General features: G+C 59.9%; 101 protein-coding genes, 1 tRNA gene, 1 rRNA gene and 2 pseudogenes (1 of these 105 running past the window's edge). 45 read left to right on the forward strand and 60 right to left on the reverse strand.

Going from position 1 to position 115343, the window contains the following annotated elements:
* The 10 genes from ACTQVX_RS02350 to recJ all read right to left on the reverse strand — a co-directional run.
* Nucleotides 1–199: ribosomal RNA gene (locus ACTQVX_RS02350) — 16S ribosomal RNA — on the reverse strand; the annotation flags it as partial.
* Between the two features lie 539 nt (nucleotides 200–738).
* On the reverse strand, nucleotides 739–1098 hold the full coding sequence (rplT, locus tag ACTQVX_RS02355; protein WP_006234421.1) for a 50S ribosomal protein L20: 360 nt from the start codon (nucleotides 1096–1098) through the stop codon (nucleotides 739–741).
* A gap of 46 nt (nucleotides 1099–1144) precedes the next feature.
* A complete protein-coding gene (gene rpmI / locus ACTQVX_RS02360) occupies nucleotides 1145–1336 on the reverse strand; it encodes a 50S ribosomal protein L35 (protein WP_006234422.1) in 192 nt (63 codons plus the stop codon).
* A 32-nt stretch (nucleotides 1337–1368) separates the two neighbouring features.
* Nucleotides 1369–1938, reverse strand: coding sequence for a translation initiation factor IF-3 (infC, locus tag ACTQVX_RS02365; RefSeq protein ID WP_006234423.1), 570 nt, complete (start codon nucleotides 1936–1938; stop codon nucleotides 1369–1371).
* Nucleotides 1939–2186: 248 nt separating this feature from the next.
* Nucleotides 2187–2273, reverse strand: a tRNA-Leu gene (locus ACTQVX_RS02370).
* Nucleotides 2274–2312: 39 nt separating this feature from the next.
* Nucleotides 2313–3746 (reverse strand): transglutaminase-like domain-containing protein, encoded by a 1434-nt coding sequence (locus tag ACTQVX_RS02375; protein WP_154517214.1) that lies wholly within the window; start codon nucleotides 3744–3746, stop codon nucleotides 2313–2315.
* Between the two features lie 253 nt (nucleotides 3747–3999).
* Nucleotides 4000–4866 (reverse strand): class II fructose-1,6-bisphosphate aldolase, encoded by an 867-nt coding sequence (gene fba, locus ACTQVX_RS02380; RefSeq protein ID WP_441560098.1) that lies wholly within the window; start codon nucleotides 4864–4866, stop codon nucleotides 4000–4002.
* 194 nt (nucleotides 4867–5060) lie between these two features.
* On the reverse strand, nucleotides 5061–5744 hold the full coding sequence (locus ACTQVX_RS02385) for an MBL fold metallo-hydrolase (RefSeq protein WP_441560100.1): 684 nt from the start codon (nucleotides 5742–5744) through the stop codon (nucleotides 5061–5063).
* Between the two features lie 86 nt (nucleotides 5745–5830).
* Nucleotides 5831–8191 (reverse strand): RelA/SpoT family protein, encoded by a 2361-nt coding sequence (locus ACTQVX_RS02390; protein WP_154517206.1) that lies wholly within the window; start codon nucleotides 8189–8191, stop codon nucleotides 5831–5833.
* 14 nt (nucleotides 8192–8205) lie between these two features.
* Entirely contained in the window at nucleotides 8206–11493 is a 3288-nt protein-coding gene (gene recJ / locus ACTQVX_RS02395) for a single-stranded-DNA-specific exonuclease RecJ (RefSeq protein ID WP_441560101.1), read from the reverse strand.
* Nucleotides 11494–11768: 275 nt separating this feature from the next.
* On the opposite strand from recJ, the gene ACTQVX_RS02400 reads away from it, so the two are divergent.
* Entirely contained in the window at nucleotides 11769–12767 is a 999-nt protein-coding gene (locus ACTQVX_RS02400) for a bile acid:sodium symporter family protein (RefSeq protein ID WP_427794445.1), read from the forward strand.
* A 30-nt stretch (nucleotides 12768–12797) separates the two neighbouring features.
* On the opposite strand, the gene ACTQVX_RS02405 is transcribed toward ACTQVX_RS02400, so the two are convergent.
* The 8 genes from ACTQVX_RS02405 to ACTQVX_RS02440 form a co-directional block, all read right to left on the reverse strand.
* Nucleotides 12798–13595 (reverse strand): DUF4931 domain-containing protein, encoded by a 798-nt coding sequence (locus ACTQVX_RS02405; RefSeq protein WP_427794446.1) that lies wholly within the window; start codon nucleotides 13593–13595, stop codon nucleotides 12798–12800.
* Between the two features lie 3 nt (nucleotides 13596–13598).
* Nucleotides 13599–14276, reverse strand: a complete 678-nt coding sequence (locus ACTQVX_RS02410) for a copper homeostasis protein CutC (protein ID WP_441560103.1) — start codon at nucleotides 14274–14276, stop codon at nucleotides 13599–13601.
* A 123-nt stretch (nucleotides 14277–14399) separates the two neighbouring features.
* Complete coding sequence (locus ACTQVX_RS02415; RefSeq protein WP_229770701.1) at nucleotides 14400–15113, reverse strand: ABC transporter ATP-binding protein; 714 nt, start codon at nucleotides 15111–15113, stop codon at nucleotides 14400–14402.
* Nucleotides 15114–15974: an ABC transporter ATP-binding protein gene (locus ACTQVX_RS02420; protein WP_427719717.1), complete on the reverse strand. Its 861-nt coding sequence runs from the start codon at nucleotides 15972–15974 to the stop codon at nucleotides 15114–15116.
* A complete protein-coding gene (locus ACTQVX_RS02425; RefSeq protein WP_441064165.1) occupies nucleotides 15964–17043 on the reverse strand; it encodes a branched-chain amino acid ABC transporter permease in 1080 nt (359 codons plus the stop codon). Before ACTQVX_RS02425 ends, ACTQVX_RS02420 begins: the two co-directional genes overlap by 11 nt.
* Before the next feature lie 9 nt (nucleotides 17044–17052).
* A complete protein-coding gene (locus ACTQVX_RS02430; RefSeq protein WP_154517188.1) occupies nucleotides 17053–17934 on the reverse strand; it encodes a branched-chain amino acid ABC transporter permease in 882 nt (293 codons plus the stop codon).
* A gap of 140 nt (nucleotides 17935–18074) precedes the next feature.
* Nucleotides 18075–19262, reverse strand: coding sequence for an ABC transporter substrate-binding protein (locus ACTQVX_RS02435; protein WP_427719715.1), 1188 nt, complete (start codon nucleotides 19260–19262; stop codon nucleotides 18075–18077).
* Between the two features lie 269 nt (nucleotides 19263–19531).
* The gene (locus ACTQVX_RS02440; protein WP_427719714.1) at nucleotides 19532–20698 is read right to left on the reverse strand and encodes an ABC transporter substrate-binding protein; all 1167 of its coding nucleotides are present in this window, start codon (nucleotides 20696–20698) and stop codon (nucleotides 19532–19534) included.
* Nucleotides 20699–20948: 250 nt separating this feature from the next.
* Between ACTQVX_RS02440 and ACTQVX_RS02445 the strand changes: the two genes are divergently transcribed.
* Both ACTQVX_RS02445 and ACTQVX_RS02450 read left to right on the forward strand, forming a co-directional pair.
* Nucleotides 20949–22292: a homoserine dehydrogenase gene (locus ACTQVX_RS02445; RefSeq protein WP_154517179.1), complete on the forward strand. Its 1344-nt coding sequence runs from the start codon at nucleotides 20949–20951 to the stop codon at nucleotides 22290–22292.
* 214 nt (nucleotides 22293–22506) lie between these two features.
* Nucleotides 22507–23256, forward strand: a complete 750-nt coding sequence (locus ACTQVX_RS02450; protein ID WP_441540951.1) for an SDR family NAD(P)-dependent oxidoreductase — start codon at nucleotides 22507–22509, stop codon at nucleotides 23254–23256.
* A 408-nt stretch (nucleotides 23257–23664) separates the two neighbouring features.
* Here ACTQVX_RS02450 and ACTQVX_RS02455 read toward each other — a convergent pair whose 3' ends face one another.
* The gene (locus tag ACTQVX_RS02455) at nucleotides 23665–25227 is read right to left on the reverse strand and encodes a cation:proton antiporter domain-containing protein (RefSeq protein WP_427719616.1); all 1563 of its coding nucleotides are present in this window, start codon (nucleotides 25225–25227) and stop codon (nucleotides 23665–23667) included.
* Nucleotides 25228–25411: 184 nt separating this feature from the next.
* Between ACTQVX_RS02455 and ACTQVX_RS02460 the strand changes: the two genes are divergently transcribed.
* From ACTQVX_RS02460 to ACTQVX_RS02480, 5 genes are all read left to right on the forward strand, one after another.
* Nucleotides 25412–29158, forward strand: coding sequence for a phosphoribosylformylglycinamidine synthase (locus tag ACTQVX_RS02460; RefSeq protein ID WP_441560105.1), 3747 nt, complete (start codon nucleotides 25412–25414; stop codon nucleotides 29156–29158).
* A gap of 100 nt (nucleotides 29159–29258) precedes the next feature.
* On the forward strand, nucleotides 29259–30194 hold the full coding sequence (locus ACTQVX_RS02465; RefSeq protein ID WP_441560106.1) for a DMT family transporter: 936 nt from the start codon (nucleotides 29259–29261) through the stop codon (nucleotides 30192–30194).
* Between the two features lie 135 nt (nucleotides 30195–30329).
* The gene (gene iorA, locus ACTQVX_RS02470; RefSeq protein ID WP_441560108.1) at nucleotides 30330–32240 is read left to right on the forward strand and encodes an indolepyruvate ferredoxin oxidoreductase subunit alpha; all 1911 of its coding nucleotides are present in this window, start codon (nucleotides 30330–30332) and stop codon (nucleotides 32238–32240) included.
* Nucleotides 32240–32848 carry a 2-oxoacid:acceptor oxidoreductase family protein gene (locus ACTQVX_RS02475; protein ID WP_441560110.1) on the forward strand — a complete coding sequence of 203 codons (609 nt, stop codon included), beginning with the start codon at nucleotides 32240–32242 and terminating at the stop codon, nucleotides 32846–32848. Before iorA ends, ACTQVX_RS02475 begins: the two co-directional genes overlap by 1 nt.
* A gap of 15 nt (nucleotides 32849–32863) precedes the next feature.
* Entirely contained in the window at nucleotides 32864–34099 is a 1236-nt protein-coding gene (locus ACTQVX_RS02480) for a phenylacetate--CoA ligase family protein (RefSeq protein WP_427719611.1), read from the forward strand.
* Between the two features lie 57 nt (nucleotides 34100–34156).
* On the opposite strand, the gene ACTQVX_RS02485 is transcribed toward ACTQVX_RS02480, so the two are convergent.
* The 3 genes from ACTQVX_RS02485 to ACTQVX_RS02495 all read right to left on the reverse strand — a co-directional run bounded on the left by ACTQVX_RS02485 (nucleotide 34157) and on the right by ACTQVX_RS02495 (nucleotide 36480).
* Nucleotides 34157–34810 (reverse strand): GGDEF domain-containing protein, encoded by a 654-nt coding sequence (locus ACTQVX_RS02485; protein ID WP_441560112.1) that lies wholly within the window; start codon nucleotides 34808–34810, stop codon nucleotides 34157–34159.
* Nucleotides 34811–34971: 161 nt separating this feature from the next.
* Nucleotides 34972–35298 (reverse strand): hypothetical protein, encoded by a 327-nt coding sequence (locus ACTQVX_RS02490; RefSeq protein WP_441560113.1) that lies wholly within the window; start codon nucleotides 35296–35298, stop codon nucleotides 34972–34974.
* Between the two features lie 159 nt (nucleotides 35299–35457).
* Nucleotides 35458–36480, reverse strand: coding sequence for a 2-keto-3-deoxygluconate permease (locus ACTQVX_RS02495; RefSeq protein WP_427719609.1), 1023 nt, complete (start codon nucleotides 36478–36480; stop codon nucleotides 35458–35460).
* Between the two features lie 514 nt (nucleotides 36481–36994).
* Between ACTQVX_RS02495 and ACTQVX_RS02500 the strand changes: the two genes are divergently transcribed.
* On the forward strand, nucleotides 36995–37807 hold the full coding sequence (locus tag ACTQVX_RS02500; RefSeq protein WP_441540942.1) for an HD domain-containing protein: 813 nt from the start codon (nucleotides 36995–36997) through the stop codon (nucleotides 37805–37807).
* On the opposite strand, the gene ACTQVX_RS02505 is transcribed toward ACTQVX_RS02500, so the two are convergent.
* From ACTQVX_RS02505 to ACTQVX_RS02515, 3 genes are read right to left on the reverse strand one after another with little or no spacing between them, the layout of a single operon-like run.
* On the reverse strand, nucleotides 37804–39009 hold the full coding sequence (locus tag ACTQVX_RS02505; protein ID WP_441560115.1) for an FAD-binding protein: 1206 nt from the start codon (nucleotides 39007–39009) through the stop codon (nucleotides 37804–37806). The genes ACTQVX_RS02500 and ACTQVX_RS02505 overlap by 4 nt on opposite strands.
* Nucleotides 39010–39825: an electron transfer flavoprotein subunit beta/FixA family protein gene (locus ACTQVX_RS02510; RefSeq protein ID WP_441032803.1), complete on the reverse strand. Its 816-nt coding sequence runs from the start codon at nucleotides 39823–39825 to the stop codon at nucleotides 39010–39012. It lies immediately after the preceding gene.
* Between the two features lie 2 nt (nucleotides 39826–39827).
* Nucleotides 39828–41429 carry an FAD-binding oxidoreductase gene (locus ACTQVX_RS02515; protein WP_441540938.1) on the reverse strand — a complete coding sequence of 534 codons (1602 nt, stop codon included), beginning with the start codon at nucleotides 41427–41429 and terminating at the stop codon, nucleotides 39828–39830.
* Between the two features lie 344 nt (nucleotides 41430–41773).
* On the opposite strand from ACTQVX_RS02515, the gene ACTQVX_RS02520 reads away from it, so the two are divergent.
* The 8 genes from ACTQVX_RS02520 (at nucleotide 41774) to ACTQVX_RS02555 (ending at nucleotide 51423) form a co-directional block, all read left to right on the forward strand.
* Nucleotides 41774–42070, forward strand: a complete 297-nt coding sequence (locus ACTQVX_RS02520; protein ID WP_154517147.1) for a hypothetical protein — start codon at nucleotides 41774–41776, stop codon at nucleotides 42068–42070.
* The gene (locus ACTQVX_RS02525) at nucleotides 42067–42576 is read left to right on the forward strand and encodes a hypothetical protein (RefSeq protein ID WP_427719604.1); all 510 of its coding nucleotides are present in this window, start codon (nucleotides 42067–42069) and stop codon (nucleotides 42574–42576) included. Before ACTQVX_RS02520 ends, ACTQVX_RS02525 begins: the two co-directional genes overlap by 4 nt.
* Nucleotides 42577–42663: 87 nt before the next feature.
* Nucleotides 42664–43266: a hypothetical protein gene (locus tag ACTQVX_RS02530; RefSeq protein ID WP_427796119.1), complete on the forward strand. Its 603-nt coding sequence runs from the start codon at nucleotides 42664–42666 to the stop codon at nucleotides 43264–43266.
* A 494-nt stretch (nucleotides 43267–43760) separates the two neighbouring features.
* Nucleotides 43761–44918 (forward strand): hypothetical protein, encoded by a 1158-nt coding sequence (locus tag ACTQVX_RS02535; protein WP_441560117.1) that lies wholly within the window; start codon nucleotides 43761–43763, stop codon nucleotides 44916–44918.
* Between the two features lie 87 nt (nucleotides 44919–45005).
* Nucleotides 45006–45722 (forward strand): DUF554 domain-containing protein, encoded by a 717-nt coding sequence (locus ACTQVX_RS02540; RefSeq protein WP_154517132.1) that lies wholly within the window; start codon nucleotides 45006–45008, stop codon nucleotides 45720–45722.
* Between the two features lie 88 nt (nucleotides 45723–45810).
* Nucleotides 45811–47571 carry a TerB N-terminal domain-containing protein gene (locus ACTQVX_RS02545; protein ID WP_441560119.1) on the forward strand — a complete coding sequence of 587 codons (1761 nt, stop codon included), beginning with the start codon at nucleotides 45811–45813 and terminating at the stop codon, nucleotides 47569–47571.
* On the forward strand, nucleotides 47564–48862 hold the full coding sequence (locus ACTQVX_RS02550) for an ATP-binding protein (RefSeq protein ID WP_441017292.1): 1299 nt from the start codon (nucleotides 47564–47566) through the stop codon (nucleotides 48860–48862). Before ACTQVX_RS02545 ends, ACTQVX_RS02550 begins: the two co-directional genes overlap by 8 nt.
* A 116-nt stretch (nucleotides 48863–48978) precedes the next feature.
* Nucleotides 48979–51423, forward strand: a complete 2445-nt coding sequence (locus ACTQVX_RS02555) for a DEAD/DEAH box helicase (protein WP_441560120.1) — start codon at nucleotides 48979–48981, stop codon at nucleotides 51421–51423.
* A 204-nt stretch (nucleotides 51424–51627) separates the two neighbouring features.
* On the opposite strand, the gene ACTQVX_RS02560 is transcribed toward ACTQVX_RS02555, so the two are convergent.
* The 4 genes from ACTQVX_RS02560 to ACTQVX_RS02575 form a co-directional block, all read right to left on the reverse strand.
* Nucleotides 51628–52503, reverse strand: a complete 876-nt coding sequence (locus ACTQVX_RS02560) for a spermidine synthase (RefSeq protein ID WP_441540930.1) — start codon at nucleotides 52501–52503, stop codon at nucleotides 51628–51630.
* Nucleotides 52504–54411, reverse strand: coding sequence for an elongator complex protein 3 (locus ACTQVX_RS02565; protein WP_441540928.1), 1908 nt, complete (start codon nucleotides 54409–54411; stop codon nucleotides 52504–52506).
* A 98-nt stretch (nucleotides 54412–54509) separates the two neighbouring features.
* Nucleotides 54510–55409 carry a DUF4097 family beta strand repeat-containing protein gene (locus ACTQVX_RS02570; protein WP_441540926.1) on the reverse strand — a complete coding sequence of 300 codons (900 nt, stop codon included), beginning with the start codon at nucleotides 55407–55409 and terminating at the stop codon, nucleotides 54510–54512.
* Nucleotides 55406–56122, reverse strand: a complete 717-nt coding sequence (locus ACTQVX_RS02575) for a helix-turn-helix domain-containing protein (RefSeq protein WP_441540924.1) — start codon at nucleotides 56120–56122, stop codon at nucleotides 55406–55408. The genes ACTQVX_RS02570 and ACTQVX_RS02575 overlap by 4 nt, the downstream gene beginning before the upstream one ends.
* A 267-nt stretch (nucleotides 56123–56389) precedes the next feature.
* Between ACTQVX_RS02575 and ACTQVX_RS02580 the strand changes: the two genes are divergently transcribed.
* The 3 genes from ACTQVX_RS02580 (at nucleotide 56390) to ACTQVX_RS02590 (ending at nucleotide 61212) form a co-directional block, all read left to right on the forward strand.
* Nucleotides 56390–57262 carry a class I SAM-dependent methyltransferase gene (locus ACTQVX_RS02580; RefSeq protein ID WP_441057144.1) on the forward strand — a complete coding sequence of 291 codons (873 nt, stop codon included), beginning with the start codon at nucleotides 56390–56392 and terminating at the stop codon, nucleotides 57260–57262.
* A 119-nt stretch (nucleotides 57263–57381) separates the two neighbouring features.
* A complete protein-coding gene (gene trmB / locus ACTQVX_RS02585; RefSeq protein WP_154517108.1) occupies nucleotides 57382–58263 on the forward strand; it encodes a tRNA (guanine(46)-N(7))-methyltransferase TrmB in 882 nt (293 codons plus the stop codon).
* Nucleotides 58264–58530: 267 nt separating this feature from the next.
* Complete coding sequence (locus tag ACTQVX_RS02590; RefSeq protein ID WP_441560121.1) at nucleotides 58531–61212, forward strand: DEAD/DEAH box helicase; 2682 nt, start codon at nucleotides 58531–58533, stop codon at nucleotides 61210–61212.
* 79 nt (nucleotides 61213–61291) lie between these two features.
* Here the strand turns inward: ACTQVX_RS02590 and ACTQVX_RS02595 are convergent, their stop codons facing one another.
* The 6 genes and pseudogenes from ACTQVX_RS02595 to ACTQVX_RS02620 form a co-directional block, all read right to left on the reverse strand.
* Nucleotides 61292–63049, reverse strand: coding sequence for a DUF2130 domain-containing protein (locus ACTQVX_RS02595; RefSeq protein WP_441560122.1), 1758 nt, complete (start codon nucleotides 63047–63049; stop codon nucleotides 61292–61294).
* A gap of 150 nt (nucleotides 63050–63199) precedes the next feature.
* Nucleotides 63200–63760 (reverse strand): metallophosphoesterase, encoded by a 561-nt coding sequence (locus ACTQVX_RS02600; RefSeq protein ID WP_441540919.1) that lies wholly within the window; start codon nucleotides 63758–63760, stop codon nucleotides 63200–63202.
* A gap of 51 nt (nucleotides 63761–63811) precedes the next feature.
* The gene (locus tag ACTQVX_RS02605; protein ID WP_154517096.1) at nucleotides 63812–63991 is read right to left on the reverse strand and encodes a hypothetical protein; all 180 of its coding nucleotides are present in this window, start codon (nucleotides 63989–63991) and stop codon (nucleotides 63812–63814) included.
* Between the two features lie 18 nt (nucleotides 63992–64009).
* Nucleotides 64010–64336, reverse strand: coding sequence for an HIRAN domain-containing protein (locus ACTQVX_RS02610; RefSeq protein WP_117655201.1), 327 nt, complete (start codon nucleotides 64334–64336; stop codon nucleotides 64010–64012).
* 123 nt (nucleotides 64337–64459) lie between these two features.
* Complete coding sequence (locus ACTQVX_RS02615; RefSeq protein WP_441540917.1) at nucleotides 64460–65839, reverse strand: aldehyde dehydrogenase; 1380 nt, start codon at nucleotides 65837–65839, stop codon at nucleotides 64460–64462.
* 8 nt (nucleotides 65840–65847) lie between these two features.
* Nucleotides 65848–66393 (reverse strand): annotated as a pseudogene (locus ACTQVX_RS02620) (iron-containing alcohol dehydrogenase); the annotation flags it as partial.
* A gap of 376 nt (nucleotides 66394–66769) precedes the next feature.
* On the opposite strand from ACTQVX_RS02620, the gene ACTQVX_RS02625 reads away from it, so the two are divergent.
* Complete coding sequence (locus tag ACTQVX_RS02625) at nucleotides 66770–67330, forward strand: ferritin family protein (RefSeq protein WP_154517090.1); 561 nt, start codon at nucleotides 66770–66772, stop codon at nucleotides 67328–67330.
* A 250-nt stretch (nucleotides 67331–67580) separates the two neighbouring features.
* Here ACTQVX_RS02625 and ACTQVX_RS02630 read toward each other — a convergent pair whose 3' ends face one another.
* Both ACTQVX_RS02630 and pdxR read right to left on the reverse strand, forming a co-directional pair.
* A complete protein-coding gene (locus tag ACTQVX_RS02630) occupies nucleotides 67581–68453 on the reverse strand; it encodes a hypothetical protein (RefSeq protein ID WP_441540915.1) in 873 nt (290 codons plus the stop codon).
* A 546-nt stretch (nucleotides 68454–68999) separates the two neighbouring features.
* Entirely contained in the window at nucleotides 69000–70430 is a 1431-nt protein-coding gene (pdxR, locus tag ACTQVX_RS02635; protein WP_441540913.1) for a MocR-like pyridoxine biosynthesis transcription factor PdxR, read from the reverse strand.
* A 145-nt stretch (nucleotides 70431–70575) separates the two neighbouring features.
* On the opposite strand from pdxR, the gene pdxS reads away from it, so the two are divergent.
* The gene (gene pdxS, locus ACTQVX_RS02640) at nucleotides 70576–71466 is read left to right on the forward strand and encodes a pyridoxal 5'-phosphate synthase lyase subunit PdxS (protein WP_154517081.1); all 891 of its coding nucleotides are present in this window, start codon (nucleotides 70576–70578) and stop codon (nucleotides 71464–71466) included.
* Between the two features lie 20 nt (nucleotides 71467–71486).
* Entirely contained in the window at nucleotides 71487–72074 is a 588-nt protein-coding gene (gene pdxT, locus ACTQVX_RS02645) for a pyridoxal 5'-phosphate synthase glutaminase subunit PdxT (protein WP_441540911.1), read from the forward strand.
* Between the two features lie 389 nt (nucleotides 72075–72463).
* Here pdxT and ACTQVX_RS02650 read toward each other — a convergent pair whose 3' ends face one another.
* Complete coding sequence (locus ACTQVX_RS02650; protein ID WP_441540909.1) at nucleotides 72464–73363, reverse strand: hypothetical protein; 900 nt, start codon at nucleotides 73361–73363, stop codon at nucleotides 72464–72466.
* Between the two features lie 214 nt (nucleotides 73364–73577).
* On the opposite strand from ACTQVX_RS02650, the gene ACTQVX_RS02655 reads away from it, so the two are divergent.
* Entirely contained in the window at nucleotides 73578–73988 is a 411-nt protein-coding gene (locus ACTQVX_RS02655) for a peptide deformylase (protein WP_441540907.1), read from the forward strand.
* A gap of 226 nt (nucleotides 73989–74214) precedes the next feature.
* Here the strand turns inward: ACTQVX_RS02655 and ACTQVX_RS02660 are convergent, their stop codons facing one another.
* Nucleotides 74215–75696 carry an aminotransferase class I/II-fold pyridoxal phosphate-dependent enzyme gene (locus ACTQVX_RS02660; protein WP_427747912.1) on the reverse strand — a complete coding sequence of 494 codons (1482 nt, stop codon included), beginning with the start codon at nucleotides 75694–75696 and terminating at the stop codon, nucleotides 74215–74217.
* A 202-nt stretch (nucleotides 75697–75898) separates the two neighbouring features.
* Nucleotides 75899–76756 carry a LysR family transcriptional regulator gene (locus ACTQVX_RS02665; protein ID WP_441537314.1) on the reverse strand — a complete coding sequence of 286 codons (858 nt, stop codon included), beginning with the start codon at nucleotides 76754–76756 and terminating at the stop codon, nucleotides 75899–75901.
* 118 nt (nucleotides 76757–76874) lie between these two features.
* On the opposite strand from ACTQVX_RS02665, the gene ACTQVX_RS02670 reads away from it, so the two are divergent.
* The 3 genes and pseudogenes from ACTQVX_RS02670 to ACTQVX_RS02680 all read left to right on the forward strand — a co-directional run bounded on the left by ACTQVX_RS02670 (nucleotide 76875) and on the right by ACTQVX_RS02680 (nucleotide 78397).
* The gene (locus tag ACTQVX_RS02670; RefSeq protein WP_441540905.1) at nucleotides 76875–77786 is read left to right on the forward strand and encodes a DMT family transporter; all 912 of its coding nucleotides are present in this window, start codon (nucleotides 76875–76877) and stop codon (nucleotides 77784–77786) included.
* Between the two features lie 267 nt (nucleotides 77787–78053).
* Nucleotides 78054–78197 (forward strand): annotated as a pseudogene (locus tag ACTQVX_RS02675) (KUP/HAK/KT family potassium transporter); the annotation flags it as partial.
* Between the two features lie 38 nt (nucleotides 78198–78235).
* On the forward strand, nucleotides 78236–78397 hold the full coding sequence (locus ACTQVX_RS02680; RefSeq protein ID WP_441540969.1) for a hypothetical protein: 162 nt from the start codon (nucleotides 78236–78238) through the stop codon (nucleotides 78395–78397).
* A gap of 79 nt (nucleotides 78398–78476) precedes the next feature.
* Here ACTQVX_RS02680 and bsh read toward each other — a convergent pair whose 3' ends face one another.
* Entirely contained in the window at nucleotides 78477–79442 is a 966-nt protein-coding gene (gene bsh, locus ACTQVX_RS02685; protein ID WP_427719772.1) for a choloylglycine hydrolase, read from the reverse strand.
* A 244-nt stretch (nucleotides 79443–79686) separates the two neighbouring features.
* Nucleotides 79687–80106, reverse strand: a complete 420-nt coding sequence (locus ACTQVX_RS02690; RefSeq protein WP_154517060.1) for a peptide deformylase — start codon at nucleotides 80104–80106, stop codon at nucleotides 79687–79689.
* A gap of 193 nt (nucleotides 80107–80299) precedes the next feature.
* Between ACTQVX_RS02690 and ACTQVX_RS02695 the strand changes: the two genes are divergently transcribed.
* Together ACTQVX_RS02695 and ACTQVX_RS02700 are read left to right on the forward strand one after the other, a co-directional pair.
* Complete coding sequence (locus tag ACTQVX_RS02695; protein WP_441041839.1) at nucleotides 80300–81613, forward strand: NCS2 family permease; 1314 nt, start codon at nucleotides 80300–80302, stop codon at nucleotides 81611–81613.
* Between the two features lie 136 nt (nucleotides 81614–81749).
* Complete coding sequence (locus ACTQVX_RS02700) at nucleotides 81750–82415, forward strand: alpha/beta hydrolase (RefSeq protein ID WP_441055726.1); 666 nt, start codon at nucleotides 81750–81752, stop codon at nucleotides 82413–82415.
* Nucleotides 82416–82473: 58 nt separating this feature from the next.
* Here ACTQVX_RS02700 and ACTQVX_RS02705 read toward each other — a convergent pair whose 3' ends face one another.
* The 4 genes from ACTQVX_RS02705 to ACTQVX_RS02720 form a co-directional block, all read right to left on the reverse strand.
* The gene (locus ACTQVX_RS02705; RefSeq protein ID WP_441560124.1) at nucleotides 82474–83808 is read right to left on the reverse strand and encodes a uracil-xanthine permease family protein; all 1335 of its coding nucleotides are present in this window, start codon (nucleotides 83806–83808) and stop codon (nucleotides 82474–82476) included.
* Nucleotides 83809–83930: 122 nt separating this feature from the next.
* On the reverse strand, nucleotides 83931–85064 hold the full coding sequence (locus ACTQVX_RS02710; protein ID WP_441033515.1) for a 5-methyltetrahydropteroyltriglutamate--homocysteine S-methyltransferase: 1134 nt from the start codon (nucleotides 85062–85064) through the stop codon (nucleotides 83931–83933).
* A 148-nt stretch (nucleotides 85065–85212) separates the two neighbouring features.
* A complete protein-coding gene (locus ACTQVX_RS02715) occupies nucleotides 85213–86109 on the reverse strand; it encodes a LysR family transcriptional regulator (protein ID WP_441033512.1) in 897 nt (298 codons plus the stop codon).
* A 10-nt stretch (nucleotides 86110–86119) separates the two neighbouring features.
* A complete protein-coding gene (locus ACTQVX_RS02720; protein ID WP_441033509.1) occupies nucleotides 86120–87028 on the reverse strand; it encodes an HAD-IIB family hydrolase in 909 nt (302 codons plus the stop codon).
* Between the two features lie 323 nt (nucleotides 87029–87351).
* Between ACTQVX_RS02720 and thiM the strand changes: the two genes are divergently transcribed.
* From thiM to ACTQVX_RS02735, 3 genes are read left to right on the forward strand one after another with little or no spacing between them, the layout of a single operon-like run.
* Nucleotides 87352–88191, forward strand: coding sequence for a hydroxyethylthiazole kinase (gene thiM / locus ACTQVX_RS02725; protein WP_441033713.1), 840 nt, complete (start codon nucleotides 87352–87354; stop codon nucleotides 88189–88191).
* Nucleotides 88192–88194: 3 nt separating this feature from the next.
* A complete protein-coding gene (locus ACTQVX_RS02730) occupies nucleotides 88195–88536 on the forward strand; it encodes a thiamine-binding protein (RefSeq protein WP_427719764.1) in 342 nt (113 codons plus the stop codon).
* Nucleotides 88533–89228 (forward strand): thiamine phosphate synthase, encoded by a 696-nt coding sequence (locus tag ACTQVX_RS02735; RefSeq protein ID WP_441033709.1) that lies wholly within the window; start codon nucleotides 88533–88535, stop codon nucleotides 89226–89228. The genes ACTQVX_RS02730 and ACTQVX_RS02735 overlap by 4 nt, the downstream gene beginning before the upstream one ends.
* A gap of 356 nt (nucleotides 89229–89584) precedes the next feature.
* Here ACTQVX_RS02735 and ACTQVX_RS02740 read toward each other — a convergent pair whose 3' ends face one another.
* Nucleotides 89585–90454, reverse strand: a complete 870-nt coding sequence (locus ACTQVX_RS02740) for a patatin-like phospholipase family protein (protein ID WP_441033706.1) — start codon at nucleotides 90452–90454, stop codon at nucleotides 89585–89587.
* A 258-nt stretch (nucleotides 90455–90712) separates the two neighbouring features.
* On the opposite strand from ACTQVX_RS02740, the gene ACTQVX_RS02745 reads away from it, so the two are divergent.
* From ACTQVX_RS02745 to ACTQVX_RS02755, 3 genes are all read left to right on the forward strand, one after another.
* Entirely contained in the window at nucleotides 90713–91336 is a 624-nt protein-coding gene (locus ACTQVX_RS02745; protein WP_441033704.1) for a flavodoxin family protein, read from the forward strand.
* A 184-nt stretch (nucleotides 91337–91520) separates the two neighbouring features.
* The gene (locus tag ACTQVX_RS02750) at nucleotides 91521–91862 is read left to right on the forward strand and encodes an arsenate reductase family protein (protein WP_441033702.1); all 342 of its coding nucleotides are present in this window, start codon (nucleotides 91521–91523) and stop codon (nucleotides 91860–91862) included.
* 86 nt (nucleotides 91863–91948) lie between these two features.
* Nucleotides 91949–93079: a GTP-binding protein gene (locus ACTQVX_RS02755; protein ID WP_441033699.1), complete on the forward strand. Its 1131-nt coding sequence runs from the start codon at nucleotides 91949–91951 to the stop codon at nucleotides 93077–93079.
* A 96-nt stretch (nucleotides 93080–93175) separates the two neighbouring features.
* Here the strand turns inward: ACTQVX_RS02755 and ACTQVX_RS02760 are convergent, their stop codons facing one another.
* Both ACTQVX_RS02760 and ACTQVX_RS02765 read right to left on the reverse strand, forming a co-directional pair.
* A complete protein-coding gene (locus ACTQVX_RS02760) occupies nucleotides 93176–94027 on the reverse strand; it encodes an IS3 family transposase (RefSeq protein WP_370450575.1) in 852 nt (283 codons plus the stop codon).
* 20 nt (nucleotides 94028–94047) lie between these two features.
* Nucleotides 94048–94545 (reverse strand): helix-turn-helix domain-containing protein, encoded by a 498-nt coding sequence (locus ACTQVX_RS02765; RefSeq protein ID WP_099431658.1) that lies wholly within the window; start codon nucleotides 94543–94545, stop codon nucleotides 94048–94050.
* Nucleotides 94546–94635: 90 nt separating this feature from the next.
* Here ACTQVX_RS02765 and ACTQVX_RS02770 point away from each other — a divergent pair, with 90 nt between their 5' ends.
* Complete coding sequence (locus tag ACTQVX_RS02770) at nucleotides 94636–95235, forward strand: tRNA (cytidine(34)-2'-O)-methyltransferase (RefSeq protein ID WP_441038873.1); 600 nt, start codon at nucleotides 94636–94638, stop codon at nucleotides 95233–95235.
* A 112-nt stretch (nucleotides 95236–95347) separates the two neighbouring features.
* On the opposite strand, the gene ACTQVX_RS02775 is transcribed toward ACTQVX_RS02770, so the two are convergent.
* The 3 genes from ACTQVX_RS02775 to ACTQVX_RS02785 are packed head-to-tail and all read right to left on the reverse strand — an operon-like array spanning nucleotide 95348 to nucleotide 101068.
* Nucleotides 95348–97861, reverse strand: a complete 2514-nt coding sequence (locus ACTQVX_RS02775; RefSeq protein WP_441032501.1) for an excinuclease ABC subunit UvrA — start codon at nucleotides 97859–97861, stop codon at nucleotides 95348–95350.
* The gene (locus tag ACTQVX_RS02780) at nucleotides 97854–98972 is read right to left on the reverse strand and encodes an AAA family ATPase (protein WP_441032503.1); all 1119 of its coding nucleotides are present in this window, start codon (nucleotides 98970–98972) and stop codon (nucleotides 97854–97856) included. The genes ACTQVX_RS02775 and ACTQVX_RS02780 overlap by 8 nt, the downstream gene beginning before the upstream one ends.
* A 35-nt stretch (nucleotides 98973–99007) precedes the next feature.
* Nucleotides 99008–101068, reverse strand: a complete 2061-nt coding sequence (locus tag ACTQVX_RS02785; RefSeq protein WP_441032505.1) for a GTP-binding protein — start codon at nucleotides 101066–101068, stop codon at nucleotides 99008–99010.
* A 245-nt stretch (nucleotides 101069–101313) separates the two neighbouring features.
* Here ACTQVX_RS02785 and mscL point away from each other — a divergent pair, with 245 nt between their 5' ends.
* Complete coding sequence (gene mscL / locus ACTQVX_RS02790) at nucleotides 101314–101739, forward strand: large conductance mechanosensitive channel protein MscL (protein ID WP_441032507.1); 426 nt, start codon at nucleotides 101314–101316, stop codon at nucleotides 101737–101739.
* Between the two features lie 118 nt (nucleotides 101740–101857).
* Here mscL and ACTQVX_RS02795 read toward each other — a convergent pair whose 3' ends face one another.
* On the reverse strand, nucleotides 101858–102346 hold the full coding sequence (locus ACTQVX_RS02795) for an N-acetyltransferase (RefSeq protein WP_427794259.1): 489 nt from the start codon (nucleotides 102344–102346) through the stop codon (nucleotides 101858–101860).
* Between the two features lie 77 nt (nucleotides 102347–102423).
* Between ACTQVX_RS02795 and ACTQVX_RS02800 the strand changes: the two genes are divergently transcribed.
* Nucleotides 102424–102720: a hypothetical protein gene (locus ACTQVX_RS02800; protein ID WP_441032510.1), complete on the forward strand. Its 297-nt coding sequence runs from the start codon at nucleotides 102424–102426 to the stop codon at nucleotides 102718–102720.
* 48 nt (nucleotides 102721–102768) lie between these two features.
* Here the strand turns inward: ACTQVX_RS02800 and ACTQVX_RS02805 are convergent, their stop codons facing one another.
* Nucleotides 102769–103473, reverse strand: coding sequence for a class I SAM-dependent methyltransferase (locus tag ACTQVX_RS02805; RefSeq protein WP_441032513.1), 705 nt, complete (start codon nucleotides 103471–103473; stop codon nucleotides 102769–102771).
* 440 nt (nucleotides 103474–103913) lie between these two features.
* Between ACTQVX_RS02805 and ACTQVX_RS02810 the strand changes: the two genes are divergently transcribed.
* A complete protein-coding gene (locus ACTQVX_RS02810) occupies nucleotides 103914–104315 on the forward strand; it encodes a hypothetical protein (RefSeq protein ID WP_441032515.1) in 402 nt (133 codons plus the stop codon).
* 128 nt (nucleotides 104316–104443) lie between these two features.
* On the opposite strand, the gene ACTQVX_RS02815 is transcribed toward ACTQVX_RS02810, so the two are convergent.
* Nucleotides 104444–105259, reverse strand: coding sequence for a putative RNA methyltransferase (locus tag ACTQVX_RS02815; RefSeq protein ID WP_441032518.1), 816 nt, complete (start codon nucleotides 105257–105259; stop codon nucleotides 104444–104446).
* Nucleotides 105260–105437: 178 nt separating this feature from the next.
* Here ACTQVX_RS02815 and ACTQVX_RS02820 point away from each other — a divergent pair, with 178 nt between their 5' ends.
* Nucleotides 105438–106820, forward strand: a complete 1383-nt coding sequence (locus tag ACTQVX_RS02820; protein WP_441032521.1) for an MATE family efflux transporter — start codon at nucleotides 105438–105440, stop codon at nucleotides 106818–106820.
* A 27-nt stretch (nucleotides 106821–106847) separates the two neighbouring features.
* Here the strand turns inward: ACTQVX_RS02820 and ACTQVX_RS02825 are convergent, their stop codons facing one another.
* On the reverse strand, nucleotides 106848–107153 hold the full coding sequence (locus ACTQVX_RS02825; RefSeq protein WP_441545381.1) for a LysR family transcriptional regulator substrate-binding protein: 306 nt from the start codon (nucleotides 107151–107153) through the stop codon (nucleotides 106848–106850).
* A gap of 61 nt (nucleotides 107154–107214) precedes the next feature.
* Here ACTQVX_RS02825 and ACTQVX_RS02830 point away from each other — a divergent pair, with 61 nt between their 5' ends.
* Nucleotides 107215–107940: a uracil-DNA glycosylase gene (locus ACTQVX_RS02830; RefSeq protein WP_441560125.1), complete on the forward strand. Its 726-nt coding sequence runs from the start codon at nucleotides 107215–107217 to the stop codon at nucleotides 107938–107940.
* A 50-nt stretch (nucleotides 107941–107990) separates the two neighbouring features.
* Here ACTQVX_RS02830 and ACTQVX_RS02835 read toward each other — a convergent pair whose 3' ends face one another.
* The 3 genes from ACTQVX_RS02835 to ACTQVX_RS02845 form a co-directional block, all read right to left on the reverse strand.
* Nucleotides 107991–108671, reverse strand: coding sequence for an SDR family NAD(P)-dependent oxidoreductase (locus ACTQVX_RS02835; protein ID WP_441560126.1), 681 nt, complete (start codon nucleotides 108669–108671; stop codon nucleotides 107991–107993).
* A gap of 9 nt (nucleotides 108672–108680) precedes the next feature.
* Entirely contained in the window at nucleotides 108681–109403 is a 723-nt protein-coding gene (locus ACTQVX_RS02840; protein ID WP_229770709.1) for a VUT family protein, read from the reverse strand.
* Nucleotides 109404–109559: 156 nt separating this feature from the next.
* Nucleotides 109560–111173, reverse strand: a complete 1614-nt coding sequence (locus ACTQVX_RS02845; protein WP_427719358.1) for a peptide chain release factor 3 — start codon at nucleotides 111171–111173, stop codon at nucleotides 109560–109562.
* A 471-nt stretch (nucleotides 111174–111644) separates the two neighbouring features.
* On the opposite strand from ACTQVX_RS02845, the gene ACTQVX_RS02850 reads away from it, so the two are divergent.
* The 4 genes from ACTQVX_RS02850 (at nucleotide 111645) to ACTQVX_RS02865 (ending at nucleotide 114950) form a co-directional block, all read left to right on the forward strand.
* Nucleotides 111645–112025, forward strand: coding sequence for a GntR family transcriptional regulator (locus ACTQVX_RS02850; RefSeq protein WP_370450620.1), 381 nt, complete (start codon nucleotides 111645–111647; stop codon nucleotides 112023–112025).
* A 23-nt stretch (nucleotides 112026–112048) separates the two neighbouring features.
* A complete protein-coding gene (locus ACTQVX_RS02855; protein WP_441032534.1) occupies nucleotides 112049–112930 on the forward strand; it encodes an ABC transporter ATP-binding protein in 882 nt (293 codons plus the stop codon).
* Nucleotides 112927–113625 carry an ABC-2 transporter permease gene (locus tag ACTQVX_RS02860; protein WP_441560127.1) on the forward strand — a complete coding sequence of 233 codons (699 nt, stop codon included), beginning with the start codon at nucleotides 112927–112929 and terminating at the stop codon, nucleotides 113623–113625. The genes ACTQVX_RS02855 and ACTQVX_RS02860 overlap by 4 nt, the downstream gene beginning before the upstream one ends.
* 449 nt (nucleotides 113626–114074) lie before the next feature.
* Nucleotides 114075–114950, forward strand: a complete 876-nt coding sequence (locus ACTQVX_RS02865; RefSeq protein ID WP_441560129.1) for an EamA family transporter — start codon at nucleotides 114075–114077, stop codon at nucleotides 114948–114950.
* Between the two features lie 314 nt (nucleotides 114951–115264).
* Here the strand turns inward: ACTQVX_RS02865 and ACTQVX_RS02870 are convergent, their stop codons facing one another.
* Nucleotides 115265–115343: the end of a chloride channel protein gene (locus tag ACTQVX_RS02870; RefSeq protein ID WP_441032546.1), read on the reverse strand. It continues 1226 nt past the right edge of the window; only the last 79 of its 1305 coding nucleotides appear in the window; its start codon lies off the right edge, out of view; the stop codon is at nucleotides 115265–115267.

A 115343-nucleotide genomic window follows, 5' to 3' on the forward strand; every position in this document is an offset into this window, starting at 1 on the left:
CCCGGGCGCCATGCGGCACCCGGGGGTATCCGGTATTACCCGTCCTTTCGGGCGGCTATCCCGGGGGAGGGGGCAGGTTCTCCACGTGTTACTCAGCCGTTCGCCACTCGCTTCTATCCGAAGATAGGTGCCGTTCGACTTGCATGTGTTAGGCGCGCCGCCAGCGTTCATCCTGAGCCAGGATCGAACTCTCCGTCCAAATATGTTTGGGCCTCGAGCCCGTCCGGTCCTCTCAGTCATCGCTGATCGGTTCCGTTCGATTCATATGGTTCTGTTTGATAGGAAAAGGAATTCCTCGGGGCCGCCTCTCGGCGGCCTTGCGAAAAACGAATCCAAGTCAGACCATTTCAAATGGTTCGATGTCTGCCCGGATGCGACACATCTGGTGTGTCCATCCTCGCAGTATCCGGTTCTCAAGGTGCACGCCTGCGCTGGTTCCCGGTCCGACCGGGCCGCGCGGCAAGGAGATATATTGCCAGACCGCGAAGCGATGTGGGACGTCAATTCCACTCTTCACAAGTCCTACACAATATATCGCTTCCTATATAAGTAATAGAAAGGCTGGTGCAGAAATACTGTACGTATCAGATGATGACCCTTCGGTTAAGAGATATATAAAGATCGGTCACCTGTAAGTGTCTATCTACCCGCGCTTTTGCTATATAAACCAGCGCCTTAGATAAAAAGAAGGAGCGCCGCGCACAGCGCGACACTCCCCTAGCGATTCAAGAGAATCAATTAGGCCTCGAGAGCCTTCTTGGCGATGGTAGCCAGCTCGTTGAAAGACTCGATGTCCTCGTAAGCCATCTGAGCCAGGACCTTGCGGTCGAGCTCGATACCGGCGACCTTCAGGCCGTGCATGAACTGAGAGTAAGAGATGTCGTTCAGGCGAGCAGCAGCGTTGATACGGGTGATCCAGAGAGAGCGAATCTCGCGCTTCTTATTGCGGCGGTCACGGTACTGATACTGCAGAGAGTGCTGGACCTGCTCTTTAGCATGCTTGTAAGTACGCGAAGCGGCACCGTAGTAACCCTTCGCACGGTGCATAACGGTACGGCGCTTCTTCTTGGCGGCAACAGCGCGCTTAATACGTGCCATGTTCTATCAACTCCTAGACGGTTAAACGAAAAACGGGAACGCTAACTTAGGCGAGACGCGACTTGATGACCTTGCGGTCGGCAGCGGCGATCTCGGTCTCCTGACGGAAGCCACGCTTACGCTTGGTGGACTTCTTGCTCAGGATGTGGCTCTTGAAAGCCTTGGCGCGCATAAGCTTGCCGGTACCAGTCTTGCGGAAACGCTTCTTGGTGCCGCTGTGGGACTTCATCTTAGGCATGAAATACTCCTTAATCGGTTACAGAACACTAGTTACTTAGTATCACTTGCCGCTTTATCCTCATCAAAGGCGCCCTTAATTGGGGCGAGCAGCATAAGCATGTTACGGCCTTCCATCTTAGGCTTGGACTCGACCGTAGCGTAAGGCTTAAGATCCTCGGCGAGACGCTCGAGAACGTTAAGACCCTGCTCCGGGTGAGCCATCTCACGGCCGCGGAACATGATGGTGATCTTAACGCGTGCGCCCTTCTTGAGGAAACGCAGAACGTGGCCCTTCTTGGTCTCGTAGTCGCCAACGTCGATCTTGGGTCGGAACTTCATTTCCTTAACCTCGACCTTGGACTGGTTCTTACGAGCAGCCTTGGCCTTCATGGCCTGCTGGTACTTGAACTTACCGTAGTCCATGACCTTGCAGACCGGCGGCTCCGCGTTGGGAGCGATCTCGACAAGGTCGAGACCCTGATCGTCGGCGACGCGCTGGGCATCGCGGATGGCGAACAGACCGAGCTGAGAGCCATCGACGCCAATCAAACGGCACGAAGATGCAGTGATCTCGTCGTTGATGCGGGTGTCATCAGACTTAGCTATTTTCCCTACCTCCATTCATAAAAAAATAACCCGGCGCTTTTTTGCAACCAGGTCGTACACATAGACATCCTCGATATGAGGAAGAGAATCTAAGTTGTATGACCAGTCAGCTGCTCATTGGCGCCAAAAGGTGGGAACCCTCGGGTTCCTCTTTAGGGCATTGCGGAAACAACGCCTTGGCGATAATAACACGTACCGCTCGTTATCACATTACGTACACGAAAAAGGGGGCCTTAACCCCCTTGAACGCTCTTTTGCATGTATGGTGCCCGAGGCGAGACTCGAACTCGCACGTTGTTGCCAACGGTGGATTTTGAGTCCACTGCGTCTGCCAATTCCGCCACTCGGGCACGTATTGCGTGAGTTAGTTTATCACAGCTTTCCGTAGATTAGTCCGAAAATGGAACTTCGAGCATTTCGATGAGTTCGACCGTGCGGAGCATCTCGCGCTGACGGCATCCGCGACCGTCGACCGAGGCCTCGCCCATCTGGTTATCGTAGGGGTCCTCACGCATACCGTCAAAGACGGGTTCAAACTCTGCCTGGAACCGACAGTTTGCCACCATGCGCCATGGATCGAGGTTGCCAAAGTAGTGGCGGCGGCGCCATTCCTCCCCCATCCTGCGTGCCGAGGATCCAAACGAGACATCGGCGTTAAGCCAACCCGTCTGCGGTGTATAGAACTCCGCCCAGTCATGCGAGCCCACCGAGTCGGGCGCAACGTACAGGCCGCTCTGCCAACGTGCGGGCACGCCGGCGATGCGGCACATGGTGATAAACGTGAGTGCCATAACACCGCAATCACCGCGAAGCGAATGCGCGCAGTCATCGGCGATAGAGCCCAGAAGCAGATACGGTGGCTGGTATCGATAGTCGATATGATGCGTCAAATAATCATAGATAGCCCGAGCGCGGTCGAGCTGATCCTCGAGACCATCGATAACATGTTCGGTCAGCTGCTGCAGATACGGCGTGAATGCAATATGCGGTCGGTCCTCGGAAATATCCTTGGGCAGCGGCGCGTCCATACACGGATGCGCCGGAAGCGCTCCCCCGTAGATATCGCAATAAGCGGCATCAATCAGATAACGATAGGTCACTGAGAACGATCGATCAGCCGAGGAAACCCACGAGGCGGTACGCGCCAAAGCGTTCGCGGGAGCAAGGACCCCCTCCGGCGTCATATCGAGAATCTCGATATGAGACTGCTGGCGGCAGGCTGCGGCAACGGGAAGCCACGCGCGAACGGCCTCCCCCTCCAGAGCACCGGGAACAGACACGGATGCTTTAAGCGTAATGGCACGAGACAGCCCGCCCTGTGATTCCATCTTCTTAAGCATCTGGTTGCGCAGCGCAGTTCCATCCGTAGAATCGGGACGCAGGCCCGGAACCTCCTTGGGATACACACGCAAAGAATCAAGGAAGTTGTCGAGAACGAACAGTTCACCATCGATAAAGCGCCAGTCGATGCGCTTGCGATCGATCAGGTCGTCAAACTGATCCTCGGTAAACTCCGGCCACTCCTCGCGGATCATCGCAATAGCCTGATCGCGCGACACCGAAAAATGAAACGACGTCTCGATCATGCGATACCGCTCGGCACGAACGCAAGCGGCCAACGAGGGATCAGGGCTCTGTTCCAAAAGACGGTCGCAAGCCGCAACAGCCTGCGCCAGGTACCCGGCGTCCTTGAGACGAAGGATCTCAGGTGGCAATCCAATGTCGAGATGCCGGAAATCATCGCAACAAACATCAACAGAGCAACCAACGGGGCCCTCGGCAACAACCTTTCCATCGGCAGGCAAAACATTAACGACAGCCATAACCACTCCCACGCAGAACGACAACCCGAGACCATTGTACCGACATAAAAAGAAAGCCCCAACAAGGGAGCCATCAACACCGCTGAACGGTAGTCAAATAAATAATTCAGCCCAGTAACCCCGTAGCGAGTTAACGAAGGAGGCCCCGTTTCCCCGGAGCTGATTCCATCGCGCGACTTCTGGCGAAGCCAGGTGAGCGCGAGGGAAACAGCGTAGGGGAAACGGGGCCTCCGGCGGGAAGTTAAACCGCTACTTACGCCTTGTTGACGGAGCCAAACTCCTCCATGAGCTCCTTGGTGCGGGCAACGATGGCCTCGCGACCGGGCTTCAGGAGCTTGCGGGGGTCATAGCCCTTGCCCTGCTGATCCTTGCCAGCCTCAACGTACTCACGCGTGGCGGCAGCGAAGACAAGCTGCAGGTCGGTGTTGACGTTGATCTTGGAGATGCCCAGGGAGATGGCCTTCTTGATCTGATCCTCGGGGATGCCGGTACCACCGTGCAGAACGAGGGGCAGGTCGCCGGTCTGAGCCTTGATCTCGCTCAGACGCTCGAAGGAAAGACCGGCCCAGTCGGCGGGATACACGCCGTGGATGTTGCCGATGCCGCAGGCGAGGAAGTCGACGCCCAGGTCAGCAATCTGCTTGCACTCAGCGGGGTCAGCGAGCTCGCCGTTGGAGGTCACGCCGTCCTCGGTGCCGCCGATGCCGCCGACCTCGGCCTCGATGGACATGCCCTTGGAATGGGCAAGCTCAACGAGCTCCTTGGTGCGATCGAGGTTAAGCTGGAAGGTTTCCTCGTGAGAGCCGTCATACATGATGGACGTGAAGCCGGCCTCGATGCACTTGAAGCAGTCCTCGTAAGAACCGTGATCGAGGTGAAGGGCGACGGGAACGGTAACACCCGTGGCCTCGACGGCAGCCTTGACCATGTCGGCGCAGACCTTGAAACCGCCCATCCACTTAGCGGCACCAGCGGTGCACTGAAGGATCAGCGGAGACTTGGCCTTCTCGGCGGCCTGGAGAATAGCCAGAGTCCACTCGAGGTTGTTGGTGTTGAAGGCACCGAGAGCATACTTGCCGGCCTCGGCCTTCTTGAGCATGTCTGCTGCGTTGACGAGCATAAAAGAAACCTCCTGTAAGGTTGCTCCGATAACGCATGAGATTTTACCACGGCGTACCCGAGCGTAAACGTTCGTTTGTTCACGAATATCGTCCAAACAGACTTTTTTTGACCGTTTGCCCTACGGAATCGGCCCGTTGGGGAAAATATCTTGACGTTTGGACACTTCTCGTGCTTAAGCAGCTGACTGCAAAGCTACATCTGCATGAAAGGGTTCTGCATGAGCTCGCGCGCCATAGTGGTCGAATCACCATGACCCGTTAAACAAACGGTATCGGCTGGAAGCAGCTGGGCGAGCTTGGAAAGCGAGCGCAGAATCGCCGCCTCGTCTCCACCGGCGAGATCGGTGCGGCCGTGACTGCCCGGGAACAGGGTGTCGCCAACAAAGGCGATGCTTCCCTGCTCGGTGGCGGCGAACAAGACAATGCCACCCGGTGTGTGACCGGGCGTCTCGATCACCTGCAGGCAGATATCACCCAATTCAATCGTATCGCCCTCAGCAAGCAATCGCGTCGGCTCGCCCGGATCGGGCGTATCGATGCCCCACATCGCTCGCTGCTCCTCGATATTCTCACGAGATACCAACACGTCCTTCGCACCTAACTCATATAGGAAACCCTTACCGACGGCGGCTCGCGCTCCGGCAACGCCACCTACGTGATCGGCATGGCCATGGGTGCAGACAGCGCCTAGCACGCGCGCGTCAGGATGCTTGGCATAGATATGTTCCACAAGACGCTCACCTTCCCAGGCCGGATCGATAATCAGGCATTCGCCGCTCGAGATTACGGCGTAACTGTTGGTCTGAATGGGGCCGTTTACAAGCGCCTCAATCGAAGCCGTACCCCGAGGGGTTAAGTCCAAAGCTGCAGTGACCATGAGCACGTCCTCCTTCTACAAGCGTCGAGGCATCAAACGATGCCTCGAACGTAGCCAATATCATTACCGTTGTGCGTTCGTCACGCCTATACGCGACGCTTAAGCTGAGCCCCACCCTCGCCAGGCATCAGACGGCGTGCGTCATAGACCGAGTCGACACTGCTGATGGATGCCAGCAGCGGATCCAGACCGCTCGCGTCCGAAATCTCGACCATAAAGCGCAGGGTCGCAATGCCCTCGCGGTTGGTCGAGGTAGCGGCGGAAAGGATATTTCCGCCTGCATCGCCAATGGCGATGGTGACATCCTTGAGCAAGCCCATACGATCCAAGCACTCGACCACGATCTCGACCTGGAAAAGCGTATCGGCAGCACCATCCCACTCCACGTCAATCATACGCTCGGGGTGTTCCATGAGACCCTTGACGTTGGGGCAGTTGGCACGATGCACCGAGACGCCTCGACCGCGCGTGATAAAGCCCACGATGTCGTCGCCCGTCACCGGATTGCAGCAATGCGCCAGACGAACCAGCAGGCCGCTGTTGCTCTCGCCCTTGACGATAATGCCGTTACTTGCACTCTTGCCACGCTTTTGCGGTTTGCGGTTGGAACCGCGGGCAGGCTGCTTGACGACCTCAGCGATGGCTTCGGCCTTGGTAAGCTGCTCCTCGGGCTTGGGATCCAAGATTTGCTCGACCTTATTGCCCACAGCGCGCGGGGCGACCTTGCCCGCGCCAACGGCTGCGAACAGGTCCTCGAGTTGCTTGAAGTTAAACTGCTCCGCCACGGCATTGAGCGCACGCGTGGATCGCGGCGTAGAGATGCCGTACCCGCGCTTGCGCAGGTCCTTGGCCAGCATATCGCGACCGGCAGCAGCGTCATCGTCTTTGGTCGCAGCGGCGAAGTAACGGCGAATCTTTGACTTGGCCGAAGGCGTCTTGACGATCTTGAGCCAATCGCGCGACGGCTTGGAGCTCTTGTTAGTCAGGATCTCGACACGGTCACCCGTCTTGATTTCGTGCGTGAGCGGAGCCACCGCACCGTTGATTTTGGCGCCGACGCAGTGGTTGCCGACCTCGGTATGAACAGCGTAGGCAAAGTCGAGCGGTGTAGAGCCCGCACGAAGCGCCATGACCTCACCCTTGGGCGTAAAGACAAAAATCTCCTGGTCAAACAGGTCGACCTTCAGTGAGTGCAGATATTCTTTGGCATCGGTGATCTCGTCAGAGGCTGCCCAATCGAGCGAGTGCTTGAGCCAGTTAATCTGATCGTCCAGACGCTGTGCGTCGTTGGTCTTGGAGGCAGACGATCCGCCCGATTTCTTATATAGCCAGTGAGCGGCGATGCCGTACTCGGCCTGCTCGTGCATCTCGTAGGTTCGAATCTGAATCTCGAGCGGACGGGCCGTGGGGCCGATAACCGTCGTATGGAGCGATTGGTAGTTATTGACCTTGGGCATAGCGATATAGTCTTTAAAACGACCGGGCATGGGATGCCACAAAGTATGCACGGCACCAAGCGTGGAATAGCAATCGCGCACCGAATGGGTGATGACGCGCAGCGCCACCAGATCATAAATCTCGGAGAACTCCTTGCCCTTGCGCTTCATCTTTTGATAGATGGACCAATAGTGCTTGGAACGACCGTTGATCTGAAAACCCTCAAGGCCAATGCGGTCGAGCTCATCGGTAAGCGTCTTGATAGTCTCGGCCAGAAAGCGTTCGCGAACCTCGCGTGACTCTGCCACCATGCGGGCGATGCGCTGGTAAGCGTCGGGTTCAAGGTAGAAGAAGGACAGATCCTCGAGTTCCCACTTGATAGAGCTCATGCCCAGGCGGTCGGCCAGGGGCGCGTACACATCCATGGTCTCGCGCGCCTTAAACAGGCGGCGGTCCTCGCGCAGGGCGGCAAGCGTGCGCATATTATGCAGGCGGTCGGCGAGTTTGACGATGATGACGCGAATGTCCTTGGACATGGCGAGGAACATCTTGCGCAGCGTAAGCGCCTGCTTTTCGTCCATGTTGTCGACTTCGATGTTGGTGAGCTTGGTCACGCCGTCGACGAGCTCTGCCACGGTTTCGCCAAACAGGCCCGAAACATCGGCAAGCGAGGTATCGGTATCCTCGACGGTATCGTGCAGCAATGCAGCGCACACCACATCGCAGTCCATCTTAAGGTCGGCCAAAATGATAGCCACCTCGACGGGATGGTTAATGTACATCTCACCCGAGCGCCGCTTTTGGTTGCAGTGCTTCTCGGCAGCAAAGCAGTAGGCCTGCTCCACCTTGGAGAAGTCATCCTCACTCATATATTTAAGGCACAGGCGCTCCAGCTTGTCGTAGCTGTCCGCCATAATCTCGGGCGGCAGATCATCGGCATGCGTATAGTGCTCCATCTCCGAAAAGGGCTGGAGGGCGGAATCATGGGCGGTACGGGCTGCGGCATCCATCGAGGTCCCCTTCCCTAGGTCCGCGGTACGATCGGGCGGTTAATTTTGGTAAGCATATCAGAAGCGCACGAATCGAGTGCCCAACTCCGGAAAGCCGAGAACTCCATGCGCGAGCGCAAGCCCTCCAAATAGCGGATCGACCTGCTCAACTGCACGCGCCCGGGGTTTTCGGTCATCGCGATGCGACGGGTATCGTCAAACCCCGAAACGTGACAGAAACCGAGCTCTTCGAAGATTCCCAAGCCGCTTGCCACCGAACGCTCATCGACCGGCGTGCGCGCGTCGATTGCAAGGCACATCTGCGCAATGTCGATATCGCTTGCGCAGAATGAATCGTCCCCCGTCTTGCCACGATTGGAGCGCCACATGGTCTGCAGCGCCCGATAGAGCGTGACAAGCTCATCGCGCTCGGGCGCGTAACAATCGAGCAGGCGCTCATTAATACGAGCGTCACGAGACGAATAGAGCAGGTGAATCACGGCAGGCTGCCCATCGCGGCCGGCACGGCCACTCATCTGGTTAAACTCAATCGCGCCAAACGGCATGTGGTAGAGCACGACATGGCGGATATCGGGCAGGTTGACGCCCTCACCGAAGGCCGAGGTTGAAACGATGCAGCTCAGGCTGCCATCTCGAAACGCCTCCTCGACGCGTCGGCGATCGGAACGCGCAAGCCCGGCGTTATAGAACGCGATATGGGTCGCGCAGTCGGGCACACGTTTGCGCAACGTCTTGGCAAGCGCCACGGACTGGTCGCGCGAGTTCACGTAGATGACGGTCTTCTCCCCCGTCGCAACGATCGAAACCAGGCGATTTTCACGGCTCGCAAGGTCACGATCGTCCTCGAGTTGTAAGTTCTCGCGAACGGTCTCGTCGACCACCGTGCTGGTAATCGGCAATACGCGAGCAAGCTCTGCCACAACTGGAGCCGTCGCGGTAGCCGTTGCCGCCATGACAACGGGGTCGCCCAGGGCTTTAAGAATATCGGGCATATCGAGGTATGCACTCCGGTCACCACCCTTAGCAAGACCGGCATGGTGCGCCTCATCGATAACAACGAAGCCAATACGTCCAGAACGCGCAAATCGATCGCGGTGGATAGACAAGAACTCGGGCGTCGTGAGAACGATACCGGTGCGACCCGAAGCAAGGCCGGCGAACACGTCATCGCGTACGGCCTCCACGGTCTCGCCAGTCAGCACGCCGACGCCAATGCCGAGCGCGGCCATCGTCGAGGAAAGGTGATAGGCCTGATCGGCAACGAGCGAACGCAGAGGATAGACAAAAATGCTCGCACGCCCGCGAAGAACCGCCTCGCGCGCGGCATGCACATGGAAAATCAGAGACTTGCCACGCCCCGTCCCCATAACGGCCAAAACGCTCTGATGGTCGGCAAGCGCGTCGAGTGCCTCGACCTGCGCGCGATGCGGCTGGTTCGAGCCGATAAAGCTATGGATAAGCGAGCGCGTGAGCTCGGTATAAGAAAGCTGGGCGAGCGTCTCGCGTTTACGCGACTCCAGGCGCAGACCAGAATCCGCCGGTTGCACGCCGCGGCGAAGCTCACATGCCGGATCGTCGATATTGGGCGCCGCGGTATCGCGCACCAAGACATCTTTGATCATGAGCTTGGGCTTCACACGTCCCTGCCAATGCTCGGCCACGGCCTCGAACACCAAGTCGACGGCGCTGTCGCAATTGATGAGCCTATCGATCTGCGGCACGCGGAACATGATGGCCGGCACACTCGCGGCACCATCGGTCGCCACAAAGCGCATGTGCTCGCCGGTTTTGCCCACCACGGCGCGATCGCACATCGTCACGCCCTCGGCGGCCAGAAGCGGCACCTTATTGCCCTGGCCAAACGGCTCAAGACGGGAAATTTGCTCGATGGTCTCGATATTTAGCTCGGAGAGATCAACGGTGGCGGCAACCTCGTCAGTGTCCTCAAAGTCCTCGGCGGGAAGCTCCGATAGCACGGCCGAAAGGCGACGGCGGAACTCATCGAGCTTGGATGCCTCGATGGTCACACCCACCGCACCGGCATGCCCGCCGCGACGAATCAGCAGGTCGGAGCAACGCTCGACGGCGTCGAACAGGTTGATCTTGCCCACCGAGCGGCCCGATCCGCGCGCAACGCCATCCTCGATCGAGAAGAGCAGCGCCGGCACGTGATAGCGATTGGTCAAGCGGCTCGCCACGATACCCTTGACGCCCTCGTGCCAGCCCTCGCCGCCCACGACGATTGCGCGCCCGCCGTCATAAGTCTCCTCGACCTTCGCCATGGCATCGCGCGTAAGCTCGGCCTCAATCTCGCGGCGTTGGCGATTGATTTCCTCGAGCTCGGCGGCAAGCGCGCTCGCTTCGATGGGGTCGCGGGCAAGCAGCAGGTCGAGCGCCAGCTTGGGATCAGCCATGCGGCCGGCAGCATTCAGACGGGGGATGAGCGAAAACGACAGGCCGTCGGCCGTAATGGTAGAAAGGTCGGCCTTGGCAAGTGCGGCAAGCGCGATATAGCCGGGACGGGCCGTCGCGCGCATCTGCTGGATGCCCTCGGCGACCAGCGCGCGATTCTCGGGCGTAAGCGGCATCATGTCGGACACGGTGCCCAGCGCCGCGACCTCTATCAGCGAACGCCAATACGACGGCTTGCCCAAACGCTCGCCCAGGACCTGCACCAGCTTGAGTGCCACGCCGGCACCGGCAAGCTCGCGCGAGGGACCCTTGTCCTCGAGCTTGGGGTCGGTCAGGGGCACGTCCTGCGGCACCTGGTCGGACGGCTCGTGATGGTCCGTGACCACCAAATCGATCCCCAGGCTCTCCAGATAGGAGGCCTCTTCCTTGGCGGCAATGCCGTTATCGACGGTCACGATCAGCTGGGGGCGAGCGAGCTCGTTAACGCGGTCGAGCGCCGCACGCGACAGGCCGTAGCCCTCGTCAAAACGATGCGGAATAAACGGCGTGACGTTGGCGCCAAACGAACGCAGCGCCTCGGTCAACAGACAAGTCGACGTAATGCCGTCGACGTCAAAATCGCCAAAGACGGCGATGCGCTCGTGGCTGCGAATAGCACGCTCAACGCGGTCGACGACGACCGCCATACCCGGAATAACGAGCGGGTCCGCCCAGTCGCGATCGAGCGAAGGCGTCAGAAAAAGCTGGCCTTCCTCGATGGATGTAATGCCGTGCGCAACCATAATGCGCGCCACCAGCCCGGGTATGCCCAGGCCAGCCGAAAGCTCCTTTTCGAGCTCGGGGTTTTGCTGAGCGACCGCCCAGCGATGCGTTGTCTTAAGCGATGACATAGGCGCCCACCCCCGATAGGGGCAGGTCGCCGCGATACCTCTCACGGTTCATAGCGATGAGTCCTCTGTGTATGCCCGCTTCGGCAGGCAGATCTGTTGAACGGATTTATTATACCGTGCGGCGCGGACGCACAACGTCCAGCACGCCGTGGTTTCGATAAACGAGGGCGGTAATAGCCTCGAAATAATCGGGCGTTTCAGCCACACGGACGCATGCGAGCGTCTAGCATATCCATTCAAAACGGATTCACGAGCAAAGGGAGTCATAAGCGCATATGAAGCAATGGGTTGGACTGGGTAAGTTCCTCGCGGGGCATATGCAGATCATCGTTCCGATTTGCGTGACGCTCGGCGTGCTCTTTCCCCAGCAAATCGGCGTACTCAAGCCCATCGTCCCCACCCTGTTTGCCTTTATGACGTTCCAAGGTGCCCTCAGCAACACCTTCCATCAGGTAGCCGAAGTATTCCGCCGTCCGCTGCACCTGATTTTGGCGCTGCTGGTCTCGGCGGTGCTTATTCCCATAACAGCCTATGCCATGGGGTCGCTGTTCTTTGGCTCCAACCCCAACCTAGTCTGCGGTATCGTGCTCGAGTACAGCGTACCTGTGGCAGTCACTGCCTTTATGTGGATTAGCATGTTCGGCGGCAACGGCCCGCTCGCGCTCACCATCATCCTGACGTCCTCGGTTATCTCACCCGTTACGATTCCGCTCACGCTTAAGCTCTTGCTGGGCGCCACCGTCTCGATCGACGTGCCGGGCATGATGCAGAACATGGCCTTCATGATCGCTATCCCCGCCCTGCTCGGCATCGTGATTAACGAACTCACGCGCGGATGGGGACACGAGAAGCTCTCCCCCGCGCTCTCGCCCGCCTGCAAGTTCATGATGATGGGTGTTATCGCGTCGAACTCCACCGCCATGAGCGAGTACGTGCTGCACATGAACGCGGTGCGCTTGGAAGTCGCCCTCTTTATTTTGATCTTCGCCATCAGCGGCTTTGTCGTCGGTATTCTGGTCGCCCGCGCACTGCATCTGCCGTATAGCGAAACGACTACCATGTGCTTTACCTGCGGCATGCGCAACATCTCTTCGGGCGCCGTCATCGCCACGCAATACTTTCCGGGCGAAGTCGTATTTCCCGTCATGTGCGGAACGCTGTTTCAGCAGGTACTTGCCTCGCTTATCGGGCATCTCTTTGAGCGTCTAACCGGCGAGGAGCGCGCTGCTCAGCGCAAGCGCGTCGAGGCCGGCCGCGACGCCATGGCACGCTAGGCTATCCGCATTACGCGGGTGTTAGTCTTGCTATACGAGCGTTTCCAGATGCGCGCGCAGGCGCTCAGCATCGATATCGAGCGTCGTCTCGGCATTGACCTGGGCCAAACGATAGCCGACAAAGTAGGGCGAAACCACCCAACGCGGCAGCGCCTTGGCAATGGTCCGACCGCCCAGGTGATAGAAGAACAAGTTGTACGACTCTGCACGGCCACCGTGGTGCTCGTTTAGGATATAACGCAGAGCTACCTGGATCGCATCGGCGAAGAGATCCGCCTCGGCTTGGTCCCGCGTGTCATCGCTGGCGGCGATTCCCCGCGGAGCTGAAACGTTGACCTCAAAGAACCCCATAATCGGTTCGGTTGAGATGTTGACTGCAATTCTCCCCTGTTGCCAGACATTGATGCCTTCGAAATTGGCGGAAGTCAGCGAAGCATAGCCATCTTCCTGCTCCAAACCCACAATCTGCATGTGCGGATGAACGAGGCTACCGCCCGAGAGCGGACCCTTGTTCTTGTACATGAGCACGCTTCGATACTGCTGTGAATCGATCATCTGCTGCCAGCAACCCAGGGCAAACCGCATGACATGATGCAGCTCGTCCGGCGCATAGGTCACCAGGTCTGCGTCGTGGTCGGCCGACTCGATCAGCACGGTTTGACGGGTAGCGCGCAGGGTCTTGAACTTATTCTCGAGCCAGATACAGTCACCGTCGCGCCGGATGATATTGGCGAGTTCCTCGGTATCGCAAAAGGGGCACGCGGTGCCAGGGCGCCGGTTGTCGTCGGGCTTCCCGCTCGCCTGCTGAACGTCAAATACCAGGGGCACGGGTTATACCTCCAGCGGCACGATCTTGGTGCCATGGAGCTCGGAGGCGCCCAGTGCCGCAGCCACGGTATCGCGGTTGGCCGTGGAAATGCCGCCGCCGGGAAGGATGGTCAGGCGATCGTCCGCGTAGTCGATAAGGTGCGACAGATGCTCCAGGTTGTCCTCAATCGGCGTGCCGGCGGCACCGCCATGCGTCAGGATGCGCGCTATGCCGCAGTCGGCGAGCGTGTCAATCGCGTCGAGCTGAGCCTCGGGCGAGAGCTGGTCAAACGCCATGTGAAAGGTAATGTCGATGGGCTCGCGCTTGCACTCCTCGGTCGCGCAGCCCGCAGCCATCACAAGGGCGCCCAACGCAAGTTCATCGAGCGCCCATCCGCCGGCACAGGGCTTGCAGCAGCCAAAGACCAAGCCATCGACGCCGGCACTTACGGCAAGGCCCAAGTCCATCTCCATCATGCGCAGCTCGTCCTGGTTGTAGTGAAAGTCGCCGCCACGCGGACGGATCATGCACATCACCCGTGCATCGTGCTCGCGAGCATAGCTGGTCGTAGCGCTGATAACGCCGGCCGAGGGCGTGGTGCCTCCAACCGCAAGGTTGTCGCACAGCTCAATGCGTCCCGCACCGGCCGCAATGGCCGCCGGCACCCGCTCAAAGTTCTCGGCACAAAACTCGTACAGCATAGATAGACCCCCAGATGACACTTCTATTTCCACACGGCATTGTCGCACTTTAAATACCAAGCCAACGGATCATTTCAAAAGGGGCGCTGACCGAGTTGGTCAGCGCCCCTATTACTGGATGGATTAACCACCAAGATAAGCTTTGCGGACGTTGTCGTCGTGCAGCAGCTCTTGGCCGGTGCCGGTCATGGTGATCTTGCCGGTCTCGAGCACGTAGCCGCGTGTGGCGATGGAAAGCGCCATCTGCGCGTTCTGCTCGACCAGGAGCACCGTGGTGCCGGCCTTGTGCAAATCCTCGACAATCTGGAAGATCTGCTCGATCAGGATCGGCGCCAGACCCATGGAGGGTTCGTCGAGCATGAGCAGCTTGGGGTTACTCATAAGGGCACGACCCATAACGAGCATCTGCTGCTCGCCGCCCGAAAGGGTGCCGGCCACCTGGCGACGGCGTTCCTTCAGGCGCGGGAACTGCTCGTAAACACGTTCGAGGCCCGGGGCAACCGTGGACTTGGGCTGTGTATAGGCACCCATCTCCAGGTTCTCCTCGACCGTCATCTGCAAAAAGGCACGACGCCCCTCGGGTACCTGAGACAGGCCCTTGCCAACCAGCTTGTCGGCGGGCGTATGGATAATGTCCTCGCCCATAAACTTGATGGAGCCGGTCTTGGAGCGCAGCAGGCCCGAGACAGTCTTGAGCGTCGTGGACTTGCCGGCGCCGTTCGCGCCAATCAGGGCAACGATCTCGCCCTCGTTAACGTTAAAGGAGATGTCCTTAATGGCGTGGATGGCGCCGTACCAGACGTTGATGTTGTAGACGGAAAGCATCGGCTCTGCCATTTAGTTCTCCCCCTTATCCTGCTTGCCCAGATAAGCCTCAATAACGGCTTCGTTGTTCTGGATTTCCTCGGCCGTGCCCTTGGCGATGACCTTGCCAAAGTTAAGCACGCAGATACCCTCGCAAATATTCATGACAAGCGACATGTCGTGCTCGATGAGCATGATGGCAATGCCAAAGGTGTCGCGAATCTTGACGATGTTCGCCATGAGCTCCGCAGTCTCGGACGGGTTCATGCCGGCGGCAGGCTCGTCGAGCAGTAGTAGCTTGGGATTGGTGGCAAGCGCGCGGACGATCTCCAAACGACGCTGAGCGCCGTAAGGCAGCGAGCCGGCCTGCTCGTTTGCCAGATGTTCCATATCAAAGATGGACAGAAGCTCCATGGCGCGCTCATGGGCGGCCTTCTCGTGCTTCCAATACGTCGGCAGGCGCAGCACGCCCTCAAAGCCGGAGTAGCGCTCCTGGTTGTGCAGGCCGACCTTTACGTTGTCCTCCACCGTCATGGTGTTGAACAGGCGGATGTTTTGGAAGGTACGAGCGATACCCATGCGGTTGACCTGGTAGACGGACTTGCCCGAGGTGTCCTCACCGTCGAGCAGGATGGTGCCGTGCGTGGGCTGGTACACCTTGGTGAGCAGGTTGAAGACCGTGGTCTTGCCGGCTCCGTTGGGGCCGATGAGACCGGCGATCTCGGTCTTACCGATGGTCAGGCTAAAGTCGTCGACCGCCTTAAGGCCGCCGAACTCAATGCCCAGGTGGATGCACTCGAGCGCCGGGCGCTCGCCCAGGTCGCGGTCGGGAACGATGGCGCCAGAAGGATACGGGACCATCTTGCCCTTGTTGAACTCAAACTTACTGGGCATCGGTTGCCACCTCCTTCTTGGAAGCAAAGCGGTCCTTAATGCGCGCGAAGAACGCCTTGAGCTGCGGGTTGTTAGTAAAGACCATGACCAGAATCAACACGATGGCGTAGATGAGCATGCGGTAGTCCGAGAACTGACGGAGCAGCTCGGGGAGCACCGTGAGCAGCGCCGCCGCAATGACGGAACCGCGCATGTTGCCCAGACCGCCCAGGACCACGAACACCAGAATGAGAATCGACGTGTTGAAGTCGAACTTAGTGGCGGAGAGCTGCGAGAAGTTACCGCCGAAGAGGGCTCCGGCAGCACCGGCGAGAGCGGCGGAAACCACGAAGGCGATCATGCGGTACTGGGTGACGGAGATACCCACGGACTCGGCAGCGATCTTGTTATCGCGCACGGCCATGATGGCACGACCGGTGCGGCTGCGGACCAAGTTGAGCACAATCACGAGCGCAACCATAACCAGGATGGCGCCAGCAAGGAACGTCGAGTAGGTCGAAACACCAGATGCGCCCTGGGCACCCTTGATGATAGCGGTGCCGTCTTCGAGCAGGTGCAGGTCGTCGATCGTGGAATTGCCCGTGATGTTAAAGATCACGTGCAGGCCGCGGGAATCGACGCCCACAATGAGGCAGGTAACGATCTCTTTGATAATCTCGCCAAAGGCCAAGGTTACGATGGCCAGGTAGTCACCGCTCAGGCGAAGAACCGGAATACCGATCAGGAAGCCCAGAATGGCAGCGGCGATAGCGCCGACCACAATGCTGATGATCAGACGCACCGGGTCGGACGGAATGGCGCTCTCCAGCGCGACGGCGGTGACGATTCCCGTATAGGCGCCGACGCTCATAAAACCCGCGTGGCCCAGCGACAAGTCGCCCGCGATGCCGACGACGAGGTTGAGCGAGATGGCCATGACGATATAGGCCGTGATGGGAACCAGCTGACCGACAATCATGCGCGGAATCATGTGGTTAGACTGCATAAAGAACACGATGGCGAACGCCACAACGCACATGGCGTACGTGACAAAGTCGTGACGCGTCTGCTTGTCTGTAAGAAACTTCATAACGCTCACCTACACCTTCTCGGGTACGTACTTGCCCAAGAGGCCGGCAGGCTTGACGAGCAGGACGATGATCAAAACGCCAAAGACGATGGAGTTGGCAAGGCTCGTGGAAATGTAAGCCTGCGCCATCGCCTCGATGATGCCGATGAGAATGCCGCCGACAAAGGCACCGGGGATGGAGCCGATGCCGCCGAAAACGGCAGCGTCGAAGGCCTTGATGCCAGGCATGGCGCCCGTGGTGGGCTGCAGAACCGGCGAGTAGGAGCACAGGAGCACACCGGCGATGGCGGCAAGGGCGGAGCCGATGGCGAACGTCATCGAGATGGTGCGGTTGACGTTGATGCCCATGAGCTGAGCGGCGGCCTTGTCCTCGGACACGGCGCGCATGGCCTTGCCCATCTTGGTCTTACCTGTAAAGATCATCAGACCGGCCATGATAACCAGGCAGGCGACGATGGTGACGAGCGAGACGGCACTTACGTTGAACTTGGCCAAGAACTCCGGCACCGGGAAGGTGACGAGCGAAGTGAAGTTCTTGGGCGTGGCGCCCCACAGAAGCTGCGCGGCATTCTGCAGGAAGTAGGACACACCGATGGCCGTGATCAGAACGGCCAGCGGGCCTGCTTGGCGCAGCGGCCTATAGGCCAGACCCTCAATGAGAACACCGAGAACCGTGCAGACCACACAAGAGAGAACTACAGATGCCCAGCCCGGGAGGCCGAGATACGACGTGGCGCAGAACGAGACATAGGCACCGACCATGATGACATCGCCGTGAGCGAAGTTGAGCATCTTGGCGATACCGTAGACCATGGTGTAGCCCAACGCGATGATGGCGTAGACGCTGCCCATGGACAGGCCGTTGACCAGGTATTGGATAAAGACCGTCATGTTCCACATCCCCCTTTCGAATAGGTTTCCAGTTGATGTATGAAACAGGGACGTTACGTTGTCCCCAGATACCAAGCAAGCAGGGAAGGCGAAAAACCTCCCCTGCTTGGGATCAAAACCGCTCTATGTAAGGCGGCCTATTAGGCCAGTACGTACTTGCCGTCGGTGATGACATACGCCGTAGGATCCTTCTGGACCTGGCCCTTGTCGTTCCAGGAGAGCTTGCCGGTCAGACCGTCAACGGTAATCTTGAGCATAGCCTTGGGCAGCTTCTCGGCAACCTCGGTCGGGTCGGCGTCGACACCAAGACCGGCCTCCTTGAGGGCCTCGGCCACCGCGTGCACGCCGTCGTAGGCATCGGCGGCAAACTGGTCGGGGGTATCGCCGTACTTATCCTTGTAAGCGTTGACGAAGTCGGCATTCTTCTCGTCGTCGGCGGAGAACGGGGTCATGAGCAGCAGACCCTCGGCAAGAGAGGTGTCGAAGCCCTCGACGCCCAGGATGCCGTCCATGCCGTCGCATCCCATCATCTTGACGTCGTAGCCCATGTCCTTGGCGTTCTTGAGCAGGACGGACGCCGGCGTGTAGTAGATCGGCGCAAAGATCATGGTGGCGCCGGCCTGCTTGGCCTTGGTCAGCTGGTTGGTAAAGCTCGTAGCGGAGTCGTCCTTAAAGGTCTCCTCGTCAACAATCTCGAGCTTAGACTCAGCGGCCTGAGCCTTAAAGGAATCTGCAATGCCCGAAGAATAAGCGTCGCCGGAGTTATAGAACAGCACGAACTTCTCGTCCGCATACTTCTCTGCCAGGAACTTGGCAGCGTTGACGCCCTGGTTGGGGTCGGTAAAGCAAACCTGGAAGACGCAATCCTTTCCGTCGGTGACGTCCTCGGAGGACGCGGACGGGGTGATCATGAATGTCTTGGGGTCGTTACTGCACTCTGCGGCAACGGCAACCGACGCACCCGTGGTGGTCGGGCCGACGAGGGCCTGCATGCCCCAGTCGAGCAGGTTATTAAAGGCGTTGACGGCCTTCTCGCCGTCGGCCTGGTCGTCCTCGGCCTTGCTGGCAAGCGGCAGCTCCTTGGTGGAGAAGTCCTTGCAGCCAAGCTCGACGCCCTGGGTAACGGACTTGCCGTAAGACGCGGCGGCACCGGTCAGCGGGCCAATGGTGCCGATCTTAAACGAAGCGTCGCTCGAAGCGGAACCGCTGTCGCCGCCGTTGGAGGAGCAGCCAGCTAGAATGGACATCGCCCCCAGACCTGCTGCGCTCGCGATAACGCTCCTGCGATTCATAACAGGGTTCAATGACTTACCGGTGAGGCTCGACATGCGGCTCTCCTCTCAAATCTCGTCGGGTTTCGGTTACCCGACAGGCCATCCTCCGCCGTCTTCGGCGTTCGCAAAATAGTAGACGCTTTAGTTGAGAAAAGTGGCGATTATTTCAACTTTTCTTTTGCCTTGTCCATTTATCCATAATTATGCGTATTTCTGTCGGTTTATACAGTTTAGCGACTTTATTGTGTGAAAGTAATGTTTCCGTTCTGTTACAAGCTTTCCTGCCCTGAATAACATGGCCCCACCGGTCTCGTTATATGCACTTAGGCGGCGATGTACTTGCCGTCCTGAATCACATAGGCCGTAGCGGGCTTCTCGACTTGGCCCTCGTCGTTCCACGTGAGCTCGCCTGTCAGGCCCTCAATCTTGATCTTGCGCATAGCCTTGGCAAGGTCGCCGGCAATGTCGGCGCCGTCGACCGTAATGTCGATGTCCGCCTCATCGATTGCCTCGACAATCGCGTGGATGCAGTCATAAGCATCGGCGGCAAACTGGTTGGGCGTCTCGTTGTAGGCGTCCTTATATGCCTTGACGAAGTCGGCGTTCTTCTCATCGTCGGCAGAGAACGGGGTCATGAGCAGCACGCCCTCGGCAAGAGAGGTGTCGAAGCCCTCAACGGAGAGCAGGCCGTCCATGCCGTCGGTGCCCATGAGGGTCATTTCGTAGCCCATGTCCTTGGCGTTCTTGAGCAGGACGGACGCCGGCGTGTAATAGATCGGGGCAAAGATAAGCGTGGCGCCGGCCTCCTTGGCCTTGGTGAGCTGGTTGGTAAAGCTCGTGGAAGAGTCGTCCTTAAAGGTCTCGGTATCGACGATATCGAGCTTGGACGCCTTGGCCTGCTCGGCAAAAGCGTCGGCAACGCCCGAGCTATACGTATCGCCGGAGTTGTAGAACAGGGCGATCTTGGCGTCTGCATACTTCTCGGCCAGGAACTTCGCGGCGCTGGCGCCCATGGTGGGATCGGTGAAGCAAACCTGAAAGACCGTGGTCTTATCCTTGGTGACGTCGAGCGACGAGGCCGAAGGCGTGACCATGAGCATATCGTCGGCGATCTCGCCCGAGACGGCGACGGCGGCACCAGTCGTGACGGGGCCGACGAGCGCCTGCATGCCCCAGTCGCACAAGGTATTGAAGGCGTTGATGGCCTTCTCGCCGTCGGCGACGTCATCCTCGGACTTAAGCGAGAGTTTGAGATCCTTGGTCGAGAAATCCTTGGCGGCGAGCTTGGCACCTTTCTCGGCCGAAACGCCATAGGTTGCCGCGGCGCCGGTCAGAGGGCCGATGACACCGATCTTGAAGGTCTTACCGTCATCGGCGGAGCCGCCGTCCGAGCCACCCGACGAGCAACCAGCGAGCGCGGCAGCGCTGCCGAGCGCCGCGGCGCCGGCGAGAAAGTTCCTACGGCTGAGCGTGCTGTTGATGTTGAACATGGTGTCCCCCTTTTTCGCTGGCCGCGGTGCGGCCGTCTTGCGGTACGGGGCAAACCTTATGGCGCAAACGTTGACAGTTTGTTACGGAGTTCCGTTTGTAGCGAGCATGTTTCCAATGTTTCCGCAGCGTTTCGGGGGTGCCGTTTTGTGCGACTCCTGTTGCCTGGCGAGCACGCGCTCTCGGTTCACGCTAGAATGCACTCAACATTACTTGATCAATCAATCTATAAGATGCACGAAGGAGCTATCTATGAGCGAACCCCTGCGCACCGTGAACGTCGGTCTGATCGGTCTGGGAACCGTCGGCGGCGGCGTGGCCCGTCTGATCAAGAGCCACCACGATGAGTACCTGGCCGCCTACGGCATCGACCTTAAGCTGACCCGCGCCTGCGCGCTTGCCTGGGAGCAGGCCGAGGCAGCCGGTATTGAGCGCGAGGCCTTTACGAGTGACTGGCATGACGTCGTTACCGACCCAGCCGTCGATATCGTCGTCGAGCTGATCGGCGGCGAGCATCCCGCGACCGAGATCTTCACCACCGCCTTTGAGCACGGCAAGCACGTCGTCTCTGCCAACAAGGCCCTGCTGGGCCGTCACGTCGAGACGCTTGCCGAGAAGGCGCGCGCGTGCGGCGTGCAGATTAAGTGCGAGGCCAGCTGCGGCGGCGGCATCCCCATCGTGAGCACGCTCGAGCACGACCTGGTGGGCAACAAGATCCTGACCATCGCCGGCATCCTCAACGGCACCACCAACTACATCCTGTCGCGCATGGACGCCGAGGGCGCCGATTACGCCGACGTGCTCGCCGACGCGCAGGCCAAGGGCTACGCCGAGGCCGACCCGTCCGCCGACGTCGACGGCTTCGACGCCGCCAGCAAGACGGCCATCCTCGCCTCCATCGGCTTTGGCACCCGCGTTACCACCGATGATGTGTACCAGCAGGGTATCCGCACCATCGGCGCCGAGGACATCGCCCAGGCCCGCGAGCTCGGCTACACCATTAAGCTGCTCGGCATCGCCCGCAACACCGAGGCCGGCGTCGACGTCCGCGTGCATCCCACGCTGATCCCCGCCGACCACATGCTCGCCAAGGTCAACGGCGCCATGAACGCCGTCTACGTGGTAGGCGACGCCGTGGGCGAGACCATGTTCTACGGTGCCGGCGCAGGCTCCTTCCCCACCGCGAGCGCCGTCGTGGGCGATATCCTGTCGCTCTCCGAGCAGATCAGCCGCGGCGTGGCTCCGCTGCCCGAGATTGAGCCCTATGGCCACAACCTCGCCTTTAAGCCCATGGACGAGCTCCAGACCAAGTACTATGTGCGCCTGAAGGTCGCCGACCGCGTGGGTGCCCTGTCCGAGACGGTCGATATCTTTGCCAAGCACAACATCTCGATCTCGCTCATCAACCAGGTCGAGGACGGCAAGTCGGGCGTCAGCGATGCCTGCTCGGTCATCTTCCTGACGCACCGCGCGCTCGAGAAGGACGTCCAGGCTGCCGCGGCCGAGCTTGCCAGCGTCGACTGCGTGGCCGAGGTCGCCAACGTCCTGCGCATCGAGAACGTCGAGGCCTGGACCGAAGGCGTCATGGCCAACTAACCCAACGCTCGCCTAGCAATGCGCGCTTTGAGGGCTCCCGTCCGATGTGGGACGGGAGCCCTTTTGCCTCCTGCCCTAAGCACAACGGCAGAGCACATTTGCGCGAGCCGCCCATCGGTAACGCGCGCTACCGTTCACCGATATGCAAACGCGGTCGATTCCGGCTACCGCTACGCTGTGCTGAGAATGTCCGCCCGCGATGAGAGGAAGCACTATGTTGCTCGAGGGCAAGAAAGCAATCGTCACCGGAGGCACGCGCGGTATCGGCTATGCCATCGCCTGCCGTTTTATCGAAGAGGGTGCCGCCGTCACCGTCTTTGGCTCGCGCCAGGAGACTGCCGACGCGGCCGTTGAGAAGCTGGCGGCCGCCTATCCCGACGCCAAGGTCTGGAGCCGCTCCTGCGACCTCACCTCACTCGAGGCCGTGACCGAGGCTTTTACCCAGGCTGCAACCGACATGGGCGGCTTGGACACGGTCGTCAACAACGCCGGCATCTCCCAGCGCTCGCCGCTTTTGGACTACACGGCCGAGGAGTTCGCCAAAGTCATGGACCTCAACGTCGTCGCCGTCTTTAACGGTCACCAGGCGGCCGCCAAGATTATGACCGAGGCCGGCCACGGCGGCACCATCACCACCACGAGCTCGATGGTCGCCAAGTACGGTCAGCCCTCCGGCGTCGGTTACCCCACGTCCAAGTTTGCCGTCAACGGCATGGTCCAGTCGCTCTCGCGCGAGCTCGCCCCCATGGGCATTCGCGTCAATGCCGTCGCACCCGGCGTAACCAAGACCGATATGGTCGCCAACCTGCCCGAAGAGGTCATCAAGCCCATCATCGCCACCATTCCGCTGGGTCGCATGGGCGAGCCCGAGGATGTCGCCAACGCCTTTGTTTTCCTGGCGAGCGACATGTCCTCCTACGTCACGGGCGCCGTGCTCCCCGTCGACGGAGCCGCCCGCTCCTAAAGGTCGCAAGCCACGACTTCGAACCTCAACGAGGCCCAACGCAAAAGGCGCGCTGCCTGCATCAACCGCAGGCAGCGCGCCTTCTTCTGTTTGTAAGGGAAACTGCGTCCCGGTATTTCAGCTCAGAACGGGACACAGCTTCCTTCAGGGCCATGTTTCGGAAAATGCGCCCCGTTTTGAACGCCAATTCTGGGACGCGCTTTCCTCAAGGCCTTTGATTCGGAAAGCGCATCCCATTTTGAACCTTCAGACTGGGACGCGCTTTCCGGCAGGAGTCCAAAGCGGAAACCGCATCCCACTCCGGACGTCCATTCTGGGATGTGACTTCCCGATGGGGGCCGATGCGGAAACTGCGTCCCGTTTCGGGTCTTTAAAGCGGGACGCGGCTTCCCCTAGGGAAGCATCTCGTTATTTGCCGTCGTCGTCCTGGGCTTCATCGCGCGCGTAGAGCTCCAGCATGCGGCGGCGGTATTCGCGCACGGCGAGCTTGGCGCGCTCCAGGCGGCGGCGCTCACGCGGAGTCAGCTTGGACGGGTCGATCTCGTCGCCATAGGTCTTCTCAGCCAGCAAATGAGCGGCGTCCACGATGCGGGCATCGATGTGGCCGCTTGCCGCCTCGATCGAGAGGCGGTCAGCAATGGAATCAAGGGTAGGTATGCCGTCGAGCGAACGCCCATGGCCATGCGAGGTCAAAAGCTCATGCTCGCGCGCGAGCAGGCTCGCTAGGTCGTGGTGAGCGCGCAGGATATCGAGTGCGTCGGCAGGGTGCTCGGCGACCTCTGCCACGGCAGTGGCCGGCGCGGCATCGACCACGCGATAGAAGAGCTGCGCGAGCAGCGGCATCAAGAACACCGTGATGGCACCGGCGGCTACCATAACCGAGGCGACGTCTTGCGACAGCGCGCCTGCGTTGACGGCCACACTCGTCACGGCAACGATGATCGGCAGGGCCGTGGTGCAGTACAGGGCCACGGTAATGCGGCCATACGCCGAAACGTCACGTGTCGCGGGACAAATGCTCATAGAGACAAGGATCGGCACGGCGCGAATGATCAGCAACGCCGCGATAAAGCCCACGAGCAGACCCGGGCGCGACGCCACGGCCGTCAGGTCAATCTTTGCGCCTGACACGGTAAAGAACACCGGAATCAAAAAGCCATAGGCCAGGCCATCGAGCTTGGTCTCGAGCGTATGGTTGCCCTCGGGGATGATATAGCGCAGGACAAAGCCAGCGGCAAAAGAGCCCAACACGATGTCGAGGTCAAAGATGGCGGAAAATGCCACGAGTGTGACCAGGATGAGCACCGTCAGGCGCACGAACGTCTGCGACGTCGTGTCGGCCCGTTCCTCGACAAACGCAAAGAAGCGGCTGCCGACGCGCTTGGAGCGGCTCGGAACCACGGCCAACAGCACACAGACCAGTGCAAACAAGCCAAGGATCACGAGCGTCTGGATACCAGTACGAGCGGAGAGCAGCACCGACATGGCAAGCACGGGACCGAGCTCTCCCCACGTGCCATAGGCAAGGATGGAGTCGCCCACGCGCGTGCCGGTCAGCGAACGCTCACGCATGATGGGCACGAGCGTGCCGAGCGCCGTCGAAGTGAGCGCCAGCGTCACGGCGATACCGTCGAAATGGCTGACCGAGAACCACGGGGTAAAGCGCACGGCAAGCCAGGCGATGCCAAACGTGACGACCCACGTCGCCATACCGTAGCGTCCCTCGACGCCCGTGATGTTCTTGGGGTCGATCTCAAAGCCGGCAAGCAGGAACAAAAAGGCCAGACCGAGCTCGGACACAAGCGAGACCTCGGCATCTACATGGATGACGCCGAGCATATGAGGTCCCAGCACCGCGCCGAACACGAGCAAAAAGACCGTCTCGGGAACGGGCTTTCCGGGAATCGCCGATGCGATAAAGGGGCTTGCGAAAGCCACAAGCGCGATGATGGCGAGCGAAACGAATGCCATGTGATGCCTTTCTCTTGTTTGCGCTTCACTGTAGCACCCTCGCCGTCCTCAATACGCCATGAGCTGTCGTATCATAGTGACGTTTACAAACATGTGGCTCAAGGCGACCGCGAGGCTTGTCCCGCAAACCGACCGCTGCCGCATACCGCACCGTACGCCCAACCGATCAGGAAGGCAGGAACCAATGGTCTCTCGTATTTACGTGGAGAAGAAACCCGGGTTCGACGTCGAGGCTCAGCAGCTCAAGGGCGAGCTGACCGAAATTCTCGGCATCAAGGGCATCGAGGCCCTGAGGATCATCAACCGCTACGACGTCGAGGGCATCGACGAGGAGCTTTTCCGCTCCTGCGTGCCGACCGTCTTTAGCGAGCCCCAGGTCGATGTGACCTACGACGAACTCCCCGCAAGCGATGGCGCCGTCTTTGCCGTCGAATTCCTGCCTGGCCAGTTTGACCAGCGCGCCGACTCCGCCAGCGAGTGCGTGCAGCTCATCAGCCAGGGCGAGCGCCCCGCCGTGCGCTCCGCCAAGGTCTATATGATCTCGGGCGCTCTGGACGAAGCCGCCATCGAGGCCATCAAGCACTACGTGGTGAATCCCGTCGAGGCCCGCATCGCCTCGCTCGACCTACCCGAGACGCTGTACATGGAGACCCCCGAGCCCCAGCCCGTCGAGGTGCTCGACGGCTTCCGCGAACTCGACGAGGCCGGCCTTGCCGCCTTTATCTCCGAGCGCGGCCTTGCCATGGACGAGGCGGACATCGCCTTCTGCCAGCAGTACTTCCGCGATGAGGACCGCGACCCCACCATCACCGAGATCCGCGTGATCGACACCTATTGGTCCGACCACTGCCGCCACACCACCTTCGGTACCGTCCTGGACGACGTGACAATCGATGACGCCGTGGTACAGCAGGCCTTCGACCGCTATATGGAGATGCGCCACGAGCTCGGTCGCGACGCCAAGCCCGTCTGCCTCATGGACATGGGCACCATCGGTGCCAAGTACCTTAAGAAGACCGGCGTCATGACCGATGTCGACGAGTCCGAGGAGATCAACGCCTGCACCGTCAAGGTGAAGGTCGATGTCGACGGCGAGGACCAGGACTGGCTGTTCCTGTTTAAGAACGAGACCCACAACCACCCGACCGAGATCGAGCCCTTCGGCGGTGCCGCCACCTGCGTGGGCGGCGCCATCCGCGACCCGCTCTCTGGCCGCAGCTATGTGTACCAGGCCATGCGCATCACCGGCGCCGGCGACCCCACCGTCCCGGTCTCCGAGACGCTCGAGGGCAAGCTGCCGCAGCGCAAGCTCGTGACTACCGCTGCCGCCGGCTACTCCAGCTACGGCAACCAGATCGGCCTTGCCACCGGTCAGGTCAACGAACTCTATCACCCCGGCTACGTGGCCAAGCGCATGGAGGTCGGCGCCGTCGTGGGCGCCACCCCGGCAAACCACGTGCGTCGCGAGTGCCCCGCCCCCACCGACAAGATCATCCTGCTGGGCGGCCGCACCGGCCGTGACGGCATCGGCGGCGCCACCGGCTCCTCCAAGACCCAGAACACCGATTCCATCGAGACCTCGGGCGCCGAGGTCCAGAAGGGCAACGCCCCGGTCGAGCGCAAGCTGCAGCGTCTGTTCCGCCGCGGCGACGCCTGCCGCCTGATCAAGCGCTGCAACGACTTTGGCGCCGGCGGCGTCTCGGTCGCCGTGGGCGAGCTTGCCGACGGCCTGTATGTCGACCTGGACACCGTGACCAAGAAGTACGATGGCCTGGACGGAACCGAGCTCGCTATCTCCGAGTCCCAGGAGCGCATGGCCTGCGCCGTCGCCGACGGTGACGTCGAGGAGTTCATGGGTTATGCCGCCGAGGAGAACCTGGAGGCGACCGTCATCGCCAAGGTTACCGCCGAGCCGCGCATGCGTATGGCCTGGAACGGCGTCGCCATCGTCGATCTGTCCCGCGAGTTCCTCAACTCCAACGGCGCACCCAAGCACCAGGTCGCCCACGTGTGTGCCCGCAGCGTGTGGCAACCCAGCTGGGCCGGCACCACGCTTGCCGAGCGCATGACCTCGCTTGTCACCGATCTCAACGTCGCCTCCAACAAGGGCCTTTCCGAGCGCTTCGACTCCACCATCGGTGCCGCTACCGTGCTCATGCCCTTTGGCGGCAAGACGCAGCTCACCCCGAGCTCTGCCATGGTCGCCAAGTTCCCCGTGGACGGCGAGACCACCACGGCGAGCGCTATGGCATGGGGCTTCAACCCCTACCTGATGGAGGCCGACCAGTTTGCAGGCGCCTACCTGTCCGTGGTCGAGTCCATCGCCAAGCTCGTTGCCGCCGGCTTTGAGCACAAGCGCGCCTACCTCTCCTTCCAGGAGTACTTTGAGCGCCTGCGCACCGAGCCCGAACGTTGGGGCAAGCCCATGGCAGCCGTCCTGGGCGCCCTTATGGCCCAGGTCGACCTGGGTGCCGGCGCCATCGGCGGCAAGGATTCCATGAGCGGCTCGTTTGAGGACGAGGCCGGCGAGCTCAACGTTCCGCCGACCCTGATCAGCTTCGCTGTCGCCGTGGGCCGTGCCGCCCGCGCCGTCTCCCCCGAGTTTAAGGGCCTCACGCACCGCGTCGTTCGCATCGCCCCCGCCACCTATGGCGAGGACTACCGCCCCGATGCCCAGCAGCTGCTCGCCGCGTTTGACGCCGTCGAGGCGCTCACCGCTACCGGCGACGCCCTGGCCGTCTCCACGCCCGGCTACGGCTGCGGTGCCGAGAGCCTCTTTAAGATGTGCGTCGGCAACCAGATCGGTATCGAGCTTGCCGAAGATGTGGACGCGGAGAGCCTCTTCACCCCGCTCTACGGCAGTTTTATCGTCGAGCTCGCCGAGGACGCCGAGCTGCCCGAGGTCGCCGACGGCGTTGTCGTCGAGCCCCTGGGTACCACCGTCGAGGGCTATGTCATCGACACCGGCTCCGAAGTCATCGAGCTCGCCGAGCTCCAGGAGGCCTGGGAGAGCGGTATCGAAGGCGTCTTCGCCTACCGCAGCGCCGGCGAGACCCCCGAGGTCGAGGCCATCGACTTCCGCGCCAAGGATATCCACGTGTACGGCGGCGCCAAGATCGCCCGCCCGCGCGTGATCATCCCTGTGTTCCCCGGCAACAACTGCGAGTACGATAGCGCCCGCGCCTTCCGCGCCGCCGGCGCCGAGGCCGACACCTTCGTGATCAACAACCTCACGCCCGAGGCCGTCGCCGAGAGCACCCACGAGCTCGCCCGCCGCATCCGTGCAAGCCAGATCGTCATGATTCCCGGCGGCTTCTCGGGCGGCGACGAGCCCGACGGCTCCGCCAAGTTCATCACGGCGTTCTTCCGCGCTCCCGAGGTCACCGAGGCAGTCCGCGACCTGCTCAAGGCCCGCGACGGCCTGATGCTGGGCATCTGCAACGGCTTCCAGGCCCTGATCAAGCTCGGCCTGGTGCCCTACGGCGACATCGTCGATGCCACGCCCGATGCGCCCACGCTGACGTTCAACACCATCGGTCGCCATCAGAGCCGTCTGGTGCGCACCCGCATCTCGTCCAACCTGTCCCCGTGGCTGTCGCAGTGCAGTCTGGACGACCCCTACACCGTCGCCATCAGCCACGGCGAGGGCCGCTTTGTCGCCAACGATGAAGTGCTCGCCCAGCTGATCGCCAACGGCCAGGTCGCCACGCAGTACGTGGGCGAGGATGGCAAGCCCAGCATGGATCTCTCCGTCAACCCCAACGGCTCCGCGCTCGCCATCGAGGGCATCACGAGCCCCGACGGCCGCGTCCTGGGCAAGATGGGCCATGCCGAGCGTCGCGGCGACAACCTGTACCGCAACGTGCCCGAGCATGTCCCCGGCGATAAGTTCATGCCGATCTTTGAGAGCGGCGTAGCCTACTTCGCTTAAATACGTTCCCATCGGGTACAATCCCCTCGGGTAACAACACCCGCCACCGGCACACCCGGTGGCGGGTTCTTTTTTACTTCGCGCATACAGGAAGGACATCATGGAAAGCCGCAAGCCGTATCTCGCCACCCTGCCCGGACTCATCCTGGGCTGCCTCGTCTGCTGCGCACTCTGGGGGTCGGCTTTCCCCTGCATCAAGATCGGCTATGAGCTCTTTGGCATCCCCGCGCACGATAGCGCCTCGCAGCTGCTCTTTGCGGGCTTGCGCTTCACGCTTGCCGGCGCCCTGGTTATCGTTGGGATGAGCGCGGCCCAGCGCTGCCCACTCGTTCCACAGGCTCGCGACATTAAGCCCATCTGCATCCTGTCGCTCTTCCAGACTATCGGGCAGTACTTCTTTTTCTACCTGGGACTCTCGCGCGCCAGCGCCATGTCGAGTTCCATCATCGAGGCCAGCGCCAACTTCCTCGCCATCCTCTTTGCCGCTCTGGCGTTTCGCACCGAAAAGCTCGATGCGACCAAGGTGCTCGGCTGCGTACTGGGCTTTGCCGGCGTCGCATTCGTCAACCTTTCGGGTGCGGACGGCACCTTTGGCTTTACACTCGACGGCGAGGGATTTATCTTGGCTTCCACTATTGCGGGCGCCCTGTCGACCTGCCTCATTGGCATCTTCTCGCGCGAGCATGACGGCGTCTTGCTCGCCGGCTGGCAGTTTTTGGTCGGCGGTTTGGTCCTTACCGCCATCGGGTTTTTGATGGGCGGCGTGCTATTCCCCACCGAAATCGCCCCCGCCATCGCGCTCATCATTTATATGGCGCTCATTTCCGCCGTCGCGTACTCGCTGTGGTCCCGCCTACTCGCCGTCAACCCCGTTAGCCGCGTTTCGGTCTTTGGCTTTATGAACCCGGTCTTTGGCGTGCTGTTGAGCGCGTTGTTGCTCGGAGAGGGCGCTGGCACGAGCCCCGTTACCGTAATTGTGGCCCTGCTCTTGGTCTGCAGTGGCATCATCATTGTCAACAAACCTAAAAAGGCCTAACAAACCACCCCGTTTGGAAAAGGTCAGATCTCACTTTAGCTTAATGGAGTACACTGTATCTCGTTGATTTCGTACCGAGTCGCGGCGGCAGACGCCGTCTTGCCGTAACGCGCCGGCGACATCGAGGGGATACAGATGCATAAGAAACTGGTTATGGGAAACCAGGCCTTTGCGTATGCCGCGCTTGCGGCGGGCGTTCGCGTGGTCGCCGGTTACCCGGGCACGCCGTCGACGGAACTTGTCGAGACAGTTGCCAAACTCAAGGCCCAAGGTAGTGCCGAGGGTGTCCACGTCGAGTGGTCGACCAACGAAAAAGCCGCGCTCGAGGTGCTGGCAGGTGCATCGTATGCAGGAGCGCGCTGCCTTTTTACCTGCAAACAAGTTGGACTAAACGTTGCCTCCGACCCGCTCATGAGCCTCAACTACGTGGGCATCAAGGGCGGTCTGGTGCTGTTTGTTGCCGATGATCCCGGCCCCATCTCCTCTCAAACCGAGCAGGATACGCGCCGCTTTGCCGCATTTGCGAAGATCCCCGTGCTCGATCCGCAAAATCTGGAGCAGGGTTACGCGATGATGCAAGAGGCATTTGAAATCTCGGAGCGCTACCATACGCCCGTTATCGTGCGCCCCACCACCCGCGTATGTCACGCCTCAACCTATTTGGAGGTACCCGAGCATACCGTCGCACATCCCGCTGGCACCTTTGAGAAGGATCCCAAATGGGTTATCTTCCCGCGCCGTTCGTTTGCCGCCCATGGCGAGGTTAACGAGCGCCTGCCGCAGATTGCAGACGCCTACTCCAGCGGCAAGGTCGCAGACGCGTTTAACCCCATCGAAAACCATGGCGATGCCACGCCGCGCCTGGGTATTATGGCCGGTGGCGTTTCGTATGCATACACGCGCGAGGCGCTGGCGATTATCGAGCGTCGCGCCGCGGCGGCAGACATCGCCGTGCCGCCCTATCGCTTGATGCAGGTCGGCCTTCCCTATCCCTTCCCCACTGCAGCTGCCGGGCGCTTTGCCGAAGGGTTGGGTCAAATTCTCGTCGTCGAAGAGCTCGACTTTGTCCTTGAGGACGAGATGCTGCGTCTAGCGGGCCGTACGCACGCGGCATATACCGTGCACGGCAAGCTCGACGGCACCATGCCCGGTCGTGGCGAGAACACCGTCGACGATCTGGTTGAGCGCCTGGCGGCGTTCCTTGGCATCCCCGCCCAGGCTGTTACCCCACGCGCCGACGCTTCGCTTCCCAAACCGCCCGCACTCCCCGTGCGCCCACCGGTACTTTGTCCCGGATGCCCGCACCGTGGCAGCTTTTACGCCGTCAAGCAGGCACTCAAAGCGATAGGCGCTACCGACGCCGTCCTTTCGGGCGATATCGGCTGCTACACGTTGGGCAACGCCGCCCCGCTCGATGCCGTCGACACCTGCCTGTGCATGGGGGCCGGCATCACTATGGCCCAGGGCCTAGGTATTGCCGAACCCCCGCGAAAGCAGATCGCTTTTGTGGGCGACTCCACGTTCTTTGCCAGTGCCATGACCGGCATCGCCAACGCCGTCTACAACGGCCACGACATCACTGTCATCGTGCTGGATAACGCCACCACCGCCATGACGGGCGGCCAGCCTCATCCAGGCACCGGCCTGCGTTTGGATGGTACCAAAACCCAGCCCATCAAAATCGAGGCCGTGCTGCGCGCCTTGGGCGTCACCTGCATCGAACATGCCAACCCGTTTGACCTAGCCCAGACAACCGAAGCCGCCCAACGCGCCATTACGCACGAAGGCCCCTCGGCGCTCATCTGTGAGGGCCTCTGCATTACGCTGAGCAAGCCCAAACCCGCGCTTTGCGTCGACGAGAGCCGCTGTACGGGCTGCAAACGCTGCATCACGCAGATCGGCTGCCCCGCTATCTCTTGGGACGCCGAGCAACGACGTGCACGCGTTAACCCGACCCTTTGCAACGGCTGCGGCCTGTGCACGCAGGTCTGCAAGTTTGGAGCCATCGGTCCAAACGCAGAGGCCGCAAAGGGAGGCGAGGCCTAATGCTCAACATCATGATTACCGGTGTGGGCGGCCAGGGCACCGTCCTTGCCGCCAAGTTGCTCGCGCAGGCAGCCGAAACCCGAAATTGGCGGGTGCGCACCGCCGAGACCATTGGCATGGCCCAGCGCGGCGGCTCCGTCGTATCGCATGTCCGACTGGCAAATCAGGACGAGCCCCGCATCGACGCGCCGCTTATCGCCCACGGCGAGGCCGACCTCATCATTGCATTTGAGCCCGCCGAGGCCGTGCGCTGCCTGGGCTATCTACGTCCCGGCGGCGCCTTGGTAAGTGCTACGAGTAGCGTGCAACCCGTAACGGCGGCGCTCTCGCGTGACGCCTATAGCTCCAAGCCCTTTCTAGAGCACCTGCGGCAGACTGTCCCCAATTGCCTGCTGGTCGACGACACCGCACTCATTAAGCAGATCGGCTCGCCTAAAGCGCTCAACGTCGCGCTGCTGGCAAGCGCCGTCGCCATAAGCGACCTGGGGTTCACCGTCGAGGAACTTCGCGCAGCCATGCACGCCAGCGTGCGCTCCCAATTTGTCGCACTCAATGACCGCGCCATTGATGTGGCCGTTGCCGCCATCTCCGCATTCGCCTCCCGTTAACGCAAGGACAAAACCATGAAGATGCAGCCCGCGCAGCTTGAGCTTATTACCAAGCAGTTCCAGACCCTTAAAGACCGCTCGCCGTTTTATGCCAAAAAGTTCGATGGAATTGACATCGCAAACATTTCCACACAAGAAGAATTTGAGCAGCTGCCCTTTTCCGAGAAGGCGGACCTTCGCGAGGCGTACCCGCTTGGCATCCAGGCCGTACCAGACGAAGAAGTCGTTCGCATCCACAGCTCATCCGGAACCACCGGCACGCCCGTGATCATCCCCTACACCAAACAGGACGTGGACGACTGGGCCGATATGTTCGCCCGCTGCTATCGCACGGCCGGCATCACCGCGCAGGACCGCATCCAGATTACCCCGGGCTACGGACTGTGGACGGCGGGTATCGGCTTTCAGCTGGGATGCGAACGCCTAGGCGCCATGGCCATTCCCATGGGTCCCGGCAACACCGAAAAGCAGCTCAAGATGATGCAGGACCTAGGATCGACCGTCATCACGGCAACCTCGAGCTATGCCCTGTTGCTGGCCGAGGAAATCACCAAACGCGGTCTGCGCGACAAGCTCCACCTAACCCGCGGCGTCATCGGCTCGGAGCGTTGGGGCGAAAAGATGCGCAAGCGCATCCAAAACGAGCTGGGCATCGAGATCTTTGACATCTACGGTCTCACCGAGATTTACGGTCCGGGCATCGGTATCTCGTGCCGCGAGCACGACGGCATGCATATCTGGTCCGATTACGTGTACTGCGAGATCGTCGACGCCAAGACCGGCAAGGTCCTTCCTGACGGCGAAGTGGGCGAGCTGGTTCTTACAACCCTGCGCAAGCAAGGCGCACCGCTTATCCGCTACCGCACGCACGACCTGACACGCATCATCCCCGGCACATGCGCCTGTGGCCTTGACCACCCGCGCATCGACACCCTGGTCGGGCGCACCGACGATATGATCAAGGTCAAGGGTTGCAATATGTTTCCCGCGCAGATCGAGGAAGTTCTTAAGTTCGTCGACGGAGCGAGCTCGGAGTACCAGGTAATGATTGAGGCCGTCAACGGTCGCGATGTACTCGAGCTACTGTTCGAAAGCGAGCTGACGGGCGCCGAGCGCGATGCATGCGAGCGCGAAGTGGCTGCCGTCTTTAAGGCCAAGATCGGCTGCACGCCCAAGGCGACCGCCGTACCGCTCGGTGAGCTACCCCGCTCCGAGAAAAAGACGAGGCGCATCTTCGACAGCCGATACTAGTCCCCGAAAGCGCAGAAGGGGCACACGACCATCGCAACGGTCGTGCGCCCCTTTTTTCTAGCGTATCTGGACGCCGGCTTTCTTCTTCTCGCGCTTTACGCGGTAGAGCTCCGCGTCGGCAGCACGGAGCAAGTCTTGCCAGGTATCGACGCCATCACCAACCCGTGCGTAGCCGATGGACATCCGCAACAGATACGGAACCTCGGCGCATGCGAGCTCGTCGTTGATTGCCGCGCACAGATGCAAGATATTCTGCTCCGCCATCGCCTTTTGAAGCACCACGAACTCATCGCCGCCATAACGCGCGATAAAGCTACCAGACGCCGAGCAGACTTCTTTGAGTGCAGCGGATATGACCTGAAGAGCATGGTCGCCCTCCACATGTCCATAGCGATCGTTAATCTGCTTAAAGCCGTCGGCGTCCATCATAAGCAGATACACGTCTTCGGCCTGATCCACATTTGAGAAGAGCGACAGTATATAGGTCTCAAAACGGTTGCGATTGTTGAGGCCAGTCAACGGGTCGGTCGAGATGAGCTGCTCCTGGAAGACAATGTAGAGCAACAATATGCTAATCATTATGCCGACACAAAGGCCGGGCACCGAGTATACGACCTGAAAGGTACCGCCCACCAGGGCCGGAATGGAGAAAAATGCCAAGGTTCGATAGATGGTCTTCGTCTGCAGGCTCTCGACCCTGCGAGATTGCACAAACGCATGTAGGGACGTATGTATAACGTAGCAGTAGCTGACAATGGGCTAGATCATATAAGCAGAGCCGCGACTATACACGCCCTGCGAATCGATATAGAACAGGGCGTGCGTCCAGTAACTGGTAAACGCCAGCACGACCACCAGAACCGTAGGCGACGCTACAAGCACCACCCTATAGCGCGAGGCCAAAAGGCGAGAACCCTGCACCGTCTCGGAATAATAAACCAAATGAGACACACGATGGCAAAGAGCGAAAACGAAACCGCGTTGGAAATCCAGTTGACAGCAATGCCCAACGTGCCGTCCACACCATCCAATAGCACCCAGATCATATCGAATAATATGTACGCGGCAGAGGTGTAGCCAAGCGTGCTAAACAATAGCTGCTGGGTGCTCGAGAACAAGGAGCGACGACTCCGCACGGCAAGCCAGATAAGAACAATCATGCTTAGCAGGAACATCTCAATCTTGAGCGCCTTAACCACCAGGCCCATCTCCCCGTCATCAAACCGACAGCGCTTCTCCGAGCCGCACGCATCACCATAACTCCCCCAATCCAGAGGGGAATAAGGGAATAATACAAGAGCGCCCGGGCGCTCTCACGGCGCGAGTTGCACGCCAGCATCATTGATGGGCGCCGATGGCTACTCGCCATCGATGTCGGCCGCGACGGCTTCCTCGATGGCCTCGACACCGGCGGGCGACAGGTCTTCCTTGCCCTGGTAGAACTTCTTATCGACCCAACCGGTCAGAATCGGAGCCATGATTGCCGTGATGATGACGGCGGTGGCGATCTGAGCGTATGCGGCGGGCGCAAGCTCGGCATAGCGTGGCGCGACCTCGGCAAGAGCAACCGGCGTGGTCATAGCCGTGCCGGCGATGGTGGAACAAGCCACGGCGGCTTTGCCGTTACCGCCGCACAGGCGCTCGAACGCAAAGGTGATGGGACCGACGACAAACAACGTGACAAGGCCCAGCAAGATGCCGGAAATGCCGCCGGTGATAAAGCTCGACAGGCTCATAGACGCACCGAGCTGAAATCCGATGACGGCGATCGCAGGATTGGTGCCGGGAACCAGCAGGTTCTTGATGAACGGGAAGAGGTTGCCCAAAACCATGCCAATCACGAGCGGCAGGATGGAACCGATGATGGTGCCAACGGGAATGTTGGCAAGACCAGAGACACCAAGAATGATCATGGTAACCGCAGGGCCCGCCGTGAAGAACAGGATGCCCACGGCGCCCTGCTCGGACTCGTCGCCAAACTCGCCCATGATGCCCGTGTAGAGCGCCATGTTGCAAAACGTAATGCCGCCGATGATGGAAACCGAGCTCAGGCCCAAAAAGTTGTCATTAAAGAAATACGCAACGCTCAAGCCCAGCACGGCTGCCACCACAAGCTTAGGAATCAGTACGACGATGCCGGTCTTGATGGCACCCGGCGTGGACTTAAAGCTGATGCCGGCGCCCACAAACAACAGGATCGCGGCGACGATGGTATTGGAACCGCCGCGGCAGGCGGCGGTAAAGAAGCCGCCGATCTCGAAGACCTGCGGGCAGAAGGTATTGAGCAAAAGGCCGACGATCATCGGGTAGATCATGATGTCACCCGGAATGCGCGGTACTTTGAATTTCTTCTGCTCGTTGGCGATCGCTTCCTGTGCCATGAAACCCCCATTTCCGCCGACGCAGGACAAAAGCCCACGTCATGCTTTGCTACAGTAAAGTTTGACCATGGTACCAGAAGAAGCAGATCGGCTCGGTGAGATATTCGATTCGTTGGGCCCGGACGGTAAAAGAACCCCACTCCTATACGAGGCTCAAAACGATATAGAGCCCGATACCCGAGACGCAGCACCACAACATCGACTTTGTCTTGATTGCCACCGCAACGACGCCGACAGCCGCTGCGAAAAGAACAGGCAAATAAAGAGCGATGTGCAGACAAAACCCGCAATAGCGGTGGGAACATCGACAACGGCGCACCTATCGCAACATAGGTAAGCATCACCGGCCAGACGGTTTTAACGATTTTGAGCACCATAGCGTTCCTCGTCCCGACAAGCTTTCCGAGCCGCATTCGACGACATGGCAGAATCATCGCCCGGCGGCAACCGAGTTCACCTACAATTGCCACCGGATCGAAAGACACAGAAAGACACAGCTTTTTAGGAAGTCATTATGACAGCTATCGATCGAACGGGGGCAATCGCGGCCTTCAGGACCTACACCGATGCCTACGATGCCGCCAATCCGCGTATCGCGCTCAAAATCGAGCATACGTACCACGTTGCCGAGGCATGTGATGCCGTGGCACGCGAGCAGGGCTGGTCACCGCAGGACATTGACCTGGCGTGGCTTTGTGGGCTGTTGCACGATATGGGCCGCTTTGAGCAGCTGCGACGCTGGGACACGTTTAAGGATGCCGAGAGCATGAGCCATGCGAAGTTGGGCCTCGAGGTCCTCTTTGGCAAAAACCCTGCAGACGCGCCCGCGGCAACAAGTATCCGCGACTTTATCGACAGCCCGGCAGAAGACGAGCTCATCCGCGCGAGCATCGCCTATCACAGTGACTTTCGCCTGCCGGCACAACTCGACGAGCGTACACGGTGCTTCTGCGATATCGTGCGCGATGGCGACAAAATCGACATTATGCGCACCATCGCCGACAGCACCGTCGACACCATCCTCAAGGTGGATGAGGACGCATTTCTCGCCAGCCACTTCTCGGCGCCGACGTTGGCCGCCTTTGACGAGCACCGCTGCGTCGCACGTGATGAACGCGACGAGCCCGCGGACTACCTGGTAGGACTCATCTGCTTTATGTTTGAGCTCGTCTATCCGGCGAGCCGCGCGCTGGCGCGCGAGCAGGGCGATATCTACCGCCTGCTCGACGCGCCCTTTGGTATTACGCAGCCCTTTACCGACCCCGCCACACAGGCAACCTGGAGCCGTCTTAGGGAAGAGATGCGCGACTGGCTGGCGCGCGCCTAGCGCTCAAGCTGGGCTAGCAGCTCCTCGACGACCTCGACGGCATCACCGACAACCTTGTACTGGGCAGCACCAAAGATGGGGGCATCCGGGTCCTCGTTGATGGCGATAATGCATTCCGCCCCACCGATGCCGGCAAGATGCTGGATGGCGCCCGAAACACCGATACTCACAAGAATCTTGGGCGAAACCGATACGCCCGTCTGGCCAATCTGATGGCGATACTCCAACCAGCCGGCCTCCACGACGGGTCGCGTGCAGCCAAGCTCGGCTCCCAGAGCCTCGGCGAGCCTTCGCATCAGCGGCAGGTTTTTCTTGGAACCAATGCCGCGACCTACCACGACCAGGCGCTCGGCATCGGCGATTGAAGCCTGCTGTCCCCACTCCTCGGCGGGAATCGAGATCTCGACACGAGCCTTAGCATCATCCGCAAGTGCTATCTGGGTGATCGTGCCGGAGCGGCCGTAGTCAAAGTCGGGCGCCTTAAAGATGCCGGGGCGCACCGTTGCCATCTGGGGACGATGATTGGGGCAGACGATGGTGGCCATCAGGTTGCCGCCAAACGCCGGACGCGTCTGTTGCAGCAGCCCCGTCTCCGTATCCATCGAAAGCACGGTGCAGTCAGCCGTAAGGCCCGTCTGCAAACGCACGGCAACGCCGGGTGCCAGTTCGCGGCCAAAGGCGGTCGCTCCGTACAGAATGGCCTCGGGCTTGCGCTCTGCCACCAAATCGCAGATGAGGCGGGCGTAGACCTCCACATCGTTCTGGCGCAGACGCTCGTCGCGACAGATCAGGACCTCGTCTGCACCGGCGCAAACCAGATGCTCCAGGTCACCGAGAGAACCCTCGGGGCCCATGCCGACCAGCGCCACCAGGCGACAGCCGCGTGTATCCGCAAGCTCACGGCCCTTGCCCATGAGCTCGAAGGCAACGGGAGCCACCGTATCGTGCTCGTCGGTCTGCGCGAATACCCAAATGTCTCGATATGCATCGAGGTCAACCGCGCCGGCGGCCTCCTCGCGCTCGATCGAAATGGCATTGACGGGGCAAGCGTCGACGCACCCGCCACATAGGATGCAGCCGTCGGTTACGCGGGCGCAACGGTTGGACCGCTCGCCTTCCACTACGATGCCGCCCGAGGCACAGGCGCGAACGCAGCGACCACAGCCGATACAGGCTTCGCTATCGATAATCAGTCCGCTCATCTATGCCATCCCCTCGATAATCTTGGCAAGTTTCGCCGCCTGCTCGGACGCCGTTCCGTCAACGGTCTCGCACGTTTGGTCGCGGTCGGGCACAAACGATCGTACGACCTGTGTCGGCGAGCCGGCAAGACCGCAGCGCGCGGGGTCGGCGTTCACGTCGGCAGCGTTGACCACGCGCACGTCCGCCTCCTCGGCCGCACGAATACCGGCGATACTCGGCATGCGCAGTTGGCCAATCTCCTTGGCAGTCGTCATCGCGCACGGCATCTCAAGATAGACCGTCTCCTCGCCGGCATCGCAGCCGTGAACAAGCGCCACTGAACCACAGGTCGTAAAGCCCGCACTCTGCACGCAGCTCACGTCGGTCACACAGGGAATCTCGAAGGCACCGGCAAGCTCGGGACCAATCTGGGCCGTATCGCCGTCCACCGCCATCTTGCCGCAGATGAGCAGGTCGAAGTCCTCGTCGAGCGCCTCGATGCCGCACTTGAGGGCATAGGTGGTTGCCAGGGTATCGGCACCTGCAAAGGCGCGATCGGTTAGCAGCAGTGCGTCATCGGCGCCTCGGGCGATGCAGTCGCGCAATAGCGATTCAGTCGCGGGGATGCCCATCGACACCACCGTTACGCGCACGTCCATGCCAAAGCCGATAAAGTCGTCCTTCAGCGCCAGCGCGCATTCCAAAGCGCTCGCATCAAAGGGATTAATGACCGCCTGCTTGCCATCGCGCACGATGGTATTGGTCTTGGGGTCCATCTTGACCTCGGTGCTGCCCGGCACCGCCTTGACGCACACCACCATATGGAAATCGCTCATCTTCACGCGCCCCCTTTCTGGACGAGCTCATCCAAGAGCTTCTCCGAAAACAGGTTACCGCGGCCCAGCTGTCCGGCAGGATCGAGCTGGAGCTTGAGCCGCGCCGACTCGATCATGGCCTCGTGACCGTACATCGTCTCCAAGAAGCCCGCCTTGATCTTGCCGACGCCGTGTTCGGCGGAGACGGCGCCGCCCATGGCCGTGACCTCGGAAGCCCACTGGGCAAAGAGCTCTTCGCCGCGGCAGTAATCCTGCGCATCGCGCGGCAGAATGTTCACATGCAGATGGTTGTTACCGATGTGCCCCCAGGCGGCAGATTCAAGCCCACTTTCGGCCAACGTGCGGCGATAAAGGGCGATGACATCGGCCAAGTGCGCGTTGGGCACCGACATATCCGACCCCAGCTTGGTAATGGTGGGGTCCGTACGGCGACGCTCGTCGATGAGCATGTTGACGCTCTCGGGCACCGCATGGCGGAAGAATCGCTGACACTCGCGATCGACCTCGGTACGCGCGACCCATGTCGCATCGTCGCTGCCGCCCGCAAGCTCCAGTACCCACCCCAAGTGATACAGCTCCTCAGTCGCCTGGGCTTCGTCGTCGCAGTCGAGCTCCACGTAGACACAGACCTTGGCGTCTTTGTCGAGCGCCGGCAGCGAGGCGAACGCAGTCGACTGCTCGCGCTGACGACGCAGGATATCCAGGGCGCCCGCATCGAAATATTCGATGGCAGCCGCATGGGACAGGACGGGACGTACAGAATCGGTGAAGGACACGGCCTTGTCTTCGCTGTCAAAGAAGCAGCTCACGCCCCAAACGACCGCAGGCGCCGCCTGCAGGGCAATCTCGAGCTCGGTGATGACGCCGAGTGTTCCACACGCACCGATAAACAGATCGATGGCATCCATATCGTCAGCAACGAAATAGCCCGAAGCATTTTTGGTCTTGGGCATGGTGTAGTCGGGAAGGTCGAGCTCGAGCGTGCGGCCCTTCACCGTGACGAGCGAGAGGCGACGACCCTGTGCAAAAACCTCGCCACGGTGAAGCTCGAGCAGGTCGCCATCGGTCAGCACGACATGAAGGCCCGTGACGTGAGGGCGCATGGGGCCGTAAGCGTAGCTACGGGCGCCGGAAGCGTTGCATGCCGCCATACCGCCCAGGCAGGCAGATGCCTCGGTGGGATCGGTAGGAAAGAATTGCTCGGGAGCTTCCTGGAACTCCTCGTAGGCCTCAAGCGATGCCTGGTCCCAGCCGGCAGTCGGCAGCACTTTCTTGCCCAGTTGCTTGCGCAGCTCAGACAGCACGACGCCGGGCGCCACGCGCAAAAGAAAGCGGCCCTGCTCATCGCGGCGAATGCCTAGGTAGCGATTCATGCGGGAAGTATTGAGAATGTGACCGCCATGAGGCACGGCGCCGGCGGCAAGACCGGTCCGGGCGCCCTGAACCGTCACCGGGACACGCTCGGCATGGAGCTTTTCCATAATGGCGCGGACCTCGTCCTCCGTTGTCGGAAACGAGATGCTCGAGGCCTCGCCCGATGTGCGAGACTCATCGCGACCATACTCTTCGAACTCGTCGGTGAAGGGTTTGATGGTTGCAGACACGCGAACTCCCCCTTTAGCTAACTACAGTGTTTGCAGGGAAATGTTACCGCATCGTTTCACCGACATGTTCGAGACCGTCTCCATAATTGACGTTTTTAACGTTCGCGCAATTCGGCGAACGGTGGAATTTTCGAGACAAGCGACGCTTTTGCCACACGTTGCCGCGCAGCCACAACATGTGCATTTATCGGTCAAAAATAGTTGAGATTTTTTTCACATGCTTTTACCTGCGGAGATATCGGCTCGTCAAGCAATTGGTTAGTTATTGGGCAAGTTGCGGCTGATACGGTCGGCATCGACAGCCAAACCAATAGGAGTTTTGGCCCCAGAGCAGGGAGGTTTCCATGGCATATTACTGGCCCCAATACGGTTTCGCCATCGAAGTCGATGACGACCCCTATCTCTTGCCTTTCGACGAAGATGCATTTCCAGGTACGGAGGTCTACCACGTCACCACCGATGTGATCTGCGACCCCGAGTCGTTCTCGGCGCTCGCCCACCACATCGCGCGTATCCACAACATCGAGCTCCCTCACGACTTCGACGAGCTCATCTACTCGCGCCGCCTGATGCTTCACATGCTCTTTGGAGCGGACCCGTCCACGTTCGCACGTGTCTACACCACCAAGGACGCCGCATGAGTGCGAAGAAGCCGCCCCGCCTTGCAGGACTGGGGCGTCGCAAGAAACTCGTCGTTGTCTGCCTGGCTGTCGTCTGCGCCCTCATCGCCGTAGGGCTATACGCCTGGCAGTCGCAGCCCGTGCCCGAAGCGGGCGCCTCAGTCACGACGGCAGAAGGTAAATCGCGCCAAGAAATCCAGGATGAGCTCGACGCCATCGTCCGCGACAACATGATGACGATCTCGGTCGCGCCGGTCGCACAGTTGCAGGAAGGCGGCAAGTTGCGCGTCAACGTGCAGAACGTCCAAGACAACAAGTTTCCCCAGCGCTTCCGCGTGATTCAAAACGACGAGACCATCTATGAGTCCGGTGTGGTCGAAGCCGGCAAGACGGTTGAGACCTGCCCCGCCGGCGATATCCAAGAAGGCGAGGCATATATCGAGATTCAGGCACTCGATGCCAAGACCTACGACACCCACGGCAATCCGACGCGTGTCAAAGTGCGGGTGGCACAGGCAGAAGGCTAGTGGCCGACGCGCTCGCAGGGGCAGCACCCTGTCCCCATTCGTCCAACCATCACGGAAACAGTCCGTGACGAGCAGAAAAGATCGATTATGAACACACCCATGAACCTGAGCGGAGCCAGGGCACTCGCCGTGGGCGCAGGGCTTACGCTCGCACTTGCGATGGGCGCCGCGCCAACGGCGGCCATGGCAGAGGTGCGCGTTGGAACCACCGATGTGACGGTGAAGGCCGACATTAGCAATGTTTCGTTTAAGGCGCCAACGGTCATCCCTTTTGCCGCCAAAGCCGACGGAACGCTTGTAGGACCCTCCGACAAGACGATTACCATCGACAACCTCTCGGCATACGGCATCCACGTCACCAACATGAAGGTCACGGCCAAGAACGACTGGACAATCGTTGCAGACGCAAAGACGGGCTCGGCCCAGAACTCCATCGATTTTAAGGTTGGCCCCGATAAGGCAGAAAAGGATGCCAGCTCGGCGACTCAGACTACGGGCCTCGATCTTTCCAAAGACGCAAGCTTCGACATGAAGTACAAGGACATTGCCGACGGAACGGACAAAATTAGGCTCAATGTGAGTGGCCACGTCGCCCGCGTCACGCGTGACATCTACCACGCCACCGGTACGGGAGATCAAGTGGCAAGCATCACCTGGACGGTCGAGCCCGGTGCGCACGCCACGTCCTAAGGCGATTGCACTGGCCGCCATCGTCGGCATCTTGGCGTCCGCACCCGCAATGCCTTTGCTCAACAAGAGCAGGCGCAGGCGGCCACAGAAGTGACCGTCGATCTTTCGAGCCTTAATCGCGGCAGCCGTCACGAGCCGCTCGTCCAGACGAGCGACACCCGGCAACTCATTGCGGTAGGCGTCGCCACGGTGGGAGCAGGACTGACGTGCCTTGGCCTGCACATCAAACGCAACCAATAGCCAAGCACGACCGGAGTACGCGGAATAAATAGGAGAACCATGGCACCCAAAAACCTTTTGCCCGTTGCAGCGCACTGGCGAGCGGTACGCCTCTCGCCGCTTGGGCGACGCCCGCCACGGCAAGCTCCTTACCGCAAGCTCTGAACCCCGCGGCGAATTCGTCGGGTATCGTCGCCTGCCAACGTTTTTCGCTCGCACATGCCACGGTCCGAACCTCGGGATGCCTTCACCGCAATGCGGTCGACTCGATAGTCGTGGATATCAAGCGACCGGACAAGGAGAACGGCCCCCGGACAGGTTGCGCCGTCTGCACATGGAAATCGGCTGCAGTCGACGCCGATGGCGACCCATGCGACTTAGAGCTGCGCATCGATATTGCCTCGGTCGATGACTCGGCGAACGGGGCAAAGGTCGTCTTCGACAGCGCGGCCCATGAAGAAGAAGGGGGTGTATGCCTGGGCTGCGTTCCCTCGAATGTCGATGGCGCGCAGCCCATCATCTCCTTTACGGCGTCGCTGCGGCTGACCAAGGCGGACACCGAAGCCATCGCAACGGGAGATGCGCCTTTGCTGTTCTACGCTGGCGACGCGGACGACCAAAAGGCTCAAAGCACCAGGCAGAAGGGCTCGCTTAACCTCACGCGCGGATCAGAACCCGCCCCCATCAATATCGATGCCCAGGAGCCGGGCGTGCAGCGCATTCTCGCCGATCCGGCGCTGCTCCAAATGACATGGCACGGAGTGGGGTCCGTCGAGATTGCCGCTCCTATATCGAGCGATAACGACAAATCCCCCAAAGACGAGGTCGCAGACGCACCGGCACATGTTGACGATGCATCATCAGAAGACAACGCTGCGGTTCCTCTCGAGAAGCCAAGCGGAAGCGCCACCGAACTAGGCGATTCCCAACCGAAAGACGGCCTGGACTTTGCCGCTCCCCCAGGTGTCGACGAAGGCAACTGTTGCATGATGGTCGCGCTCGACCACACGGAAACCGTCGATGCTGCAAGCATTGAGCCAGTCGCTGCCAATGCGCCCCGCCGCAAAAATATCCTCATCGCATTCCCCAATACCGTCTTTTTGCCTTCGGGCGAAGTCGTCGCGCCTACGGCACTTACAGCAGTGGGAGCAAAGAGCGCATCGAACGAAATCCAAGCTATCTCGGCACTTGATGCCACAACGACCGCCAAGTTACACCTTTATTCCGTTGCAGCAGACGGAACGCGAACCGGAGAATTCGACGGAACCGAGCTTTTGGTTCCTCGTCGCATCGGTATCCAAGAAGACGTCCCCTATCAAATGGAACTTGAAGGGTTCGATCGCGCACGAGATGCCGACATCATTGCCGCAGCCATCGAATCCCCACAGCACCTCATGACGCTGCGCTTCGACTTTAGCCCCATCCTGTCCTAGACCGCTAACTGCCGCTTGGCTCGGATACTGAGCGCCCCTCCCCGTTCTGCTACGATTGCCGCGTTGGCATCAATTACAGGAGGGTTCATGCCGGGTTTAGGAACGATCATCAACGTCGCGCTTTTGATCGCGGGCGGTCTGCTTGGCCTTATGGGTGGGCGCTTCATTACGCCTCGCATCCAAGACACGCTCATGAAGGCGTCGGGGTTGTGTGTTCTGTTTATCGGCTTGGGCGGCACCATGCAAAAGATGCTCGTTATCGATGGAGAGGCGTTGGCGACCACCGGCACCACCATGCTTATCGTCTCATTTGCCCTCGGTTCGCTCATCGGCGAGGCCATCAACCTGGAGGCCGCCATCGAGAACCTCGGCGAATGGCTCAAGCGCAAAACCGGCAGCGAAGGCGACAACGAGTTTACCAACGCCTTTGTCTCGGCATCGCTCACCGTGTGTATCGGTGCCATGGCCATCGTAGGATCGATTCAGGACGGTCTGCTCGGCGACTGGTCCACGCTTGCCCTGAAGGGCGCGCTGGACTGCATCATCGTCTGCACCATGACGGCCTCGCTTGGCCGCGGCTGCATCTTCTCGGCCCTGCCCGTTGCCGTATTCCAGGGCACGATCACGCTTTTTGCCGGCGCACTCTCCCCCATCATGACCACCGCAGCCCTCGACAGCCTTTCGCTTGTGGGCTCTATGCTCATCTTCTGTGTTGGGGTTAACCTTATTCGACCTCAGACCTTCCGCACGGCCAACATGCTCCCCTCCGTCGTCGTGGCGGTCATCTACGCCCTCTTGTTCTAAATCTATCTACGTAGCGATATCTCGAACACCTGTTTGATGCTGTGCTATGATATGAGGTCACCGAAGCTGCGTTAGGAGAGGAGAAGCGGTGGCCGACCAGGACGTCAAGATGCTCATCGAGCGCATTATGGCCGAGGCCCGGACCCATCAGTCCGCCCACTTCTCAAACGAAATCTATGCTGACGAGCCGATTCTCAAGACCGGTCGACAGATGCAGAACTTCCTCCCCGACCAGTACCGCAAGATGCGCGAGATATCGCGCTGGCAAGATGATCCCAAAGGCGGCGCGGGACGTTGGCTATCGGAGGCGGAGCTCTTTTACCGCCAAGGCCTGCTGATGGCCGACTTCGAGGACGATTGTCCCTACAACGGCACCTTTAAGTCGTACTTTCCCACCTACAATGCCATGAGCGATCGACAGTTGCGCGGCTACTTTACCTGGCGTGCCCAAGTGCGCCGCGGAACTGTCGAGGAAACGTCTACGTCCTTTGCCTTCCTGTATCTCTATGAGCTGATCTGCGGCATTGGCGTAGATGACCCACTCGATGGCTTTAGCAAGATCAAGGCCTTTTGGAACGCCTATCGTGCCTTCGAGCCCGGCATCGACCGGTTTGCACGCGTGTGGTTGCAAGATTACGCCGTTTTCCACGGGCTCGACCCCAAACTGCTTCGCGACTCTAAAACCGTCATGTTCGATAACGCCCTTATCGAGCTGCGGCGCGCGGCTCGAGACCTTGCACCTGCACCGACGCCGTCGGATCTGGCGCCTGCGCGTCGCAAGACCTCCGAGCCTACGCTCCCCCTCCCGCCCGACGAGGCGGGCGAGGAGCGACTCATGGCCGCTATCAACGCCCTCTCCACGTATAACCTCGATAACTCTAGACTCGATCGCAGCCACCATCGCGACCTACGCCACGTGGCATGTGCCGTGTACGTCCGCATGGCGCGCTACTATGACACGCATCGAAAGACCGGTATCGTGGCGAGCTTGTTTGGGGAGGAGACGGCCATGCCCTATACCATGTTTGCCTCGGCCGTGTTCTTTGCGCCCGAGCGCCACGAGGACTGCGAATACCGTCTTGACCCCATCCATATCTACCGCTGCCAAAACGGTTTTTGGGAATGCATGCGAATTCACGGCAGCAGGCAAAAGAGCAGCAAGCTTGGTGAGATGATGCGCGCCTGCGACCAACGTCTGCGCCTGGCCCTAGCCCCCGCCCACCCCCTGAAGGAGGAGAAGGTCCCCAAATATCTGGCCAAAATCATCGATGACGAGATCGTGGCATGGCTTTCGTGGGATGCCGCACACCAGCCCGTCAAGATCGATATCGATTTGAGCCAGCTGGGGCACATTCGGAGCGCCGCCGCGCAAACGCGTGAAGCGCTTTTGATTGATGAGGAGCGCGAGGACGGCACGCCCGTGGAAGCCGAGGCAACGCTTATCGAGCAGCCGGGCCGCGAGTCTGCGCCCGGCATGACTGCCGAACCTGGCGAGATGACCATTCAGCAAGACGAACCCAACGAGCCGACTGTCTCCGCCGAAGAGTTTGGCGTCATGGCACCGCTCCTCGTGTCTGCGCCCGCACCCGTAACGCCCGCGTCTGCCGAAGCTACGAACAAACTCGCGCCCGCCGAAGATGCCTTTCTTCGCGCGCTCCTCGGGCAAAACACAGCGCAAGCGACATCGGCAGTGGAGAGGTCGGGCCAGAGCGAGGATATGCTCGTCGACAGCATCAACGAGACGCTCTTTGACCTGGTGGGAGACACCGTTATCGAGTTCGGCGCGGCAGGACCGCAAATTATCGAGGATTACGAAGCAGACGTGAGAGGATACCTAGACCATGAGTGATACCGCATCCGCAGCACCTCGCGTGCCCAAGCGCGTCGCTGCCGTCATTCTCAACTCACTCAAGGGCGGTGTGGTCCCGCGCATCGGCCTTCCCTATATCACCGTAGGGCGCGAGGTCGAGATCCGCGCCCTGCTCACCGATTTGAGTCTCATCGCCGACGGTGGCGCGAGCTTCCGGTTTCTGGTCGGTCGCTACGGCGCAGGCAAGAGCTTTTTGCTCCAGACCATCCGCACGCACGCCATGGGCGAGGGGTTCGTCGTCGCCGATGCCGACCTGTCGCCCGAGCGCCGCCTGCAGGGCGGTCAGGGGCAGGGCCTTGCCACCTACCGTGAGCTCATCCGCAACATATCGACCAAGACACGCCCCGAGGGCGGTGCGCTCAACCTTATTCTGGATCGCTGGGTCGCCTCGTGTGCCGACGTCGACGAGTCGGTCGTCAATGCCCAACTGGCCCCGCTCGAGGAGATGGTCCACGGCTTCGACTTCGCCCGCATGCTCCGCCGCTACCGCACGGCCGTATCCGAGGGCGATGAAGAGGCCATGAGCCGCATAACCAAATGGATCCGCGGCGAATACCGCACCAAGAGCGAGGCTCGCGCCGAACTGGGTTCCTCGACCATCATCAGCGATGACGACTGGTACGACTACGTTAAACTCATTGCGCGCTTTTTGGTCTGCAGCGGCTACAAGGGCATGCTGGTGCTCATCGACGAACTCGTGAATCTGTATAAGATTCCCAACGCGATCACGCGCCAATACAACTACGAGAAGATCCTGACCATGTACAACGACACGCTCCAGGGCAAGGCGCAGTACCTGGGCATGATCATGGGCGGCACGCCAACCTCCATCGAAGACCGCCGCCGCGGTGTGTTCTCCTACGAGGCCCTGCGCAGCCGACTCGCTCAGGGCCGCTTTGCACGCGAGGACCTTAAGGACATGCTCGCGCCCATCATCCGTCTGCAGCCACTCACCTACGAAGAGTTGCTGGTGCTGATCGAAAAACTCATGCAAATTCACGCCGGCTACTTTGGCTGGACACCCACGCTTACCGAGAGCGACCTGGTGGACTTCCTCAAGATTGAGTTCGGTCGCGTGGGAGCCGACACGCATCTGACGCCGCGCGAAGTCATTCGTGACTTTATCGAGCTGCTCGACATCCTATGCCAAAACCCCGACGCCAACGTGGCCGAGCTGCTGCAAAGCGTCGGCGGTGACGCGCCAGCAGCCGCAACAGACGACACCGGCACCGCAGGCGCCGACCGCAACTTCGCCGAATTCGCCATCTAACCTGCCAAAAAGGGACAGGTTTATTTTGGCAGGTTTTATCTGGGCAAACATTGAAGCAGTCATGCAGCAAGCCACTGCCCGCCGCGTTGAGAGATTCGCTTTTGAAAGGAGGCCCCGTGAACGCCTTTGACCGCTACGCCCCGTTTATCCAAGACTTCATCTACTCCCACGATTGGGAGAGTCTCCGCTCCATTCAGGTTGCGGCGGCAGATGCCATCTTTAACACACAAGACAATGTGCTCCTGACGGCATCCACGGCTTCCGGCAAAACCGAGGCGGCCTTCTTTCCCATCCTGACCGAGTTTTGGGAGAAGCCGCCCGCGAGCGTGGGCGCCCTCTACATCGGCCCCCTCAAGGCGCTCATCAATGATCAGTTCGTCCGCCTTAACGACCTCTGCGAAGAGGCCGATATCCCTGTCTGGCACTGGCATGGCGATGTCTCGCAGTCGCACAAGGCTAAGCTCATCAAAAAGCCGAGCGGCATCTTACAGATTACGCCCGAGTCACTCGAGGCGCTCCTGATCCATAAGCACATGGCGATCCCGCGCATGTTTTGCGACCTGCGCTATGTGGTCATCGACGAGGTCCACTCGCTCATGCGCGGCGACCGTGGCGGGCAGACGCTCTGCCTTATCGAGCGACTCTCGCGCATGGCCGGCGTGCAGCCTCGACGCATTGGCCTTTCGGCCACCATCGGCGACCCCGAGCGCACGGGCGCTTTTCTCTCACAGGGAACGGGACGTGACTGCGTTATCCCCCGTTTTGAGGAACCGCGCCGCGTGTGGCGCATCTCCATGGAGCACTTCTACAACTCGGGTCCCCAGGCACAGCAGCGGGGATTCGAGAGCATGGGTCCTCAAGAGGCCGAAGTGCTTGCCTCCGAGCGCATTGAGGCAGCGGCGCCCACGGCGCTGCCGGCCGACACCCAAGGCACGAGCCGCAGCGGACAGCCCACACAGGAGGAGCGCCGTCAACGTCGTGAGCGAGCGCGGGGCAAGGCCGCTCCCAAGGACCGCCAAACTTCCTCGGCCCCCGAGGGCGAAGTCGACATTCCCCGGGGCGCCGAGCAAGCGCTCCTCAACCCCACCGACACCGCACCCGACAACGCCGATCCCGGCATGGGCTATATCTTCGAACACACCCGCGGGCGCAAGTGTCTGGTCTTTGCCAACTCGCGCGAGGAGGCAGAGGCCGTATGTTCCATGCTGCGCAGCTACTGCGAGAGCCGACACGAGCCTGACCGTTTCCTCATCCATCACGGCAATCTTTCGGCATCGTTGCGCGAGACGGCAGAAGAGCTCATGCGCGATGAGGAGCAGGCACAGACGACCGTCACCACCTCTACGCTTGAGCTTGGCATCGATATCGGCCGTCTGGAGCGTGCGTTTCAGATCGATGCGCCATTTACCGTCAGTTCCTTTTTGCAGCGAATGGGCCGCACGGGACGCCGCGACCTTCCGCCCGAGATGTGGTTTGTCATGCGCGAGGAAGAGCCCGAGCCGCGCACGATGATGCCCGAAACCATTCCGTGGAAGCTCCTGCAGGGCATCGCACTCGTACAACTCTATCGCGAGGAAAAGTGGGTCGAGCCGCCCGAGCTCGATCGACTCCCCTACAGTCTGCTCTATCACCAGACTATGTCGACGCTTGCCAGCACCGGAGAGCTCACGCCGGCAGAACTTGCCCAGCGCGTGCTCACGCTCAGTTATTTCCACCGCGTCTCAGCCGATGACTATCGCGTGCTGCTGCGTCACCTCATTAAGATCGACCATATCCAGGTCACCGAGGGCGGCGGACTCATCGTGGGCCTCGCGGGCGAGCGCATCATCAACAATTTTAAGTTCTACGCCGTGTTCCAGGAAAACGAGGAGTTCACCGTCCGCAGCGAGTCGGCCGAGCTGGGCACGATCGTCAATCCCCCACCGCCCGGTGAACGCATCGCCATCGCCGGGCACTGCTGGATTGTCGAGGAAGTGGACTGGAAGCGCCACACCGTCTTTGCTACGCAGGTCAAGGGCCGTGTGCCGGCCTACTTTGGCGACTGCCCCGGCGACATCAACACGCATGTACTCGAGCGCATGCGCAAGGCGCTCAACGAGCACGCGACATATCCATACCTTATGGGCAACGCGCGAGCCCGTCTGGCGCAGGCTCGCCATACGGCCGAGATTTCGGGTGCGGGCACTAGGCCACTCATTAACCTGGGCGGCGACACCTGGGTGCTCTTCCCCTGGCTGGGCAGCTATGCCTTTTTGGCGCTCGAGCGCATGCTCAAGATTAAATGTGCCGCGGAGCTGGGCCTTCGCGGACTCGACCCGTCGCGCCCGTACTTTATGCAGTTTAAGATGAAGGCCGACGAAGAGACGTTCTTTGAGGTACTCGCCGCCGAGGCCGAGAAGGACTTCGATCCCATCGAGCTCGTCTATCCCGGCGAGGTGCCTTACTTCGATCGTTACGATGAGTTCGTTCCCGAAGAGCTCGTGCGTAAGGGCTTTGCCGAAGGCGTGCTCGACATAGATGGCATGAAGCAGCGTGTCCGCAGCTGGCGCGACCACGCATAAAACGGGGCTGACTATATGAGCAGTCAATTTGGGACGGGGCTATTTTAGCTGCCCTTGCAGGTAAAGCGAAAGGTTTGGCCGATTAGTGGCAGGGATAGCTAAAATAGCCCCGTCCCAAATTGACTGCTCCCGATGTGGAGCGAGCCGGCATCCGAAAGCAGCTAAAAAGCCCCGTCCCAGAAAGACTGGTCGCAGAAAGACGCGCTAGTCGTGAAGGACGGCGCCGAGGAAGTCGGCGTCAAAGGGCACGGCTTCGGCAAAGGCATAGTTCCCGTCGCTGGCGATGAGCAGGTAGTTTTCCTCGCCGCCGAACTCTGTATCGCCACAGGGGACCACCCAGGCGTGGGCGAATACCTCGAGTGCCGTGGCAGCGCAGTCGCGCAGGAACGTTACATCGCTCCCCTCGTTTGCGCTCACGATATTGGCAACGTAGATACCCCCGGGGTTCAGGCTGCCCCGCACTAAACGCAACGCCTCAACCGTCGCCAGCTCGCCTACGGGCTCGGCACCGCCAAAGCAATCGCTCACGACCACGTCGTAGCGACGATGGCCCACACTCGTCACACCCAGATACGAGCGAGCCTCAGCGGTTATCACCCGCAGGCGATCGCCCGCCGCGCGCTCTAGCTCGTCTAGGTAGAACCAGCGGCGCGCCAGGCGCGTGATCTCTCCGTCATACTCGATAACGTCCATGCGCAGGCCCTCGTGCGACATCAGCGCAAATTTGGGATAGGCAAACCCGCCGCCACCTAGCATAAGCATACGGCTGATACCGTGACCATAAACGTCACGCATCGCATCCTCGGCCTCAAACACGTCGTCAAACGCGCGATAATACGCAAAGACGGGCTCCGCCCAGCGCTCGCCGACGTAACTCGCGCTTTGGTAGACACTGCCTTGCACCAATACGCGGACTTCATCGCCGCCCTCATCGTGCACGCGTTTCACACGCGCCAATCCATTGCGGGTTCGCGCGACCTGCAGGCAGGCAGCGCGAACGGCGACGGCAGCCGCGCCCAGCGCCGCGGCTCCCAGAGCAACGCCGGCAACAACGCCGGCAGAAACACTCGGCTTGTTCATCTAGAGCTCCTTTTGCAGGTAAAGGCCATGGTCATAAAATCCAAGATGGCGATAGTACTCGCGCGTGCCAATCGCGCTAATCACGTTGATGCGCGCATACCCCGCATCCCGGGCAATCTCGCACGCACGCTCTACGAGCAAACGCCCCAACCCGTGATGCTGCGCCGCCTGGCCCTGGTCGCCCACGCGCGCCGCCATGCCGTACACGTGCACCTCGCGAATCATCGCCTCGTCCGGCATCGTCGGCAACTCGTCCGCATGCGCGGCAACAAACGAATGGTCGGGCAGCGACAGGCGCAAAAAGCCCGCAATCTTGCCCTGCGGCGTCACCCACTGCAAAAAGCGCTCGTGCGTCACCGGCGTCTCGTACGCCACATCCTCGTCAAGGGTCAGCTCATCCAAGTCGGCACCCGCCGTGCTGATCTCGCGATAGCGAATCTCACGCACCGTCACACCGTCGCCCCGAGCAGCCAGGCGGTTCTCGACGAGCTGACGCAGGTTGGGCTTCTTGTTGCCCACCATAATGTCGTCGGAGCTAAAATCGCGGATCATGCGGCTGATACGGCAGAACGACGGCGTCACCACGATGTCATCGGCTAGCACGTCGAGCAGCTCCTCCTCGGTATAGGGGCGCCACTCGCCGCGCTCGTAGCAGCCCACCAGACGCGAGCCCTCGATGAGCGCGCACGGGTAGACCTTGACCTCGTCGGGCATAAAGGCCCCCTCGGTCATAAAGCGCTCGTAGTCGCGCTTGTCCCCCTCGGGCGTGGCGCCCAGCAGGTTGAGCATAAAATGCGCATGGATCTTAAAGCCAAACAGGCGCGCAAGCGAAAACGCCCGCTCGATTTGGCCCACCGAAATGCGACGCTCGTTGATATCGAGCAGGTGCTGGTCGAGGCTCTGGATGCCCATCTGGATCTTGGTGCAGCCCAGGCGGCGGATGAGCGTAAGCGCCTGCGGCGTTACGGCATCGGGGCGCGTCTCGATAACGAGTCCCACCACGCGATGCTTCGCCGTCTCATTGATGTGCTGCTGACGCTCGAGCTCCTCCATCGTTGCCGTCTGCCACTCGGCGACCTCGCCCCATGGCGTACCGGGGCCGTACAAACGACGCACCGCACGGTTATAGCCGCCCACGGCAGCATCCACACGCTCCTGCTCGTCGGCAACGCCGGCAGCGAGCGTGGCCTCGTCTATCGCAATGCCGGCAGCCCGATAGCGCTCGCGACGCTCCGCCACCACCGGCGGCAGCGCATCGGCGGGTGCATCGTCGAGCAGACGCCCCGCCTCGGCACGGCTGATGCCCGGACGCGCCAACATGGGGTTGGCAGCCACACCAGCCACGGCATCGTCATTGAGCGCACGGAAGAGCTCCGACATAAACCACGTCTGATACCCTTGCGGATAGTCGCTCCAGGTACCACCGAGCACAATGAGCTCAATCTTATCGGTCGCATGCCCCATCTGCGAAAGCGCGGTCAGACGAGCGCTCACCTGCAGATACGGATCAAAGCAGTTTTGCTCAGCACGGGCGCACGCGGGCTCGGCATGCAAATAGCTTTTGGGCATACGCAGGTCGTTGGGGCAAAACAGGCAATCGCCCGAGCACGGCCACGGCTTGGTGATGACGGTAATGGTCGCCACGCCCGAGGCCGTGCGGCGCGGCTTCATGCGTAGCACCTGCAGCAGTTGACGCTCTAGCTCGGCATCGACATTCCACCCAGCCCAACGAGCCGGCTCCTCACGTTTAACCCGCTGGTAGAACGGCAGCAGACGGCGCTTGGCCAAATCGCGTTTGTCGGCACCCTCACGGCGCGCCTCGGCATGTATCAGCTTGACGAGCGCCTTGTCGTCCACGGTCTCGCCGCGACGCAGGGCTTTAAGTATGTTCAAGATAATCTGTTCCATGCCCCCATTGTAAAGGCAAAGGCGCCGAAGCCCGTCGCGGCTCCGGCGCCTTCATCAAACAGCGCAGCTATGGTTTATAAGTCTTCGATAGCCGTCTGTCACTCCGGATCAAACGACATGTCGCCCGAACCGACCTTAAAACGATACGTGGCAGACTTATCGCCGTTATCGAATTCATGATTCAAAATAGTCTCGCCATCGTAGCCAAGCGGAAGGAAATCGCTCTCGAAGTCGCCGCTGCCCACGGTAAGGCTCGCCTTAAAGCCCGTAGAATTCGGAACCGTCATCTCCACATCGCCCGAGGCCACGCTCACGTCCATCGACTTCGCGGGGGCCTGGTAGAGCTCGAACGTCGCATCGCCCAAACCGACCTCAGCGCTGAGCGCATCAGTCACGCTGCCCGTAAACTCTACATCTCCCGCACCCAGGACAAGATCGAAACCATCACAGATGACACCGGCAATCTGCAGATCACCCGAGCCCACGTGCGCGTTGACTCCCTTCAGATGTTCGGCAACACGGCGTGGCAGCTCAACCGTAACTGAGCGATCGATTGCCTTACCGTCATCACTTCCAAACTGGGAAACCTTGAGCGTCGAGTCCTCGACGGATGCGATGTTTTGCTTCGCGGCCTTGGAGGCATCCATACCCTCGGCAACGCGCCCCCGCTCTATAACGCGAGCCTTGTTGCCATCAACAACCTTGACGTCCACCGAAGCCGCATTGATATCGAAATCGAGGTAGCGGAACTCATCGGCATCAAAAGTCGCACTCGAAAGTTGCTGAGGCCGAGCGGAATAGTTACCGCTATTCAAGGAATCGTCCTCGTCAAACATATCGTCAAAATCAGACAAATGGCCAGATAGAATACCGGTCGTACGCACCATATCGGAATGAGCCAATAGCCGCGAAATGCCAAAGACAAGCCCAATGATGAGCACAAACGCTCCGACGCCAACGCCCAAGCGTACCTTGGATTCATGCGAAAGCTTCATCATTCATCACCCTCTTTGGCAATCGGCTCAGCGGTGGTCGCGGTAGCCACGTCAGTATCAACCGCAGCGGAAACATTCTGAGCCCTAGCTGTCACCGGTGCCGGACCAACCTGAATATCACCGCGCGCCCAATCGCCATCGAGCGCACGCGCCACCCAGTGATAGATAGGGATCGTAAAAAAGATGAGCGCAGCAAAGGGGCCGGCGCCAAACGGGAACATCAGCAAAAAGAACAGTAGCCAGCACACGGCCCAATACGGGAACGACTGGAACGGGCCCTTCGCCGGAGTCGAGCCAACTGCACCGCCACTCGTCGCCTGCGCCGTAGCGGCGTTGGCGGCCTGCGCACTCCAGCTTGCCGCTTGTGCCGCCTTGGCCGCAGCATCACTCGCCTGTGTTGCCGCCTCGGTGGCACGTGCCGCCGCCTCATGGGTGCGGGCGCGCTCCGCGGCCTCGGCCTCGCGCTGGCGGGCGCGGTCCTCGTTCTCAAACTCGATATCGTCCTCGATCTCGTCGCTCGGATTGAGCAGCTCGTCCAGGCTCACGCTATAGAGTTTGGCGAGCGAGATCAGGTTCTCGGTATCGGGCGAGCTCTCCGCGCGCTCCCATTTACTGACCGCCTGGCGCGACAGCCCCAGCTTTCGCGCCAGCCCTTCTTGGCTAAAGCCTTTGCTGCGGCGAAGGTCGGCGAGCCGCTGCGCAGTTTCTACATTCATGGTTCCTCCTATGTGATGCCAGCCGTGCCGCCGGACCGTTTTTGTTCTTAAGGCGCCTTGCACAGTTAAAAATCTATCCGCCACCGCCAAAAGCATGCCGCCTATTCTAGTGAGATTTTTGACAACCGGCGGTTGCGAGTGCATATGAGCTGCGGAAATGTGTCCAAACAAAGCAATGGCACCTAGCCCGGTTGTCCCCGTTGCGGCGTTAACGGTAGTATGGTCGTACTGTTTATTCCGCACCGCCAACGGAGGGAGTCCCGCGCCGTGAACCGCGATTTCGCCTCATCGCTCATCCAGCTCAACAACACGTTCTATCGCGAGCACTCCGCCTCCTTTTCCGATACGCGTCAGGCCCCGTGGCCCGGCTGGGTACGCACCATGGATATCGCGCTCGAGCAGCTCGACGTCGCCACAATCGAGCATCCCGTCCGCGTCTTCGATCTCGCCTGCGGCAATATGCGATTCGAGAACTTTGCCGCCGGCGGCGCACTTGCCGCCAAGGGCGTCGACGGCGCAAACTCCTCGGCAGATGCCAGCTGCCCGTTTGAGTTCTATGGCGTCGACTCGTGCCAAGACCTGGCCATCGATGCACGCGGTCACGCCCTGCGCATTCCCAACCTGCACTTCCAGGAACTCGACGTGCTCGATGCCCTCATGAAGCTCAACCCCGCCGAGACACCCGACGTGCTTTTCGACGCCCCGCTCGCCGATATCTCGGTCTGTTTTGGCTTTATGCACCACGTGCCGTCGTGCGAGTACCGCGTACGCGTGCTCGACGCCCTGGTGCGGCAGACGCGCCCGGGCGGCATCATCGCCATTAGCTTTTGGGAGTTTATGAACGACGAGCGCATGGCGCGCAAGGCCGTTCGAGCCGAGGCCCGCGCCGAGCTCACCCCGCCGTTTGAGGGTTACGATTCAGCGCAGTTTGAAGCCGGCGACCACCTCATTGGCTGGCAAAACGACCGCCATGCTTACCGCTATTGCCACCACTTTGACGATCAGCAGATCACCGACTTGGTGCGCGGCGTGCGCACGTTCTACAAGAGCGGCGAGGTCCCCGTACGCGAGCTTGAGCGCTTCCATGCCGACGGTCGCAGTGGCGAGCTCAACCGCTACGTGATTCTCAAGCGCCTGTAGGCACCGACGACTCGCCGTCGAGCCGCACCGCATCTTTCGGGCAAGCTATGCCTACCCTTTTTTCAACCCATTGACGGAACGCGCAGCTATGCGTTCCATACTTATGACCAAGGAGCCTCATGGGAGCCGTCCACGTTCGCACGCCTAAGAACTTTGTGCTCGAAGAGCGCCTGGAGCGCTACGCCGATGCGATTGAGACGAACCCTGAAATCTATGCCGGAGATTGGCGCGAGGCCTGTGCGCCCGCAGGCAGCAAGTCTTTCGAACACCTTCACCTGGATCTTGGCTGCGGCAAGGGAACGTACCTTGTAGAGCGCGCGGCCCACGAGCCAAACACGCTCTTTATCGGCATGGACCAGGAGCCCATCTGCATCGCCTATGCCGCACAGAAAATCTGCGAGCAGGAACTGACCAACGCACTCGTCCTGCCCCGAGGCGCCGCATCGTTGCCGCAGCTGTTTGCCACAGGCGAGCTCGATGCCATCACCATCAACTTTCCCACGCCGCAGCCTAAGGCCAAGTACGCCAAAAAACGACTCGTCCATGTCGACCATCTGATGCTCTACCGCCCGCTTTTTTCAGCCGGCGCCACCGTCACGCTGCGCACCGACAGCAAGCCATTGCGCGACTACGCCCTGGGGCAGTTTGCCGCGGCCGGCTACGACACACTTTGGGTAAGTGACGACGTTCGCCGCGACCATCCCGAGCATCCCGAGACCGAATACGAGCGCCGCACGCGCGAGATGGGTGCCGCCGTCTATGGCATTTGCGCCACTCCCGACGCGCTGCCCAGCGACGAACAGCTCACGGCGGGGCGCGCGCAGGAGCAAAGCCTTGCGTGCTACCTGCCCGACAATCTCGATGAGCTCACCTACGTGCCCCTCGGCATGGAAGAGGCCGTCGAGAATTTTAAAAACCGCGCCCGCAAGGGCAAGAAGCGCTTACCGCAGGAGTCCCAGGGACCTCTGATGGTCGCGGCTTCGGCAAACAAGCGCAAATAGGCACCAGCAAACGACCCTCAAATCTAAGTGAGTAGACTTTATTGCAATAGCCAAGCACAACCCACGTAACCAATAATAAAACCGCAGGTAGAGCCTTTGCGCAAAAGCCATGTGCTCGCGATATTGCAAAAAGTCTACTCACTTAGTTGGCAACTGCACCAAACAGCTGGGCAGAACGCCCATTTCCTGCATTTTCTTGCCTGCGAAAGCATCGATGCGACGCTACGCCATAATAGTTGGCGGACAATCGCGAGAGAAAGCAAACACATGGCACAGACCACGACAGATACCGCCGCCAGCACCGTCTCCGGTGCCGGCGCCGCCAGCTCGTTCTCGGGCGGCACGGGAACCGAAGCCGAGTTTGGCTCGCTCGGCGCGCTCTCTCCCACCTGGTGGGAGCCCGAGGACGGCAGCGAGCCCGAACCATGGCTCACGCCCGATCAGGCCTTCGAACGCTTCTTTGAATGGACGAGCGACCGTGGCATTGAGCTGTGGGATCACCAAGAAGAGGCCCTCATGGACCTGGCCGCCGGCGATCACGTCATTTTAGGCACACCGACCGGATCGGGTAAATCGCTCGTCGCGCTGGGCATGCTCTTTATGGGCATGGCTCAGGGCAAGCGCTGCTATTACACGGCCCCCATCAAAGCCCTGGTCAGCGAAAAGTTCTTCGACCTGGTACAGGTACTCGGCCGCGATAACGTCGGCATGATCACCGGCGATACGCATATCAATACCAAGGCGCCCGTCATCTGCTGCACGGCCGAAATCCTTGCCAACGATGCGCTGCGCAAGGGCGAGGGCGCCGACGTGGGCTGCGTGGCCATGGACGAGTTCCACTACTTTGCCGACCCCGATCGCGGTTGGGCCTGGCAGGTACCGCTGCTCACCCTGCCCCACACGCAGTTTATGCTCATGAGCGCCACGCTCGGCGATGTCACCGCCATCGCCGCCTCGCTCGAGGAGCACACCGGCGCTGCTTGCGACTTGGTTGTCGATGCCCCGCGTCCTGTTCCGCTGAGCTACGACTATGTGACGACCTCCCTCGAGGGCACGGTCGAGCTCGCCATGCGCCGTGGCGAGGCCCCGCTCTATATCGTGCACTTTAGCCAGGATGCCGCCCTTGCGACGGCACAGTCGCTCGCCAATTTTGGCATCGCCAGCAAGGAGCAGCGCGAAGCCATCAAAGAAGCGGCAAAGGGAACGAGCTTCTCCACGGCCTTTGGCAAGATTCTCAAGCGCCTGCTTGGATGCGGCGTCGGCGTGCACCATGCTGGCATGTTGCCGCGCTATCGCCTGCTGGTCGAGCGCCTGGCGCAGCAGGGCCTACTGCCCGTCATTTGCGGCACCGACACGCTCGGCGTCGGCATCAACGTACCCATCCACACCGTGGTGCTCACCGCGCTCACCAAGTTCGATGGTTACAAAATGCGTCGCCTGCGCGCCCGCGAGTTCCATCAAATTGCCGGTCGCGCCGGTCGCTCGGGCTTCGATACCGAGGGCATGGTAATCGCCGAGGCACCCGAGCACGAGATCGAGAATGCCAAGCTTATGGCCAAGGCGGGCGACGACCCCAAAAAACTCCGTAAGATTAAAAAGAAAAAGGCGCCCGAGGGCTTTGTCTCATGGAACAAGCAAACTTTTGAGCACCTGATCGAGACGCAACCCGAAACACTCAAGCCACGCCTGCGCATCACGCACTCTATGGTGATTAGTGTGGTCGAGCAGGGCGGCAATGCCCGAGCCCGCGTACACGGCCTCATCGAGACAAGCCTGCAGACCCCCGAAGAAAAGGCCAAGCTTGAGGTTCGCGCCGACGAGATCTTCGCCACGCTCATCGACTCCGGCGTCGTCGTGCGCACCGAGGTGCCGCCCGCACCCGACGCTCCGGCTGACGCCGCGCCGGACATCGACTACGCGCTGACGGTCGACCTGCCCGAGGACTTTGCGCTCGACCAGCCGCTCTCGCCGTTTTTGCTTGCCGCGCTGGAGCTGCTCGACCCCGAAAGTGAGACCTATACCATGGACCTCATCTCGATGGTCGAGGCCACGCTCGAGGACCCCAAGCAGGTATTGCGCGCACAGGAGCGCGCCGCACGCGATCGAGCTATGGCCGAGATGAAGGCCGACGGCATCGAGTATGAGGAACGCTTGGAGCGCATTCAAGACGTCACGTACGAAAAGCCGCTCGAGGATTTGCTCGACGCCGCTTTTGACAAGTACTGCCAGGAAGTGCCCTGGGCAAACGACTACCAGCTCTCTCCCAAGAGTGTCCTGCGCGATATGCTGGAAAGCGCGAGCGATTTTAAGGGTTACATTCAAAAGCTCGGCATCGCCCGCTCCGAGGGCATTTTGCTTCGCTACCTGGCAGAGGCCTACCGTTCGCTCGACCGCACCGTACCCATCGAGAAACGCGACGAGCACCTGCGCGACATTATCTCGTGGCTGGGCTTTGTGGTGCGCTCGGTGGACTCGAGCCTGGTGGACGAGTGGGAGAACGCCGGCAACCCGGCAGCCCTCGATGCCGTGCCGCCACAGGGCATCGACGAGGTCGTGGCGGACCGCCGCGGCTGCACGCTGCTGGTGCGCAATGCGCTCTTCCGCCGCGTGACCCTTGCCGCCCGTGAGCACGTTCGCGACCTGGGCGAGCTCGACGACGACTGGGGCATGAGCGAGATCCGCTGGCAAAAGGCCCTCGATGCCTACCATGAGCTGCACGAGGAAATCCTCACCGACGGAGATGCCCGCAGCGCCGCGATGATTTCCATCGATGAGTCCGACGAGAAGACCGCGCACGTATGGCACGTGCACCAGATCTTTGCCGACGAGGACGGCGACCACGACTTTGGCATCATGGGCGATGTCGATCTGGACGCCACGCAAGACGGCGGTGAAGTCATCTTCAAAAACTACCGCGTCGGCTTTATCGAAGACCTGCTCGAGGACTAGTCGAACATATTGGAACGAAACGAAGCGGGGCCGTTGGCAATATCGCCAGCGGCCCCGTTTTTGCACTATACGCTATGCCTTACTCGGTATCCTCGACCTCATACGAATCCGCCTCGGCTGGCTCATCGTTTGTCTCTGGCGCAGCCCCGCGCGCCTCGTCAAACGCCGCCTTCATGGTCTTGTTGCCCCACGTGAGCTTGCGAATGGTAAGATCATCGGCCTTCTTGTTGGCTAGGCGCAGATTGTTCTCGGAGGACAGCAATGCCTCCTTGGTTTTCTGCAGATGGCTAATCGTCTTGTCGATCTCATCGATTGCCGTTTGGAACTTGCGACTCGCGATCTCGTAGTTGCGACCGAAATCATTCTTGAACTTCTCCATCTTGGCTTCGAAGTTCGTGACGTCGATATTCTGCTGTTTGTACTCCGCTAGCTCCTGCTTATAGCGCAGTGAGCCCATGGCGGCGTTGCGAAGGAGCGTGATCATGGGAATGAAAAACTGCGGGCGAATCACGTACATCTTCTCGTAGCGATAGCTCACGTCGACTATCCCTACGTTATAGAGCTCGCTCTCGGGCTCGAGCAGCGTGCAGAGCACCGCGTACTCACAGCCTTTCTGGCGACGGTCGTGATCGAGTTTCTTAAAGAAGTCCTCGTTTTTATGCTTGGTCGCGGTCTCGTCGTTTTCGTTTTTCATCTCGAACATAATCGAAATGACCTCGTTGCCGCTCGCGTCGCACTCGCGGAAGATAAAGTCGCCCTTGGTACCCTCGGACGCATCGTTATCCTTCTCGAAGTACGCGTTGGGAAATGCCGTCATGCGCAGACGGTTAAACTCGGTTTCGCAATGCTGCTCGAGCGACTCGCCCACCATCTTGGTGGACAGACGGACCTTCATGTCCTTAAGGCGCTCGATCTCTTCATCCTTGTAGCGAATCAGGTCATCGCTCGCGCGCTTGGCCTGCGCAAGCTCGAGCTCGTGTGCCGCCTTGGCCTGTTCCTCGCGAGAATCGCGCACCGCCAGCTCGCTCGTCAGTTTGGCACGCGCCTCATCGCGCTCTCGCTCCGCCGCGGCGACCGCCTTCGACAGCTCCATTTTTGCAGAAAGTTCTTGCTCACGAAGCTGTGCACGAAGGCCCTCGGCCTCGCGCTCAGACTGAGCCTTTGCGGCGGAAAACTTCTCTTGTACCTTCGCGCGATAGTCAGCAAGCGCGCGCTCGGCCTCGCTGCGAGCGGCATCGAGCTCACGCTGCGACTCTGCCGCGGCAGCGGCAAGCGCCATCTCCTGGGCCTTGTCCGCCGCGGCAAGCCTGGCCTGCAGCTCGGCAATCTGAGCATCACGTGCAGCTAAATCGTTTTGAGCGGCATTGCGCGCCGCCGACTCGACGAGCTTGGCTTCGTCATCTTTGCGCTCCAGCTGCGCACGCAAATTGTCGATCTCGCGCTGGAGTTCGGCATTCTCCTTTTGAGCGTTGGCTCGTGCCTCTACCGCCGCGCGCTGGCTTGCACTCTCGCGCTCTGCGGCAGCGCCCTCGAGCTTGGCGCGCAGCTCGGCGAGCTCAGCATCGCGCTTGGCAACCTCTTGTGCCAGCTGTTGAGCTGCAGCGTTCTTCTGCTCGGTAAGCTGAGCGTTGCGCTGGGACTCTGCCTTTTGCAAGGCAGCCATCGAACGCGAGCGCTCAAGCTCCAGCGCTTGCTCGCCCTCGCGCTGGACCGCCTTCACACGCTCATCCAGGTCGCGAGAAAACTCGGCATCGCGCACTTGCTTGACGATATCCGCATAGCCGGACGCGTCGACCTTAAAAACTTCGCCACAATGCGGGCACTTGATCTCGTTCATAGCAGCTCCTCGCTGGACGCAAATATCAACCGCCTACACTCTACCGCGCCACACGGACAAAAAAGGCGCCGCCGCCATAATGGCAACGGCGCCAGAACCGCCACAAAGGTGCCCGTCCCCTTTGTGGCGGTTTGTATGACGGTTCGAGAATTACAGTCCAAAGAAGCCTAGGATTTGGTCACGGCTTACGGGCTTGTACTCGTTGGCATCGAGGCCGACATCGTAGCGAAAGGTAGGACGTTCGCGATCGCGGTTGCGCGCATTGGTGCGGTCTCCCCTGCTGTGGATATGCCCGTGCAGCATGATGGCGCCACGTGCCTTGCCATTCCAGCTGAGCATGGGGTAGTGGCTCATAACCAGACGATGACCCTTGGCATAGCCGGGGGCAATCTCCAGGTAATCACGCACGTCTTCCCAAATCTGCGGCACGTCGGGATCTTCCCAGTCGCCGTCATGGTTACCACGGATGAGCGTCACGTTCTGGCATTCAATGCGTTTACGCAGGCGCACCGCCTCCGCCAGGGGCAAACGATAGGTAAAGTCACCCAGAATATAGAGGCGGTCATCCGCAGCCACGCACTCATTGATGGCATCGATGACCTTGCGGTTCATCTCCTCAACCGAGCCAAACGGTCGGTCCATGTCGTGCAAGATATTCGTGTCGCCCAGGTGCAGGTCGGCGGTAAACCACATCATCGTCTCAGTCCTCATTTCGCAACGCGTCCAACTCGTGCTAAGTATACAGACGCAGCGATGCGACAGTTACCCAAAGAGCCCGCCAAACAGTCCGCGACGGCGCTTGTCTTTCTTTTTCGACGCATCACCCTGAGTTTTCTTGTCCTGTCGCATCTTACGGTCCTGCTCCAGCTCATCGTCGTCGAGTAGCATATCCCACTCAAACGAATCGTCCGTCAAATCGAACAGGTCATCGTCATCAAACATGGCAGCCTCCCTTACCGATTAGCGGGCATCCACCACATAGAGGCCAACGCGCACCTGGTGCCACGGGCTACGCTCGGGGGCAACCTGCTGCACGCGGGCCTCAAATACGTCCTCATGGCCGTAATACATCATCAAGGACAGCGGACCGACCTCGTTTCCCGGAACATAGCCAAGCTTGGTGTTGCCGTAGTAGATCGCAACCGCCTCGGGATCATGGGGATTATCGCGCTCGGCGCACAGCGTCAGTTTATCGCCCGCCTTAAGATCGCCCAGGACCAAAGCGCCGTCGGCATACTGAAATCCCGCAATGTGAAACGACAGAAGAACACGTGAAGGCTCGTACATAGCAACTCCCCTAACGGCCGGATAAAACGGCGCTTAACCTTATTGAGAAGTCTACGGGTCCGTGCGGACACAAATTCATCCTGCCTGCGTCTTTTCGACCGTTTGTCCCTACGCCATCTGATTTTAATGCACAAACATGCGCACGAATTTGTGCTTCCAGTTTGCGTAAGGGGCATAGCGAAATGGCACGTCCAGCCACGTTGCCTTGTTCACGATGCTCTTCTTGTGGCTAAACGTATTGAAGCTCTCGCGTCCATGGTACTGCCCCATACCGCTCGCTCCCATGCCGCCAAAGCCCATATGGCTCGTAGCCAGGTGCATGATCGTGTCGTTGACGCAACCGCCACCAAAGGGCACGTAACGCACAAAGCGCTGCTGAACCTCACGGTCCTGGCTAAAGATATACAGGGCCAGCGGCGTCGGACGATCCGTAATAAACGTCTCGGCCTCGTCTAGGCTCTCAAACGTCAGCACCGGCAAGATGGGACCGAAAATCTCCTCCTGCATCACGGCGTCATCGGGGGCCACGCCGTCCAAAATTGTCGGCTCAATCTTGAGCGAAGCCTCGCGCGCAGCACCTCCAAGCACGACCTTATCGGGATCGATCAGCCCATGCACGCGCGCAAAATGCTTGGCATTGACGATATGCCCGTAATCCTCGTTGTCGAGCGGATGCTCGCCAAACATACGGCGCGCCTCTTCCTTGATGAGGCCCAGCAACTCGTCGTGCACACGCGTATCGACCAGCAGGTAGTCGGGCGCCACACAGGTCTGCCCCACGTTGAGCCATTTACCAAAGGCGATACGCCGTGCCGCAACCTTCAAGTTTGCCGTCGCATCCACGATGCAGGGACTCTTTCCACCCAGCTCAAGCGTCACGGGCGTAAGGTTTTTACTTGCGCGCTCCATGACGAGCTTGCCGACCGGAACGCTACCGGTAAAGAAGATCTTGTCCCAGCACTCATCGAGCAGCGCTTCGTTCTCGGCGCGCCCGCCCTCGACAACTGTCACCAGGCACGGATCAAATGCCTCTTCGCAGATCTGCTTGAGCACCGCACTCGATGCCGGAGCATAGGCGCTCGGCTTGATGACCACAGTATTGCCCGCGGCAAGGGCGCCGGCGAGCGGCTCGAGCGTTAGTAAAAACGGGTAGTTCCACGGGGCCATGATGAGCGTGACGCCATAGGGCACGGCTTGCGTTTTGCACACACTCACGGCGTTGGCAAGGTCGCACGGACGCAGGCGCGGACGACTCCATCGAGCCACATGTGCGATCTGATGACGAATCTCGGAAAGCGACGTGCCGATCTCGCACATATACGCCTCGTCATGCGACTTTCCCAAATCGGTCTTGAGCGCATGGGCAATATCGGCCTCGTGGGCCCGCACCGCATCGCGTAAACTCACGAGCGCACGACGTCGAGCATCGACATCAAACGTGGCGTGCGTCTTAAAGTAGACGCGCTGGTCTCCGACGATGCGCGCAATTTCCTCGGTGTTCATGGACCCTCCTAGTTCTCGCCCTCAAACATACCACCCGCGACGACCTCGTACATGCGCATCAGCTCCAAACGGTCCTTCAAAAGTGGAACGGGGTACAGCGGATTGGCCTCGGCATCGGCATGCGCCGCCATCTCGGGAATGTCAGAGCGGCGAATGCCCGTCACATATTTGGGAATGTCCAAGGCGGCGTTCATTCGATCGACCCAATCGATAAAGGCCTTGACGGGATGTGTCAGGGCGCCCATGCCCGTCTGCCCCGTAATGGAGGCGAGCAGACCGCGCGTAAACTCGGGGTCGTGCACCGCAAAGCGCGGGATAAGCACAAAGTCGTTAATGGGGTACTTGTAGTGCGTCTCGTCATCGGTGATAACCGCCGCGAGCGCAACTTCGCTTCCCGTACCGGCGGTAGTGGGAACCGCAATAAGCAGCGGCAGGAGACGGTGGACGCGCAGCAGACCGCGCATCTTGTTGATGGGCTTGTTTGGCTGTGCGATGCGTGCTCCCACGCCCTTGGCACAGTCCATGGCCGAGCCACCGCCAAAGCCGATAATGGCCTGGCATGCACTCTCTCAGCATGCTCCAGAATGCGTGGCTCGGTATAGGGCAGCACCGGCAATGCGATGCGAAAAAACCGTTTGATACGTTCGGCACCAGGCGCAGCGGGCTAGATGCATAAAGGAAACTCCCTCATTTGTTGATTGGTCAACATTTGTTCGACCGATTCTACTCATCGGAGGTCGCAGGCGGCCTGCCAATCGTTAATCAATCAACATCTTCATATCTCAAAATTGTTTTATCAAAAATCATTCCTAATAGGCTTCACATTTTGTTGCATTTATGGATAATAGAACTCGTCAAGACGCACGTCCGGAGAGGGCCCTTACGGGATCGGACAAGCGCCCCATCGCCATCCATCGAAAGGATCGAATCATGAAATTTGTTTGCCCCGTTTGCGGTTATGTGGAAGAGTTCGACGGCGACCAGCTGCCCGAGGATTTTAAGTGCCCCCAGTGCGGCGTTCCCGGTTCTCGTTTCCTGAAGCAGGAGGAGGGCAAGCTCGAGTGGGCTGCCGAGCACGTCGTGGGCGTCGCCAAGATGGAGGGCGTCTCCGAGGACATCGTTGCCGACCTGCGCGCCAACTTTGAGGGCGAGTGCTCTGAGGTCGGTATGTACCTGGCCATGGCTCGCGTCGCCCATCGCGAGGGCTATCCCGAGATCGGCCTATACTGGGAGAAGGCTGCCCACGAGGAGGCCGAGCACGCCGCCAAGTTCGCCGAGCTCCTGGGCGAGGTCGTGACCGACTCCACCAAGAAGAACCTCGAGATGCGCGTTGAGGCCGAGAACGGCGCCACCGCCGGCAAGACCGATCTTGCCAAGCGTGCCAAGGCCGCTGGCCTCGATGCCATCCACGATACCGTGCACGAGATGGCTCGCGACGAGGCCCGCCACGGCAAGGCTTTCGCCGGCCTGCTCAAGCGCTACTTTGGCTAAGCCAACCGCCTGAGAGATAATCTCTAACTTTAAAGGGCCCGGACCGCATGGTTCGGGCCTTTTTTCGTGTCTCATAAACTCGTTAACGCCCTGAAATAGGGCCACCTTCGGCATCGACTTCTCGTCAAAAACTAAGTGAGTAGACTTTTTGGAACTTGCCGAGCAGACCATCCATATTGCTCTATAAAGCCGCAGGTAAATGACTTGTTGCAAAACGGCCCGGTCGCCATCACGCCAAAAGTCTACTCACTTAGATCCGCGCTGTCCACGATCGAGCTGTTTTGTGTCCAATGGACATCTTTCCGTCGATTACTCCCAATTTTGTCCAGTCAACGAATAGTTCAGACCGGAGTAATGCCTCAGCCCTTTGCTCATCCAAGCTTTTATCACGATATTCAACATCGAGCATCCTGCATACGGCCTTAACGATCGCACGGAATCTATCCTCATCGGATATCTGTCCGTGTGTCAGGAGAAGCACATCGTAGTCCATGGCTTGAAGTGCCGTCATGCGGTCAGCGTCACGCAAGCCATCCCCCGCGCGCCCGTGCGAGGCCTTTCCCTGGCATTCAATGGCCACCTGCCGCCTCCCGTCCGGCGAGGAAAGAAGTAGGTCGATATATACGCGGGTCTTTCCTACAATCGCTCGAGCACTTGTGCTTAGCATCACTTTGACATTGAGCTCTATGCCGCAAAACCCTTCACCTCCCAGGGCTCGCGGCAGTCCAAGCAACAAATACGCCTCGACCTCAAAAGGCGAAGCGGCACCCAATGGAACGAGATGCGATACCGCCATAAATCGATTGCCGTAACGCATCCCGCAAACATCTGAACAAAAACGGTCAAGGTCCCCATCCAAAACCAAAGCGTCGCGACGCCATAAATTTGAGGCGGTGCCGCCCTCGGACGGGCAGCGCACCCAACCCAACGTTGTCGAAATCGCACCCGAATCAATTGCATGCGAAAGCTCCACCTCAAGTGGCGCCGGCAGGGCGCATACCGCAAACAAGCCGCACATCTCCGCCAATACCAGAAGAAGTTGGAGATCCGTCAGATGTCGCGACATGATAAATGCCGTTAGTAGAGGAGACGTGACCAAAAATCCATGCTCCGTTTCCAGCACGGATTCCCTGGGGAGTTCACCAAGAAACAGCCGCTGCCTAATGTTGGCAGGGCAAGTCCGTTTGTTTCTCGTCCGAACCAATGTATACAACGGAAAACCGAGCGCGACCGCAGCCGTCGGGTTGCGGACGAGGTCATATCGCTGCCGGTCTTCATCCGGCCGCGGAAGCGGAGGACACAAAGCGCGGACTTGAGGGGGCAAACGCCAGTACCTAAAAGCCGATATGTCACAAAGTAGATCCTTCATAGGCACAGGAAAGCACGAATTTCAACCCAGTCGGTCTCTCATTGGCGCGAACGCACCAAAAATGGCGCCGAACGAACTGCAAAGTTTTCAACAGCCCTCCCCAACTGGCCAAAAGCTTACCGAGAACTGGACGAAGCCCTGTTGAAAACCCCCTTTTTTTCTCATGCGGAAGCTTTGCGCGGCAAGTGAGTAGACTTTTTGGAACATCCCGAGCAGACCGATGATCCCACTTCTCAAAACCACAGGTAGATAGCTTGTTACAAAACTGTCTGGTCGCCAAAGTGCCAAAAGTCTACTCACTTAGGTTACAGAGTGCCCCATTAGCTGCGATTCCAGGGTATTAAGCACCTCCGGACTCAGGTCGTCATACTGGACAAGAATTTGAGTTGAGTTTTCAGGGACAGATGCGCCATCGGCACACCAATAACAGTTACTGATATCGATAAAAGGGATGCTCGAGCGCGTGAGGGCCTGCGCAAAAGAGCTTCCGCCCGTTCCCCGCTCCGCAACCACGGTGCAGTAAAGACCTGCGTCTGCATGCTCGATCGAAACCTCTCCTGCTGGAAACGCATTCCGTACAAGCGCCACCAGGCCATCACGCGCCTCACGAGCTCGAACGCGCACGCGGTTCACATGTCGCTCGTAATCACCCGATTCCAGCAAACGAGCCAAAGCGACCTGGTCGACAGAGCTCACCGACGAGGCGTAGAAACCAAGGTTGCACCTAAACCGCTCCATCAGCTCATCGGGCAACACCATGTACGCTAGACGCAACGCCGATGAAAGGCTCTTCGAAAACGTGTTGGTGTAGATGACCGATTGAGCGGCATCGATCGAAGCAAGCGCGGGAATCGGCTTGCCGGCCAGACGAAACTCGCAATCAAAGTCATCTTCGATGAGATATCGACCTGGTCGCTCGGCGGCCCAGCTCAGCAGCGCATAGCGACGCGCAATGCTCGTCACAAGGCCGGTCGGATACTGATGGGACGGCATCAGGTGAAGGACATCGGTCCCCGTTTTCTGCAGAGCGCTCAAGTCTACGCCCTCATCATCCAACGGGATATGTCGAACTTTGCAACCCATAGCCTGATAGATGCGCGTCAGGCGCAAATAGCCCGGGTCCTCAACGGCATACACCTTGTCGGCGCCAAGCAACTGAACCAACATGGTATCGAGCAGCTGGGCGCCCGCACCGATAACAACGTTGTTGGGGTCGACATTCATGCCCCTTGTCCCGCGCAGATGGTGGGCAATTGCGCGTCGTAGCCGAGTGGTGCCCTGTGCCGGCGCGGTCGAAAAGATTTCGCGCTCGTCTTCGGATGCCAGTGTCGCCCGCAGCGCGCTTTGCCAAAGCCGCGCCGCCTCCAAAGCAGAAGGAGAAAGTGCATCGAATCGCTCGACCTGTCCGTTGACATCATGCGCGCCGGAACCCGCAGAGACGGCATCCCGGTCGATGCCCTCTGCAGCCGAAGCCAAAACCGGTGCATCCGGAAGCTCGCAAGCGTAGTAGCCACGACGCGGCATTGAGCAAATATAGCCCTCGGCAAGTAACTGGCTATATGCATTCTCGATGGTAATGACACTGATTCCCAGATGATTGGCAAAGGCGCGCTTAGACGGAAGATGCTCCCCCGCCGCAATGCGTCCAGCAACGATATCATCTCGAATTTGCTGGTAAATATACTCATAGAGCGATGCTTCGCCGCGTTTTTCCAAATTGTAGTCAAGCATGAGTTTATCACCTGACCTTATTGAGTCATTCAATCTGGTATTAGTCTGGCCTTATTATTATCTCTAAAACTGAGTATTTCGCCATACCCAGCTCCCCGATAGGATGTTCCGTCAAGCAATGCACATGCCAACCAAGGGAGCAACCATGGCAGAACAGACCAGCAAGGCAGATCGCGTCAAACTCAATCGCGAGCTCGCGCAGATGCTCAAGGGCGGCGTCATCATGGACGTCACCACGCCCGAGCAGGCACGCATCGCCGAAGAGGCGGGCGCCTGCGCCGTCATGGCACTCGAGCGCATCCCGGCCGACATCCGTGCCGCAGGCGGCGTCTCACGCATGAGCGACCCCAAGATGATCAAGGGTATCCAAGAGGCCGTCTCCATCCCCGTTATGGCCAAGTGCCGCATCGGCCACATTGTCGAGGCGCAGGTCCTGCAGGCCATCGAGATCGATTACATCGACGAGTCCGAGGTTCTCTCCCCTGCCGACGACGTCTATCACATCGACAAGACCCAGTTTGACGTGCCGTTTGTCTGCGGCGCCCGCGATCTGGGCGAGGCGCTGCGCCGTGTTGCCGAGGGCGCCACGATGATTCGCACCAAGGGTGAGCCGGGTACGGGCGATGTCGTCCAGGCCGTGCGTCACATGCGCAAGATCCAAAAGCAGATCCGCGACGTTGTTGCCCTGCGCGATGACGAGCTCTTTGAGGCAGCCAAGCAACTGCAAGTTCCGGTCGAGCTGGTGCGCGAGGTCCACGCCACGGGCAAGCTTCCCGTCGTGAACTTTGCCGCCGGCGGCGTAGCGACCCCCGCCGACGCCGCGCTGATGATGCAGCTGGGCGCCGAGGGCGTCTTTGTGGGATCGGGCATCTTTAAGAGCGGCAACCCGGCCAAGCGCGCCGCCGCCATCGTCAAGGCCGTGGCAAACTTCACCGATGCCAAACTCATCGCCGAGCTTTCGGAGGACCTGGGCGAGGCCATGGTGGGCATCAACGCCGACGAGATCGAGATTATCATGGAAGAGCGCGGGCGCTAGTCCAGCAGAAAGGATCGCCCATGAGCGATTATGCAGACCAAACGGTCGCCGTGCTGGCGGTCCAAGGCGCTTTTGCCGAGCACGAAGCAAGACTATCCGAGCTGGGCGCACACTGTATTGAGCTGAGGCAGGCGGCCGATTTGCAGCAGAACTTTGACCGTCTGGTACTTCCCGGCGGCGAGTCCACCGTTCAGGGCAAGCTACTTGCCGAACTCGATATGCTCGAAGATCTTCGTACCCGCATTGTTGAAGGCATGCCTGTACTGGGAACTTGTGCCGGTCTGATTCTGTTGGCGCGCGACCTTGCCGCCCACGATGACAAGGGAACACCGCGCTTGGCAACCATGGATATACTCGTTGAGCGCAATGCCTATGGCAGGCAGCTCGGCAGTTTTCGCACCAAGAGGCAGGTAGACGGTATCGACGGTGAAGTGCCGTTAACGTTTATCCGCGCACCCCGCATCGTCGAGGTGCACGGCAATACCAAGGCCCTAGCCGAAGTCGATGGCCGCATCGTCGCCGCCCGTCAAGACAATCAGCTCGGCGTCACCTTCCACCCCGAGCTCGACGACGACACCCGCCTCCACGAGCTCTTCCTCCAAATGTAGGCAGAAAACAAACGAACGTGGATTTTCGGACGCATAGCAAATGAGAGTGGAAATCTCCCACTTTGAGCTTGGATGCAGGCTCAAACCGGGAGATTATCCACTCTCATACTATGTAGTCGTTGGGGACGTTCTCAACGACTACATTGCGAGAGACGGCCACGTTTGCCCAGATAATACCGACCAAAATAAACCTGTCCCTTTTTGGCAGGTTTGGATCAAGGCAACGCCGATGTTTTGGCAACGACAGCAAAAACCCGCTAGACCGAGCAGGGCGCCTTGAAACAAGGCGGCATTGACCTTTTGGTCATGCCGCCGAAGTTGAAAGGCAGATTGCCGCTCTGGCGGGCTTGCAGCGTCGGCCCGTTACGGCGTTTGGTAAAACGCCGTAACTAAAAACGGTTGCCGCGGAAGCCACCGCCGTTGCGGCCGCCACGGTCGCCGCCTCGACCGCCGCGGTCGCCGCCACGGTTGCCGCCGAAGCCGCCGCGGTTGCCACCGCGGTCGCCATAGCCACCACGGTTGCCGCCAAAGCCGCCGCGACCGCCACGATCGCCGCCACGGTCACCAAAGCCGCCACGGCCACCGCGACCACCACGGTCGCCGCCACGGCCACCGCGGTCGCCAAAGCCGCCGCGACCGCCACGGTCGCCGCCACGGCCACCACGGTCGTCACGGCCGCCGCGAGGACCGCGATCCTCGTCCAGACCCATGGCGACGAGCGGAGCGATAACCTTATCGAGCGCAGCCATCAGCTCGGTGGCCTCCACGTAAGAAAGCTCGGGCAGGAGCTTCTCCTTCTTGTTGGCAAGCTCGACCAGGCCCTCAGCGGCATCCTCGGCAGCGAAGACGACGATCTTGCGCATATCGCCCTCGGCGTTGTCGATGCGGCCGACCAGATCGGCAGCCTCGGCCTCGGCCATCAGGCCATCGAGCTCACGAAGGCGCATGCCCAGCAGGTCGGACATTTCCTTCTGCTCCATCTTGGGCTTGAGGTCAAGGAGCTTGATGGCGCGCTCGATGTTCGCCATACGCTCGGCCTTGGCCTCCTCCTCCTTGGAAATAGCAAAGCGACGGCTACGCAGCAGGCGGGCGGCCTTCTGCATCTTGTCCATCAGCTCTTCGTCATCGTAATCAACGGCGGCCTCGACAACCTCGGCCTCCTCCTCGGCGGAAACCTCGTCAGCAGCCTCAACCTCGGTAGCTTCGGTCTCCACGGTCTCGACTGCCTCGACCTCGGCAGCCATGGTCTCGTTCTCGGTCTCGTTCATGATCTTTTCGTTCTCGGACATGAGACTCCTTCTTGGCCCTCTCGGGCATCATCGCCCCATTCGCGGGGCCCGTCGCGCACTCTTTGCGCTTTAAACATTCATGCCTCTCGGCAAAACGTCCATTAGTTTATGGTGTCGCCATCCAATCTAGCTGCAGAATCTATATGCACACATTAATGCGACATGTCGCGGTATCATGGCCTGAACCAAACGTGTCCACCTTAAGGAGCCCGCCATGATTAAGCCCATCATGAAATCCGAGTTCTTTTTGCGCCTGCCTTCCAAAGACGCAGGGCCCGACGATGCCGTGATCGGGCAGGACCTCCTGGATACGTTCCACGAGCATGAGCACGAGTGCGTGGGGCTCGCCGCCAACATGATCGGCGTGCGCAAACGCATCATCTGCGTAAAGGACGGCAACAGGACGCTCCTGATGTACAACCCTCAAATTCTTGAGCAGGTCAATGCCTATCAGACCAGCGAAGGATGCCTCTCGCTGATCGGCGAGCGTCCCTGCACCCGCTATCGTCGCATTAAGGTGGAGTATTTGGACGAGAACTTCGTCCACCGCATCAAAAACTTCTCGGGCTACACCGCCGAGATCATCCAGCACGAAATCGACCACTGCAACGGCGTCGTTATATAGTTCCGCGAGTCAAGGAAAATGATCTGTTTTCCTCCGTCCCCTTTGGATCATGGTAACGACGCAAGCTGAGCACACGACAGCGAGCGAGCCGCATTTGCGCCAAGGTGACGTGAAATGAGAGGGCGCTGACCTTCTGGTCGCGCCCTCGAAATTGAACGTCAGATTGGCGTGAATGCGGCTCGCGTAGCGTCAAGCGGTCCGCCGTTCGGTAGAACGGCGGAACCAATTAGGACTGGCGGTAGTGATCAAAGAAATCGGCGAGGTCTTCGAGCGACTCTTTGAGCACTTCCATGCGCGGCAGGTACACGATGCGGAAGTGATCGGGCTCAGCCCAGTTGAAGCCGCCGCCACGCGTGATGAGGATCTTCTTCTCGTGCAGCAGGTCGAGGGCAAACTGCTCGTCATCGGTGATGTTGAACTTTTTAACATCCATCTTGGGGAAGATATAAAATGCCGCGCGCGGCTTGACCACCGAGATGCCGTCGATCTTGCTGAGCGCCTCATACACAAAGTTGCGCTGCTCGTAGACACGACCGCCGGGGCGGATGTAGTCGTTGACCGACTGATGGCCGCCAAGCGCCGTCTGGACGATCGACTGGGCCGGCACATTGGAGCACAGGCGCATGTTGGAGAGCATGTTGATGCCCATGATGAAGTCGCTCATGCAGCGCTGGTTGCCCGAAAGCACCATCCAGCCAATGCGATAGCCCGCGATCATATGCGACTTGGACAGGCCGCTAAACGTAATGCAGGGCAGGTCGGGGGCGAGCGATGCAATGGAGACGTGCTCGTAGCCGTCCATGCACAGGCGGTCATAGATCTCGTCGGCAAAAATCATGAGCTGGTGCCTGCGCGCGATCTCAACGATGCCCTCGAGCACCTCGCGCGGATAGACCGAGCCCGTGGGGTTGTTGGGGTTGATGATGACGAGGGCCTTGGTCGCGCTCGTGATCTTGGACTCCATATCCTGCAGATCGGGATACCAATCGGCCTGCTCATCACACAGATAGTGCACGGGATGTCCACCGGCAAGAGTTGCGCACGCCGTCCACAGCGGATAATCGGGGCTGGGAATCAGAATCTCGTCGCCATTGTCGAGCAGCGCGTTCATCGAAAGCTGAATGAGCTCGGACACGCCGTTGCCCGTGTAGATATGTTCCATCTGAACGTTGGGCAGGCCCTTGATCTGCGAATACTGCATGATCGCCTTGCGCGCAGAGAACAGACCGCGCGAGTTGGAATAGCCTTCGCAGTCGGGCAGCTGCTGGCGCATGTCCTTAATGACCTCATCGGGCGTGCGGAAACCAAAGGGCGCCGGATTACCGATGTTGAGCTTGAGGATGCACTCGCCTTCGTCCTCCATACGGGCTGCCTCGTCGACAACGGGGCCGCGCACGTCATACAGAACGTTCTCGAGTTTGGTGGATTTAGAAAAAGTACGCATGGTGGTGCTCCTTGCAATTTGATCTGAGGGATGGGGTTCGGGCTTGGAAACGTTGTGGGTCGATGATGTCTCGCCTTGATCGGCGTCACCGGCGAGCAGCCAGGTAACATCGACCTCCAAAATGCGGGCGAGTAGCTCTGCCACATCGCGCCGCGGAATCGTCTTGCCGCTCACATATTGGCTCATCTGACTCTTGCCGAGTTTTTTGCCGAGCATCTCCGATGCGCGGATTACGTCCGACTGGCGAACGTCGCGATCGGACATAGCCTGTCGCAGACGATCGCTAAACGTCTCTTGGGTCACAGGAACCTCCTTGCTGGCAAAGTTCAATTTATAGAACACGAATTGAACCAAGGTTCAATTTAGCAAGCAGTATAGCGCCGTGCTATTTCTAAAAGTTCAATTTCAAAAATAACATGACCTAAACCTCAAGATTTATCCCAAGGCGATAACGACGTGCGCCCATTTAGAGGTATTCGAGAAAACGGGCGGCGGCAAGCGAAACATCGGCCGTTCGATATATAGCATTGATCTGCCGATGGGGATGCCCTTCGAGCGGACGCACGGCAACATCGAACTGACAGCGGCGCATGATGAGCGCGGGAAGAATGCTCACACCCAGGCCGTCCTCGACCATAGCCATAATCGCATAGTCATCCCAGGTCGACAGTTTTGAGTGCACTGCCAGTCCCGCCCGACGAAACAGCGGCGTAATCTCGTCATCGGTGCCGCGTTCTAGCAGAATAAACTGCTCGTTGGCCAAGTCGGCAAGAGAGACAACCTCCGCCGTAGCAAACAACGAGCCTGACGGCACTACCGCCATTAACTCGTCACGCACCAAAGGCAGCGATGTCATGCCGTTTTCTCGGGGCTCACGCGGGATAAAGCCCAGATCGCAGCGACCCTCTGCCACCCATTGTTCAATCTCTGAATAGTCGCCCATCAGCAACTCGTAATCGACGTCTGGATGATCAGCACGAAAACGCGCAATCACCGGCGGCAGCACGTGGGTCGCCACGCTCGAAAACGTACCGATGCAGACTTTGCCGCGCATGAGCCCGCGCATCTCATCCACCCGTCGCTGCAAGCGAACGAATTCCTCGCAGAGCGCCTCGACAGCCGGCATGACCTGCCGCCCGTCAGCAGAAAGAGCAACACCTTCACGACTGCGGTCGAGTACCTTAAAGCCCCAATCGGCCTCAAGATCGGCCACCATGCGGCTCACGCCCGATTGCGAGTAGCTCAGGCGCTCGGCAGCACGCGTAAAGCTTCCAGCGCGCACGGTCTCCAGCAGCACCTGCATCTTTTGAATATTCGTTTCCACGACATACCTCCACCTTTGCATGAGTTTTTGTCATGTTTTCCATGCATTATATTCGCTTTTCTTCTAAAGCCAGTTCAACCATAGTGAACATGCACGGATATAGAGGGGACGGCAGCGCATGAACAACGGATTGATTACGTATTTAGCAGCATTGTTGTTGTTTGGCTCCAACGGCATCATCGCTGCGGCCATCGCACTCCCGAGCTCCGATATCGTGCTGCTACGCACTTTTCTGGGAGCCCTTTCGCTTGTCGCCATCCTCGCCATTACCCAACGCCATAAGCTGCAGGCGCCTTCTCGCCCCCGCGAAGCCGCAGCCCTCCTCCTCTCGGGAGCCGCGCTGGGCGCCAGCTGGATTATTCTGTTCCGCGCTTATCAGACGATCGGCGTCGGCGTTTCTTCGCTGCTGTACTACTGCGGCCCCATCATCGTCATGGCCCTCTCGCCGTTTATCTTTGGCGAAAAACTAACCGGTGGCAAAATCGCCGGGTTTATCGCAGTCGCCTGCGGCGCTTTTCTCATTGCAGCGCAAGGTCTAGGCGGCAATATGCCCATTGCGGGCATCGTCTGCGGAATCGCCTCGGCCTTCTGTTATGCATTGATGGTCATCGCCAGCAAGGGCGCGCCGCACATCGAAGGCCTCGAGAACTCCGCGCTCCAGGTGAGCGCCGCCTTTGTGACCGCGCTGGTCCTTACACTCGTCACCCAAGGCACCCCCTCATTCCTGTCCGCCAGCATCGCCGCAACCATCGATTGGCGCGCCGTCGCTATGCTCGGCGTCGTCAACACCGGCATCGGTTGTCTGCTCTACTTTAGCGCCGTCGCCAAACTGCCCGTGCAGACCGTCGCTGTCGTCGGCTACCTCGAGCCGCTTTCGGCCGTCGTGTTCTCGTCCGCCCTTTTGGGCGAAGTCATAACACCAGTCCGCCTGATGGGCGCCGTGCTTATCATCGGCGGCGCGATCTTTTGCGAACTCGCCGGTAAACGCTCAGGCGCCAAGACCGGTATCGCTCAGGCAGCACGCGTCTAAAAGTTCCCTCTTCAGTTTCAAAGCAGGAGCGCGTCCGCAGTTATTACATTGCAGCAAAGCCATACAGCGGATGCGCCCCTGTTTTGAAATGCTACCTGCGTACATAAATAATCCCCAGATGGGGATTATTGTCTGAAATTACCCGATGTGCCAAACAGCTCTTGTATGTATAAAGACGGCATAAAAGTTATCTGTCCAAGACAGATAACCGGATGTCCAAGGGAGTCCACGTGGCGCACGCCAAACTGGAGGCAAACCTCCAAGACCAGCACGGTCAAGTACGTGGTAATCGCCATGAAGGCCGACAACTACAACGAGGGCGGCATCTTCGCCCTGTTTAGCCTGGTGCGCAAAGTGGCGCCGTGGCTGATCCTACCTGCCATGATCGGCGGCGCGGCGCTGCTCGCCAATAACTCCAGCTCGAAGTTCAGATCGAGGAAGCCGAGGAAATGGATGTCGATATCTTCTCGAACGACCTTGTCAACATCAACGAAGCCGGTAGGGACATGAACTTCGACCCCACCGAGCTGCTCGGGAGCGTCGCCGATACGCCCGAACAGCAACAGCTCGACGGCCTCGAGAGCGAACAACTCAACGACGCCAACTTCTAACGACGTCGCGCGTCGACGACAGCGGCCCTGCGCCTCACAGGAGGCGCAGGGCCGCTTTGCATTGCAGTAAAACCGCCGGCTACGAACGACGCGGCTCGGGAACCACGAGCCTATCGGGGCTCGCGCCCTCGGCATCCATCAGGCTCACGTAGCGAATCGACGGATCCTCATACGTTGAGTAATAGTAATTGCCCGTGCGCGCGCTAAAGCATCCGGTGTAGATAGTCTTCTCGAACTTGCCGTCACCCATCTTGGACGCACCCTCGATCATCGCCACCCCCTCGAGCGAGCGGAACATGCGAATGACGTTCTCGGCCTCGCTGTCTTTTTGCGGGTAATTGGCATTGAGGTATGCCGCCTTTACAAAACGGCTCGGCGAATAGCAGTCACCCGGAATACCGCGCATGCCGGCACCCGCGCCATAGGGCTTGAGCTCGGCGCCACGCCATGTCGCCGTCTGAGGAAAATCGCTTGTGGCGGTGATATAGGTGCGCAGGTTTTCCATGTGCCACGGGAAGGTCGGCTGATTGGCAAGGGTGTCGACCGGATCGTCGTATACATGCAGACCGTCAGCCATCATCTCGACCACGATGCTGCGCCGGCTGTCGCCGATAATCCAATGGAGCAGCGACACACCCAGCCCCTCTCCGGCAGATTTGGCAACAATCACCGTGTCGCGCAGCGCAGCCTCGACCTCGTCGACCGTCGAGAACGTCGCTGCCACCCACAGGGGAAACTCATAGGCCGCGATATTGGTCTTGCCATCAACCGGGTCCTCGGCATACTCGGCATAACCGGGAAAGTTGAGCCCTGCCACAGCCAGACCCGCATCGTTACCACAGTCGAAAAACATAGGATAGTTCTTGTAATCGATGCACATGCCGATTACCGCGTGTGCCGCCGACGCATCGTCGATAAACGAATACGGGATATGGAACCCGCGGGGCATCACGCGAACCTGTTGGCCGTAGCTAAAGCTCCAGTCGAGGTTGCGACCCAGATACATGTTGCCGGAATTATCGGTAAATCGAATGCTCGTGCACATGGCGCCTCCTAGCCATACGTCCTTGTTAAGCTCATTGTTACCAAACAAATAGGCGCTAAACACAAAAGCCCGGACATGACAATAACGTCACGCCCGGACCACACAAGCAAGATAAACTCAACCAAGTCAACCTCGCAGGTCGTCTAAGGGGTCAAAGTACCGCAGATTGCCACGAAAGAGGAGCGAAGCGTACTTAAGGTACGCGAGCGACGATTGAGCGGCAAGGTGCGGTACTTTGGTCCCCTTAGACCAACTTTCCAAGACAGTGATCGATCATATGCTGGATCATCTGTGCCTCAAAGCCCGTGTAGTCGCGGCGGCACTCCTTCATCTTGCCGTCGACGATCTGGTCAAAGGCAACCTTGCACTTGATATAGCGCGTGGACTTGGTGATTTCGTCGTGCGTCAGGCAGCTCTCCTCCATCTTGCTGGCGCCCAGGCCAAACACCAGACGGGGGTTGTAGAGCACGTGGGGCTCGCCGGCGTCGTCCAGATAGACGCAGACCTTCTTGGTGACGCCAATCTGGTTGGCGGCAAGGCAGCCGGCGTCCTCGAGCGACTTGATGGTATCGATCAGGTCCTGTGCGACCGACTCGTCCTCGACAGTCGCAACCTCGCAACGCTGGGACAGGATAGCCTCGTCGCGGCAGAGCTCTTTAATCATACGTTCCTCCAAAGAGTTCAATGTAACTGCTTAAGTATACGGTACCTACACATTTTCATGCGAAAAATACCGTCCGCCTGTTACAAAGCGCCGAACTTCAACATGCGAGAAACATCGACCTTCCAAAGGCGATATAGTAGGTAAGTTCGTGTCAATCGGCCTAAACTCGGGGCCGAACAAGGAAAGGGTATGCATGGACGAACTTTTTCACGTCAGCGAGCGCAAGTCCACAATCGGGACCGAACTTCGCGCTGGACTGACAACATTCCTGGCGATGGCCTACATCATCGCCGTCAACCCTGCGGTGCTCTCGGGCGCTGGCATCGATGCGGGAGCGCTCGCCTGCGCCACCTGTCTGGGCGCCGGCATCATGACCATCTGCATGGGCATCTTCGCCAACCGCCCGCTCGCCTGTGCGTCGGGCCTGGGCATCAACGCCATGATTGCGGGCATCACCGCCACCATGTGCGGCGGTGACTGGCACGTTGCCATGAGTGTTATCTTCCTCGAAGGTATCATCATCTTGCTACTCGTCCTTTGCGGCCTGCGCGAGGCCATCATGGACGCCATCCCCGTGGTCCTGCGCCACGCCATCTCGGTGGGTCTGGGCCTGTTTATCGCCATGATCGGCCTGTGCGACGCCGGTATCATCACCGCTGGCGCCGGTACGCTCGTCGGCCTGGGCGATATCGCTTCCCCCACCTTTATCGTCGGCATCATCTCCATCGTCGTGACGGTTGCCCTTGCTTCCCGCAACGTGCCGGGCTCACTGCTCATCGGCATCATCGTCGCCGTCATCGCCGGTATCCCGCTGGGCGTCACCCATGCGCCCGAGGGTCTCATCGCACCGCTCGACTTCTCGACCTTTGGCGCCCCGTTTGCCAGCACTGCTGATGGCAACATGGCCATCGTGAAGGTCCTGACCGACCCGATGCTGCTCGTCGTTGCCTTCTCGCTGCTCATGAGTGACTTCTTCGACACCATGGGCACCGCGATGGCCGTCGCCAAGCAGGGCGAGTTCTTGACCGAGGACGGCAATGTCGAGGACATCCGTCCCATCCTGGTCGTCGACTCCGTGGCCGCCGCTGCCGGTGGCTTTATGGGCGTCTCCTCCATCACCACCTTCGTCGAGTCCACCTCTGGTGCTGCCGACGGTGGCCGCACCGGCCTCACCTCCGTCACCACCGGCGTGCTGTTCATTCTCGCCGCGTTCTTCTCCCCCATCGTCACCATCGTTTCCAGCGCCGCCACCTGCGGTGCTCTGGTCTACGTCGGCTACCTCATGATGAGCGAGGCCTCCGAGATCGACTGGTCCGACGTGTCGCAGGGTTTCCCAGCGTTCATGATTGTCGCCGGCGTGCCCTTCACCTACTCCATCTCTGCCGGCATCGGTCTGGGCTTTATCGCCTTCGTGGTTGTCGCGCTCTTTAAGGGCGAGGCCTCCAAGATCAAGCCGCTCATGTGGATCGCAGCACTCGCCTTCCTCGTCTACTTCTTTGTAGCGTAAGGGCAAAGCTGCCAAAGCAAAACCTCAAGGCGCAGAGTCGTATCAAGCGGCTCTGCGCCTTTCTTTTAGCGACGGTCCCTACGCCGACGTGCGACAATCGTATTTGTAGATGTCGAAATGCAGAGAGAAGCTTGTCATGGAAGCGCGTCAAAAGCAGATAACCATTCATTCAAGGCATGTCGAAAGCGCGCCCGTCATTTTCCTTCCCGCGGTCATGGGTGACGGCACCGAGGTCTATAGCCGTTGTCTTGAGCTTGATTGCCCGCCATTCACCCTGGTCGCCATTGGCGGGCTCAATTGGAATCGCGAGCTGAGCCCTTGGGAATGCGACGGAACCGTGCGCGATGCCGAGCCCTTTGGTGGTCAGGCGTCCGAGTTTCTCGATGAACTGCTGAATCGGATAATCCCAGAGGTCGAGCCATCACTTCCCTGCCCGCCTACCTGGCGCGGCATTGCCGGTTACTCATTGGCGGGTCTCTTTTCGCTTTGGTCGCTCTGGCAGACCGATGCCTTTAACCGTGCCGCAAGCGCATCGGGGTCCCTATGGTTTCCCGGATTTGTCGATTACGCACACGGGCACACGATGCCAGCCGCGCCCAACGCCGTCTATCTATCACTCGGCAAAAAGGAGACCAAGACGCCCAACCGCATGATGCGGCACGTACTCGACGACACGCGCGCAATGGAAAAACTACTCGGCGACCGAGGCATCCCCGCGACCTTCGAGCTCAACCCCGGTAACCACTTTGCCCAAACCGATGTGCGCATGGCCCGCGGCATACACTGGATACTGACGCATTAAAAATGGCGCCCACGCGTACGCACGGGCGCCATTTTTTTGATTTAGCTGAACACAACTACTACTCGACAGTCTCCTCAAGTTCAGAAACGGCGAACTCAAAGTCGTTGCCAGGCAGAATCGCGTTGAGCACGATGCCCACCAGCGAGCCCACGGCAAGGCCCGAAAGCGAAATCGTCACGCCGCCCAGCTCCAGCACGATGGCACCGGCGGCGCTGTAGGCAATGCCGAGTGAAAGCACGAGCACCAGAGCGGCCACCAGCACGTTGCGGTTGTTCTGGAAATCGACCTGGTTCTCGATGAGGTTACGGACGCCCACGGCGCTGATCATGCCATAGAGCACGAGCGACACGCCGCCGATAACGCATGCCGGCATGGCGGCGATCACGGCAGCGAACTTGGGGCAGAACGAAAGCACGATGGCGCAGCACGCGGCAATGCGAATCACGCGCGGGTCAAACACACGCGTCAGGGCGAGCACGCCGGTGTTCTCGCCATACGTGGTGTTGGCCGGAGCGCCAAAGAGCGAAGCCAGAATCGTGGCGAGACCATCACCGAGCAGCGTGCGATGCAGGCCGGGATCGGCGATGTAGTTGCGCTCGCAGGTGGAGCCAATAGCGGATATATCGCCGATATGCTCGATCATGGTTGCAAAGGCCAGCGGCATGATGGTGATGATGGCCGTCGTGGCAAGGCCGCTATCGAACTGCGGCCCAAAGAGTGCAAACACCGTGTTGTCCCACACGACGGGCAAGCCAAGCCAGGGAGCGGCTGCGACGCCGGAGAAATCGACCTCGCCCAGCGCAGCCGCAACGGAATAGCTCACCACGACGCCCAGTAAAATCGGCACGATCTTGACCATGCCGCGACCCCAAATATTGCAGATGACGATTACGGCGACGGCAACCACGGCAACGAGCCAGTTAGTCTGGCAGTTGGCAATAGCGGAACTCGCCAGGATCAGACCGACCGAAATGACAATGGGGCCAGTCACCACCGGCGGGAAGAAGCGCATGACGCGCTTGGCGCCAAACGCGCGGAAGAGCGCCGCAAGCACCGGGTAGAGCAAACCAGCGCAGGCAACGCCCAGACAAGCGTAGGGCAATAGCTCGGCCTCGCCGTTGGGCGCGATTGCGGCATAACCGGCAATAAAGGCAAACGATGAGCCCAAAAATGCGGGGACCTTACCGCGTGACAGGAAGTGGAATAGTAGCGTGCCCAAGCCGGCAAACAAAAGCGTTGCCGATACCGAAAGGCCGGTGAGCACGGGCACCAGCACCGTGGCACCAAACATGGCAAACAGGTGCTGCAGACCGAGCAGGAACATGCGCGGGCGGCCGAGCGACGAAGCGTCGTAGATGGCATCGGTGACGGCGGGCGTCGAGGACTGGGACATGGATGTCCTTTCGAATGGAAGGGCGCTCGGGAATAGCGGATAACCTGCCCGAACGATACGGTCCGAACCATTGTACGCGATACGCCATGTCTCGCACGCGCCGTCGCTTGCAAGCGGTACCGCTATTTCCAAACACGCTCGGCAATACGCTTGACCAGCGCGATCTTTGCCCACTGCTCACCTTCGGTCAGCTTGTTGCCAATCTCGCAGCTGGCAAAGCCACACTGCGGAGACAGATACAGATTCTCAAGCGGCACGTACTTTGCTGCCTCATGAATACGCTCGACGGTCGCGTCCTCGTCCTCGAGCTCGGCTGCCTTGGTGGTCACCAGGCCCAACACGACCTTCTTACCGGGCGCAACATACCTGAGCGGCTCAAAGCCACCGGCACGCGGAGTGTCGAACTCCAGATAGAACGCGTCGACGTCCTCATGCGCAAACAGGTACGGGGCGATGGGATCATAGCCGCCCTCAAAGGCATAAGTAGAGTGGTAGTTGCCACGGCATACATGCGTATTGATCACCAAGTCGTCAGGCTTGCCCGCGATGGCGGCATTGTTGAGCGCCACGCCCAGCTCGCTCACCTTTTGCAGGTCAACCGGGCTCATGCCGGTCTTGGACACAAAGTCAGTATCGCAATAGATGCCCCAGGTGCAGTCATCAAATTGGATGTTGCGGCAACCCGCGGCATACAGATCGGCAATCACGGTGCGGTATGCCGCGGCGATGGCATCGGCGAGCTCTTCGTCGGTCTTGTAGACGGCGTGCAGGCTCTCCTGCTGGCCATCGCAGCGGTCGAGCGTGACTTCGGAGAACGTCTGGATCGGCGCCGGAATGGTTTGCCGCGCGACCTGGCCCTTGCCCTCAAGCGCCTTGACAAACTTGAAGTGCTCGACGAACGGATGGTTCTCGCCGCTAATAGGTCCGGTCACCACGGCGGTGTCGGCGGTAGTCTCCTCATCGTGGAACATATAGCCCGTACGCGAGGTGCGGCGCTCGATGCCGTTGAGACCCCACATAAAATCGAGGTGCCAGTAGCTGCGGCGGAACTCGCCATCGGTGATGACCTGTAGGCCGGCGGCCTTTTGCTTTGCCACCAAATCGCGAATGGCCTCGTCCTCGACTGCCTTAAGTCCCTCGGCATCAAGCGCGCCTGCCGCATAGGCAGCGCGGGCGTCCTTTACGGCCTGCGGACGAAGAAAACTGCCGACGATATCGGCGCGAAACGGCGCTTTGAGCTGGGTGGAATTGCTCATAGGAATCTCCTTTTGCATGGAATGCTTTGGCGAGAAAGAGTATGAGCGCACTCCTGGTTATCGTAAAATATGCGTTTATATATGTTTGCCATATAGTTTTCCTATAGCCATTTCGACAGCCCAAGACAGCAACATCAAACGCTACCGGTTAGATATGCCTCCGGATGGCCTCGACATAAGCCTGTCCATAGCGCGTGAGCGTCGTATTCTTGCGCGTGATAATGCCAATCTCCATGTATTCATCCACATCGAGCGGAATCGAGATAATACCGGGGCCATTAAGCTCGTGGCTAATCACGCCCGAACACACCGTGTAGCCGTTGAGACCCATGGCTAGGTTGAACAAGGTCGCACGGTCGCGCACGCGGATATTCTTGCGGCGCTCAAACGTCGAGGTCAGTTCCTCGGAATAGTAAAACGAGTTGTAGCTGCCCTGTTCATAGGATAGGAACGGATAGTCTTCCAAGTCCTCGAGCGTCACGCTGGCGTGGTCCGCCAGTGGATGGTCGGCGCATACAAAGACGTGCGGCGTGGCGCAGAAGAGTCCTTCGAATACGAGCTCGTTGGCCACCAGCATGCGCTCGATAACCTCGCGGTTATGTTCGGATAAGTACAGAATGCCCAGTTCACTCTTCATGTGCGCGACATCTTCGATGATCTCGTGAGTCTGTTCCTCGCGCAGGGTAAAGTCGTAGCGCGCGGCATCGAACTCACGGATCACGTCGACAAACGCATTAACGGCAAAGGAATAATGCTGACAGCTCACACTAAAGTGCGGCACTTGCTCGGATGCGCCCTTGTACTTGCCCTCGAGCAGGTCGGCCTGATCGAGTACCTGGCGCGCGTAGCCCAAGAATGTCTCGCCTTCCTCGGACACAATGACGCCCTTGTTGGTGCGCTCAAAGATGTGCACACCCATCTCGTTTTCGAGATCGCGAATCGACGCGGTAATCGAAGGCTGCGACACAAAGAGCCGGCGCGAGGCCTCGGTAATGCTGCCGCATTCGGCAACCTTAACAACATACCTGAGCTGCTGAAGCTTCATGACTTTCTCCCTAGACGTTCGTGACGCCATGACCCGTCGCGTCCATCTGGCGCATAAACAACGGCATCGCCCCCGTCGCGGCGCAGGCGGCAATCTGATGCAGAGCCCCGGCAACCGCATCGTCTGCCGCAGCGCCGATATGCCAACGCGCGGCAGCCGTGACGGCCTCATTGGCATTGGCGACTGCAACGGAGTTGGAAACGGCATTAATCATGGGCAGATCGTTATCGGAATCGCCGAACACCGCCACCTCGTCGGGCGTCAGGCCCAAAGCACGCGCCAGCTCCAGCGTGGCACAGCCCTTGTCCCAACCAGCCGGAAGGATGTCAAACAGGCGCACTCGGTTGTTGGGAAACACGAGCGAAAGTTCCGGCACCTCGGCGGCAACGCGCTCGCGTAGCTCCGCGAGCCCCTCACGCGAACGGGCACTCCAGATATTCGCCTTGAACACCGGCGCGTCACCGACAACGGGACGGCACGGGGCCTCTTCGCCTTTGAGCCACGCGTTGCCGCCCGACTCCATAGCGCGACGCACGCGCCCAGGATCGCTCGTCACGCAATAGGCGTCATTGTCCCAAAAGTCATCACCCAGGCTGTAGACCTTCAGATAGGTATCGTCGGTCTCTTGCTCCAAGTAGTCAGCCAAGCGAATAAGGGCGGTGTTGTCGGTCGCATGCGAGGCTACCACCTCGCCGTCGACAAACATGACCTGGCCGTTGCAGAACGCACCGGTCGAGAAGCACTCGGAGCGATTACGAAACATCCAGCCCATCGCGGACGGCTGACGGCCCGAAACCGGGCCAAAGTGCAGGCCCGCCGCCTGCATGGCATGAATGCCCTCGATGGCGTAGTCGCTGGCGCCGTCATGCCCGGCTGGAATCAGCGTATCGTCCATATCGGTCAGCACAAGTTTGATCATAGAGTCCCCCAGTCATTTTCACCGTATCCATTGTAGCGACCTGCCAAAAAGGGACAGGTTTATTTTGGCAGGTTTTATCTGGGAAAATGCAACGACCCAGTTGCCACCTGCCAAAATAAACCTGTCCCTTTTTGGCAGGTGCGCTAGTATAGGGAACAACAGATTCGATGCGGGAGTGCCGGCGGTGCAAACCACAAGGCTGAGAGGGCATGGGGCTCAATCCTTTGAACCTGTCAGTTAATGCTGGCGTAGGGAGCATGCCGCCTTTACAGGGGCGCTGTCTATGCACAGCGCCCCTTTTCTATGCCAAGGAGGCATGTGCAGTGATTGATTCGAAACAGCTTAAACAAAATGTGGTCAAGGCCGTGGAGGAGATTCGCGCCACCAACCCGATGGCCGGCTCCATCACCAACACGGTGACGATCGACTTTGTCGCCAACGCGCAGCTCGCCGTAGGCGGTTCGGCCGCCATGGTCTATCTGCCCGACGAGGGCGAGGCGCTCGTTGCAGGCGGCGGCTCCATCTATCTCAACATGGGCACGCTCTTCCCCATCTACGAGCAGACGATTCCCCGTGCGGCCAAAGCGGCACACGACGCCGGCAAACCTTGGGTGCTCGATCCGGTGGGCCTGGGCATCGGTAGCCTGCGCACCCAGCTGGTAAACGAGCTCAAGCAGTACAAGCCCGCCATCGTGCGCGGCAACGCCTCCGAGATCATCGCGCTCGCCGGCCTGTGGGGTCTTGAAGGCGAGGCGGCTGACCTGAGCCGCGTGCGCGGTGTCGATACCACCGATACGGTCGACGCCGCCCGCGGCGCTGCCGTGGCACTCGCCCGCTACACCGGCGGCGCCGTAGTGGTCTCGGGCGAAGTCGACCTGATTACCGACGGCACGACCGTGGCCAAGTCCCACGGCGGCAGCCCGCTCATGTCCAAGATTACCGGCTGTGGCTGCTCGCAGGGCGGCGTCCTGGCCGTGTACGCTTGCGCCGCCGATCCGTTTACGGCAGCCATCTGCGGTACCGCTGTCTACAACGTTGCCGGCACGCGTGCCGCCGCTGTCGCTGATGCCCCGGCAAGCTTTAAGGTCGCCTTTATCGACGAACTCTACCGCGCGACCGCTCAGGATATTGCGAATAACCACCTCGAGCTCGAGGAGGCATAAGTCATGTCCGAACCCGCAACCGCTGCCGACATGAACACACTCGTCGCCGTAGCCATCGCCCCGTGCGGCACAGGCGACGAGCTGTCCGCCGAGGTCGCCGAGGTCGTGCGCGTCATTCGCGAGAGCGGCCTTCCCAACCGCACCACCTCGATGTTCACCGAGATCGAGGGCGACTGGGACGAGGTCATGCAGGTCGTACGCGACGCAACCTTTGTGTTGGCAAGCAAGGGCATCCGCACCGAAGTCGTTCTCAAAGCCGATATTCGACCCGGTTTTACCGACACCATGACCGGCAAACTCGAGCGCATGGAAGCGCAAATCAAAAAGCAGGAGGAAGCACGATGAGCATCCGCGACAACCTTGATATCTCGGCCTATCTGGTACTCGGCCCCGAAAACACGCTGGGACGTCCCGTGGGCGATGTGGTAGCGCAGGCGCTCGATGCCGGCTTTACCTGCATCCAGGTGCGCTCCAAGGTGGCAAGTGCCCGCGAGATCATCGCGCTGACGGGCGACGCCGCGCAGGCTATCGCTCGCGCCGGCAAGACCGGCAAGGTCGCCCTGCTTATCGACGACCGTCTGGACTGCGTACTCGCCGCACGCGAACAGGGTATCGCCGTCGACGGCGTGCATGTGGGCCAGAGCGATATTCCCGTCGAGGTCTGCCGCAAGCTTCTGGGCCCCGATGCCATCGTGGGCCTTTCGGCCCGTTGCGAGGAAATGCTCGAGTACGTCAAGACCGCCGACATGAGCCTAGTCGACTACCTGGGCATCGGCCCGCTCCACGAGACCGAGACCAAGCGCGACTGTGGACGCGCGGCAGATGGCTCCATCATCACCAAGAGCTTTGAGGACCTGGCCGCGCTCCATGAGGCAAGCCCCGTTCCCATCGTGGTCGGCGGCGGCGTCAAAAAAGCCGATCTGCCGCAGCTCAAGGCCACCGGCGTCGACGGCTTCTTTGTGGTGAGCGCCGTCTGCAGCGCTGACGACCCCCGTGTCGCAGCCACGGAGCTTGTCGATGCCTGGCAACAGGCATAGGCATAGGCCGAGCAGCTGATTCGCAGCCTCATATCTTCAATAGCGCAAAGCGCATCCCAGTTTGGACCTCCATTCTGGGATGCGTTTTCCATATAGAGAGTCAGCGGGAAACTGTGTCCCAGTCTAGACGTAGATTCCGGGATGCACTTTCCGGAATCCGCCGTCTGGGAAACTGTATCCCGTTCTGGGCGCAAATTCTGGGACATGCTTTCCGAAATCCGCCCAACGGGAAACTGTGTCCCAAACTACGGCCGAAAAGTGGGGCACGCTTTCCCGAGCGGTCTCCATGGGAAACTATGCCCCATTTCGAAGGCTCATTCTGAGATGCACTTTCCGCCGAGTCAGCGACCGTGGCTCTACCCTGCCAGATACACCTCTAGTGCGGGCAACGTGGCCTCCGCATCACGCCGACCGACCTGGTAGATACGTTCGAGCTCCTCTGGCTCACGACACAGCGATGGCACCTTCACCGATTCGCTCGGACGCACCACAAAAACCTCGTCGCCGGCCTCGCGACGCGTCAGGTCATCGAGCGTGGCGTTATAAACCTCGTGCCGGTGCTCAAGCGCCGCGACAAACTCTGGATAGCGGCGAAACACGCGGCGCAGCATAGGCATCAAGCTATTGGGTTGTTTCACAAAGCCCGCCGGCTGCGTCAGCACCACGATGTTACGGTCATACCCCTGCGCAAACAGCCATGCGCTGGGAATAGAATCGGCCACACCGCCATCCAGATATCGATGTCCATCAATCCAGACGGGCTTGGTCGCCACGGGAATCGCCGACGATGCCCGAATCCACTCGATATCGCGCTCGTCGCCATACGGCAGATCGTGATAGACGGCCTTGCCCGTCTCGATATCGGTACACACGCACGTAAATCGCATGGGGCAGGCGCGATACGCCTCTAAGTCGATAGGATCGCGCTCAAGCGGCACCTCATGATAGGCAAAATCGGCATTGAACATGTCACCGGTTCGCAACCAGCTTGTCACGCTCGCATAGCGCTTGTCGGCACAATAGGCTTTGTTGTAGCGAATGGCGCGGCCGATCTGGCGCGATTTAAAGTTGTAGCCAAACGCCGCGCCCGCCGAGACACCCACCATATGATCGCAGGTCAAACCGTGCTCCATCCAAACGTCGAGCACGCCCGCCGTATACATACCGCGGTAGCCGCCTCCCTCGAGCGCAAGCCCCACTGTGTGTGATGTCTCCGGCTGTGCCATGCAACCATCTCCGTTCCCATGCTTTTGAACTCAACAAGTATATCTGTCAACGTATGCCGTCAAAAACGTGTTTATAAGCATTTATCGAACGTTTCCCAATGCATTCCCCATGCCGTACCGCAATGCCCCTAGATGGCCTTAGGCATGAACGCCCTTAAGAACGTTGCGGGATAAACATCGCCCGCACCATGCCAACGTCATCGCACGCAACGTGAGATAATTCTCAGCAGAAGTCACCGACAGCAGAGGGAGTTTGTGATGAAGGTTCTTTTGGTCAACGGCAGTCCCAAGGCAAACGGAAACACCGCCCGGGCGCTCGCCGAAGTCGCCGAGCAGCTCAATGCCGAAGGCATTGATACCGAGGTGTTTCAGCTGGGCGCCAAGCCCATTCGTGATTGTATCGGTTGCGGCCAGTGTGGCAAGCTTGGGGGTCGCTGCACCTTTGACGACGACGTGGTGAACGAGCTCATCGCTGCCGCTGAGCAGGCAGACGGCTTTGTCTTTGGCTCACCCGTCTACTATGCGCACCCCAGCGGACGCATCCTTTCGGCCCTCGACCGCGCCTTCTATGCGGGCGGGCACGCCTTTGCGCACAAACCCGGCGCCGCGGTCGCTGTCGCCCGTCGCGGTGGCACGTCGACCACCTTCGATGTGCTCAACAAGTACTTCACCATCAACCAGATGCCCGTAGTCGCCTCCACGTACTGGAACAACGTCTTTGGTCGCGTGCCCGGCGACGCCGATGGGGATGCCGAGGGCCTTGCCACCATGCGCAACATCGGCAAGAACATGGCCTGGCTCCTGCAATGTATCGAAGCAGGACAGGCCGCCGGCATCAGCGCGTCCGAAGCCGATCGCGAGCGCACCAACTTCATTCGATAAGTCCAGCGGTGGTCACCTCGACGTTCTATCAATGTCAGCGAAAAGCCAGCTGATGAGGCAAGGTGCCTTGAAAGAGGAGGGCGCTGGGCTGTTGCCCGCGCCCGACGATTGAAAGGCAGATTGCCCATCAGATGGCTTTGCAGCGTCGAGGTGACCGCCGTTCGTTAGAACGGCGGAACATGCTATGAACGTGCAAATCTTCGGCACCAAAAAGTCCTTCGATACCAAGAAGGCCCAACGCTATTTTAAGGAACGCCGCATTAAGGTGCAGTTTATTGACCTTAGGGAAAAGGAGATGAGCAAAGGCGAGCTCACGAGCGTGATGCAGGCGGTCGGCGGCATCGACAAGCTGCTCAACCCCAAAGCCAAGGACGAGGAGACACTCGCACTTATCCAGCACCTCACTCCCAGCCAGCGCTTTGATAAGCTGCTCGAGAATCAGCAGGCACTGGCCGAGCCCATCGTGCGCAACGGCAAAAAGGCCACCGTCGGTTATTGCCCCGATGTATGGGGAGCCTGGGAGTAGCCTGTGTTATTTGCCGGCGCGTGGGTATAAGAGCAGGCGTTTGGCATATGATTTTACTGTAAGCCATGTCTAACAAAGGAGGGCACATGCCCAACAAACCCGTGAAGATCATCATGCTTACCGGATACCTCGGTGCCGGCAAGACCACGCTGCTCAACCATATCCTCGCCAACGACGGCGGTATCCGCGCCGCCGTGATCGTCAACGATATCGGTGAGATCAACGTCGACGCCAGCCTTATCGCCGACGGTGGCCTTTCCGAGACCGACGACCTCATCCCGCTCACCAACGGCTGCATCTGCTGCACGCTTTCGGACGACCTGGCCAACCAGCTGCAGGGCATTGCCGATTCGGGCAAGTTCGACTACATCATCATCGAGGCCTCCGGTATTTGCGAGCCTATCCCCATCGCCTACACCATCTCGAGCTTCTGCGACGAGGCCAAAGTGGGCGGCGAACCCAAGCTCGCGCTCGACAACATCGTTGCCGTGGTCGACTGCGCCCGCATGTACGACGAGTTCAACGGCGGTCGCGACCTGCTGGCCGAGGATATCGACGAGGACGACATCGAGAGCCTGCTCATCCAGCAGATCGAGTTTTGCTCCACGCTGATCCTCAACAAGACCGATACCGTGAGCCCTGAGCAGATCGCCGAGCTCAAGGCCATCGTGCGCAGCCTGCAGAAGGACGCCGTGATTATCGAGGCTCAAAACGGCGAGGTCCCCATGGAGGAGCTGCTCGATACCGATCGCTTCGACTTTATGCGCGCCTACAACTCCGCCGCCTGGATCGAGGCCATGGAGCATCCCGAGGAGCACGACGACCCCGAGGTGCTCGAGTACGACATCGAGACCTTTGTGTACTCGCGCCGTAAGCCGTTTGACCTGCAGAAGTTCACCGATTTTGTTGAGCAGGAGTGGCCCGACGAGGTCATTCGCGTCAAGGGTCCGCTGTGGCAGACCGGCGATCCGGACATGTGCTACATGTTCGAGCAGGCCGGCCGCCAGATGCGCCTGATGGAGAACGGCTTGTTCGTTGACTCGGCGCCCGAGGGCGAGAAACAGAAGATCATCGACGAGAACCCCGAGATCATGCAGATTTGGGACGACGAGACGGGCGACCGCATGACGAGCCTGTGCATCATCGGCCGTCACATGGACAAGGATGCGCTCATCGCCGCCCTTGATGCCTGCCTGACCGACTGGCACCGCGCTTAGGTTATCCAAGTGGGCGTTTTCCGCCCACGTAACCATCAAACCACCACGAAGGTGACTGTGAACTGCGCCCCGAAACTTGGACTGAATAAATAGCGACTACGCCGCAAGGGCCCGGTTCCGGAACTCCTCCGGCGTCAGGCCCTTCAATCTTACCTGCCTGCGCCGCGTGTTCCAATGGGCTATGTACTCCTCCAGGTCGCGCTTGAAGTCCTCGAAGCTGCCCCACTCCCTGCCGCGGTAGAACTCGTCCTTCACGTGGCCGAAGAGCTGCTCGGTGGCGGCGTTGTCGATGCAGTTCCCCTTGCGCGACATGCTCTGGGTGATGCCCGCCCCCTCCAGCCTGGAGGTGTAGGACTCGTGCTGGTACTGCCAGCCCATGTCCGAGTGCATGGTCGGTGCCGCCCCGTCGGGCAGGGCCTCGAGGAGCCGGTCGAGCATCCTGTGCTGCTGGGCGAGGTCCGGAGAGGTCGATATGTCGCTCGCCACGATCTCCTTCGTGCAGAAGTCGAGCACCGGGGCCCAGTAGGCCTTGGCGCCGGCGACCTTGAACTCGGTGACGTCGGTGCCGAGCTTCTGCCACGGCCCCTCGGCGCCGAAATCCCTCGCGATGACGTTCTCGAACGTGCTCCCCACGAGCCCCCTGTAGGAGCTGTACCGGCGGCGGGAGCCCCGGCGGCGTATCGCGCACCGGATGCCCATCTCGCGCATCATCTTGAGCACGGTCTTGTCGGCCACGACCGCGCCCAGCTCGGCGCGCAGGCACATGGCTATCTGCCGGTGCCCGCAGCCGTTGGCGGTGCGCGAGAATATCTCGGCCGCGGCGTCGCGCAGCTCGGGCCTGGTCGGCCTCCGCGGGTGCGCCAGCGCGTAGTAGTAGGTCGACCTCCTGAGCCCCGAGCACTCCAGCAGGTGGCGCAGGGAGTGCCCCTCCGCCCTCAGCGCCCTCACCGCCTCGGCCGCCGCCCTGGTCAGAGCCCGTCCCGCTCGACCAGGGCGCGCAATTTTTTTAGGTAGGCGACCTCGGCCTCGAGCCTGCGGCAGCGCTCCTCGAGCTCCTGCTCGCGGGTGCGGGCCCGGGGTTTCGACCTCGACCCCCTCGGCCTGCCCTTCGGTCCGGGCCGCAGCGCCTCGGCGCCGCCCTCGCGGTAGAGCCTGCACCAGCGCTCCAGCGGGGACTTCGACCTGATCCCGAACTCGGCCATGGCGTCGGTCTTCGCCATCCCGCCGTCGACCACGGCCGACGCCGCGGCGACCCTCTGCTCGAATGTGTACCTGGATTGTTTCCCGCCCATGGACAGCAGCGCCTCGCTTCCGAACGCCCGGTATACCCACTGCCATTCTCTCACGGTCTCGCGGGGGACGGACAGGGCCTCGGCCGCCGGCTTGCAGCCGACGCCGGCGTCGAAGAGCTCGACGGCCCGCCTCCTGGACTCCAGGTCGTGCTTCACCCTGAGGTCTATACTCATGGAAAACCTCCCATTTCCCGATGTCCAAGAAATGGGAGGCAGTTCAACTGCCCCTTCGTGGTGGTTTTTCGTTCTATGCCAAGGAGATTCATGTTCAATATCGTACTGTATGCGCCCGAGATTCCGGCTAATACGGGTAATATCGGCCGTACCTGCGTGGTCACCGGCGCCCGCCTGCATCTGGTGGAGCCACTGGGCTTTTCGCTCGACGACAAAACGGTGCGTCGCGCCGGCCTGGGCTACTGGCAAAACTTGGACGTGACGACTTATGCCAGCTGGGAGGATTTCCTTGTGCGCAATGACCTCTCCCCCGCCGACGACCGCTTGCATCTGCTGACCAAAAAGGCACGCCGAACCTATGCGCAAAGCACTTACCGTGACGGCGACTATTTGGTCTTTGGCAGCGAAAGCTCGGGGATTCCCGAAGGGCTGCTCGCCGCAGCGCCCGAGCGCTGCGAGCGCATCCCCATGCTGCGCGATTGTGACTCACTCGACAACGCCGAGGCCTGGGAAGCCCACGAGGAATCGCTCGGACATACCGAGGGCGGCCATGAGGCCATCCTTCGGCAGGATATCTGCGGCAACTTCGTCAATCCGGACGACTACCGCATCAGCGCACTCAACCTCTCCAACAGCGCCGCCATCGTCCTCTACGAGGCCTTGCGCCAAACAGGTTTTGCTGGCATGTAGCAAACCTGCCATTTGGAGACGGGGTAGAAATGGTAGATTTTCAAACCCTCTAACCCTTGAGAAATTGGTTTTGGCATCAAAGCGACAAAGGGCTGCCCCTTTGTCGCTTTGCCTATAGATTGCGGCCGGTAATGCTCTTGGAGCAGGCCGCGATGTCCCCCGGCGTGCCGGCGCAGACGACTTGCCCGCCCGCATCGCCACCGCCCGGCCCCATGTCGATCACATAATCGGCATTGCGGATAAGGTCGAGATCGTGCTCGATCACGATAACCGTGGCGCCCTTGGCGACGAGGCCGTCAAACACGTTCAGCAGCACCTGAACATCGAGCGGATGCAGGCCGATCGTGGGCTCGTCGAATACGAATACGGCATCGTCCTGCACGCGGCCCATCTCGCTCGCAAGCTTTAAACGCTGCGCCTCGCCGCCCGAAAGCGCCGGCGTGGGCTCACCGAGTGTAAGATAGCCCAAGCCCAGGTCGTGCAAGGTCAGCAAGCGCGCCTGAACCTTCTTGAGCCCCACCGTGGCGTCGAGAGCCTCGTCCACGCTCATGGACATGAGCTGCGGCAACGCAAGCTTGCTCCCGTCCTTGCCCTCGCGATGGATATGCGACGCCGTGTCTGCATAACGTGAGCCGCGACATGCCGGGCAGGTGATCTCGACATCGGGCAAAAACTGCACGTCGAGCGATATCGAGCCTGTGCCATCGCACGTAGGGCAGCGCAAGGCACCGGTGTTGTAGCTAAAGGCACCCGCCTTGTAGCCGGCTGCCTTGGCCTCGGGCGTACGGGCGAAGGCACGACGCAACTCATCATGGATGCCGGCATATGTCGCTACCGTCGAGCGCACGTTGGCGCCGATAGGTGTAGCGTCAATCAGGTTTGCGCGTGCGATACCCTCGGCGTCGACCCAGCGCACATGGCTTGGCAGGCGCTCGCCAGCTGCCTGGGCCTTAAGCGCCGGGATGAGTGTCTCGAGCACCAACGTCGTCTTACCCGAACCCGAAACGCCCGTCACCGCGACAAGGCGACCGCGCGGTATATCGACTTCGAGCGGTTTGACGGTATGGATGGCATCGGTTGCCATGCGGATGTGGCCCTGATCGAACATTTCCTCGTCAGTCACCTGCGGACGCATACGCTTGGGGTCTGCGCGCAAAAACGGGGCGATGCGGCTGCCCTGCGATTGTTCGACCTCGTCCACCGTGCCAGCGGCAATCACATTACCGCCGCCTGCTCCGGCAACGGGGCCCATCTCGACCAGATAGTCGGCTTCCACCAGCACACGTGTATCGTGGTCGACAACAACCACGGTGTTGCCGTCATCCACCAGATCGCGCATCACGCCCACTAAGCCGTCGACATTGGCAGGATGCAAGCCGATTGAAGGCTCGTCCAACACATAGAGCACGCCCGTCGATCGGTTGCGCACCACGCGGGCGAGCTGCACGCGCTGACGCTCGCCCGTGGAGAGCGTGGCGCCGGCGCGATCGAGCGAAAGGTAGTCGAGACCCAGATCGACCAGGCGACGGGCCGCGCTCAAAAACGAATCGCAGATATCCATCGCCATGGGCCGCATCTCGGCCGGCAAGGATACGGGCACCCCGTGCACCCACTCAATCGCCTCGCCCAGCGTCATGGCCGCGGCCTGCGCCAGATTGATACCGCGCACCTGGGGCTGGCGGGCGGTCTCAGAGAGACGCGTGCCGCCACAGTCACGACATGGCCCCTCGCGCAAAAAGCGCGCCACGCGTTTTAAGCCCTTGTCGTCCTTAACCTTGGCGAGCGCGTTCTCAACGGTATAGACGGCGTTGTAATAGGTGAAGTCGAGCGGCGTGGCACCCTCGCCGTTTTTGGGAACGTAGAGAATGTGCTTCTTAACCGCTGGACCGTGGAACACAATGTCGCGCTCTTGAGGCGTGAGCTGGTTAAACGGCACGTCGGTGCGCACGCCCATCTCGCCTGCCACCTGCTTCATCAGGTCCCACATGAGCGTGCCCCAGGGAAGCACCGCGCCTTCGTTGATGGTCTTTGACTCATCGGGCACCAGGCTCGCCTCGTCTACCTCGCGCATGACACCGGTGCCGCCGCAGGTAGGGCACGCGCCGCCGCTGTTAAAGGCAAGGTCCTCGGCACCCGGCGCGTAGAACTCACAGCCGCACTCGGGGCACGTGAGCGACAGGCCCGCGGCCACGTTAAGGCTCGGCTCCACGCGCGTCCCGCAATGCGGGCACACGTGATGGGCGCAACGGCTAAAGAGCAGACGCAGGCTATTGTTGAGCTCGGTCATGGTACCAAAGGTCGAGCGCACACCCGGCACGCTGGGACGCTGATGCAATGCGAGCGCCGCCGGTACGTGCAGCACCTCGTCTACCTGGGCATGTTCGGCCTGCGTCAGACGACGGCGGGTATAGGTGCTAAGCGCCTCCAGGTAGCGACGCGAGCCCTCGGCGTAAAGAACGCCCAGTGCCAGCGAACTCTTGCCCGAACCCGATACGCCAGCAATACCCACGAGCTTTCCCAGCGGAATATCGATATCGATGTCCTTGAGGTTGTGCACACGCGCGCCACGTACCTCTATAGCCTGCGGGCTCATCTTCTGTTCCGTCACCTTTATCACCCTACTCATGCCATAAAACGCGGTCGCGGATGTACTCGCCCAGCATGGGCACGGTAAACCGGACGAGGCCGTATCCGGCAGCCTCGATGACGCGCTCGCGAATCAGGCTTGCGCGATATTTACTCGCCCAGCTTTGGGTGCGGTCGCAGCGCCCAATGATGTCAGCCATGCGCGTCGGCTTGCCCCCATCAGCCGCCATGGCCTCAATAAAGAGGCGCTGCGGACTGCGCAACCCGTAATACAAGGGAGCGTCCACTGCTTCATAGAACTCGGAGATGGCATCGGCGTAGCCAGCCTCGACATCGCACACTTCAATGACCCGCGAGTCACGCCGGACAGCAGACCTCCACATGTAATATCCCACCAGCTGAACCATATAGGGATGCCCCATGCTCTTGCGCGCCGCAAGGTCCGCCGTCTCCGCATCAACGCAAAGACCAGTGCCTTTGACCGTCTGGATATATGAATCGCGCACTTTGGGCAAAGAAATCGCCCCCAGCGTACGCTGCTGGGCGCGGCGCAAAAACGTTACGCTCGGCTCTTCGAGCAAGTCATCAACCATGCTGGGCAAGCCGGCAAAAACCAGCGCAAGACCGCGCTGGTCGCTATCGGGCAAGCCCGTAGCATCCTGGTCTCCGAGCACCTGCTGATAGAGAACGGCCAGCGCCGCCAGCTCCTCGATAGATGCCGATTGGGCCTCGTCAATCGCAAACAGTAAGCCCTTTCCCGGCCCGAGTTTCTCGAGGCGTTCGTTGACTAACCCGCGCAACGTCTCGCCTTTTGCCCGCGCCGCCTCGACCGACATTCGGCCAAACGACGGCCCGAACTCCATTGACGTCACAACGGGTTTATTCGAGCGAAGCGCGTCGGCCAAGCGGTCGCATAGGCCAAGCGAGGCGGAATCGGAGACAACCGCCCATCCGCGCTCGCTAGCTAAACGCTGCAGCTCCCGCAAGAGAACTGTTTTGCCACAGCCGCGGTTTCCCGTAATGAGCATGAGCCTGCCCGGCGCTCCGGCGCCGTTATCGAGCCCTTCCTCGAAATCTTCGGTGACCGACTCGCGGCCGATGAGTATCGGAGGCCGCTTGCCAGCCGTGGGCTTAAAGGGATTTGGATTCATGTCGGCCTCCTCGGATTGGCAAACCCTGGTAACAGTTATACCAACTTATACCGAGTTATACCAACAGGATGCGACAAAGAGACTGACCCTCTATCACCTATGGCGGAAAACTCGACGTCCGCCGCTCGCCAGGGGCGGAAGGTGGCAGGATCGACCTTTACGTGGGCTGCCTCGGGGACGTCGTACCACTTGACAGTGTAGCCAGCGCCGTGAGAGCAAAAGACCGAGTCGGGCGTGTTGGGTAGATCGGCCTCGGGCTCATAGGCGACAGTCTCGATGACGCGCTCGGCATCATGGCATGCCGCATAACCGGCAAACTCCAGGTACAGATGCCCGCGACCGCTCGTGTAGGCGGCCACCTCCAGCGCATAATCCTGCACCTCAGATGCCGGCACGCGACCCACAAGCTTTGCCCGTTCGCCCGCCATCGTCGGCGGCTCGTACTCGGCACCCATGCGCGTGGCGTCTGACAACGCCCTGCCCACACACTCCCCCGGCACCTCGAGCTCAAAGCGATACCACGGCTCCAACAGCACCGCCGCGCCGGCCTCACGCGCCTGCATGAGCCCCTGGCGAATCGCGCGGTACGTGGCCTGGCGAAAGTCGCCGCCCTCGGTGTGTTTGGCATGCGCGCGACCGCCCGTGAGTGTAATGCGCACATCGGTAATGGGCGAGCCGGTCAGCACGCCCAGGTGATCGCGCTCCATGGCGTTGGTGAGCGCCAGGCGTTGCCAGTTAAGATCGAGCTCGTCGGTCGAAGTCACGGTGCCAAACTGCACGCCCGAACCCGCCGGCAACGGCTCTAGGCGCAGATGCACCTCGGCATAGTGGCGCAGCGGCTCAAAGTGGCCCACGCCCTCGACCGGCTGCGAAATGGTCTCCTTATAGAGAATGCCGCCGGGCTCAAACGAAATCGAAAGGCCAAAGCGATCGGCCAACACCCGCTGCACGACCTCGAGTTGCACGGCGCCCATCAGCTGCAGGTGAATCTGCTCCAGATGAGTATTCCAGCTTACGCCGAGCATGGGGTCTTCGTCCGCCAACTCAGTCAGCGCTTTAAACACCGCATGGACATCGTGTTCACCCGGAAGCACCGTATAGGTGAGGACCGGAGCGATGACGGGCGCATCACACACGGGCTCCGCACCCAAGGCGTCCCCTGGGCGAACGTGCGCAAGACCCGTCACGGCACAAATACCGCCAGCAGCAACTTCTTGGGCAAGCTCATACTTTTCGCCGTTATAGATGCGCACCTGATCGACCTTCTGCTCCCATACCTCGGCACCGGAACGTCCGCTGATCATCTGTTTTGCACACAGCGTGCCGCCGGTCACTTTAACCCATGCCAAGCGCTCGCCGCGATCCCCGCGGCTGACACGATAGACGCGCGCGGCAAACTCCGGAATCCATATCTGTTCGCGCATCAGCACGCATATGCCATCCAGCAGCTCGCTCACGCCCTGGTCCTTGAGCGCCGAGCCGGCAAAGCAGGGAAAGAGCTTGCGCTCGGCAACCATGCGCGACAGAGTTGCGACGGAAAGCTCACCTGCCTCAAGAAACTCCTCGAGCGCCGCCTCGTCCAACGCAGCAGCGTCCTCCTGAACGGCGCCGCCCTCCAGCAGTTCGTTGGCATCCAGGCAGCCTTCGGAAAGACGCCGCCCAAGTTGTGCCAGCAAAACATCGCGGCCGGGATTCTCCAAATCGATTTTGTTGATATAGATGAACGTCGGAATGTCATAGCGTTCAAGCAGGCGCCACAGGGTTTCGGTGTGCCCCTGCACGCCGTCGTTGGCGCCCACAACTAAAATCGCGTAGTCGAGTGCGCGCAGCGTGCGCTCCGCCTCGGCAGAAAAATCGACATGCCCCGGTGCATCCACGAGCATGACGCGGGTATCACCGTGGTCGAGCACGGCCTGCGACGAGAAAATCGTAATGCCGCGCTCGCGCTCGATCGCGTTAGTGTCCAGATGCGAATCGCCATCGTCCACGCGGCCGCGCTTACGAATGCGACCCGCATCGAACAGCATGGCCTCGGCCAGCGTGGTCTTGCCAGCATCGACATGCGCCAAGATTCCAACGACCGCTTGCTTCGACATGGCTCTCCTCTTATTGCAAGCCCGTCGCACGCGGAAACGGGCGCTCTCATTCCACACTGGATGATACAATTTACGGGCCGGCGGGCGAAGCGGGCCCTATCCCCCGACCGAGCTCATCGCCCCGCGTTGCCGTGCGGCGATTTTCGTAGGTTCGCGCCTTGCGAAAGCCGGCACCTCCCCTTTTTGCCTGCCCGGGCTCATCCGGGGCGGCAACAACGCGAACCCCACAACAGCGAGGAGTCACCATGAAGACATTGCTCAACGAGTTCAAGGAATTCATCAATCGCGGCAACGTGATGGACATGGCCGTCGGCGTGATTATCGGCGGCGCATTCACCGCCATCGTGACCTCACTTACCGATAACATCATCAACCCGCTTATCTCCGTGATTGCCGGCGGTAGCGCTACCGAGATCTCGGGGCTGGTGGTGCCGGGCACTAATATCGACTTTGGCGCCTTTATCGGCTCGTGCATCAATTTTTTGATTGTGGCGGCAATCGTCTTTGCCATCGTCAAGGCATTCAACAAGGCGCAGGAGATCGGCGACAGGCTCGCCGGTGCCACCGCCGAGGAAGCCGCACCGGCGCCCGTCTGTCCGTATTGCCTGGAAGAGGTGCACGAAGGCGCGACCAAGTGTTGCCACTGCGGAAGCGAGCTGCCCCAAGCGTAGGTGCCTTAGAGCCGACAGCGAGCGACATCTACCACCTTGCAAAACAGCGCAGAGATCAAAAATGGCCCCACCCGGGGCCATTTTCGCTTACATGGAGCGTAGATACGCGCCCCCGCTCTTATGCCTCGCGCAGCCAGTCAAACGCAACACGCGGCGTGCCGTCCGACACATACACAACGCCGGCACGCTCAAACCCCGCTTTAATACTCGCGCCCTGCATGGGCAGGTTGTCCCGATGCGTATCGATACGCAGATGGTCGGCACGCTCTTTGGCAAAGGCGAACATCGCAGCCGCGATACCGTGCACGGTGCCGTCGGACGCCACACGGTGCAGCACGGCGTACGGAGTGTCGCTGCGCCATTGCCCGTCCTCAATTACGTCATAGCACTCGTCCGGGCCCGATAAAAAGGCAAACGTCGCCACCACGCGGCCGTCGACTTCGCACACATAGCTACCACCGGCGGCGATATCGGCAGCCAGCTGCTCGGCAGAAGGCGTGCCCTCGGGCCACTGCGTGGCGTTGCCATGCGCGCGCATAAAGGCACGGGCCGCGTCATAGATAGCCATGACGGCGGGAATGTCGGTATCGAGGGTTTTTCTGATCATCACGCAGCGACCTCACGTTTATTGGTATCACTTTGATTGAGCAATGATACCAGCGTTTGAAGAGGGGCGAGAAGCAGATGGGAAGCAAAAAGCGAGCCGCCTGGTCAAAGGCCAAAAGCGAGTTTTTGGGCGCTGCCACCGGCGGCGATATGAGCGACCTGTTTGCGCGCGAGGATGAGCGCCGCGACGCCCTGGACGCCGAGCGCGATGAAGCCTGGCGCTACAAGTCGTGCGAGCGCAAAAACCGTTACGGCACACGCGCCGAGGCCGAGGCCGTTATGGCCGACTGCGAAAACCGCGGGCGGCGTGGTTTGGCCTGCTACAAATGCGAATACTGCGGTGGCTGGCACCTGACGTCGCACCCTTGGAAATAGGCCCCGCATCGGCACGGCACTGACGGAGCGCCAACCATCGCACGAAAGCTACGGGCGCGGCGGCACCAAAACATCGTAACGAACGGCCTTGCCCGCAAGTTGATAGCTCGGCTTAACGCCGGCAAGCAGCGGCCCCTTCACCGGCCGCTTGATAACGACCTTGCGCGGGTGCACCGCAAGCGCAGCTTCGACCAGCGTCTCCTCATCGGCACACGGCTGTTCCAGATGATGCAAGAGTTGGAACTTCTTTTTAACCGCCGCGCTCTTTGTGCGCTCGGGAAACATGGGGTCCAGATACACCACGTCGGGAGCGGTGAGCTCGCCCTGCCCGATCAACTCAGTTATATGGTGAAGGGCTGCAATGCTGTCCTCGCCCGCATGTAAGCGCATGCGGGCCACGGCAGTCGCAAGCGCCGGATCATCTGCCGCGCGATCCAAGGCATCCTTGAGGAGCGCCGCGATCACGCAATCCTGCTCATACAGATCGACGGTAAAGCCCGCAGCCGCCAGCAGCAGCGAATCCTCGCCAAAGCCTGCCGTGGCATCAATCGCCCATGGGCACTCGACGCCTTTTGCGCGCGCAGCCTTTACCAACAGCTCTTGCTGCAGACGGCCCTGTTTGAGCCGTGGCAGCATGCGGACAAAATCGGCACGCAACTCCATCGTGCCGTCGGTGAGCGTGAGGCCCGCGGACTTCCCGGTCAGCTCAAGCCCCGCGGCCCGAGCAACAGAAAAGGGATCGACGACGCCCATGGGTACTCCTTAACAAGCAAAATGAATACGTGAGCGCCGTTTATGCCAGCACCCAACCGTCCGCTATTGTCCCACATGCGACATGGCCCACAGCATCCCAATGCAAAGCACCGCCATCAAACCCGTGCACACGGCAGCGATCACAGAATCACCCATGCGCCTTCCCAACGACCGCGGCTCATGCACTCGCCCTGCTCCGTACATCATGGCTCCTCCTTAAGAACAGCTCCTTGTTACGGTCTCATCATCGCAGCGCCGCACATGAGCTGCCATCGATTTGGCTTACGTCCAGCTTTCCTTTTTGAAAGGTCGGATTGGGCTGCGCGGGCTCAAAGCGCTTTCAGGCGCACGCATCGCTGCGTTGAACTACAATGTGCTTCACCATATGTGCAACACATGGGCTACGCCAGATCGGCGTACTCGTATCGAAAGGACCAGCCATGAGCTCCGCTCGCAAGACTCTCAAAATCCTTGCCCTCATCTACTTTGTTTTGGGCATCGCCAGCCTCGTCATCACCGGCATCGGTATCGCCAGGGGCAGCCTCGATTCCACGTACGGGTCGAACGCCATGCTCGCCGCGGTCGTGCTTGTCGTCAAGGGCATTGTCGATCTTTCCGCAGGTGTTGCGGGCATCAAGGGCGCCAACAAGCCCTCGCAGGTGGATAGCGCGTTTAAGCTCGGCATCGTTGCCGCCATCGCCACGATTGCGCAGGCCGTGCTCACGCTTCCCGCACTCGGCGGCAGCGCCGTCAATATCGGTGCCTTTGTCATCGTGGTCTACGACCTGTTCTTTGTTCAGCAGGCGCGCGCCGTTAAGGCCGAGAACAAGGACCGCCTGTAGGCACTCGCTTCTCATAACCCCTGCAGCCAAGCAACTAACATGGGCCATCGCGCAGTAACGCGGTCGGCCCTTTACATTTGCCCAGATAAAACCTGCCAAAATAAACCTGTCCCTTTTTGGCAGGTTGGTTAGCTGTGGCGGTACTCGGCAATGATGAAGTCGATGTCAGTTTTAAGGGTGTCCAGGTTTGCCAGGCGCTCTTTGTCGGTAGGGCGTGTGCGGTAGTAGTACGGCGTCATCTGGAACACCGCCTCGATGTCGGCCTGGGTCTGGAGCGTAATATTCGCGGACACCCGCTGTGTGCCGACCAGTTTAAGCTCCATCGTCTTCGGAAGCTTTTCGTCGTTGAGGTACGGCGTGTCGTAGAGCACCTCCTTGAGCCCAAAGAGATGACGGGCACCCGGTACCACGGTGTAGAGCGAACCCTCCGGCGCCAACACGCGGGCAAACTCGCGCTCGTTAAAGGGAGCAAAGAGCTCGGTCACCATATAGAAGGCGCCATCGGCCACTGGGATGTCTTTCATGTTGGCCACAAAATAGGTCGCATCGCCGCGCTTGGCGGCCAGGCGTACCATTTCTTTGCCCAGGTCAAAGCCATAAGCGTCCACGCCCGGCACCGCGCCCATGGCGCTGGTGTAGTAACCATCGCCGCAGCAAATATCGAGCAGCGTCATGGGACCGCCTGTAGACGCAGCACGCCCAGAAACCCGTTTGCGCACCAGCTCGACCATTGCATCGCGCAGCGGCGCATAGTAGCCACGGTTCAAAAAGTCACGACGGCTGCGTGCCTGCGACTTGGGATCGCCCATGGAGTCGCCGCTCTTGGACGAACGTAGCAGATATAGATAACCCTCGCGCGCACGGTCAAACCGGTGTCCGCCCGCGCATGCAGCACCGCGCTCGTCGTCCACCAACGGCTCATGGCAAACGGGACACAACAACATGGCAACTCCTTAGCGCGAACAACACAACGTACACCATTGTCGCACGCCTTCCCCACCTAGTCATTGGGGACGTTCTTGAATGACTAGTCGTTTAAGAACGCCCCCAATGACTAGGTGATTAGGAGTATCATCGTCTGCGCAAATAAGCACGAAATAGCACGTTAGAGATTGAGAGCGTATGGCTGATACCGCATCTAAGCACATCGACATGACCACCGGCTCACTGTGGCGCAATATCCCCCTGTTCGCCTTGCCCGTGGCCGCCACGAGCATCTTGGAGCAGCTGTCAAACCTCATCGCCACGGTCATTATCGGTAACTTCTCGGGCGACCAGGGAACCCTCGCCATGGCGGCAGTCGGCTCCAATGTTCCGCTTACCAGCCTTATGCTCAACCTGTTTATTGGCATGTCGCTTGGCTCCAACGTGGTCATCGCCAACGCTATCGGCCGCAACGATCAGAATATGGTCAAACACGCCGTCCATACCTCGATTTTAATGGCGCTCGTGGGCTTTGTCGTCATCGCTCTGGGCGAGATCTTTGCCGAGCCCATGCTCGCCGCGCTCAACGTTCCCTCCGAAACCATGCCGCTCGCTTCGCTCTATCTACGCGTCTTTTTGCTCAGCATGCCCTCGATCTTGCTCTACAACTTTGAGGCCGCGATCTTCCGCTCCGTCGGCATCACCCGCATGCCGCTGCAAGCGCTTGCCGTGTCCACCGTCCTCAACATTGGCCTGGACCTCATCTTTGTCCCCGTACTCCACTGGGGCGTCGCGGGTGTCGCCATCGCCACCGTCATCGCCTACACCGTCAGCGCCGCTACACTCTTTATCCGCCTGCTCAAGACCGACTCCGTCGTCCGCGTCACCCCGCGCGACCTTGCTATCGACCCCGTCGCCCTCAAGCGCATCGTCAAGATCGGCCTGCCCGCCGGCATCCAAAGCGCCGTCTTTGCCGTCGCCAACATCATCATCCAGTCCGCCATCAACAGCCTGGGCACCGAGGTCATGGCGGCCTCGAGCGCCGCCATGAGCCTGGAGTACGTGTGCTACAACCTGCTCAACAGCTTTAGCCAGGCTTGCACCACCTTTGTGGGGCAAAACCACGGTGCCCGTCAGATCGACCGCTGCACCAAGACCCTTAAGGTCTGCCTGGTCGAAGGCGGTATCGTCGCGCTCACCACGATTATTGTCATTGTCGGCCTGGGGCGCGAGATCTTGTCGTTGTTCAACAGCGATCCCAACATCGTCTCGATCGGCTATATCCGCGTGTGCTCGATCTTCCCTGCGTATGCCTTTAGCATGTTCTACGAGAACATGTCCGGCTACCTGCGCGGCTTTGGTATCTCGCTCATACCCGCCCTTATCACCATGATCTGCGTCTGCGGCATCCGCTTCTATTGGGTATTCTGCGTGTTCCCGCACTTCCGCACCTTTGCGAACATCATGATGGTCTACCCCATCAGCCTGGGCACCACGGCGTTCTTTATGGTCGTGGCGGTACTACTCTGCCACCCGACACGCACCTATCGCGCCACCCAAGCCAAAGCGACAGCCTGCTAAACACCACGCTCAACGTCACGCCAGTCATTAATTGACAATATGCGAGCTCATGTAGTCGATAAAGTGCCTCGTGGCGATAGGCATGGTGTCCCAGCTGCGCCAGGCTGCCACTACGTCGCGCGAGGGGGCGTGCACGATGGGACGTACGCGAATATCGGCCCGCATGCCCCCAACGGTGCGGTGATACAGCATGCTCACGCCCAGACCCTCCTCCACCATCGCCATAATGGTGTAGTCGTCGGTGACCTCGCTCGTCACGTGCGGCGACAGGCCATGCACCGCGAATGCATCGAGCACGTCTCGTAGACCCCGCTCTTCATGCAGCCGCGGCATAAAGGCAACCGGTGCGCCTTTACAATAGATGCCAACATAGCATCTGCCATAAAGGAGCTCCATGGACACCGCAACTCGCGACCGCAACATAGCAACTTGGTTGGGCGATGCGCCGCAGCCGGTACGTGACACTACGAACCAGCTGCTCGAGCGCATCGCCCTTTTGCGTGCCGAGCAGACCATCTACCCGGCACAAGACGACATCCTCAATGCCCTCGCCTACACGCCGGCCGACCAGGTCAAAGCTGTCATCTTGGGCCAAGATCCTTATCACGGGCCCAACCAGGCCATGGGGTTATCGTTCTCGGTCCCCGCGACGCAAACCAAGTTGCCGCCAAGCCTGCGCAACATCTATAAGGAACTCAAAGCCGATCTGAGTTGTCCCATTCCCGCCACGGGAGATCTGACGCCATGGGCACAACAGGGCGTCCTGCTCCTCAACACTACGCTTACCGTGCGCGAGCATGCCGCGAACTCACACGCCAAGCTGGGCTGGAGTACGCTCACCGACTACGTTATCGAACGCTGCTGCCAGCTACCCCAACCGGTAGTCTTTTTGGCATGGGGCCGCTTTGCCCAGCAGATGGTTGAGGGCAAGCTCGCCGCAATCGACGCGGGCAAAACAACCGGCAAGTTCTGCCTTGCCTCCACGCACCCCTCGCCGCTTTCGGCCAACCGTGCCACGGCAGAACTCCCCGCTTTTATGGGGTCGCGACCCTTCTCGGCAGCCAATCGGCTACTCGAACAGCACGGCTCGACCCCCGTCAACTGGACTTGTCTCGGCTAAAAATCGATACATCAAAAACGCGCCCGACGGCTTTCCATCGGGCGCGTTTCCTATTCGGGCCAAATAAATTGTGTGCGGCCGGCCTCGCCACCATCAATGAGCAGGCTCTGCCCGGTCATAAACCGGTTGGTCACGCCCACAAAGTAGATCCACTCGGCGATCTCTTGGGCGGTTGCCCAGCGTTTAAGCGGTGTAAGCTCCATAATCTGGTTCCACAGGTGTTCGTCTTCCATCACGCAACGGTTGAGCGGCGTGATAACGCCACCCGGGTCCACACTGTTGGCGATGGCCTGCGGTGCCAGGCGGTTTGCAAGGTTCTTGGTGTAGGCGATAACGCCGCCCTTGCTGGCGGCATAGGCGGGAAACTCCGATCCCGTATGCCCGCTCGCCGACCCCACATTGACCACGGATTTGATAGCGGGCGCCGGCTTGGCAGCAAGCCCCTCCCCCACAAAGGCGTAGCACTCGGTCACGTTGATGGTGCCACAAAGGTTGGCGGCGATGTCGTCAGCCGAATCCTGCGCACCGGCAACGTTCACGATCACCTGGGGTTCAAGATCGACTGGAAACGAGTCAGGCTCGCGTACATCAACGACCAGATGGCGGTAGCGCTCGTGTTCGATCGCCGCCGGCAGCAGATCAAAGCCCACGACCTCGTGGCCCTCGTCCAAAAAGCGCCGCACGCACGCGGCTCCGATACCGCCCGAAGCTCCCGTGATCAAAACCCGCATACTTGCTCCTTAGGCGGTTGCGTGGCGCTTGAGGTACTCGGCGCCCACATTCTCACGCTCCCAGCCGCGCACGACCTTATAGCCCACGGGGCTCAGGAAGACCTCGCACAGCAGCTCGGCAACAGCGCCGGTCAGCGAGCACATAAGGACCTGCACCCAGGTCCAACCAAAGAACGTGTGGCTCACCACAATGGCAAAGACCAGGTTGTCGATAAACTGGCCAACACCCGTGGACACATAGGAGCGGAAGGCGAAGCTCGCAAAGTTATTCTTTTTGAGCATACGGCCGAGCGACTGGTTGAGCGTGGAGTTAACCACGGCAGAAACGAACATTGCCAGCGAAGAGCCCAGCACCACGTACCAGGTGCCGCCGATGGTGGCGTTAAGGGCGGTGTTGACCTCGATCATGCCCGTGTCGTAGTAGGCGCCCCACATACCGGGCGTGAGCGAGCACGCCCAAAAGCACAGGCTCACGGCAAGGTTGACCGCCAGTGCGAGGATAGAGATTTTGATGGATGCCTTGGCGCCAAAGCGCTTGCAGATCATGTCCTGGCACAAAAACGAGACCCAGCTCACCACAAAGCCGCAATCGAGTGCCAGATACGGCAGGCTGATGAGCTCTTTGTTGGCCAGCAGGTTCATCATGATGACGCTCACGAAAAACAGCGAAACCGTTGCCGCGGGAATGCTCCGCAACAGGACCTTGTAGTCCTCCATGACCTTCTTGATCATTATGTACTCCTTTGGTTTTAGGTTTAACGAGCAGGATATCGGACCCGAACTGCTCGGACGCCCCGGTCTTGAGGCGACGGTGGGCATGATAGCCGCTCATGCGGCATCAGGCAAGCAGGCAGCGCGGCAGCCCCACAGGGCCACCGCGCCGATGCGTTAAAAGACTACGTTGCCAAACTCCGACAGGATAAGGTCGGGGTTGTGGTCGGTTGCCCAATCCACGTTCCACGGGCTCGTAAACAGCAACAGCTTGCCACCGCGCATGTCCTCGACGCGCAGCGTGTCGCGCGTGAGCGAAAGGCCCGGGATATCGATGGTGTCGGGGTCGTTCTGGATCCAGCGAATGTCCGTATAGGGCAGCGGCTGGCGACGAACCTCAACACGGTACTCGGCCTTGAGGCGGCGCTCGAGTACCTCAAACTGTAGCACGCCGACCACGCCCACAATGACGCTCTCCATGCCGGCACCCAGCTCGCGGAAGATCTGGATGGCGCCCTCCTGGGCAAGCTCCTCCATGCCCTTGACGAACTGCTTGCGCTTGAGCGTGTCGACCTGCGTAATGCGAGCGAACATCTCGGGGGCAAACGTCGGGATCTGCGGATACTGCACATGGCGCTTGCCGGAGCACACGGTGTCGCCGACGCTAAAGATACCCGGGTCGAACAGGCCCACGATATCGCCCGCGTACGCCTCGTCCACGATAGCGCGGTCGTCGGCCATCATCGACGTGCCCGTGGCAAGCTTGAGCTTGCGGTTGCCCTGCACGTGGAAGGCATCCATGCCACGCTCGAACTTACCCGAGCAAATGCGCACAAAGGCGATGCGGTCGCGGTGGTTCTTGTCCATGTTGGCCTGGATCTTAAACACAAAGCCGCTAAAGTCGTCGCGGCAGGGATCGACCGGTTCACTGGTAAGCGTATCGGTATAGGCACGCGGCGTCGGGGCCAGACGCAGGAACTCCTTAAGGAAGGGTTCCACGCCAAAGTTGGTAAGCGCCGAGCCAAAGAACGCCGGGCTCAGCTTGCCGCAGGCCACGGCATCCAAGTCGAGCTCGTCGCCGGCGCCATCGAGCAACTCGATGTCGTCCATCAGGTTCTTATGGTTCTCCTCGCCGATGAGCTCATCCATGGAAGAATCGCCCAGCTCGGCCTCGACCTCGGCGACCTTCTTGGTGGCGTTGGCGTGACCGTCGCCCTCAAAGGCAATGACGCGACGGGTCTGACGATCGAACACGCCGCGGAAATTGCGGCCGCTGCCAATCGGCCAGTTCATGGGATACGTATTGATGCCCAGGACATTCTCGATCTCTTCCATGAGCTCAAACGGATCGCGAGCCTCGTGGTCGAGCTTGTTCACAAAGGTGAAGATGGGAATGTGGCGCAGCGTACAGACCTTAAAGAGCTTCTTGGTCTGGGCCTCGACGCCCTTGGCGCCGTCGATGACCATGACTGCGGCGTCAGCGGCCATAAGGGTACGGTAGGTATCCTCCGAAAAGTCCTGGTGACCGGGGGTATCGAGGATGTTGACGCAGGCGCCGTTGTAAGTGAACTGCAGCACCGAGGAGGTGACGGAAATGCCGCGCTCCTTCTCGATGTCCATCCAGTCCGAGACGGCATGCTTGGCCGAGCTCTTGCCCTTGACCGAGCCGGCGGTCTGGATGCTGCCGGTATAGAGCAGCAGCTTCTCGGTAAGCGTGGTCTTACCGGCATCCGGGTGGCTGATGATCGCGAATGTGCGGCGCGACGAGATTTCATCCGACAGGCTTGCCATGCGGATCCTTTCTTGCATTGAGTGCATTACGTCGTTGTAGCCGTACTATTGTAGCCGCGAAATTCCGCTCTAGGGCGCCTATCAGGACAAATTCATCAGTTGGGGCCTGTGTAGCAGTCAATGACGGCACTCCGCAGCAGTTTGTCTCGATCTGTAACATCTAGACGGTTTTTGAACCTCTACCTGTTACAGATTTAGACAAACAGGTGGGCGTCCCAGAAAGATCTCGATCTGTAACATCTAGCAGCCAAAAACTTCTCCAGTTGTTACAGATTGAGACAAACAGGTGGGGCCCACCAGCAAAATCTCAATCTGTAACAGGCAGCCGTCCAAATCGGTTCCAGATGTTACAGATTGAGATGAATGAACGAGCGGACAATCCCTATTTACCTCTTGCATAACTGTGCATAGTGTATATATACTGTGCTTACCGGTTATATACACGTGTAGCCCAACAGCTAAGGAGCCGCTGTGGACATCATCCTATCCAATTCGAGCGACAAGCCCATCTACGAGCAGATAACCTCGCAAGTCAAAGCTCAGATCTTATCGGGCACGCTCGCTGCGGGAGCCAAACTCCCCAGCATCCGTGCACTCGCGAGCGACCTGGGTGTGAGCGTCATCACCACCAAGCGCGCCTACGCCGACCTAGAGCAACTCGGGTTTATCTGCACCGTGCAGGGCAAGGGCTGTTTTGTCGCCGAGGGCAACCAGGAGCTCTTGCGCGAAAACCAGCTATGCCATATCGAAGACCTGCTTGCGAAAGCGGCGAGCCAAGCCGAAGCCTTGGGCGTCACGCGCGACAAACTGCACGAAATGCTCGACCTGGTAGCCCCCGAAACCATGCAGTAGCCATCTGCAAGAAAGGCTATACCATGCAAAACTTGCTTGAACTCAAAGGCATCTCACGCGCTGTAAGCGACCGTTTTTCACTACGCGATGTCACGCTTGCCGTGGAGCCCGGCCAGATTGTTGGCTTTGTGGGCGCAAACGGTGCTGGCAAAACAACGACCATTCGCGCCACGCTCGGGCTTATAAAGCTCGATGCCGGCGAGATGCACCTGTTTGGGCAGTGCTGTGGCGCCGACGTACCCGGTGAAGTGCAGCGCTGCTTGCGCACTCGTGTCGGCCTCGTGCTGGACACGTGTCCTTTCCCTTCCACACTCAAGGTGACCGAAGTTGAGGCACTCGTAAGCCCGGCGTACCCCACCTGGAGCCACGACACCTTCGCCAACCTCATCGACCGATTTGGCTTGGATCCCAAGGCGAAGGTCAAGGACCTCTCCCGCGGCATGGGCATGAAGCTGCAGCTTGCCTGTGCGCTCAGTCACAAGGCCAAGCTGCTCGTTTTGGACGAAGCCACCGCGGGTCTTGATCCCATGGCACGCGAGGAGCTGCTCGATGAGCTGCTTGCCTTTGTCGCCGACGGCCAGCGCAGCGTGCTGCTCTCGAGCCACATTACGTCCGACCTCGATCGCGCTGCCGACCGCATCATTTGCATCGATAACGGCTCGATTGTGTTTGACCTGCCGCGCGAGGACATTACCGACCGCGCCGGCATCGCCCACTGTACCCAAGCGCAGGCCGCCGAGCTTATGGCTTGCGTCGAAGGCGCCCGTGCCGCCCACCACGCTTATAGCGTGGACGTGCTCGTGCCCAACCGTCGCGAAACGCTCGAGGCCTTCCCCGAGATTCCCTGCGATCGGGCAACCATTGACGATTATCTACGCCTCACGCTGAAAGGGGCTTCGAAATGAAACGCGCCTTTATGTCCGAGCTCGCCATCGTTCGCACGCTTGTCCCAAGCATAGCGGGCGTCGGCCTGTTCATATTCGTTGTGCTGACCCTCGCCAACACGTCAGATGGCGACTCCGGCATGAGTGCCGGCGCCTGCGCGCTCAGCGCCATGTCGCCTATCATGGTCATGAGCTCGCTGGCAGGCTTCGACAATCAAAACGGATGGGAGCGCTATAGGGCAACGCTGCCCCTCTCGCGCAAAGACATCATCTGCGCACGCTACCTGAGCATCGTTGTCTTCTCGGCCGTCATGACGTGCGCCGCCACGCTTTTGAGTATCGTCGCCATCCCGCTCTTCAACAGCGCGGGCATTCCTTCGACGGGACAGACGGTCTTTGAAATCGCAATCGCCTCGGCAGCATCGATGCTCATCTCCCTCATGATGGTATTCTTGGCGCAGCCGCTGTTCTTTCGATTTGGACACATGGAGGCGCTGCGCCTATCCGTTGGCCTGTTTGCCCTGCTCGGATGCCTTGCCATGGCCACGTTGAGCTCCTCCAACCCCATCAGCAACTGGCTCATGTCGATTGTCGGGGCGAATCCCGATCCCACCGTCCTTGGCTGTCTGTGTGCAGGAACTGCAGTACTGGCGCTCGCACTATGTGTAATCAGCTGCGCTGTCAGCACCAAGGTTTATCGAGTACGCGATCTGTAATCGACGGCTAAAAAAGCTTAGGTGGTACCCCGCTTATTTTTTCAATGAAACGAGGCGGCATAGCGTCACCACCGCCCTTCACAGCAGGCCGTCTAGTTCTTGGCAACCAAAAAGACACCGTCAGCATATCGAAGGTAAATACTTTTCCGAGAAGTGAACGAGTAAAAACAGTGCCCTGTAGCATCGACATTTTTAAGGACTCAATTCCTGCGGTTTTTGTCTAAGAATCCTGCAGTTTTGTTCGAAAAAAGTGTGCATGTTCCAGGGGTCCAGATTTACTCGTTCACTTCGCGGAAAACCATTCACCTTCGATTCGAGCCTTAACCAAATGCCTCTCGAACTATGGCCCCTGTCTCACCACAGCGATATCAAAGCTTCATGGCGGGACGGTATCATCGGACGAGTGCCGTAAATCTGGCGCGGTCGTTCTTTGGGGAGGCATTTCACCCGTGTCGTGGGTCGCAGCAGCATTTGTGTCGGCTTTCTTTGCCGGCGTCACATCAGTCCTGGCCAAATGCGGCATCAAGCAGACCGACTCCGATGTCGCGACGGCCATTCGCACCTGCGTGGTGCTCGTTTTCGCCTGGGCAATGGCGGGCATTTCTGGATCCATTGGAACCATCGGCAGCATCGAACCCAGATCTTGGCTCTTTCTCGTCCTCTCGGGACTCGCTACCGGTGCTTCGTGGATCTGTTACTTTAAGGCGTTGGGCATCGAAGACGTCAATAAGGTCGTACCGGTCGACAAGATGAGCACCGTACTCGCTGCACTGATCGCCATCGTGCTTTTTGGCGAGACGAGCAACCTTGCGGTTAAGCTCGTGGGAACCGCTGTCATCACCCTCGGCACGTTTTTAATGATCGAGAAGAAGCAGTCTGCCGGACCCGAGCGGCAGCAAGACCGGACCTGGCTCGCTTACGCCCTCGGCGCCGCCGTGTTCGCGGCGCTCACGTCCATCCTTGCCAAGGTTGGCATCGAAGGCGTCGAGTCCAACCTGGCCACGGCAATCCGTACCTGTGTGGTACTGGTTATGGCATGGGCAATCGTGGCAGCTAAAGGCAAGATAGGCCAAGCCGTGCACGTAGACCGCTACGAACTCGTATTTCTCGCGGCATCGGGCATTGCGACTGGCGCATCGTGGCTGCTGTGCTACTACGCCATCGCCACAGGCCAGGTGAGCGTCGTGGTGCAGATCGACAAACTATCGATTGTCGTATCGGTACTATTTGCGCGCCTGGCATTCAACGAAAAACTCTCACGGCGCAGCGCCATCGGTCTCGCCTTCATCGTCCTGGGCACCGCCGCGCTCGCGATTTGGAAATAGCGCCGATGCCAAGCGAGATCTAGACGCTCGCAAATCCGTGACAAACGGCATATCCCGGCACGCCCGTGACGTTTTACAATATAAACGTCACGGGCCTCGGCCCAGTCTCGATCATCCAAGGGGATGTCTTTTTGGTCATTGTTCTTTAGGGAACGGTCAATCGCATAGAACCACGAAAACGGCCGTCCAACGGCCGTGGTTTGTTGCACCATTGTGCTGAGGAAGCTCTAAACATTAGCCGCGCGAGGCCGTAAACAAATGGCCTCGCGCGGCTTCTTCAAAACGAGTTCTGAACAAACGCAAAGCGCAATATGCTACTTGCGCAGCGGCTTGGGCAGCGGAATGCCGGCGGCGATGGCTGCGGCGATGATCATGCAGACGATGCCCTTGAGC

Origin of the sequence: Collinsella sp. LCP19S3_A6, from assembly GCF_052122015.1 — a bacterium.
GTDB lineage: Bacteria > Actinomycetota > Coriobacteriia > Coriobacteriales > Coriobacteriaceae > Collinsella.

Bases quoted from the DNA above. Each gene is read 5' to 3' on its own strand.
- rplT (WP_006234421.1), bottom strand. From the start codon at position 1,098: ATGGCACGTATTAAGCGCGCTGTTGCCGCCAAGAAGAAGCGCCGTACC.
- rpmI (WP_006234422.1), bottom strand. From the start codon at position 1,336: ATGCCTAAGATGAAGTCCCACAGCGGCACCAAGAAGCGTTTCCGCAAG.
- infC (WP_006234423.1), bottom strand. From the start codon at position 1,938: ATGGAGGTAGGGAAAATAGCTAAGTCTGATGACACCCGCATCAACGAC.
- ACTQVX_RS02375 (WP_154517214.1), bottom strand. From the start codon at position 3,746: ATGGCTGTCGTTAATGTTTTGCCTGCCGATGGAAAGGTTGTTGCCGAG.
- fba (WP_441560098.1), bottom strand. From the start codon at position 4,866: ATGCTCGTCAACGCAGCAGACATGCTCAAGAAGGCCGAGGCCGGCAAG.
- ACTQVX_RS02385 (WP_441560100.1), bottom strand. From the start codon at position 5,744: ATGGTCACTGCAGCTTTGGACTTAACCCCTCGGGGTACGGCTTCGATT.
- ACTQVX_RS02390 (WP_154517206.1), bottom strand. From the start codon at position 8,191: ATGGATGCCGCAGCCCGTACCGCCCATGATTCCGCCCTCCAGCCCTTT.
- recJ (WP_441560101.1), bottom strand. From the start codon at position 11,493: ATGTCATCGCTTAAGACAACGCATCGCTGGGCGGTCGCTCAGCAAAAC.
- ACTQVX_RS02400 (WP_427794445.1), top strand. From the start codon at position 11,769: ATGAAGCAATGGGTTGGACTGGGTAAGTTCCTCGCGGGGCATATGCAG.
- ACTQVX_RS02410 (WP_441560103.1), bottom strand. From the start codon at position 14,276: ATGCTGTACGAGTTTTGTGCCGAGAACTTTGAGCGGGTGCCGGCGGCC.
- ACTQVX_RS02415 (WP_229770701.1), bottom strand. From the start codon at position 15,113: ATGGCAGAGCCGATGCTTTCCGTCTACAACATCAACGTCTGGTACGGC.
- ACTQVX_RS02420 (WP_427719717.1), bottom strand. From the start codon at position 15,974: ATGCCCAGTAAGTTTGAGTTCAACAAGGGCAAGATGGTCCCGTATCCT.
- ACTQVX_RS02425 (WP_441064165.1), bottom strand. From the start codon at position 17,043: ATGAAGTTTCTTACAGACAAGCAGACGCGTCACGACTTTGTCACGTAC.
- ACTQVX_RS02430 (WP_154517188.1), bottom strand. From the start codon at position 17,934: ATGACGGTCTTTATCCAATACCTGGTCAACGGCCTGTCCATGGGCAGC.
- ACTQVX_RS02435 (WP_427719715.1), bottom strand. From the start codon at position 19,262: ATGTCGAGCCTCACCGGTAAGTCATTGAACCCTGTTATGAATCGCAGG.
- ACTQVX_RS02440 (WP_427719714.1), bottom strand. From the start codon at position 20,698: ATGTTCAACATCAACAGCACGCTCAGCCGTAGGAACTTTCTCGCCGGC.
- ACTQVX_RS02445 (WP_154517179.1), top strand. From the start codon at position 20,949: ATGAGCGAACCCCTGCGCACCGTGAACGTCGGTCTGATCGGTCTGGGA.
- ACTQVX_RS02450 (WP_441540951.1), top strand. From the start codon at position 22,507: ATGTTGCTCGAGGGCAAGAAAGCAATCGTCACCGGAGGCACGCGCGGT.
- ACTQVX_RS02455 (WP_427719616.1), bottom strand. From the start codon at position 25,227: ATGGCATTCGTTTCGCTCGCCATCATCGCGCTTGTGGCTTTCGCAAGC.
- ACTQVX_RS02460 (WP_441560105.1), top strand. From the start codon at position 25,412: ATGGTCTCTCGTATTTACGTGGAGAAGAAACCCGGGTTCGACGTCGAG.
- ACTQVX_RS02465 (WP_441560106.1), top strand. From the start codon at position 29,259: ATGGAAAGCCGCAAGCCGTATCTCGCCACCCTGCCCGGACTCATCCTG.
- iorA (WP_441560108.1), top strand. From the start codon at position 30,330: ATGCATAAGAAACTGGTTATGGGAAACCAGGCCTTTGCGTATGCCGCG.
- ACTQVX_RS02475 (WP_441560110.1), top strand. From the start codon at position 32,240: ATGCTCAACATCATGATTACCGGTGTGGGCGGCCAGGGCACCGTCCTT.
- ACTQVX_RS02480 (WP_427719611.1), top strand. From the start codon at position 32,864: ATGAAGATGCAGCCCGCGCAGCTTGAGCTTATTACCAAGCAGTTCCAG.
- ACTQVX_RS02495 (WP_427719609.1), bottom strand. From the start codon at position 36,480: ATGGCACAGGAAGCGATCGCCAACGAGCAGAAGAAATTCAAAGTACCG.
- ACTQVX_RS02500 (WP_441540942.1), top strand. From the start codon at position 36,995: ATGACAGCTATCGATCGAACGGGGGCAATCGCGGCCTTCAGGACCTAC.
- ACTQVX_RS02505 (WP_441560115.1), bottom strand. From the start codon at position 39,009: ATGAGCGGACTGATTATCGATAGCGAAGCCTGTATCGGCTGTGGTCGC.
- ACTQVX_RS02510 (WP_441032803.1), bottom strand. From the start codon at position 39,825: ATGAGCGATTTCCATATGGTGGTGTGCGTCAAGGCGGTGCCGGGCAGC.
- ACTQVX_RS02520 (WP_154517147.1), top strand. From the start codon at position 41,774: ATGGCATATTACTGGCCCCAATACGGTTTCGCCATCGAAGTCGATGAC.
- ACTQVX_RS02525 (WP_427719604.1), top strand. From the start codon at position 42,067: ATGAGTGCGAAGAAGCCGCCCCGCCTTGCAGGACTGGGGCGTCGCAAG.
- ACTQVX_RS02530 (WP_427796119.1), top strand. From the start codon at position 42,664: ATGAACACACCCATGAACCTGAGCGGAGCCAGGGCACTCGCCGTGGGC.
- ACTQVX_RS02540 (WP_154517132.1), top strand. From the start codon at position 45,006: ATGCCGGGTTTAGGAACGATCATCAACGTCGCGCTTTTGATCGCGGGC.
- ACTQVX_RS02550 (WP_441017292.1), top strand. From the start codon at position 47,564: ATGAGTGATACCGCATCCGCAGCACCTCGCGTGCCCAAGCGCGTCGCT.
- ACTQVX_RS02560 (WP_441540930.1), bottom strand. From the start codon at position 52,503: ATGAACAAGCCGAGTGTTTCTGCCGGCGTTGTTGCCGGCGTTGCTCTG.
- ACTQVX_RS02565 (WP_441540928.1), bottom strand. From the start codon at position 54,411: ATGGAACAGATTATCTTGAACATACTTAAAGCCCTGCGTCGCGGCGAG.
- ACTQVX_RS02570 (WP_441540926.1), bottom strand. From the start codon at position 55,409: ATGATGAAGCTTTCGCATGAATCCAAGGTACGCTTGGGCGTTGGCGTC.
- ACTQVX_RS02575 (WP_441540924.1), bottom strand. From the start codon at position 56,122: ATGAATGTAGAAACTGCGCAGCGGCTCGCCGACCTTCGCCGCAGCAAA.
- trmB (WP_154517108.1), top strand. From the start codon at position 57,382: ATGGGAGCCGTCCACGTTCGCACGCCTAAGAACTTTGTGCTCGAAGAG.
- ACTQVX_RS02590 (WP_441560121.1), top strand. From the start codon at position 58,531: ATGGCACAGACCACGACAGATACCGCCGCCAGCACCGTCTCCGGTGCC.
- ACTQVX_RS02595 (WP_441560122.1), bottom strand. From the start codon at position 63,049: ATGAACGAGATCAAGTGCCCGCATTGTGGCGAAGTTTTTAAGGTCGAC.
- ACTQVX_RS02600 (WP_441540919.1), bottom strand. From the start codon at position 63,760: ATGAGGACTGAGACGATGATGTGGTTTACCGCCGACCTGCACCTGGGC.
- ACTQVX_RS02605 (WP_154517096.1), bottom strand. From the start codon at position 63,991: ATGTTTGATGACGATGACCTGTTCGATTTGACGGACGATTCGTTTGAG.
- ACTQVX_RS02610 (WP_117655201.1), bottom strand. From the start codon at position 64,336: ATGTACGAGCCTTCACGTGTTCTTCTGTCGTTTCACATTGCGGGATTT.
- ACTQVX_RS02615 (WP_441540917.1), bottom strand. From the start codon at position 65,839: ATGAACACCGAGGAAATTGCGCGCATCGTCGGAGACCAGCGCGTCTAC.
- ACTQVX_RS02625 (WP_154517090.1), top strand. From the start codon at position 66,770: ATGAAATTTGTTTGCCCCGTTTGCGGTTATGTGGAAGAGTTCGACGGC.
- pdxR (WP_441540913.1), bottom strand. From the start codon at position 70,430: ATGCTTGACTACAATTTGGAAAAACGCGGCGAAGCATCGCTCTATGAG.
- pdxS (WP_154517081.1), top strand. From the start codon at position 70,576: ATGGCAGAACAGACCAGCAAGGCAGATCGCGTCAAACTCAATCGCGAG.
- pdxT (WP_441540911.1), top strand. From the start codon at position 71,487: ATGAGCGATTATGCAGACCAAACGGTCGCCGTGCTGGCGGTCCAAGGC.
- ACTQVX_RS02650 (WP_441540909.1), bottom strand. From the start codon at position 73,363: ATGTCCGAGAACGAAAAGATCATGAACGAGACCGAGAACGAGACCATG.
- ACTQVX_RS02655 (WP_441540907.1), top strand. From the start codon at position 73,578: ATGATTAAGCCCATCATGAAATCCGAGTTCTTTTTGCGCCTGCCTTCC.
- ACTQVX_RS02660 (WP_427747912.1), bottom strand. From the start codon at position 75,696: ATGTCCGATCGCGACGTTCGCCAGTCGGACGTAATCCGCGCATCGGAG.
- ACTQVX_RS02670 (WP_441540905.1), top strand. From the start codon at position 76,875: ATGAACAACGGATTGATTACGTATTTAGCAGCATTGTTGTTGTTTGGC.
- ACTQVX_RS02680 (WP_441540969.1), top strand. From the start codon at position 78,236: ATGGATGTCGATATCTTCTCGAACGACCTTGTCAACATCAACGAAGCC.
- bsh (WP_427719772.1), bottom strand. From the start codon at position 79,442: ATGTGCACGAGCATTCGATTTACCGATAATTCCGGCAACATGTATCTG.
- ACTQVX_RS02690 (WP_154517060.1), bottom strand. From the start codon at position 80,106: ATGATTAAAGAGCTCTGCCGCGACGAGGCTATCCTGTCCCAGCGTTGC.
- ACTQVX_RS02695 (WP_441041839.1), top strand. From the start codon at position 80,300: ATGGACGAACTTTTTCACGTCAGCGAGCGCAAGTCCACAATCGGGACC.
- ACTQVX_RS02700 (WP_441055726.1), top strand. From the start codon at position 81,750: ATGGAAGCGCGTCAAAAGCAGATAACCATTCATTCAAGGCATGTCGAA.
- ACTQVX_RS02705 (WP_441560124.1), bottom strand. From the start codon at position 83,808: ATGTCCCAGTCCTCGACGCCCGCCGTCACCGATGCCATCTACGACGCT.
- ACTQVX_RS02710 (WP_441033515.1), bottom strand. From the start codon at position 85,064: ATGAGCAATTCCACCCAGCTCAAAGCGCCGTTTCGCGCCGATATCGTC.
- ACTQVX_RS02715 (WP_441033512.1), bottom strand. From the start codon at position 86,109: ATGAAGCTTCAGCAGCTCAGGTATGTTGTTAAGGTTGCCGAATGCGGC.
- ACTQVX_RS02720 (WP_441033509.1), bottom strand. From the start codon at position 87,028: ATGATCAAACTTGTGCTGACCGATATGGACGATACGCTGATTCCAGCC.
- ACTQVX_RS02730 (WP_427719764.1), top strand. From the start codon at position 88,195: ATGTCCGAACCCGCAACCGCTGCCGACATGAACACACTCGTCGCCGTA.
- ACTQVX_RS02735 (WP_441033709.1), top strand. From the start codon at position 88,533: ATGAGCATCCGCGACAACCTTGATATCTCGGCCTATCTGGTACTCGGC.
- ACTQVX_RS02740 (WP_441033706.1), bottom strand. From the start codon at position 90,454: ATGGCACAGCCGGAGACATCACACACAGTGGGGCTTGCGCTCGAGGGA.
- ACTQVX_RS02745 (WP_441033704.1), top strand. From the start codon at position 90,713: ATGAAGGTTCTTTTGGTCAACGGCAGTCCCAAGGCAAACGGAAACACC.
- ACTQVX_RS02750 (WP_441033702.1), top strand. From the start codon at position 91,521: ATGAACGTGCAAATCTTCGGCACCAAAAAGTCCTTCGATACCAAGAAG.
- ACTQVX_RS02755 (WP_441033699.1), top strand. From the start codon at position 91,949: ATGCCCAACAAACCCGTGAAGATCATCATGCTTACCGGATACCTCGGT.
- ACTQVX_RS02765 (WP_099431658.1), bottom strand. From the start codon at position 94,545: ATGAGTATAGACCTCAGGGTGAAGCACGACCTGGAGTCCAGGAGGCGG.
- ACTQVX_RS02770 (WP_441038873.1), top strand. From the start codon at position 94,636: ATGTTCAATATCGTACTGTATGCGCCCGAGATTCCGGCTAATACGGGT.
- ACTQVX_RS02775 (WP_441032501.1), bottom strand. From the start codon at position 97,861: ATGAGTAGGGTGATAAAGGTGACGGAACAGAAGATGAGCCCGCAGGCT.
- ACTQVX_RS02780 (WP_441032503.1), bottom strand. From the start codon at position 98,972: ATGAATCCAAATCCCTTTAAGCCCACGGCTGGCAAGCGGCCTCCGATA.
- ACTQVX_RS02785 (WP_441032505.1), bottom strand. From the start codon at position 101,068: ATGTCGAAGCAAGCGGTCGTTGGAATCTTGGCGCATGTCGATGCTGGC.
- mscL (WP_441032507.1), top strand. From the start codon at position 101,314: ATGAAGACATTGCTCAACGAGTTCAAGGAATTCATCAATCGCGGCAAC.
- ACTQVX_RS02795 (WP_427794259.1), bottom strand. From the start codon at position 102,346: ATGATCAGAAAAACCCTCGATACCGACATTCCCGCCGTCATGGCTATC.
- ACTQVX_RS02800 (WP_441032510.1), top strand. From the start codon at position 102,424: ATGGGAAGCAAAAAGCGAGCCGCCTGGTCAAAGGCCAAAAGCGAGTTT.
- ACTQVX_RS02805 (WP_441032513.1), bottom strand. From the start codon at position 103,473: ATGGGCGTCGTCGATCCCTTTTCTGTTGCTCGGGCCGCGGGGCTTGAG.
- ACTQVX_RS02810 (WP_441032515.1), top strand. From the start codon at position 103,914: ATGAGCTCCGCTCGCAAGACTCTCAAAATCCTTGCCCTCATCTACTTT.
- ACTQVX_RS02815 (WP_441032518.1), bottom strand. From the start codon at position 105,259: ATGTTGTTGTGTCCCGTTTGCCATGAGCCGTTGGTGGACGACGAGCGC.
- ACTQVX_RS02820 (WP_441032521.1), top strand. From the start codon at position 105,438: ATGGCTGATACCGCATCTAAGCACATCGACATGACCACCGGCTCACTG.
- ACTQVX_RS02825 (WP_441545381.1), bottom strand. From the start codon at position 107,153: ATGCCGCGGCTGCATGAAGAGCGGGGTCTACGAGACGTGCTCGATGCA.
- ACTQVX_RS02830 (WP_441560125.1), top strand. From the start codon at position 107,215: ATGGACACCGCAACTCGCGACCGCAACATAGCAACTTGGTTGGGCGAT.
- ACTQVX_RS02835 (WP_441560126.1), bottom strand. From the start codon at position 108,671: ATGCGGGTTTTGATCACGGGAGCTTCGGGCGGTATCGGAGCCGCGTGC.
- ACTQVX_RS02840 (WP_229770709.1), bottom strand. From the start codon at position 109,403: ATGATCAAGAAGGTCATGGAGGACTACAAGGTCCTGTTGCGGAGCATT.
- ACTQVX_RS02845 (WP_427719358.1), bottom strand. From the start codon at position 111,173: ATGGCAAGCCTGTCGGATGAAATCTCGTCGCGCCGCACATTCGCGATC.
- ACTQVX_RS02855 (WP_441032534.1), top strand. From the start codon at position 112,049: ATGCAAAACTTGCTTGAACTCAAAGGCATCTCACGCGCTGTAAGCGAC.
- ACTQVX_RS02860 (WP_441560127.1), top strand. From the start codon at position 112,927: ATGAAACGCGCCTTTATGTCCGAGCTCGCCATCGTTCGCACGCTTGTC.